91 protein-coding genes, 8 pseudogenes and 1 riboswitch (1 of these 100 running past the window's edge) are annotated in these 101223 nt (G+C 38.8%); of the genes and pseudogenes, 35 read left to right on the top strand and 64 right to left on the bottom strand.

The features are described from left to right. The coding region (locus JCM10596_RS01065; RefSeq protein ID WP_234410365.1) for a hypothetical protein at positions 1 to 402 on the top strand (402 nt) is incomplete at its 5' end. Between the two features lie 86 nt (positions 403 to 488). Further along, positions 489 to 683 carry a DUF378 domain-containing protein gene (locus JCM10596_RS01060; RefSeq protein ID WP_025025551.1) on the top strand — a complete coding sequence of 65 codons (195 nt, stop codon included), beginning with the start codon at positions 489 to 491 and terminating at the stop codon, positions 681 to 683. Between the two features lie 66 nt (positions 684 to 749). Here JCM10596_RS01060 and sda read toward each other — a convergent pair whose 3' ends face one another. Both sda and JCM10596_RS29385 read right to left on the bottom strand, forming a co-directional pair. Continuing rightward, on the bottom strand, positions 750 to 902 hold the full coding sequence (gene sda / locus JCM10596_RS28490) for a sporulation histidine kinase inhibitor Sda (RefSeq protein ID WP_439644794.1): 153 nt from the start codon (positions 900 to 902) through the stop codon (positions 750 to 752). Between the two features lie 253 nt (positions 903 to 1155). Next, on the bottom strand, positions 1156 to 1317 hold the full coding sequence (locus tag JCM10596_RS29385) for a hypothetical protein (RefSeq protein ID WP_159102290.1): 162 nt from the start codon (positions 1315 to 1317) through the stop codon (positions 1156 to 1158). A gap of 156 nt (positions 1318 to 1473) precedes the next feature. Between JCM10596_RS29385 and JCM10596_RS27290 the strand changes: the two genes are divergently transcribed. Next, complete coding sequence (locus tag JCM10596_RS27290) at positions 1474 to 2250, top strand: UDP-N-acetylmuramoyl-tripeptide--D-alanyl-D-alanine ligase (protein ID WP_051541120.1); 777 nt, start codon at positions 1474 to 1476, stop codon at positions 2248 to 2250. Then, positions 2247 to 2837 carry a glutamate ligase domain-containing protein gene (locus JCM10596_RS27285; protein WP_051541119.1) on the top strand — a complete coding sequence of 197 codons (591 nt, stop codon included), beginning with the start codon at positions 2247 to 2249 and terminating at the stop codon, positions 2835 to 2837. The genes JCM10596_RS27290 and JCM10596_RS27285 overlap by 4 nt, the downstream gene beginning before the upstream one ends. Before the next feature lie 105 nt (positions 2838 to 2942). Here JCM10596_RS27285 and JCM10596_RS01040 read toward each other — a convergent pair whose 3' ends face one another. Next, on the bottom strand, positions 2943 to 4013 hold the full coding sequence (locus JCM10596_RS01040; RefSeq protein ID WP_025025550.1) for a D-alanine--D-alanine ligase: 1071 nt from the start codon (positions 4011 to 4013) through the stop codon (positions 2943 to 2945). A 228-nt stretch (positions 4014 to 4241) separates the two neighbouring features. Between JCM10596_RS01040 and JCM10596_RS01035 the strand changes: the two genes are divergently transcribed. Then, positions 4242 to 5717: a methyl-accepting chemotaxis protein gene (locus JCM10596_RS01035; protein ID WP_025025549.1), complete on the top strand. Its 1476-nt coding sequence runs from the start codon at positions 4242 to 4244 to the stop codon at positions 5715 to 5717. A gap of 94 nt (positions 5718 to 5811) precedes the next feature. On the opposite strand, the gene JCM10596_RS01030 is transcribed toward JCM10596_RS01035, so the two are convergent. The 6 genes and pseudogenes from JCM10596_RS01030 to tnpA all read right to left on the bottom strand — a co-directional run bounded on the left by JCM10596_RS01030 (position 5812) and on the right by tnpA (position 12041). Beyond that, positions 5812 to 7368, bottom strand: a complete 1557-nt coding sequence (locus tag JCM10596_RS01030; RefSeq protein WP_025025548.1) for an esterase/lipase family protein — start codon at positions 7366 to 7368, stop codon at positions 5812 to 5814. Positions 7369 to 7568: 200 nt separating this feature from the next. Then, positions 7569 to 8231: a thiaminase II gene (gene tenA, locus JCM10596_RS01025; protein ID WP_025025547.1), complete on the bottom strand. Its 663-nt coding sequence runs from the start codon at positions 8229 to 8231 to the stop codon at positions 7569 to 7571. 36 nt (positions 8232 to 8267) lie between these two features. Next, a pseudogene (locus JCM10596_RS23150) lies at positions 8268 to 9070 on the bottom strand (energy-coupling factor transporter transmembrane component T family protein). Next, positions 9061 to 10604, bottom strand: a pseudogene (locus JCM10596_RS31085) (ABC transporter ATP-binding protein). The pseudogenes JCM10596_RS23150 and JCM10596_RS31085 overlap by 10 nt, the downstream one beginning before the upstream one ends. 54 nt (positions 10605 to 10658) lie before the next feature. Next, positions 10659 to 11239, bottom strand: a pseudogene (locus tag JCM10596_RS23140) (ECF transporter S component). A 158-nt stretch (positions 11240 to 11397) separates the two neighbouring features. Then, positions 11398 to 11500, bottom strand: a riboswitch (TPP riboswitch). 118 nt (positions 11501 to 11618) lie between these two features. Then, a complete protein-coding gene (gene tnpA, locus JCM10596_RS01005) occupies positions 11619 to 12041 on the bottom strand; it encodes an IS200/IS605 family transposase (RefSeq protein WP_025025546.1) in 423 nt (140 codons plus the stop codon). Between the two features lie 89 nt (positions 12042 to 12130). Between tnpA and JCM10596_RS01000 the strand changes: the two genes are divergently transcribed. Then, positions 12131 to 13489, top strand: a complete 1359-nt coding sequence (locus JCM10596_RS01000; protein ID WP_025025545.1) for an IS200/IS605 family element transposase accessory protein TnpB — start codon at positions 12131 to 12133, stop codon at positions 13487 to 13489. Positions 13490 to 13571: 82 nt separating this feature from the next. Here the strand turns inward: JCM10596_RS01000 and JCM10596_RS00995 are convergent, their stop codons facing one another. The 11 genes and pseudogenes from JCM10596_RS00995 to JCM10596_RS00945 form a co-directional block, all read right to left on the bottom strand. Next, entirely contained in the window at positions 13572 to 14735 is a 1164-nt protein-coding gene (locus tag JCM10596_RS00995) for an aminotransferase A (RefSeq protein WP_025025544.1), read from the bottom strand. A gap of 52 nt (positions 14736 to 14787) precedes the next feature. Then, positions 14788 to 15924 (bottom strand): N-acetyldiaminopimelate deacetylase, encoded by a 1137-nt coding sequence (locus JCM10596_RS00990; protein ID WP_025025543.1) that lies wholly within the window; start codon positions 15922 to 15924, stop codon positions 14788 to 14790. A gap of 6 nt (positions 15925 to 15930) precedes the next feature. After that, a complete protein-coding gene (dapD, locus tag JCM10596_RS00985; protein WP_025025542.1) occupies positions 15931 to 16650 on the bottom strand; it encodes a 2,3,4,5-tetrahydropyridine-2,6-dicarboxylate N-acetyltransferase in 720 nt (239 codons plus the stop codon). 113 nt (positions 16651 to 16763) lie between these two features. Continuing rightward, complete coding sequence (locus JCM10596_RS00980) at positions 16764 to 19064, bottom strand: methyl-accepting chemotaxis protein (RefSeq protein ID WP_025025541.1); 2301 nt, start codon at positions 19062 to 19064, stop codon at positions 16764 to 16766. 329 nt (positions 19065 to 19393) lie between these two features. Further along, positions 19394 to 19636 carry a hypothetical protein gene (locus tag JCM10596_RS00975; protein WP_025025540.1) on the bottom strand — a complete coding sequence of 81 codons (243 nt, stop codon included), beginning with the start codon at positions 19634 to 19636 and terminating at the stop codon, positions 19394 to 19396. Between the two features lie 29 nt (positions 19637 to 19665). Beyond that, positions 19666 to 21258 (bottom strand): response regulator transcription factor, encoded by a 1593-nt coding sequence (locus tag JCM10596_RS00970; protein WP_025025539.1) that lies wholly within the window; start codon positions 21256 to 21258, stop codon positions 19666 to 19668. Positions 21259 to 21347: 89 nt separating this feature from the next. Next, the gene (locus JCM10596_RS23135; RefSeq protein WP_051541118.1) at positions 21348 to 23054 is read right to left on the bottom strand and encodes a cache domain-containing sensor histidine kinase; all 1707 of its coding nucleotides are present in this window, start codon (positions 23052 to 23054) and stop codon (positions 21348 to 21350) included. A 147-nt stretch (positions 23055 to 23201) separates the two neighbouring features. Continuing rightward, a pseudogene (locus tag JCM10596_RS23130) lies at positions 23202 to 24499 on the bottom strand (ABC transporter substrate-binding protein). Positions 24500 to 24597: 98 nt separating this feature from the next. Continuing rightward, the gene (locus JCM10596_RS00955) at positions 24598 to 25425 is read right to left on the bottom strand and encodes a carbohydrate ABC transporter permease (protein ID WP_025025538.1); all 828 of its coding nucleotides are present in this window, start codon (positions 25423 to 25425) and stop codon (positions 24598 to 24600) included. Beyond that, complete coding sequence (locus JCM10596_RS00950; protein ID WP_439644796.1) at positions 25425 to 26291, bottom strand: carbohydrate ABC transporter permease; 867 nt, start codon at positions 26289 to 26291, stop codon at positions 25425 to 25427. The genes JCM10596_RS00955 and JCM10596_RS00950 overlap by 1 nt, the downstream gene beginning before the upstream one ends. Before the next feature lie 317 nt (positions 26292 to 26608). Further along, the gene (locus tag JCM10596_RS00945; RefSeq protein WP_025025536.1) at positions 26609 to 26947 is read right to left on the bottom strand and encodes a tudor domain-containing protein; all 339 of its coding nucleotides are present in this window, start codon (positions 26945 to 26947) and stop codon (positions 26609 to 26611) included. A 230-nt stretch (positions 26948 to 27177) separates the two neighbouring features. Here JCM10596_RS00945 and JCM10596_RS00940 point away from each other — a divergent pair, with 230 nt between their 5' ends. Both JCM10596_RS00940 and JCM10596_RS00935 read left to right on the top strand, forming a co-directional pair. Continuing rightward, positions 27178 to 27396 (top strand): spore germination protein, encoded by a 219-nt coding sequence (locus tag JCM10596_RS00940; RefSeq protein ID WP_025025535.1) that lies wholly within the window; start codon positions 27178 to 27180, stop codon positions 27394 to 27396. Between the two features lie 16 nt (positions 27397 to 27412). Then, positions 27413 to 27643 (top strand): hypothetical protein, encoded by a 231-nt coding sequence (locus tag JCM10596_RS00935; RefSeq protein WP_025025534.1) that lies wholly within the window; start codon positions 27413 to 27415, stop codon positions 27641 to 27643. A 68-nt stretch (positions 27644 to 27711) separates the two neighbouring features. Here JCM10596_RS00935 and JCM10596_RS28485 read toward each other — a convergent pair whose 3' ends face one another. Then, the gene (locus JCM10596_RS28485) at positions 27712 to 27870 is read right to left on the bottom strand and encodes a YjcZ family sporulation protein (RefSeq protein ID WP_081791843.1); all 159 of its coding nucleotides are present in this window, start codon (positions 27868 to 27870) and stop codon (positions 27712 to 27714) included. A 209-nt stretch (positions 27871 to 28079) separates the two neighbouring features. On the opposite strand from JCM10596_RS28485, the gene JCM10596_RS00925 reads away from it, so the two are divergent. The 3 genes from JCM10596_RS00925 to JCM10596_RS00915 all read left to right on the top strand — a co-directional run bounded on the left by JCM10596_RS00925 (position 28080) and on the right by JCM10596_RS00915 (position 30939). Then, a complete protein-coding gene (locus JCM10596_RS00925; protein ID WP_025025533.1) occupies positions 28080 to 28304 on the top strand; it encodes a spore germination protein in 225 nt (74 codons plus the stop codon). A 127-nt stretch (positions 28305 to 28431) separates the two neighbouring features. Continuing rightward, positions 28432 to 29526 (top strand): 3-phosphoserine/phosphohydroxythreonine transaminase, encoded by a 1095-nt coding sequence (serC, locus tag JCM10596_RS00920; RefSeq protein ID WP_025025532.1) that lies wholly within the window; start codon positions 28432 to 28434, stop codon positions 29524 to 29526. 213 nt (positions 29527 to 29739) lie between these two features. After that, positions 29740 to 30939 carry an O-antigen ligase family protein gene (locus tag JCM10596_RS00915; protein WP_025025531.1) on the top strand — a complete coding sequence of 400 codons (1200 nt, stop codon included), beginning with the start codon at positions 29740 to 29742 and terminating at the stop codon, positions 30937 to 30939. Positions 30940 to 31008: 69 nt separating this feature from the next. Here JCM10596_RS00915 and JCM10596_RS00910 read toward each other — a convergent pair whose 3' ends face one another. Next, positions 31009 to 31458 carry an Hsp20/alpha crystallin family protein gene (locus JCM10596_RS00910; protein WP_025025530.1) on the bottom strand — a complete coding sequence of 150 codons (450 nt, stop codon included), beginning with the start codon at positions 31456 to 31458 and terminating at the stop codon, positions 31009 to 31011. A gap of 83 nt (positions 31459 to 31541) precedes the next feature. Here JCM10596_RS00910 and gerPC point away from each other — a divergent pair, with 83 nt between their 5' ends. Then, positions 31542 to 31856, top strand: coding sequence for a spore germination protein GerPC (gene gerPC, locus JCM10596_RS00905; protein ID WP_025025529.1), 315 nt, complete (start codon positions 31542 to 31544; stop codon positions 31854 to 31856). 84 nt (positions 31857 to 31940) lie between these two features. Further along, positions 31941 to 33512: a peptide chain release factor 3 gene (locus JCM10596_RS00900; protein WP_025025528.1), complete on the top strand. Its 1572-nt coding sequence runs from the start codon at positions 31941 to 31943 to the stop codon at positions 33510 to 33512. Between the two features lie 162 nt (positions 33513 to 33674). On the opposite strand, the gene JCM10596_RS00895 is transcribed toward JCM10596_RS00900, so the two are convergent. Together JCM10596_RS00895 and purU are read right to left on the bottom strand one after the other, a co-directional pair. Further along, a complete protein-coding gene (locus tag JCM10596_RS00895; protein WP_025025527.1) occupies positions 33675 to 33929 on the bottom strand; it encodes a DUF2164 domain-containing protein in 255 nt (84 codons plus the stop codon). A 43-nt stretch (positions 33930 to 33972) separates the two neighbouring features. Next, complete coding sequence (gene purU, locus JCM10596_RS00890; protein ID WP_025025526.1) at positions 33973 to 34872, bottom strand: formyltetrahydrofolate deformylase; 900 nt, start codon at positions 34870 to 34872, stop codon at positions 33973 to 33975. Positions 34873 to 35022: 150 nt separating this feature from the next. Between purU and bluB the strand changes: the two genes are divergently transcribed. Together bluB and JCM10596_RS00880 are read left to right on the top strand one after the other, a co-directional pair. Beyond that, on the top strand, positions 35023 to 35655 hold the full coding sequence (bluB, locus tag JCM10596_RS23125; RefSeq protein WP_034680177.1) for a 5,6-dimethylbenzimidazole synthase: 633 nt from the start codon (positions 35023 to 35025) through the stop codon (positions 35653 to 35655). Between the two features lie 128 nt (positions 35656 to 35783). Further along, positions 35784 to 35984 carry a cold-shock protein gene (locus tag JCM10596_RS00880; RefSeq protein ID WP_025025525.1) on the top strand — a complete coding sequence of 67 codons (201 nt, stop codon included), beginning with the start codon at positions 35784 to 35786 and terminating at the stop codon, positions 35982 to 35984. A 100-nt stretch (positions 35985 to 36084) separates the two neighbouring features. Here the strand turns inward: JCM10596_RS00880 and JCM10596_RS27280 are convergent, their stop codons facing one another. After that, entirely contained in the window at positions 36085 to 37719 is a 1635-nt protein-coding gene (locus tag JCM10596_RS27280) for a LysM peptidoglycan-binding domain-containing protein (RefSeq protein ID WP_051541117.1), read from the bottom strand. Between the two features lie 151 nt (positions 37720 to 37870). On the opposite strand from JCM10596_RS27280, the gene JCM10596_RS00865 reads away from it, so the two are divergent. Then, the gene (locus tag JCM10596_RS00865; protein WP_025025524.1) at positions 37871 to 38116 is read left to right on the top strand and encodes a hypothetical protein; all 246 of its coding nucleotides are present in this window, start codon (positions 37871 to 37873) and stop codon (positions 38114 to 38116) included. A gap of 100 nt (positions 38117 to 38216) precedes the next feature. Here JCM10596_RS00865 and JCM10596_RS00860 read toward each other — a convergent pair whose 3' ends face one another. From JCM10596_RS00860 to JCM10596_RS00850, 3 genes are all read right to left on the bottom strand, one after another. Next, positions 38217 to 39896, bottom strand: coding sequence for a methyl-accepting chemotaxis protein (locus JCM10596_RS00860; RefSeq protein ID WP_025025523.1), 1680 nt, complete (start codon positions 39894 to 39896; stop codon positions 38217 to 38219). Between the two features lie 119 nt (positions 39897 to 40015). Next, a complete protein-coding gene (locus JCM10596_RS00855; RefSeq protein WP_025025522.1) occupies positions 40016 to 41134 on the bottom strand; it encodes a mandelate racemase/muconate lactonizing enzyme family protein in 1119 nt (372 codons plus the stop codon). A gap of 23 nt (positions 41135 to 41157) precedes the next feature. Then, positions 41158 to 41409, bottom strand: a complete 252-nt coding sequence (locus tag JCM10596_RS00850; RefSeq protein WP_025025521.1) for a hypothetical protein — start codon at positions 41407 to 41409, stop codon at positions 41158 to 41160. 179 nt (positions 41410 to 41588) lie between these two features. Here JCM10596_RS00850 and JCM10596_RS00845 point away from each other — a divergent pair, with 179 nt between their 5' ends. Beyond that, complete coding sequence (locus JCM10596_RS00845; RefSeq protein ID WP_025025520.1) at positions 41589 to 42497, top strand: phosphatase PAP2 family protein; 909 nt, start codon at positions 41589 to 41591, stop codon at positions 42495 to 42497. A 77-nt stretch (positions 42498 to 42574) separates the two neighbouring features. Here the strand turns inward: JCM10596_RS00845 and JCM10596_RS29380 are convergent, their stop codons facing one another. Further along, positions 42575 to 42748 carry a hypothetical protein gene (locus JCM10596_RS29380; protein ID WP_159102289.1) on the bottom strand — a complete coding sequence of 58 codons (174 nt, stop codon included), beginning with the start codon at positions 42746 to 42748 and terminating at the stop codon, positions 42575 to 42577. 234 nt (positions 42749 to 42982) lie between these two features. Between JCM10596_RS29380 and JCM10596_RS29675 the strand changes: the two genes are divergently transcribed. Both JCM10596_RS29675 and JCM10596_RS27275 read left to right on the top strand, forming a co-directional pair. After that, positions 42983 to 43126, top strand: coding sequence for a hypothetical protein (locus JCM10596_RS29675; RefSeq protein WP_199900098.1), 144 nt, complete (start codon positions 42983 to 42985; stop codon positions 43124 to 43126). 140 nt (positions 43127 to 43266) lie between these two features. Continuing rightward, a complete protein-coding gene (locus JCM10596_RS27275) occupies positions 43267 to 45462 on the top strand; it encodes a PAS domain-containing sensor histidine kinase (protein ID WP_025025519.1) in 2196 nt (731 codons plus the stop codon). Between the two features lie 70 nt (positions 45463 to 45532). Here the strand turns inward: JCM10596_RS27275 and JCM10596_RS00825 are convergent, their stop codons facing one another. The 5 genes from JCM10596_RS00825 to JCM10596_RS00805 all read right to left on the bottom strand — a co-directional run bounded on the left by JCM10596_RS00825 (position 45533) and on the right by JCM10596_RS00805 (position 49342). After that, entirely contained in the window at positions 45533 to 46285 is a 753-nt protein-coding gene (locus JCM10596_RS00825) for a TraR/DksA C4-type zinc finger protein (protein ID WP_025025518.1), read from the bottom strand. Positions 46286 to 46589: 304 nt separating this feature from the next. Then, positions 46590 to 47225 (bottom strand): hypothetical protein, encoded by a 636-nt coding sequence (locus JCM10596_RS23110; protein WP_051541115.1) that lies wholly within the window; start codon positions 47223 to 47225, stop codon positions 46590 to 46592. Then, positions 47183 to 47626 (bottom strand): flavodoxin, encoded by a 444-nt coding sequence (locus JCM10596_RS00815; protein WP_034680175.1) that lies wholly within the window; start codon positions 47624 to 47626, stop codon positions 47183 to 47185. The genes JCM10596_RS23110 and JCM10596_RS00815 overlap by 43 nt, the downstream gene beginning before the upstream one ends. 199 nt (positions 47627 to 47825) lie before the next feature. Further along, complete coding sequence (locus tag JCM10596_RS23105) at positions 47826 to 48368, bottom strand: YesL family protein (protein WP_051541114.1); 543 nt, start codon at positions 48366 to 48368, stop codon at positions 47826 to 47828. 119 nt (positions 48369 to 48487) lie between these two features. Then, positions 48488 to 49342 (bottom strand): hypothetical protein, encoded by an 855-nt coding sequence (locus tag JCM10596_RS00805; protein WP_025025516.1) that lies wholly within the window; start codon positions 49340 to 49342, stop codon positions 48488 to 48490. A 230-nt stretch (positions 49343 to 49572) separates the two neighbouring features. Between JCM10596_RS00805 and JCM10596_RS00800 the strand changes: the two genes are divergently transcribed. From JCM10596_RS00800 to JCM10596_RS00790, 3 genes are all read left to right on the top strand, one after another. Further along, positions 49573 to 50208: a TetR/AcrR family transcriptional regulator gene (locus tag JCM10596_RS00800; protein WP_025025515.1), complete on the top strand. Its 636-nt coding sequence runs from the start codon at positions 49573 to 49575 to the stop codon at positions 50206 to 50208. A gap of 141 nt (positions 50209 to 50349) precedes the next feature. Next, positions 50350 to 51321 carry a BMP family lipoprotein gene (locus tag JCM10596_RS00795; RefSeq protein WP_025025514.1) on the top strand — a complete coding sequence of 324 codons (972 nt, stop codon included), beginning with the start codon at positions 50350 to 50352 and terminating at the stop codon, positions 51319 to 51321. Positions 51322 to 51358: 37 nt separating this feature from the next. Beyond that, positions 51359 to 53056: a methyl-accepting chemotaxis protein gene (locus JCM10596_RS00790; RefSeq protein WP_025025513.1), complete on the top strand. Its 1698-nt coding sequence runs from the start codon at positions 51359 to 51361 to the stop codon at positions 53054 to 53056. A gap of 39 nt (positions 53057 to 53095) precedes the next feature. On the opposite strand, the gene JCM10596_RS00785 is transcribed toward JCM10596_RS00790, so the two are convergent. After that, positions 53096 to 53494 (bottom strand): (deoxy)nucleoside triphosphate pyrophosphohydrolase, encoded by a 399-nt coding sequence (locus JCM10596_RS00785; RefSeq protein WP_025025512.1) that lies wholly within the window; start codon positions 53492 to 53494, stop codon positions 53096 to 53098. A gap of 202 nt (positions 53495 to 53696) precedes the next feature. On the opposite strand from JCM10596_RS00785, the gene pruA reads away from it, so the two are divergent. Next, positions 53697 to 55244 carry an L-glutamate gamma-semialdehyde dehydrogenase gene (gene pruA / locus JCM10596_RS00780; RefSeq protein WP_025025511.1) on the top strand — a complete coding sequence of 516 codons (1548 nt, stop codon included), beginning with the start codon at positions 53697 to 53699 and terminating at the stop codon, positions 55242 to 55244. A 137-nt stretch (positions 55245 to 55381) separates the two neighbouring features. Here the strand turns inward: pruA and JCM10596_RS00775 are convergent, their stop codons facing one another. The 7 genes and pseudogenes from JCM10596_RS00775 to JCM10596_RS00740 form a co-directional block, all read right to left on the bottom strand. Continuing rightward, positions 55382 to 56575 (bottom strand): Ger(x)C family spore germination protein, encoded by a 1194-nt coding sequence (locus JCM10596_RS00775; protein ID WP_025025510.1) that lies wholly within the window; start codon positions 56573 to 56575, stop codon positions 55382 to 55384. Continuing rightward, positions 56572 to 57995: pseudogene (locus tag JCM10596_RS31075) on the bottom strand (spore germination protein). Before JCM10596_RS31075 ends, JCM10596_RS00775 begins: the two are co-directional and overlap by 4 nt. A gap of 148 nt (positions 57996 to 58143) precedes the next feature. Then, the gene (locus tag JCM10596_RS00765; RefSeq protein WP_025025509.1) at positions 58144 to 59259 is read right to left on the bottom strand and encodes a GerAB/ArcD/ProY family transporter; all 1116 of its coding nucleotides are present in this window, start codon (positions 59257 to 59259) and stop codon (positions 58144 to 58146) included. Positions 59260 to 59287: 28 nt separating this feature from the next. Continuing rightward, a complete protein-coding gene (locus JCM10596_RS00760; protein WP_025025508.1) occupies positions 59288 to 59506 on the bottom strand; it encodes a hypothetical protein in 219 nt (72 codons plus the stop codon). A gap of 281 nt (positions 59507 to 59787) precedes the next feature. Continuing rightward, on the bottom strand, positions 59788 to 60090 hold the full coding sequence (locus JCM10596_RS27255) for a DUF2339 domain-containing protein (protein ID WP_025025507.1): 303 nt from the start codon (positions 60088 to 60090) through the stop codon (positions 59788 to 59790). Further along, complete coding sequence (locus JCM10596_RS00745) at positions 60084 to 61472, bottom strand: DUF2339 domain-containing protein (RefSeq protein ID WP_025025506.1); 1389 nt, start codon at positions 61470 to 61472, stop codon at positions 60084 to 60086. The genes JCM10596_RS27255 and JCM10596_RS00745 overlap by 7 nt, the downstream gene beginning before the upstream one ends. Positions 61473 to 61783: 311 nt before the next feature. Next, positions 61784 to 61990, bottom strand: coding sequence for a hypothetical protein (locus tag JCM10596_RS00740; protein ID WP_025025505.1), 207 nt, complete (start codon positions 61988 to 61990; stop codon positions 61784 to 61786). 639 nt (positions 61991 to 62629) lie between these two features. Between JCM10596_RS00740 and nirB the strand changes: the two genes are divergently transcribed. Both nirB and nirD read left to right on the top strand, forming a co-directional pair. Next, entirely contained in the window at positions 62630 to 65056 is a 2427-nt protein-coding gene (gene nirB / locus JCM10596_RS00730; RefSeq protein WP_025025504.1) for a nitrite reductase large subunit NirB, read from the top strand. A gap of 1 nt (position 65057) precedes the next feature. Continuing rightward, positions 65058 to 65378, top strand: coding sequence for a nitrite reductase small subunit NirD (gene nirD, locus JCM10596_RS00725; protein ID WP_025025503.1), 321 nt, complete (start codon positions 65058 to 65060; stop codon positions 65376 to 65378). Positions 65379 to 65480: 102 nt separating this feature from the next. On the opposite strand, the gene JCM10596_RS23095 is transcribed toward nirD, so the two are convergent. Continuing rightward, a complete protein-coding gene (locus tag JCM10596_RS23095; RefSeq protein WP_025025502.1) occupies positions 65481 to 65762 on the bottom strand; it encodes a YiaA/YiaB family inner membrane protein in 282 nt (93 codons plus the stop codon). 121 nt (positions 65763 to 65883) lie between these two features. Next, on the bottom strand, positions 65884 to 66504 hold the full coding sequence (gene pcp, locus JCM10596_RS00715; protein WP_025025501.1) for a pyroglutamyl-peptidase I: 621 nt from the start codon (positions 66502 to 66504) through the stop codon (positions 65884 to 65886). Between the two features lie 94 nt (positions 66505 to 66598). Here pcp and JCM10596_RS00710 point away from each other — a divergent pair, with 94 nt between their 5' ends. Further along, entirely contained in the window at positions 66599 to 67090 is a 492-nt protein-coding gene (locus JCM10596_RS00710) for a CBO0543 family protein (RefSeq protein ID WP_025025500.1), read from the top strand. A gap of 38 nt (positions 67091 to 67128) precedes the next feature. On the opposite strand, the gene JCM10596_RS27250 is transcribed toward JCM10596_RS00710, so the two are convergent. The 17 genes and pseudogenes from JCM10596_RS27250 to JCM10596_RS00635 all read right to left on the bottom strand — a co-directional run bounded on the left by JCM10596_RS27250 (position 67129) and on the right by JCM10596_RS00635 (position 90249). Further along, the gene (locus tag JCM10596_RS27250; RefSeq protein WP_025025499.1) at positions 67129 to 68721 is read right to left on the bottom strand and encodes an RCC1 domain-containing protein; all 1593 of its coding nucleotides are present in this window, start codon (positions 68719 to 68721) and stop codon (positions 67129 to 67131) included. A 58-nt stretch (positions 68722 to 68779) separates the two neighbouring features. Beyond that, entirely contained in the window at positions 68780 to 69127 is a 348-nt protein-coding gene (locus JCM10596_RS27245; protein WP_051541109.1) for a hypothetical protein, read from the bottom strand. Positions 69128 to 69138: 11 nt separating this feature from the next. Beyond that, the gene (locus tag JCM10596_RS23085; protein WP_051541107.1) at positions 69139 to 69873 is read right to left on the bottom strand and encodes a tetratricopeptide repeat protein; all 735 of its coding nucleotides are present in this window, start codon (positions 69871 to 69873) and stop codon (positions 69139 to 69141) included. Further along, positions 69873 to 70678, bottom strand: a pseudogene (locus JCM10596_RS23080) (ABC transporter ATP-binding protein). The gene JCM10596_RS23085 and the pseudogene JCM10596_RS23080 overlap by 1 nt, the downstream one beginning before the upstream one ends. An 11-nt stretch (positions 70679 to 70689) precedes the next feature. After that, on the bottom strand, positions 70690 to 71580 hold the full coding sequence (locus JCM10596_RS23075; RefSeq protein WP_369345580.1) for a FecCD family ABC transporter permease: 891 nt from the start codon (positions 71578 to 71580) through the stop codon (positions 70690 to 70692). A 135-nt stretch (positions 71581 to 71715) separates the two neighbouring features. Beyond that, positions 71716 to 72717: a FecCD family ABC transporter permease gene (locus JCM10596_RS00685; RefSeq protein WP_025025498.1), complete on the bottom strand. Its 1002-nt coding sequence runs from the start codon at positions 72715 to 72717 to the stop codon at positions 71716 to 71718. Positions 72718 to 72812: 95 nt separating this feature from the next. Beyond that, positions 72813 to 74601 (bottom strand): annotated as a pseudogene (locus JCM10596_RS23070) (ABC transporter ATP-binding protein). A gap of 62 nt (positions 74602 to 74663) precedes the next feature. Next, positions 74664 to 75914 carry an ABC transporter substrate-binding protein gene (locus JCM10596_RS00675; protein WP_025025497.1) on the bottom strand — a complete coding sequence of 417 codons (1251 nt, stop codon included), beginning with the start codon at positions 75912 to 75914 and terminating at the stop codon, positions 74664 to 74666. Continuing rightward, a complete protein-coding gene (locus JCM10596_RS00670; RefSeq protein WP_025025496.1) occupies positions 75911 to 76792 on the bottom strand; it encodes an ABC transporter substrate-binding protein in 882 nt (293 codons plus the stop codon). Before JCM10596_RS00670 ends, JCM10596_RS00675 begins: the two co-directional genes overlap by 4 nt. Further along, on the bottom strand, positions 76785 to 77651 hold the full coding sequence (locus JCM10596_RS00665; protein ID WP_025025495.1) for a TroA family protein: 867 nt from the start codon (positions 77649 to 77651) through the stop codon (positions 76785 to 76787). Before JCM10596_RS00665 ends, JCM10596_RS00670 begins: the two co-directional genes overlap by 8 nt. A gap of 123 nt (positions 77652 to 77774) precedes the next feature. Then, positions 77775 to 78710: a sensor histidine kinase gene (locus tag JCM10596_RS00660; protein WP_025025494.1), complete on the bottom strand. Its 936-nt coding sequence runs from the start codon at positions 78708 to 78710 to the stop codon at positions 77775 to 77777. Continuing rightward, on the bottom strand, positions 78700 to 79401 hold the full coding sequence (locus JCM10596_RS00655) for a response regulator transcription factor (RefSeq protein WP_025025493.1): 702 nt from the start codon (positions 79399 to 79401) through the stop codon (positions 78700 to 78702). The genes JCM10596_RS00660 and JCM10596_RS00655 overlap by 11 nt, the downstream gene beginning before the upstream one ends. A 176-nt stretch (positions 79402 to 79577) precedes the next feature. Beyond that, a complete protein-coding gene (locus JCM10596_RS31000; protein WP_034680172.1) occupies positions 79578 to 85037 on the bottom strand; it encodes a S8 family serine peptidase in 5460 nt (1819 codons plus the stop codon). A gap of 477 nt (positions 85038 to 85514) precedes the next feature. Beyond that, the gene (locus tag JCM10596_RS00645) at positions 85515 to 86279 is read right to left on the bottom strand and encodes a 4'-phosphopantetheinyl transferase family protein (protein ID WP_025025491.1); all 765 of its coding nucleotides are present in this window, start codon (positions 86277 to 86279) and stop codon (positions 85515 to 85517) included. Positions 86280 to 86373: 94 nt separating this feature from the next. Continuing rightward, a complete protein-coding gene (locus JCM10596_RS31070) occupies positions 86374 to 87738 on the bottom strand; it encodes a DNA ligase-like domain-containing protein (RefSeq protein ID WP_369345577.1) in 1365 nt (454 codons plus the stop codon). Beyond that, positions 87728 to 88975, bottom strand: a complete 1248-nt coding sequence (locus JCM10596_RS31065; RefSeq protein WP_369345576.1) for a metallophosphoesterase — start codon at positions 88973 to 88975, stop codon at positions 87728 to 87730. The genes JCM10596_RS31070 and JCM10596_RS31065 overlap by 11 nt, the downstream gene beginning before the upstream one ends. Beyond that, complete coding sequence (locus JCM10596_RS00635; RefSeq protein ID WP_025025490.1) at positions 88966 to 90249, bottom strand: class I SAM-dependent methyltransferase; 1284 nt, start codon at positions 90247 to 90249, stop codon at positions 88966 to 88968. Before JCM10596_RS00635 ends, JCM10596_RS31065 begins: the two co-directional genes overlap by 10 nt. A gap of 202 nt (positions 90250 to 90451) precedes the next feature. Here JCM10596_RS00635 and JCM10596_RS00630 point away from each other — a divergent pair, with 202 nt between their 5' ends. After that, positions 90452 to 91759 carry a helix-turn-helix transcriptional regulator gene (locus tag JCM10596_RS00630; RefSeq protein ID WP_025025489.1) on the top strand — a complete coding sequence of 436 codons (1308 nt, stop codon included), beginning with the start codon at positions 90452 to 90454 and terminating at the stop codon, positions 91757 to 91759. Next, entirely contained in the window at positions 91746 to 92363 is a 618-nt protein-coding gene (locus tag JCM10596_RS23060; RefSeq protein WP_051541103.1) for a hypothetical protein, read from the top strand. The genes JCM10596_RS00630 and JCM10596_RS23060 overlap by 14 nt, the downstream gene beginning before the upstream one ends. A gap of 185 nt (positions 92364 to 92548) precedes the next feature. Here the strand turns inward: JCM10596_RS23060 and JCM10596_RS00620 are convergent, their stop codons facing one another. After that, positions 92549 to 93106, bottom strand: coding sequence for an MFS transporter (locus JCM10596_RS00620; RefSeq protein WP_034680170.1), 558 nt, complete (start codon positions 93104 to 93106; stop codon positions 92549 to 92551). Then, positions 93096 to 94576: pseudogene (locus JCM10596_RS31600) on the bottom strand (FAD-binding oxidoreductase). The gene JCM10596_RS00620 and the pseudogene JCM10596_RS31600 overlap by 11 nt, the downstream one beginning before the upstream one ends. 152 nt (positions 94577 to 94728) lie before the next feature. Between JCM10596_RS31600 and JCM10596_RS00610 the strand changes: the two are divergent. From JCM10596_RS00610 to JCM10596_RS00580, 7 genes are all read left to right on the top strand, one after another. Continuing rightward, the gene (locus JCM10596_RS00610) at positions 94729 to 95313 is read left to right on the top strand and encodes a copper resistance CopC family protein (protein ID WP_025025487.1); all 585 of its coding nucleotides are present in this window, start codon (positions 94729 to 94731) and stop codon (positions 95311 to 95313) included. Next, entirely contained in the window at positions 95310 to 96404 is a 1095-nt protein-coding gene (locus JCM10596_RS00605) for a CopD family protein (protein ID WP_025025486.1), read from the top strand. The genes JCM10596_RS00610 and JCM10596_RS00605 overlap by 4 nt, the downstream gene beginning before the upstream one ends. A 16-nt stretch (positions 96405 to 96420) precedes the next feature. After that, complete coding sequence (locus JCM10596_RS00600) at positions 96421 to 97248, top strand: alpha/beta hydrolase family protein (protein ID WP_025025485.1); 828 nt, start codon at positions 96421 to 96423, stop codon at positions 97246 to 97248. Positions 97249 to 97388: 140 nt separating this feature from the next. After that, positions 97389 to 97937: a sigma-70 family RNA polymerase sigma factor gene (locus tag JCM10596_RS00595; RefSeq protein WP_025025484.1), complete on the top strand. Its 549-nt coding sequence runs from the start codon at positions 97389 to 97391 to the stop codon at positions 97935 to 97937. A 3-nt stretch (positions 97938 to 97940) separates the two neighbouring features. Continuing rightward, positions 97941 to 98375 (top strand): PadR family transcriptional regulator, encoded by a 435-nt coding sequence (locus JCM10596_RS00590; RefSeq protein ID WP_025025483.1) that lies wholly within the window; start codon positions 97941 to 97943, stop codon positions 98373 to 98375. Next, positions 98372 to 99679, top strand: a complete 1308-nt coding sequence (locus tag JCM10596_RS00585; protein ID WP_025025482.1) for an FtsW/RodA/SpoVE family cell cycle protein — start codon at positions 98372 to 98374, stop codon at positions 99677 to 99679. The genes JCM10596_RS00590 and JCM10596_RS00585 overlap by 4 nt, the downstream gene beginning before the upstream one ends. A gap of 74 nt (positions 99680 to 99753) precedes the next feature. Then, positions 99754 to 100461, top strand: coding sequence for a DNA alkylation repair protein (locus JCM10596_RS00580; RefSeq protein ID WP_025025481.1), 708 nt, complete (start codon positions 99754 to 99756; stop codon positions 100459 to 100461). Between the two features lie 79 nt (positions 100462 to 100540). On the opposite strand, the gene JCM10596_RS27240 is transcribed toward JCM10596_RS00580, so the two are convergent. Next, on the bottom strand, positions 100541 to 101223 hold the end of the coding sequence (locus tag JCM10596_RS27240) for a transglycosylase domain-containing protein (protein WP_051541101.1). 700 nt of this gene lie beyond the right edge of the window; only the last 683 of its 1383 coding nucleotides appear in the window; its start codon lies beyond the right edge, outside the window; its stop codon occupies positions 100541 to 100543.

The following is a 101223-nucleotide window of genomic DNA, read 5'->3' as shown; positions in this document are numbered from 1 at the left end:
AAGGAGTTTTTGGATATGAACCAAGATTTTATTCGTGTGAAACAGCTTTATGGTGAACTGGTTCTATCTCAAAAAAAACACAGTCTAGGAGTTTCAGTGACAACGAAAGAGGTCTATTTTCAAAAGCCTCATCATACCTACCATATTTTGTTTGAGAATATCGTATCCATAATCCCACTTGAGCTTAATAAAACACAAACAACGATTCAAATTGCAGATGAACTGCAAGTTCGTAGTTCTTTTGCTCAGCAACTATATAAAATAGCGACAACGGAAATGTTTGTCTTAAATCGAAATGGTCGTTATTTGCGAACAGAAACAGAAATCATCCTTCCACTTTCTCAAGCTTTTCTAGAAAAAGTGAATGAATATAGTGACTTAACTCTGTTGCCAGCAAATTAATGAATTTCCCTGACTGGAAATGAATGAAATAACCCCTAATCGTTCATATTATGATTGTATCACCTTAGAGAAAGGATGAAACAAATATGGATCGAATAGCACTGCTTCTTGTTATTATCGGTGCCTTAAACTGGGGGTTAATTGGGCTATTTCAATTTGATGTGGTTGCTGCCTTATTTGGAGGGCAAGCTGCTTGGCTTTCTAGAATTGTCTACGCTCTTGTCGGTCTGGCAGGACTCTACGCTATTACTCTTCTGTTTAGGGAGAGAGCCACGACCTAATCATTACCTAAACGTTGTGTGAAACAAAAGAAGCTTCTCCATTTGGAGTAGCTTTTTTATCTTAAGTTACATATTGAACAATATTTCTTTCACTTGAGTTATTTCTATATCACGTTTCTTCATTTCCGTAAGCAATAATAAGATAAAGTCAGGGGAGCATTTCAATTCTTTGGCTTTTTGATACGTTTCAATAAGCTCAAGATCACTTAAACGTTCCATTTCCATCAAACCTCCCAAACTTTTGATGCTACCATATTACCACAGATTACCATTAAGAACAAGCGTTCTAGTTATCCACAAAAACCTGTGGTTAACTTGTGAGTATTTTGTGTATAATTGACATATTTCTATTTATATCAACAAAAAAACTGTGAATATAATTATCCACAGTTTCACTACATGCACCATTCACTCTAAAAAAAATCAAAAAAAATTTTTCGCTTCTCATTATTAATCTTCGTACAGATAGATCCTAATACTCATACATTAAATAAAAGCTAATAAGAATCACCATGACTGTATCATACGCTTCGTCTATAGACATCATCTGATCTTGCTCGTCACTAATCGAAACAGATAGACTATGCTCGATTTTCCCCTCATTCATAAACTCTCTAAAAGAAATGACCTGCACCCCTAACACCTCCATTAGAGTATGTTATTACTACAATATGAGTGCACAGCTTGCTTATATGACTTGTGAACTTCTCTAGAGGCTCGGTATAATACAAATAGCATCTGTCATACAATGTGATAACAGATCGATCCCCAACACTAAAGGAGAGCTACTATGTTGGATTTACAAGAAATTATGAACTGTACCCATGGAACACTCATTCAAGGAGAGTTTGAACAAAGCATTGATTTTGTTCACTTTGATTCAAGAAAAATAGAACCCAATGCCCTCTTTATTGCCCTGCCTGGTAACCAGGTAGATGGTCATCACTTTATCCATGCAGCCAAACAAAATGGAGCCATCTGTGCGCTGATCTCCAGAACCGATTTTTCTTTTGAGGGTTTGGAAGATATTTCTTTGATTCGTGTAGAGAATACTGAGCAAGCTTTACAAAAATTAGCAGCTTATTACCGTCAAAAACTCACTATCCCTATCATCGGAATTACCGGAAGCAATGGAAAAACCACCACTAAGGATATGGTTACTCAGCTGCTTTCTGCAAAATATCAAGTTTATAAGACAGAAGGAAATCTAAATAATCATTTAGGTCTGCCCCTATCCCTCTTACAAATTAAAAAACACCATACAGCAGCGGTTCTAGAAATGGGAATGAGTCAGCTTGGAGAAATTGATTTTTTGGCTAACATCGCCAAACCTTCTATAAGTATTATTACAAATATCGGTGATTCTCATATTGAGTTCCTAGGTTCCAGAGACAACATTGCCAAAGCAAAGGGAGAGATTTTGCCTCATACAGACCCTGAACAATTTATTTTATTAAACAAAGATGATCCTACTCATCCTCTTACTTATCAGGGCTTTATGCAGGAGAAATCTACTATTTTAGCACTCAATCAGCTGCTCATGTCTATGCCTCTGAGATTCAAATGAACGAACAGGGAACCTCTTTCCAGCTACATTTAAACAATCAAGTAATTCAGGCATTTATTCCTATGTATGGACAACATAATGTGGCTAATGTCCTTCCAGGTGCTTATATTGCCTACAAATTAGGGGTTTCTTTAGAGGCTATCGCAGCTTCTCTCTATTCATTACACGTTTCAGATATGAGGTTTCAGCTTGTCGAAGGACCTAACGAGGTGATTCTTATTAATGATGCCTATAATGCCAGTCCATCTTCCATGAAAGCAGCTATTCATACCTTCGAGCAGATTTACCCTACAAGAAAGAAAATAACCGTTCTTGGAGATATTTTTGAACTTGGTGCTGAATCCGAACGACTTCATCGAGAAGTTGGTGAATATCTGCAAGGGAAAGATATGACAGTACTAACAGTCGGTGATCATGCTGCTATCATTGCTGAGCATGCCGGTGGAACACACTACGCTGACAAACACGATGCCATACAAGCGCTACAGCCGTACTTAAATGAGGAATGTGCCATTCTATTTAAAGCTTCACGTGGAATGAAGCTAGAAGAAATGATCCTCTCTATTCGTCAAGAACAAACCAAATAGTTTTCTTAGAGCAAAAGAAAACCTGCCGCTTATCCCCAAGCATACATCAATCACAAGCTAGGGATAAGAGAGCAGGTTTTTCTTCTTATTTTCTTCTTAGAAACTCTATTCTAGGCTTTCTGCCTCAATTTGATTCTGTTTCTTTTCTTCATATCTTTCTTGAGCCAGTTGAATAAGTTCTTCAATTAAGGCAGGATACGAGATTCCCGCTTCCTTGAACATCAGTGGGTACATGCTAAAAGGGGTAAAGCCAGGCATCGTATTTATCTCATTAATATAGACTTGATCTGTCTTTTCATTCCAAAAGAAATCAACTCGAGACAATCCACTGCATTCTAACACTAAAAATGCTTTTTTTGCCATCTCCTCAATTTTAGAAACAACATGCTCAGGAACCTTAGCAGGAATCTCTAATTCTGTTCCGATGTTTTTATACTTTGCAGCATAGTCGTAAAATTCACCAACAGATAGAATTTTACCAACAACAGAAGTTTTTAATTCCTCATTTCCAAGAACGCCAATCTCAAGCTCACTACCCTCAATAAATTGCTCAACAATCACTTTTCGATCAAATTTAGCAGCTAGCTGAAGAGCTTCTTCTAACCCTTCACGATTCTTCGCCTTACTAATTCCTACACTTGATCCTAAGTTAACGGGTTTCACGAAATTTGGATAGCCAATTTCTCCTTCAATTTCTTCTACTATTTTAGCAAGAGAACCCATAATTTGCTTCCTTGTATATGATAAGAATGTACATTGCGGCAAGGCTACACTCTGAAAGATTTTTTTCATCATTACTTTATCCATCCCAAGAGATGAGCCTAATACACCAGAACCAACATAAGGAATATCCAGCATCTCTAATAAACCTTGAAGAGTTCCATCTTCGCCAAAAGGTCCATGAATCACAGGAAAGAAAACATCAACCTCTTTGGTTAGTTGAAATAATGAAACATCTTCCCCCTGGTTTCTTAGTCTCAAGCTTTCTACACTTTCCGGTTGCTTCGTAGTCAACTCTCCTTTCGCCCACTCCCCATTCAATTGAATAAAGAGGGGAAGGATGGTGAATTTATCATAATCAACGGCTCCCATAATGGAATAAGCCGTGCGTAACGATACCTCATGCTCACTTGATTTCCCGCCATAAATAACTCCTAACGTTCTCTTCTTCCTCACGTAGGCTTTCTCTCCTTTTCACATGTTGATTATTTATGTATATGAGTTCGATTATAACACGGGAAGGTGTTAGAGAGAATTTTTTTATACCTCTTTACCAGTTCTGTGAAAGTACCTATTTTAAGCTTGTAATGAAAGAAAAACACTTAAACAAAAATCGAAATATGTCGAAATATAAGAGTGAAGCCTTTTTTAATAATTATGCTATTCAACTAGGGGGAAAACAAAGTGAATGCCGTGGAGAAAATGCAATATGAGGACACATTAAAGAAAAACACACTGATGCTTATTACAATGAACATATCGTTATTAGCTGCTGTGGGGCTATCGATTGCGCAAGGAGAGCTTAATAAGACGGCTGTTTATGCTTCTGAAATTATTATCTTAACTCTTCTCTATTTCCTATTTCAGCAGTGGATTAAGAAACCCTTTCTTTTCCCCTATGCTCATTTAACGGTCGTTTATTCCGCAGGTATATTGGCGATGTTACTTTTTGGAAGCACAATTCAACTATTATTAATCTTTTTTTTCCTTGTTGTTTTAGCAGCTGTTCATCTTAATCGTAACGTATTCCTGTATGGATATATTTATGGTTTGATTGGAATCATATTGAATAATAGCTTTGCCACAACACAGAAAGAAATTCTTAGCAATGTATTGGGTTCTGCCCTTTTAACGTATTTATTAATAGGAATGCTGTTTTTTGTGGTTATTTCTTTAAATCATAAGCAAAATCTTAAACTCCAAGAATATTTAACTCTCTCGGAGGAGGAAGCAAAGCGAAAAGAGATGCAGAAGAAAGAGCTTGAAACGAATGTAGCTGCTATCACTGATAAAATTGTAAGCGTGAATCAACAGTTACAGACGAATTTAAGATCACAAAAAGAAATGGCTAATGCGATTAATGAAATATCGAAAGGAAGTCAATCTCAGGCAGAACAAATTTCTGAGATTACACAAAATTCGATGGGGACTAGAAGTAGTATGGAAGCATTATATCACCAGTCAAGTGAGCTAAAACAAGGCTCAGATCAAGCCATAGAGGCGACTCAAGAAGGACAAGAACAGGTTCAGGAATTAAACGGCGATATTCATGCTTTAGATACTATGATTAACAAATTAAATCAGACGTTTGCTGAGTTATCTCAAAAAATTACCGAAACGAATACATTTGCTGATACGATAAAGGATATTACGGAACAAACCAATCTCTTGGCTTTAAATGCATCGATCGAGGCGGCTAGAGCAGGGGATGCCGGAAAAGGTTTTGCCGTTGTTGCTGAAGAGATTCGCAAATTGGCAGATACAACAGGGCAAACAACCGGAAAAATTACTCAGAACTTGATTGAACTAAATGCAAGCAACAAAGAAGCGGTTGAAATGATGGCTCTTAGTAGTCAAAATATCTCCAAAAGCGTGAATTCATCTGAAAAGGTTAAAAACTATTTTGGTCAGATTTCAACGACCTTGCTTGAGCTAGATGAAAGTTTAAAATCCTTCACAATACTAGCTAATGAAGTGAAGGGCTTAGCTAATGGAGTAGAGTTCTCATCCAGTGAGTTAGCTGCTATTATCGAACAATCAACAGCCAGTCTAGAAGAGATGAGTGCAACAATTGATACTCTGACAAGTGATAATGAACAATTATCCCTTGTGGTGGGAGAGATTACAGATAGAGCGGAAAAGATTAGGCAAACATTCTAAATATCGTGTGAGCTAGAAGTAGCTATTTAGCTCAAACAAATAAAGAGAGCTGGGGTTTTGAGGTGACCCCAGCTCTTTTAAATGATACTCGTTCTTAATACACGTTACCATTCTTATCTACATAAATACTCTTAATGATCGTTCTTTGGAACTCATTCGATGCTTCCTCACTGCTTACATCAATTGTAATATTGTATACGCCTTCCTCTAGCTTTTCAGGTAGCTGGATGGACGTAGATCCCTGTTGCTCTACTGTTTTAATATTCACTTCTTTTTTCTTGCCTGAAACGGATGGATCAGCGATAAAATCAACTGAATAACTCATTTTCATCTTGTTTTTTTGCACACTTGGTTCCTCTAGATCAAGGCTCCAGTGTTGATTCTTTTTGTTTTCTTTTACTTTGATCTTCTTGTTTAATTTAGAATCGAATTGAACAGTAAGAAGATAAGCGTTTTCTTTAGCGGAAGAAGACTTGATGGTCCATTCTCCGTGCTTTGGATTTTTAACAGTCATCACATTATGCCATGCGCCATCAAACATAAAATCATCCTGATAGCTATTTACTTCTACTTTGTGCACCTTATTATTGGGTCCTATTAATTCCAGACTATCAACTGGTGCAGCAGAAATCCAATCGATCATGATGTTGCTTGCTTCCTTCTCTACCATAAAGCTTTCTTTTACCTCTCCGTCAAACAATCCACCTCGAAGTAAAAATTCACCCATGCTATCCTCTACATTCTCTTCTTTCGGTAATGAAATAGAAGCAGATAAATTGAAATCGCTTTCAACAAACTCATTAGTAGAGGAACGATTGATCGTTAAGTACGGTCTAAACCACTGAAAAATATTTCCTGTTTTAATTGTATTATGCGTCCAAGAATCATTGCGGATCGTACGCCCTGTAGGTAATTGGCTACTTGTTAGGGTAACGGCACCATCATTGCTACCAAATTGAGATAGATACAGGTGACCAAAGTATAAACCAGTACCAAAGCTATCTCTTTTGGTTCCACCTAGTGTATAGTAAGTATTTCGATTGATATTGCTATGTCCATCTGTAATGGAACGGAAATGACGCATATAGCTTGTCTGTAAGGAATATGTAGCATCATTTTTTTGACCTAAGATTGAACCAAGCCAGCCAGCCCAACTACTATAGGCAAGATCTGCCAGCTGCGAGCCATGATGAGGGCTGCCAAGTGTAATAACATTGCTTACATATTGGTGTGCATTGTAATGAGTTAGTGCCGCTTGAGAGTCAAGCCCCCCTTTACTATGCGCCACGATTACAATACGCTTTCCAAAATGGTTTGAAATTTCTGGTAGCTTCTGAGCTAATAGATTCCCATTATCCCACATGTTTTTGGTTCCATATAGCTCAATAAAGGCAGTATGATAACCATTATTTAAAGCTGTCTGATACATGTTGTTATTCTCGTACCATGTAGTAGAAGCACCATTTAAGCCATGCACAAACAATAGAACAGGTTTATCTGTAGATCCATTACTTGGTTCATCTCCCGCAAACCATGTTCCAGGAGGAGCTGCCGATTCTCTAGGCTTTAAAGCACCTGCTGAGCTTGGTGTGACAATCACTGTCAAGCTTAACAATAATACAAGCATCATGATTCCAATTCTTTTTAACAAAATACATCACCCTTTCAAAATATTGGTATGATTCTACATTTCTATAATACTCTAAATATTCCTTTTTTTAAATTAATTTTTTGTAAAAAATATTAAAAAAGAGCCAATTTGGTAAATTGACTCTCGCAAACCTCAGTTTAAAAGGACTGCCGAATCCTTTCGACAGTCTGAAAAAAATCATTTTTTTCTATTTAATCAACCTACACAGGCCACATCTCTTTCTTATATGCCATATCCCAAAATAAATACTCATACTGACTACTAATGACAAAATGCTCCTCCATACGTGCCCGATCTGCTTCTGTCACCTGTGAGGCAATCTCATCTAATCGATTGATCTGCTCTTCTACTAGCTCTCTAAACCAATCTCCACCATAGGCGGCGATCCATTCTTGATAAATAGGCTCGTCTGGAGTGGAGCCTTGTAGCCTTTCACCGATCTCATAATACAGCCAATAGCACGGCAACAAGGCGGCAATAATATCTCCTAAATGGCCTGAGTATGCCGCACGATATAAATGTGAAGTATAAGCGTATGCTGTCGGAGCTACCTCAAATTGTTGTTTTTCTTCCTCAGTAATTCCTAAACGATTCGAGAAGTTTTCGTGCAAGCTTAATTCCGCCTCATAGGTTCCCTGTGCATGAGCTGCTAAACGATGAGTTGTATACAGATCTAAGGCTTTTGCTGCACCTAAAGCTTGAATTCTAGCAAATTGTGCTAAGTAATAGGAGTCCTGCATCACATAATATCTAAAACAATCGAGTGGAAGACTTCCATCGGCAATTCCAGTCACGAAAGGATGATCGAAGCTAGCCTGCCATATAGCATCTGCTTTTTTACGAATTTTTTCTGAGAATTTCATCACACAACACCTCTTCTTATTATTTTATATCGCATCTTATCCATAATGTCTGACATCAGGAATATTAAAGTAAGGAAAGTACTGACTACCAATATAAGCCGCAGCAATCATGCTGACTAAATAGAGAATAAACAGCACATCATAACCAGAAAATCCTAGATTGTAATAATAGGTTCTTCCCTTCATTTGTGAAAAACGCTTCGCCTCCATAGCGATGGCAATTCGTTGAGCACGGCGAATACTTTGTGCCAATAAAGGGATAGAAAAAAACTTTATTTTTTCATAGATTCCTTTAATGCCCTTCTTTTCTTGAACTCCCCTTACCTTGAGCGCATGCCGTAATGTCTGAAATTCTTCAAACATGATAGGAAGCAAACGAAAGGCTGCCATAAAGCTGTAGGCATATTTTGCAGGTAGCTTTACCTGTTGCATTAAGGAATAAAACAAATAAACAGGTCGAGTTGTTAAGGCAAAAAGCAAGCCCAGTGCAGCAAAATTAAGGGCTCGAAACCCTAAGTGCAGCCCTCGAAAAAAACTCTCCTCGGTGATATGCAACAAGCCCCACTGTACCCAAGTCGTTTCTCCCTTACCAAAAAAATCATGGAGGTCGAGGTAGAGATAAAGATAATTACAAAGGGAATCGAGAGAAGCAGAACTCTCTGCCACGGATGCCCTGAAAAAAAGACTAAGAGCACCAGCCCAATAAAGGTATAGTTCATCATGAAATCGATACTATGAATCAAGATAATATGAATAAATAACCCCATGAACAAGAGCAATTTTAGGCTTGGATTGACTCGATGGACCCATGTTTCTTGAAAGGAAAAGTTTAATTGCATGCCAAGCCTCCCCTTGCTGCTGCTTTTTCTCGTTCATTCTCTTTCCCTAGCTCATTAAATACCGATTTCGTTCGACTTATATATTCCGTTGAGTCTACATCCGCAGCAAGTTTCCCATCCGCTATTTCCCATACTCTGGTCGAAAAATATCGAATGATCTCCATATCATGAGTCACCATCAGAATAGTCGTTCCCTTTCTTCTCCACTCTTCAATTTTTTCTAGAATGGCAAAAGTATTTTTGGCATCTTGTCCAAAAGTCGGTTCATCCAAGAGCAATATTTCTTGCTCCCTAACTACAGCAGAAGCTACACTTAATCTTCGCTTCTGACCCATTGATAGCTGATAAGGATGCTGTTCTTTTCGAGATGTTAATTCAAAAAAAGTAAGGAGATCTTGCACTTTCTTTTGAATCTCTTCTTCCTCATAGCGATGAACTTTTAAGGTATGGGCTATTTCCTCATATACAGAATGAGTCACAAATTGAAACTCTGGATTCTGAAAAACATAAGCAAGATGCTCTGAAAGATGATCGATCTCCTCAATGGAATTGTTTTTCAAGTGATAGGTCCCTGTCGTTTTTATTAACTGCATCAAAGCGAGAAGAAATGTACTCTTGCCTGCTCCATTTTCTCCGACAATGCCAATCCATTCTCCTGAACCTACCGTCACATTGGGTGTAGAAATCTTTACTTCTTTTCCTCGATACCCCATAAAATCGGACAACTTGATCAGCGGAGTGTTATTAGACTGAGTAAATTGATTTCCTTGGCTCAGGCTCTTTTCTTTTTTCTTCTGCGATTGAGTGATATATTCATCCCAGACTCCCGGATACCAAATTCCATATTCAATTAACTCTTCCTTGTATTGAGAAAAAATCTGTTCTTTATGACCATCGGCTATGATCGCCCCTTGATTATTAAAGAGGACGACTCGATCTACAAAATCGACAATATGGTCAATCTTGTGCTCGACTATGATCACTGTTTTTTCTTTCCCCACATTCTTCAAGGTGTTCCATACTTGCTCTGTTCCTTCTGGATCAAGAAGAGCTGTGGGTTCATCAAGGAATAAAACCTCAGGCTCTAAAGCAAGATGGATGCCAGTGCTAAGCGCTGTTTCATTCCCTGTGATAAGGTTTGAATAGACCTGTGTATCTCTTCAAAATGAAGCCCCACCATATTGAGATAGTGAACGATTTTTTCAGGCATTTGCTCTCGTGGTACTTGTAGATTCTCTAGAACAAAAGCCATCTCTTCATCAACATAAGGCATACAGAACTGAGTATCTGGATCTTGAAAGACAAATCCCCAAGAATCAGGAACCTGAATTTCCTCCGCCTTAATAGGAACTTCTACCGCTTGAGGAATTAATCCAGAAAGCACCTGTAGTAACGTCGATTTGCCACATCCACTTGGACCTAAAAATAGTACTTTTTCTCCCTGATAAAGAGAAAGGGATAAATCCCTAAATAATAAGGACTCTTCCCCAGGAAACTTTAATCGTAAGTTGTTAACAAAGGCTATGCGATTCATCATGTTGCCTCCTTGGAAGGCTATTTTTTATCCCGTTTTAATTATCAATAAGATTTAATCCTCTAACGCTTTGTAGTCATCGGCAGAAGCAGGACGGACTAAATCAGTCACACCTGTTTTCTCTAAGGCTTTGACCAAATAATAAGCAAAAATACCGGCAATCAGGATCGAACCTATTGTTCGTGCTGAAATAAGTAGTGTCAGATTCCATAAGGCTAAATCGGTAATATATCCTTTGTACACATCCATTACCAATGAGGCAGCGCATGAGCCTATTGCTGCTAAGGAAACCACACCTAGTGAAAAGCGCTTGTATAGGAATAGGGCAAAGATAAGCTCAGCTCCTAGCCCCTGAGCCACACCATAAAGCAAAACCTCTAATCCCCACTCTGACCCAGCAATAAACTCTCCTGAGCTGCGGCAATTTCGGCAATCAAAGCAACCCCTGGCTTACGGATGATCAGAAAAGCGACCGTAGCAGCGATAAACCACATTCCATAAATCAGTTGTTCAACCTGAAAGCCAAAAGGTTTCACAGCATAATACAGAGGCCCCCATAGCTTATAGATGATCGCAAATACAATTGAAATAACGACAGTAACCAAAATATCTGTTAATGTTAACCCTTTTTTCATCTTCTCTTCCCCTATCTTGTAAAATGTCTTGTTAAAATGAATAAGCTTCATAAATGACAACAAAAAAATCCACCCCTGAGTGGAGTGGATCTATACATGTTCACAAGACGATACGTTGTCAATATAAGCATAACATGACAACAAAACAGGTCTACACACGATCTTCCAAACCACTTCCCTCCGCTAGCACTACCTAGATCAGGTCAAGGGTTAAGGTTATCAACCTTTCTCAGCTATTCCATAGCACCCCTAGTGGATCGTATTCAATTGATGTTGATAATAGCTCTCATTTCATCTACTAAGATATCATATGTTTATTCTTGTTACAACAAATTTTTGAACAAATGTTAACGCCTAACCCCTTCAAATTGCGTAACAATTAGTGGGGGTTAGGCGTTTTTTCTTGTCCTTGTTCCTCGATATACTTTTTTATTACTTCGAGAGGTGCGCCACCAGTCGTTAAAATCAAATAACTCCTACTCCAAAAGTATGGTTTCCAATAGTAGTTTTTCAGGTGTTCTTCGAACTCTTTACGAATGTATCGAGAAGTCACGGTTTTAAAACTATTGATTGTATTAGCCAGATTTATTTGTGGTGGAGCTTCAAACAAGATGTGAATATGATCCTCTTCACCGTTCATCTCGATGATCTCACAATTCCATTTAGAAAATAGGTTATTAGCTATTTCTTTTAGGCGTTCCATAACATCATCGTTTATGCATTTGTGTCTATATTTCGTAATCACAACTAAATGATAAGTTAACTTGTATGATGCATGTCTATTCCTTTTATAACATGTCATTTTTATCTATAAACCCTTTACAACTAAATTAAAAATCAATATAATAAAAACATACCATATGATTAAAAAAATGGAAAGGGGGGGTAGACATGGACATTTCAAAAACTCTAAAACAAAAGATCACTAATCATTCTCGCATTTTCGATACAACATGCGAAATCTATAATCAAGCATTAGGATTTATCATCGAAGTGATAGATAAAGAATTTGTAGACATAGATGACACTTCTACTAAATCTATGGTTCCTGCTGTTGAGAAGTTGATCCATGTCACGAAATCGAACCCTCAACCAAAGTATAGCGAGTTCAACCAAAAGTTTTACAAGTTGCCTTCGTACTTCCGTAGAAGTGCGATTGCGTGTGCTTTTGGGAAGATAAAAAGCTATCGCTCAAATTATAATAATTGGTTAGAAGAAAAGAAAATCGCCCTTTCCGAAGGAAAGAAATTTACCAAAAAGCCACCTAAACTGCAGTTACAACACAAAGAGTTTCCTGTATTTTATAAAGACAACATGTTTGTCAGAACATCTGAGAATACAGCTGAAATCAAAGTATTCCATAAAAACGATTGGGTATGGGTGGATATCGAGTTCAAAGAACAAGACATTCACAAGCGCAACGTGTGGTCTTGGAAAGAAAAAAACCCAAAGCTTGGTAGAGTAGGCAAAAAGTACTTTCTTCATACCAGTTACAAATCAAAAATTACATTACCTAAAATCAAACTAAACGAACAAAAAATATGTGCAGTAGATCTTGGTATCAACAATTCTGCTGTTTGTTCGGTCATGGATGTTAGTGGCACTGTCTTGGCTCGAAAGTTTATTAATCAGCCAACGGAAAAAGACCAATTATACACGATGACGAACAAACTAAGGAAAGTTCAAGCGATATCAGGTTGGATTGCTGCTCCGAATTTTTGGAGACGGATCAACGGTCTACAAACACATATCGTCAACCATACGTCTCATGGAATCGTAAAGTTTGCCAAAGAACACGATTGTCATACAATCGTTTTTGAGTACCTTGACAAAATGAACGTCCCGAAGGGCTTTTGGGGAGCCAAGAAACTTCGTTTCAAACTCCGTTACTGGCGTAAGAAAGGTATTCAAAACAAAGTCGAAGAAATGGCACATTACATTGGCATGAGAATATCTAGAATTAATGCAAGAAACACAAGTGCCTTAGCCTATGATGGCTCAGGTTTCGTAGAAAGAAATCCTAAAAAAGACCTTGCTGTATTTTCCACAAACAAGGTCTATCATGCAGATTTATCCGCTTCCTACAACATAGGGGCGAGATATTTTATTCGAGGTATCCAAAAATCCATGTCTGAAAAGAGATGGTTGGTGGTTCAGGCAAAAGTTCCTGAGCTTTCAAAACGAACATTTCAAACCTTGTCTTCATTAATTAGCCTTACCAAAGCATTAGAGTTGCCGCTGGCAACTTAAACGCTTAATTTGAGCTGTATTTAAGATAAGGGGAAGCTCCATCAAATTGCGTGAGCAATTAGTTGGAGAGGGTTCACAATACTCACAATGAAGTGATAAATTTCTCTAAACGATTACATCCTTCCTCCAAAACATCCATCGAGTAGGCATAAGAAAGACGAACATATCCCTCCCCATAATGAGAAAAGGCATCTCCAGGTACCACAGCCACTCTTTCCTGCTCAAGCAAACGCTTAGCAAACTCCCAGGAAGATAGTCCATACTTCTGAATTGATGGGAACAAATAAAAGGCACCTTCAGGCTTCACAATATCCATTCCCATTTGTACTAATCGTTCATACACATAATCCCTGCGACTGCGATAGGCATCTCGCATCGGTTCTGCATCTAAAGCTCCATTTTGCAACGCTTCAAGTGACGCGTATTGACTAACCGAGCTAGCGCAGCTGACATTATATTGATGAACCTTAAGCATGTGTTGAGTAAGATATCGAGGGGCGAAGGTGAACCCCACTCGCCACCCTGTCATGGCATGTGACTTAGATAAACCATTGATTACAATCGTTTTCTCTCTCAAATCAGAAAAAGAAGCAATGGATAGGTGCTTCTCTCCACTCTCACCATAAACAAGCTCACTATAAATTTCATCAGATACAATAAAAATCTCTTTTTCTCGGACAAGTTCAGCTATCTCTTCTACGCTCTGACGGTCTAAAATACAACCTGTAGGATTCGATGGATAAGGCAAAATAATACATCTCGTTCGATCTGATATTTTCTCTTTGATTCGATCCGCCCTCATTTTAAACCCAGTATCACGAGTGTCCACGTAAACAGGAACTGCACCACATAGTTTAATGATTGGTTCATAGCCAGGATAGACCGGACCTGGAAGAATCACTTCCGATCCTTCTTCTAAGATCGTACGAAGGGTGATATCAATCGCTTGGCTTGCCCCGACAGTCGTGATGATTTCATGCTCAGGATCATAGCGTAGCCCATACCGTTCTTGCATAAATTGAGCTGCCGCTTCACGTAATGCCAAGATTCCTGCATTAGGTGTATAGATCGTTTTGTTCTCTTCTATCGCTCTTTTCCCAGCTTCTTTAATGTGTTCCGGTGTCATAAAATCGGGCTGTCCGATGGTGAGGGAGATCGCATCAGGGTAATTTGCTACCATCGTAAAAAATTGACGAATACCAGAAATTTGTATCCCCTGGACTCTTGGATTTATCAAGTGCTCCATTGAACTAAGCACATCCCTTCATCTACAATTAACTATAATTGAGGCTGTTGACTTATTTGTCAACAGCCTTCGCTTGATAAGAAAGATATTGTATGAACAACTGAATCGCAACATCAATGGCGTCTTCAGAAGGTTCGAGTTTGGAATGATGTAAGCCATAGGGAGTATCTACCCCCAACCAAAGCATAAAACCTGGGATATCCGCCAGAAAGTATCCGAAGTCCTCTCCTGTCATGGCTTCCGTACATTCAATGAGATTGAGATCCGTTTCGGTCCTCACCCATTGTATAAAGTCGGCTGTGGTCTTCTCATGATTATACACCTGACAATAATTCGCTCCATAATCGATTATCGCTTCACAAGAAAAGCCTGTTTCAATTCCCTTCACCAAGGCTTCAATTCTGTTCTTGATTAAAGACATTGATTCCATCGATAATGTACGGATGGTTCCTTCGACACGCGCTTTCTCAGCAATGATATTTTGCTTCGTTCCCCCATCAATCTTGCCGATTGTAACCACAGCAGAGTCAAGAGGATTGATATTCCTTGAAACAATGCTTTGTAGCTGAGTGACAAAATGACTTGCCGCTACCACCATATCATTCGCCAAATGAGGAAATGCCGCATGTCCTCCTTGACCAACAAAATCAATGAATAGTTCAGACGTATTGGCAAAAAGAATCCCTGGCTTCGTGGCAATCGTCCCTACTGGATATTCAGGAGCGATATGCAGGGCAAAGATGAGATCTGGCTTCCAAGATTGGAATTCTTCACTTTCTAGCATTGGTTCTGCTCCTCCAGGTCCTTCTTCCGCCGGTTGGAAAATAAATAGGAGGTTATCTTCCACCACATGCTCTGCAAAATGAGTTAAAATTCCTAAAGCAATACTCATATGTAGATCATGCCCACACGCGTGCATCATCCCCGGATGAGTGGACTTAAAAGGATAGCTTGTCTGTTCTTCCATCGGTAATCCATCCATATCAGCTCGATAGCCAATTGTTTTAGTAGGATTAGAGCCTTGAATTCGAACAAGCAAGCCTGTTTTCCACTTTTTTATTTCCAAGCGTTCCTGTGCTAAAGAAGAAAGATAACGAAGGAGATACGCTTGTGTCTTTAGCTCCTCAAATCCTTTTTCAGGAATCTGATGCAGTTCTCGTCTGATTTTTATAAAAGGGTTGATACTCATCACACATTACTCAGCATTTAGCTGACGAAGCTCTTGTTTAATTTCCGTTTTAGACTTGGTTTTCTCATCAATTGTTTTAATAATTCGAGCTGGGGTTCCTGCTACAACAACATTTTCAGGAACATCTTCGATTACAATGGCTCCTGCTGCTACAACAGAACCTTTCCCTACTCTTACCCCTTCCAGAATAACGGCGTTAGCCCCTACTACCACATCATCTTCAATAATAACTGGGGTTGCTGAAGGGGGCTCAATGACACCTGCAATAACCGATCCAGCACCGATATGGCAGTTCTTCCCGATCGTTCCTCTTCCTCCAACTACTACGTTCATGTCGATCATGGTTCCTTCACCAATGACAGCTCCAATATTAATGCTTGCACCCATCATAATGACTGCATTGTTACCAATCTCCACTTGATCGCGGATAATGGCTCCCGGTTCAATTCGAGCATGAATATTCTTCATATCTAATAAAGGAATCGCTGAATTGCGACGATCATTCTCTACGACAAAATCTTCAATTTTAGCTTCATTCGCTTGAATAGCAGCTTGAATATCTTTCCATTCACCAAACAGTACTCCTACATTTCCTGTAATGAAGCTTTTTGTATTCGCTCCAAAATCAATACCTTCCAGTTCACCCTTAATATGTACTTGTACAGGGGTTTTTTTCTCACTGTTCTGAATAAATGAGATAATCTCATTTGCATCCATCATTTTCATCTTCCATTCCTCCCAAAAATCAATATCCTTTATTGTATCATACCTCGTCTTTTGTTCTCAATTGAAAGAGCTCTTCCTCCGACGAAGAAGAGCTCTTTGCTTTCATTTTTTCTCTAATTCTGATTTTCCTTTTCAGAACGTACTTTCTCGTGTTCTTGTTCCTCATCTGCCGTCATTTCATCTTCTGCTTGCAGATTCTCTTCTTCTATTTCTTGTGTTTTTTCTATTTCTTCTATTTCTTCTTTATATTCTTCTATTTCTTCATTTTCTTCTGTTTCTTCTATTTTTTCTTTATACTCTGCTATTTCTTCATTTTCCTCTATGGTAGCATACTCTTCTATTTCTTGGTGTTCTAGTACGTCTTTTGCTTGTGAAGCGCTCTCTTTTTCCTCTTCATCGATCTCATGATCCGCTGAGGTATCAGTAGAGGTGGCATCAATCGTAAACTTACTTACCTCATCCATGAGTGATTGTGAAAGCTCCTGCAAATCTAGTGCAGATTTCGTTACCTCTTCGATGGCTGATAATTGATTGTCACTTGAAGCACTCACTTCTTCCGCCGCTGCTGCGGACTCTTCTGCTACTGAACTAATATTCTCCATCGCAAAGTTTAATTGTTCTGAAGAAGCATTAGTACTTTCGATTGCTTCTTGAATATACCCCACAGAATCCTTAATTCGAATAATTTCATTCTTCATCTCTGTAAATGATTCTCGGTTTTGGGAAACAGCTTGTTCCTGAATATCTGTGAAATGTCCTAGCTGAGCAGCTTCTTCTGATAAGTGACCCATCTTCTTATTCATAGATGTAATCACTTGATGAATATTTTGAGCTTCCACCTTCGTTCGTTCCGCTAATTTTCGAACCTCTCCTGCAACAACATTAAACCCTCTGCCGAATTCTCCTGCTCTTGCTGCTTCAATAGAGGCATTAAGAGCCAAAAGATTTGTGCTATCTGAAATCTCACCAATGGTTTCAACAATATCTATGACCTTCTTAGATGTTGTCGTTACATCCTGTATCGTTTCGATCAAGTGATCAGCCACACTGATAAACTCTTTTGACGTTCTCTCTAACTGATCAACAACCAACAAGCCTTGCTGCCCTTTTTCAGTAGATAGATCTGCTTGTTTGGCAATCTGTTGCATCAATTCATTAACCTCATTTAATTGTGCTGACATTTCTTTTAAGAGCTGATTACCTGATTCTAAGTCCTCTACCTGCGATTGTGCTCCTATAGCCATCTGTTCCACTGCTTTATTCACTTCCAGCGTTTGAGCTGTTGTTTCTTCAGAAACGGCTGCCAATGTTTCAGATGAGCCTGCTAATCTCTGAGAGACCTGTAGTACATTTCGAAAAGACGCTTGGATTTTTCCAGCCATTTCATTAAATGTTTGGGCTAACTGTCCCATCTCATCCTTAGATCTAACATCGACTCGATAGGCTAAATTACCAGCTCCAATTATATTTGCCCCTGTTTGTAAGCCCTGTACAGAATTTGTAATCGAACGAATCACAGCAATTCCTATGATCACCATCAGAGCAATGACCAAGCTTGAAACAATAGTAAGAATGGTATTTACCACTCTTTTTGTCGCTGCTTGTTCTGCTTTTATACCATCATAAAGCTGATTTAATTCTGTACTTATCGATACTAGTGGTAGCTGCATACCTGAGTTGATGGCTTCAAATCGACGATCGTTGGCATTAGCATCTGATGTTTTAGCAATAATAGAAAGCACTAATTCACTATATTGCTCCAAAGCTTCGGTGCTTTCTTTTTTCTGTTCAGGTGTCAGGATCGAATTTAATTCTATATATTCTTTTAATGTCGCTGCTTCTCTTTTCAAGCCCATGTTGTCCCCAGCATTTTTGATAATAAAATCTTTTTCAATAAGACGAATAACCTGGAATTGACTCATCGCTTGGGGATCATTTAATGTTTTCAAAACTTTCTCAATATTCATCGCCTTCATCTGCATGTCTCGTGTAATATTCGCGATTTCCTTCAACTGATTGATATAATGATCAAACTGCTCAAGGTATGAAGCCGATACAGATACTAGCTGCTCTCCATTTGTTTTAATCGCCTCTAGATCACTATTATCCACAAGAAGCTGACTATTCTCTTGCAAACGTTGGATTTGCACACGAGAGTTACTAGAATATTGAGTGAGTCTTGTTTCGAAACCAGGATCATTCACTCTAAATAATCGTAATTCCATCTCAGATAATTTGGCTAAAAATAAATTATTACGAATGACATCACTCATTTGTCTCAATTCATTTATTTCTTCGACTTTTTTTTCGGTTTGAGCTAAGTGATAATTCGCTCCAAATACGACAGCAGCTAAAATGACCATTCCAACTACGCCAACAATCATAAGTAGCCATGTCTTTATTTTAATGCTCATTCTCTCCTCCTCCTTCTGTTCTTCTCAATCGACACATTCACGCTGAAAATAATACATAAAAAAAGAAGTATGCCTTTATTTAAATATCGGCATAATTCCTTGCTATTTATAGCTTTTTGAGCTATTTGTGGCATTTCATCAACAAAAAAACCTGTTAACATATTGTTAACAGGTCAGTTAACGAGTTAACTTGCAGGTTAACTCGTTAACTCTCTAATTCATAATTAATGATCTGAGAGAGTTCCTCCATATTTTCTATGTAAATCTTCGCCTCAACCTCTAAGGAGCCAAACTGTATTTCTTTCCAAATGTAGACTTCCTTCGTATGCCTATCGAAAAATAAGGAAAAAAAGGATCATCTTCCCACCAGCTTGTTCAACATACATCAGGATATGGGGATTCTCTTCTTCTCCATCATCAAGGACGGGTTCAAAAGCCAAGCTTTTTGAAAAATCCTGATCTAGTAATTCATCGATCAGTTCATCTAAAAACTCGTCCGTGTCAAACTCCAGCTTTTGAAAAATAGACAGGGCTTCCACCTCACTTCGCCACGAATTGTTCTCTAGTAACAATTCTAACCAATATCCCCCTGTCTATTCCCCTATGCCTTTACTTTACTGCGATACTCATTGGGAGTAAGTCCTTCCACCTTTTTAAAGACCTTGCTAAAATATTTTTCATCCTGATAGCCAATTTGGCTGGCTATATCATAAATTCTCATATGCTCATTCTGGAGTAGCGTTTTTGCCTTTTCCATTCTGATTTTTACTAGATAATCGGAAATATTTTCATTAAATTCTTGTTTGAATTTCCTAGATATATATTCCCTACTCAAGAAAAATCGTTCAGCAATTTCTTGCAGTTTGATTTCTTTCTGATAATTCATTCGGATAAATTTCTCAATCTCATAAATGGTTTTATTTTCTTGCTTCATACTAGCTGATTTAATTAGCTCTGCCAAGGAAAAAAACTCTTTTTGTTTTTCGGACTGAAAAGCGGAAAAAGAAAAATTTCCTTCCCGATCCCAGTAGTCATTTCCACAATAAAGAGAATGTGTTCCTTCAATGTGAAATTCCTTCAACCAGTGTGCTTTCAATAGTTGAAACTCTTGATCCCATAGCTCTAGTTGCTCTAAAGAAACACATTTCTGCTTCTCCATTTTACCGAAAATATTATTTAGAATTAAGACGATCTGCTTATCGCTACCACTTTGTACAGATATCTTAAGTTCATTTGAAAACGTAAATAAATGAACCTGAGTCACTTCGTTTTCAATATCCTTTTGTGTAAATATCCGCTTATTTTTCTGACTCAGCAGGTTTGCTTTCTGAATGATTTGAATAGCTTGTCTATATCCTTTAGATAATTCCATTATGGAGGGACTTACAGGACTTATGGCGATCGTACAGCTCCCTCTTACATAATGTACTATTGCCTCATATATCTCCCCCATGATAAAAGGAGTTGACTGTACATTTTTCCAGCATAGACAAACAATTTCTCCATCCGTACTCAGGTTTCTAAATGCAACCCCTCTTTGCTCTTTTCCTAATATTTCATTACAAATATTTAAAAGGGAGAAGTAACCTAGGTCCTTTTGATCCTTATAATGCTTTTCAATAATCCAATCTATCGAAACCACCGCTACCTGAATCGGATCTGTCTGGACCATCAGATTAAATTCTTCAAAAAGTTTTTTAATCATAGCCCGAGAAATCTGAGTATCCTCTAATAAGCTCGTAAAAGTATGGTCCCAATATAATGGTTTAACCTCGTTCATTTCAATATTCTTATTCAGCGTAAGCTGCCGCTCCGTTTCTTCCTTTCTCCATTCATAAATCGCTTTCTCTAGGGTTTCATTAAGCACATCCGGTTCAATTGGTTTTAAGATATAATCGAAGCTTCCATAATGAATCGCTGTCCTCATAAAGTGATAGTCATCGTAACCACTGATCACGATCGTCTTACACGTTATATTAGACTCTTGAATCCATCGCAGCAGCTCAATCCCATCTTTCTTAGGCATGCGCATATCAGTAAAGATAATCTCTGGACGATGCTCTTCAATTAATTTCATCGCTTCTTCCCCATTTTGGGCTTCAAGGACGGTGTCTATATTAAAACGTTCCCAATCGGCTAAAAGGAGTATGCCTTCTCTCACATGTATTTCATCATCAATTATGATGGCTTTCATCCTTGCCCTCCTCTCCAACAATAGGAAATTGTAATTGGACCATAAATCCGCCTTCCTCTACATTTTCAATGTGAAAGAGGGGATTCCCTTCATAATACAATTGAATTCTTCGATACACTATTTTTTAAGCCTATACTTTCATCCAGTATCTCTTCATCAATTAAATATCTCCTAATCAATTGAAGGCGCTCTTCAGAAACACCTGTCCCATTATCAATCACTCTGATTTCAATGTTTCCTTCTACCTCAGAGCAATGGATTTCCAGTCTTCCAATTCCTTCTCTCACATCAAAGCCATGCTGGAAATAGTTTTCAATCAGCGGCTGCAAGATCATCTTAGGTACTTTAGCAAATTGAATCTTCTCATCCACATGAAACGTATACTCAAACTGATTCTCAAAACGTTGCTTCTGCAACTGAACATACGCCTTGGCATGATTGATCTCTTTGATTAAGGGAACCATCTCTTCTGAGTGATGAATCCCATACCTCATGATCTTAGAAAGTAACGTAATGAGAGAATAAACTTGTGGAACCTTATGTTTTAAGGCTAAAGTCCCGATTGATTGCAAAGTATTATATAGAAAGTGGGGATTGATTTGCGATTGTAGTACTTTTAATTGGTTATTCTTGTTTTCAATATCTAAACGATACTGTTTAATAATTAAGTTATCTATTTTTTCAATCATGCTTTTAAAACGTTTGCCTAAGAGACCAATTTCATCCCTGCCTAAAGAGTCAAAATCAACACCCATCTTCCCTTCTTCAATACGTTGAATATTACGCAGCAAGACACGGATGGGGGAGGTAATCTTGAATGAAACAAATAAGGTAAAAACAACAACCAAAATAAGAATCATGATTCCAATGGAGATATTTATTTTTGTAACTTCTCGTGCCCCTTTATACAAAACCTCATAGGGAATACGCTTGACTAAGATCCAGCCTCCTAGTGATTCCGATACACGGTCATAAATAATGACTCCATTAAATTCATCATTATTTTTTTCTACGTATCCTTTGACCTCGGAGTTATCTAGGATACTTTGGAACCAAGGTTCTTCTAGCCATTGATCGATCGGTACATTCATATTTGAACCATAAATCATTTCTCCCTCAGGGTTAAGCAAATAAAATTCTTCTTGCCCTGAATGATAAATGCGCCTGCTCATCTCGAGAATTCGATTCGGCTTGATATCAATCGAAAAATAACCCAACAAATCATCATTGGGAACATTAATTAAAGCACGATGGACCGAAATGACCGGTTGATTTCCTGAAGGGTGGTTATAGATGCTGCTATAGCGCCTGATACCATGAGTTGGTTCAATATATAACCGATTCGGGCTGTTGAAAGCCTCATCATAATAGCTCCCCTGAATATCTATATTTCTACTGACAATGACGGTCGATGTTTTGGAGGCATGGATCATTTTCCGGTCATTCTGAGAATACAAATAGACCTGTACTATATTTTCATCGGTATATAGTAGGGTAAGTAGCACACTTTTCACAGTACCCATCGCATCATAATCGGTTTCTTTATAATTTGTTCTTAAAAATGTAAAAAAATCAGGATTATTATAAATGTTTTGGGTTAATTTATCTAACTCAGCTATATAAAATTCTAAATTAAGCTTTCCTTGGCTTAGTAAATTCATATTTTCATGGATGGATTGGGTTTTGAGGGTTTCCGTAGTATGATAATAGGTCAAAAAGATGGATGCCCCAAAAGGAATAACCGTAATGAGTAATAGTAATAAAATTAGTTTATTACGAATACTATGCTGAAACATGCTGTTCACCCTCTCTCCTTGTTCTATTATACCACCGCTTCCATCCAAGGATATAGGCTTCGTTCAATAACTTATGTAACCAGATAAGCAACAATAAACAAGGGGTATCCCCTAAGGACACCCCTTGTTTATTAAAAACTCTTCCCTTTACTTCATGTTATCCCAGATTTCTTGGAAGCGCTTAATCATAGCATCATAATCTGTAAGATTACCAGCAGCATAAGATTGAATCAAGGCTGCAAACTCCTTATTCGCTCCATCTGGCCACATAAACCATGTCCAAGGAATCGTTTTATCTTGCTTAGAATACTCTAGAATATCTTGACCAAGTGCTCCTAAACCTGAAGGATCAATGTTATCAAATGCAGGGATAAAAGCAAACTCTTCTGTGATGTATCTCTTACCTGTTTCAGAACTTACCATCCAATTTAAGAATAGTTTAGCTTCTTCTAGGTTAGGAGAATTCTTATTAATTACCCAGTTGTTCGGAACCCCTACAGGCAAACGATCCGCTGCTGCTTCATCATCAGATATAGAAATCGGCAGGAAGCCATATTAATGTCAGGGTTGATTTGGTAAATCATGTTTTCTGTCCAGTTTCCTTGTTGTAACATCGCTGCTTGACCTGAAGCGAATAAAGTTACTTGCGTATTATAGTCTGTTGTTAATGGCGTTCCACTTGCAAAACCAATTTCAGTATCAAGTACTTTCTTGAAATCTTGGAAAGCTTTGTTTCCAACCATTGTTTCAGAACCATCATATAACCCTTGAATAAATGCCTCTGGATCATCTTGTTGAGCAAAAGCAACATTTAGTAAATGTTGTCCAATAACCCACCACTCAGCATAACCAGCAGAGAAAGCATCAATTCCAGCATCTTTTAATTTTTGAGCGGCTGCTTGTAATTCTGAGATTGTTGTTGGTTTCTCAGTGATTCCTGCTTGCTCAAATAAATCTTTGTTATAAATAAAGCCATATCCCTCAAGGTTAACAGGCATTCCGTAAAGAACCCCATCTTCATCTGTCATAGGTCTTTTACCAATTGGTAAAACATGTGCTGCCCATGGCTCGTTAGAAAGATCAGCTAAATGCTCTTTCCATAATTCTAATTCCTTAAATCCACCATTATTAAAGATATCCGGTTTTTCACCCGCTGCAAACTTTGCTTTTAGTGCAGCACCATAGTCAGCTCCTCCACCTACAGTTTCAAGCTTAACTTTGATGTTTGGATGCTCTTGCTCAAATTCATTAATCATATTTTGAAGATCTTCAGCAATTTCAACTTTGAATTGGAACATGTTCAGCGTAACCACATCACCTTTAGGTGCTGGTGCATCTCCTGTACCTGCATCCGTACCAGGTTGAGCATCTTGCTGTGCTCCACAACCGACGAAAATAGCTGCGACAAGCATGAATACTAAACTAAGCATAAATAACTTTTTCATTCTTTGACCTCCCTTAATATCTTTACAATGTATATTTTTTTGTATCTGTCCTAAGACATCCTAGAACAGATACAAACTTATTAACCTTGATATCATCACTACTTGATTGATCCAGCTGTAATACCTTTAATGATATGCTTTTGCAAGAATAAGAAGAAGATAATAATAGGAGTAATCCCGAGTACAAGTGCCGCAAGACCCATATCCCATTGCTTCGTATACTGTGCAAAAAATGAACTAGTCGCTAATGGAATCGTTCGTAAGCCAGGATCTTGTAAGACAAGTAATGGAAGTAAGAAGTCATTCCAAATCCATAATGTATTCAGAATGATTACAGTCACTGTAATGGGTTTTAAAAGCGGAAATACAATTCGCCAAAAAACACCAAATGTACTGCATCCATCTACAATCGCTGATTCTTCAATCTCAATTGGAATCGATTTCACGAAACCGTGATATAAAAAGAGCGATAGAGAAACCCCAAATCCAAAGTACATCATGACTAATCCTGGAATGCTATTCATAATTCCTAACATGCCACCAAGCTTCATCAGCGGAATCATGACAGTTTGGAATGGGATAACCATAGCTGAAACAAAAACGATAAATAAAATCTTACTAAAGTTGCCCGGAGTTCTAACCATTTTCCAAGCAGCCATTGAGCTAATCACTACGAGTCCAATGTTACTCGCTACTGTAATAATCAGTGAATTTTTAAAGACCTTGGGGAAGTTTAAAATCTCCCATACTTTAAGGTAGTTCGTATACATAAATTCTTTCGGCCATGCTGCTGCATCAATAAGAATGTCAGCAAATGTCTTAAATGAATTAACAAAAACAAAGTAGAAAGGAACAAGAAACAGAAGCGCGACTATAATTCCTATAATCTCTAATATGAATGTTTTTCCTGTATATCTCGGATTCATTATGCTTGTACCTCCCTTTTCTTAGTAATCATAACCTGAACGGTTGTAAATACAGCTACAACTAAGAAAAAGATGATTGACTTCGCCGTTCCTAATCCATAACGGTTATTTTGGAACGCTTCTTGATAGATGTTAATCGCTACAGATTGAGTCGAGTTAAATGGACCTCCACCTGTTAAGCTCAAGTTCATATCAAAGATCTTAAACGCCATAGAAATGGTCAAGAAGAAACAGATTGTGAAGGCTGGAAGAATCAAAGGCATGATAATCTTCGTTAACATCGTCCATCCGCCTGCTCCATCAATCTTAGCAGCTTCGAGCACCGAGGAATCGACTCCCTGTAAGGCTGCGATATAAATAATCATCATGTATCCGCTTACTTGCCAAGCGAAAACGATTACAATTCCCCAAAAAGCTGTCGTCGCATCTCCTAACCAAGGTAGCTTAAACAATCCAATATCCGTAAGGTTTCCGACAGAAGAAAATCCTCTGACGAAAATAAATTGCCAAATGAAACCTAGTAATAATCCCCCAATAACATTAGGAATGAAGAATGCTGTTCTTAATAGGTTTCGCGTCTTTAGCATTTGAGTCAATAAAAGAGCTAATGAAAAACCAATCAAGTTACTGATAACAACAGCTACAAACATAAACTTAGTAGTAAACCAAAAAGAATTATAAAAGTTCGTATCCTTCGTTAAAATCGTAACATAGTTACTTAGACCAACCCAATTCACCTGCGAACTTACTCCATTCCACGAAGTAAAGGAATAGTAAACCCCCATGAAAAAAGGAATAATCTGGGACAATAAGAAGAAAGCAATTGCCGGTCCCACGAAGGCAGCGTAAGTCAGAATCTCTTTCATTCTTTTACTGTTTTTAGAATTGTCTTTTTTGATGTGATCGACTCCACTCGTTGTTTGAGCCATAGCTCATTCACCACCTTATTTGGTAACATCTTAGTTATTTACTGATAATTATAAACTTTTACACCCGAATCAATAAGGGAATAAATTGACGTATTGGGTGAAAAATGTTGATCTTATTCTACAAATAATGATCTTATTCTACAAAATAACTTCCCCTAGATTTCATTATTTATTCTCAAAATATGGTACTATCTTTATTTTAGATCAATGCAAAACAAAAAAAACCTACACGTTACGTGTAGGGAAAATCCTTATTACCACCAGAATCCTCCACCATATCCTCCATAGTAGGGTCTAGGGTATAATGACGCGACTCCAATTAATGTAAGACCTGCGATAGCGGCCAAAGGAACAATAAAGGGGGCAAAGAAGAAGATTTCCGATCCTTTTTCCTTTTTCATGCTGTTATCTGCTTGAACAGCCCCTTTTCTATTTAATTTCTCTCCTTCAACCCCTCTTCCTGCTGCCTCTAAATATACATGTTCTTTGGTTACGCGAGATATTGTACCGCGATAAAAGCGCCCATCCATAGTGCGAATAGCCACTTGCTTGCCCACGTGCTGACAGCAAGTCTGATAATATCTGTGTATCATGAACATCCTCCCTTTCACTCTGAGTCACCTCAAAAAAGTTAAAGCATACACTATATCATATGGATGTTGAACCAAAGGGATTGTACACCTGCACAGAACCGTGAGAAATGGTTCCATGACTAGAAACAGCTCACCCTATCTTGATCCTAGGGCAGCGTCCGTTTTTTTAGTCACTCATTTCTCTTCTACTCATACTATAAACTAAACATATTAATAAGGATGGTTCTTCAATGACTATAAATAATATCTTTGGAATAAGAGTGAATAATGTTTCGAGTAATGGCTCTATTAATTTTGGGAATGTTATTCTTAAGGGGAACTCTGCTAATTCTAAGTCAGTTGGAGGTCAAAGTGTCATAGGAGATTCTATTGGTAGTCAAGCAAATAGCTTTGAGAAAAACCTTGTATCTGATCCTGATCTTATTGATCAACCCCAAAACCAGCTCTAGAGAGGGGGGAGGCACTATGCAAATCAAGATTACTCATATTAGGATAGGAGCTATCAGTAATATTGGTTCTTTAAATATTGGCAAGAACATTCTGTGTAATAATCAGGCTAGTATTCAGGAAGTACCAGGTCCTCCAGAAGAAGCCCCAGTAGATCCTTACACGGCTGAAACACCAGCGATTGGACAACTTTCAATACCTCATGAGTTTCAAAGTCCATATCAACCAGGTATTGGTGGACTCCCTTAATTATATGTATTTTCCGGTTAAAAAGGAGCCTTGCAGGTAGCAGGCTCCTTTTCTACTTTCATTCTAAATTAAACAACTGGTCCAGCTGCTGCTCCAAATAGTCCTCCAGCTCCTACAATCACCAATAGGATAAACAATACAACAATTAGAGCGAAGCCTGCTCCCATTCCAACAGGTGCTACTGGTGCTACTGGTGCACCGCATCCTGGTCCATAACCATAACCCATTCTAATTCCTCCTTTTTAGTGTCTAATCAGCTTTCCTTAGACCTTACACTTTTAACATATGTCGGATGTGTCAGTTAGGTAAGGGGAACAAGAGCGGATTTTTTATATACAGGAACGAACATTTTTTCATCCTTAGATGAACATCTCCCCAATAACAAGCATACGATATTCTACATAAAACATGATTATTAGGAAAAGAGGATAAGAAGATGATCCCATTAAAAAATAATATTAATTTTGTGATGGTAAACAATCTTTCGAGTAACGGTTCGCTTAATTTTGGAAATGAAATTCACAAAGGACACTCTGCTAATGCGCAGTCAGTAGGGGGACAGACTTTAATAGGAAATCGAGTAGCCAACATCAACACAGATTTTGAACTAAATATTGTAGCCGACCCCGATGTAGTAGATCAACCTCAGTATCAATTATAGGCTCCCTAGATAAAAAGAGTTTTCGATCATCATTTTTGTCTAAAAATTTTTAAAAATTTTAATAACTTACCGTAGACTAGCCCTGCTCTAATTTGGTAGTATTATCTGAAAAAGGAGTGTGGGAGAAATGAAGAGAGAAAACCATACATATAACTTCAATGCCGGTCCCTCCGCTTTACCATTCGAAGTCTTAGTACAAGCTCAAGAGGAATTCCTTGATTACAAGCAAAGCGGAATGTCTATTATGGAAATGAGCCATCGAGGAGCCATCTATGAAGAGGTTCATAATCAAGCGATTGCTCTGATCAAGGAACTATGGCAAATTCCAGAGGATTATCATATCCTCTTTTTACAAGGTGGAGCCAGCCTGCAATTTAGCATGATCCCAATGAATTTTCTGAAAGCAGGTTCACCAGCAAGCTATGTCTTAACAGGAAGCTGGTCAGAAAAAGCGCTGAAAGAAGCAAAACTATTAGGAGAAACGACAATTGCGGGTTCAACCAAAGAAGAGAAATATCGTCGTATTCCAAGCTTACATGAGTTGTCTATTCCTGAGAATTCCTCCTATCTTCATATCACTTCTAATAACACCATATACGGCACACAATGGATGGCATTTCCGGATACAGGAGATATCCCATTAATCGCCGATATGTCTAGTGATATCCTATGTAAGCCTATAGATGTAAGTAAATTTTCATTGATCTATGCTGGAGCGCAAAAAAACCTTGGACCTTCTGGTGTCACTATGGTCATTATCAAAAAAGAACTATTGGAAAAAGCTACGCCATCCCTTCCAACCATGTTAAGCTATGGAACCTATGCTGAGAATAACTCACTTTACAACACACCTCCTACATTTGGAATCTATATGTTGAAGCTTGTGATGGAATGGGTCAAAAATAAAGGCGGAGTTAGCGCCATTCATCGTCAAAACATAGAAAAGGCCCAGTTGATTTATGAAACGATCGACCAAAGCTATGGTTTCTATCAAGGACATGCTGAGCTAGGAAGCCGTTCCCTTATGAATATTACATTTACGTTGAACACACCTGAATTAGAGAAGAAATTCTTAGATGAAGCCAAAAAAGAGGGATTTGTGGGTTTAAATGGTCACCGTTCAGTCGGAGGCTGTAGAGCTTCAACCTATAATGCCCTTCCTATAGAGAGCTGTCAGGCATTGAAAAGCTTTATGACTCGCTTTCGCGAACAAAACAGCTAGTATATTATGTAAAAAAATAAGCACTTCCTTCTAGGAAAAGAGGACCAATTTATTAAATTGATCCTCTTTTGTCATATTTTCTGACCTTTTTATCTTGAAAATACCCCCTAAATACTTATATACTATTATCTTAAAGATAAATACAATTAGAAAAAAATGTATTTTAAAAAAGAGAAAAGAATTAGAGAAAGAAAATTATTGGGGGAAATTACTGTGTTAGTAGGGTTGTCTTTTATTGTTTATTCACCATACTTAGCCGTGCTAAGCTTGGTACTATTTTTGTATTCTTTTAGAAAAAATGTGAAGGCACTAGAGCTCAAGACTCCTTGGACATTGGGGATCTTTGTTTTATTCTTTTGGGCTCTTATTGTCGGTGTATTAAACCAGAGCCTGCATTCTACCTTGGCTGCTTTTCTTTTATTAGGCTTTGCCTTGCTCAGTCTGTACTTTCAAGAAACCATGAACCAAACGACCAAAATCGAAAATTGGTTTTTACTCTTATTTACCCTTTCTATTGGCTCTGCTCTCATTGGAGTATTAGCGAAGTTCAACATCATTACTTATGATCCTGCATGGTGGAAGTATCTCCTTGGTACTCGTTCTATTGTAGATATTGGAGAGCCTCATCGAATTGCCGGCACATTTAACAATCCAAATATTGCCGGAGCTTACTATGCCATCATGGTTCTTGTAGGAGTCTATTTCTTTAAACGAAGATCCGGAGTGCAAAAAGGATTAATTGGATTGGCTCTTCTTCTGTTTGTTTGCGTATTATTATGGACAGAATCAAGAGGCGCTATGATCGGACTATTTGTAGGGTTTATTTTTTACTTCTATTTCTCAGGTCACAAGAAAAAAATGCTTGGACTTATGTTTACTCTATTAGGATGTATAGCCTTGATGCTGCACCAACCAGATTGGTTTCCACGTGGAGATATTCTTTTCTCTTCGATGCAAGATCGTCAGGCAATCTGGCTCAATTGCTTTAAGTTATTTATGGAGAAACCACATACAGGCTGGGGATTATTTGGAATCTATTATGCGGATACAAGTATTTATAACTACTTGAGAGTTTTTCACGCTCATAATATTCCTCTCTCCATCATGACGATGCTGGGTGTCGGAGGATTAGCGATTTTTAGTTGGATTTTTTGGAATCTCTTTCAGGACATTCGCTATCTCTACCAACAAAATTGCCCTGTAATCCCGCTACTAAGTGGACTTCTAGGGATCATTTTAGGGCAAGGAATTGTGGACTTTATTATCATGAGCCCGCAAATTGGTATTTTGCTAGTCGCTAATTCTGCTTTTATTAGCACACTCGCTTATGCGTATCGTAGCAGTACACTAAAGGAGCAGAAACTTGCACTCTCTCCTAGATATTTAGCTAGTAAACGAACGTCATCACGTTAATTGCAAAGATTCAAAGTGGTGGAACGATAAAGAAGAGCAGATTACATATGGTCTGCTCTTTTTCTTTATCTATTCCACAGAATCCTGAATTTCTACATTATATCCATTCTTTTTAAGTTTGGGGAATAGTTGTACTTGTAAGATACCCCGACGATACTGAGCATTGACCTTCTTAGTATTCACGCTCTCTGGAAGGGGAATACGCTTTTCAAAATCTCCCGCATAAAGCTGGCCATGTACTAAATCCAAATGATCATAATCGAATGAAATATTCCCTTTGACTACCAACTCCTGGTCCTTCACGAAGAGCTTTACAGATTTGATATCACGAATATACGGTAGGTTAATTAAAACAATCAGCTCCGAAGGTCCCCTATATAAATTGTATTTAGGTTCAATGGTAGATTTGTGATCCCCTCCCTGCTCTCCTTGATCCATAAATCCTTGAAAAAAATCTCGTCCTAGTATTTGTTCAGCAAAAGCTTTCCATTGATTAATATCCACCTGATTATCGCGCATGATGAACCTCCATAGCTAAACTTACATACCCTATTTTATGAGCCCAACTCTTTAATGGTGATTATTTAGCGTGAGGTGATAACATGTACTATAACTATGAATTTTTCCAACAACTTGAACAGAGGTTATTCCAGTTAGAACAGAGCAATCAGAAGCTAACCCAGGAAAATGAGAACTTAAAGCAGAAAGTGGATGCCATTAAACCTATTCACATTGAAAACATTAATTATAAAATTCAAGAACTTGTAGTTAGGGAGCTAAAAGGAACATTAAATATCGGCATGAGTGGGATTACAGATCCAAAAGAGCTAAGCAAGTGGATACAAGAGGAAGATCCTCAAGAAGAATATGGAGAAGAAGTACATTTACAGGATATGAGCCACAGCCAGCATGAATAATCGCTCCAAAAATATTTATCTGCTCATCAATTTTATGATACACTAGGGAATAGATTTTATTTGAAATAGAGAGGGTTATGAGAATTGATCAAGTCAGAGGTTCAAAAACGAAAAACATTTGCTATTATATCTCACCCAGACGCAGGTAAAACAACATTGACAGAGAAACTCCTTTTATTTGGTGGAGCGATTCGCGAAGCAGGAATGGTAAAAGGAAAAAAGAATAAAAAATTCGCCACTTCCGACTGGATGGAAATCGAAAAACAACGTGGGATCTCTGTCACATCCAGTGTCATGGAGTTTGAATATGACGGATACCGAATCAATATACTAGATACACCTGGTCACGAAGACTTTAGTGAAGACACCTACCGTACTTTAACAGCTGCCGATAGCGCCGCGATGTTAATTGATGGAGCAAAAGGGGTTGAAGCACAAACCAAAAAACTATTTGAAGTATGTAGTATGCGAGGCATCCCGATCTTCACTTTTATCAATAAAATGGATCGTGAAACAAGAGACCCGTTCGAACTTATGGAGGAGCTTGAAGAAATACTTGGAATGCGTTCGTATCCGATGAATTGGCCTATTGGCTCAGGCATTGACTTCCAAGGGATTTATGACCGAAAGCATCAGCTTGTTGAACTATTTGATGCGAGTAATCCCGTAGAAGTGACAGTCCATAGGGTCCAAGGCATAGAGGATGCCAAACTGACTGAGTTATTAGGAGAAACAGCACATCAAAAGCTAAAGGAAGATATTGAATTATTAGATGTTGCTGGAGATGAGTTCGATGAAGAACGGATCAAGAATGGTGATCTTACCCCTATTTTTTTCGGAAGTGCGATCTCTAATTTTGGTGTTCAAAGCTTCTTAGAGCATTTTCTCACGATGGCTCCTGCTCCCATGGGTAGAAAAAGCAATGAAGGCTACATTGAGCCAACGTCACCTCATTTTTCAGGATATATTTTTAAAATACAAGCGAATATGAATCCTGCTCACCGGGATCGCATTGCCTTCCTACGCATTTGTTCTGGTAAATTTGAACGTGGCATGAGTGTCAAACACCCTCGTTTAGGCAAAAGCATTAAATTATCTCAGCCTCAGCAATTTCTTGCGCAAGAGAGAGCTATGGTGGAAGACGCCTATGCGGGTGATATCATCGGTTTATTTGATCCAGGTCTATTTCAGATTGGAGATACCTTATGTGAGGGCAAAGAAATGGTCTATGATGAAATGCCTCATTTCTCACCTGAGCATTTTGCCAAAGTATCCATCAAAAACGCCCTAAAGAAAAAGCAATTTCTTAAAGGATTGCAGCAACTTACTGAAGAAGGAACGGTTCAGGTATTTGAAACGGTAAATGGATTAGAAGAAATGATTCTTGGTGTAGTTGGAGAGCTGCAATTTGAAGTCTTTGAATATAGAATGCAGCATGAGTACGGAGTCGATATCCTCTTTCAGCGCTTGAGCTACCAATTGGCACGCTGGGTGGAAGGAGAAGAGTATAAGGCTGAGCATTTTAACTTAACGAACTCTAGACCCGTTAAGGATAAATACGATCGCCCTGTTGTCCTATTTGAAAACGAATTTACTCTGCGGTGGGCTGTAGAACGAAATCCAAATTTAACCTTCTTGAGTCACGCAAAAAGATAGTGTCACTCTGAGGGGATAGATTTCAGTCAGAACACACTAAAAGAATATGATACACAGGAAGTATCCCCAAAAAACACAGCAAAAAGACAAACACGTGTAAAGGAGTCTCTTAAACTGTACCCTTTGTGTTTGTCTTTTTTATCTTCTATCTCTGTTGTCTTTCTATCTTCGTCTGTTAAGTATAGGTCTTTCCAGAGAACGCAAATCTTCTTCAATGCCCATCATTTTCTGCTCAACCATCTCTCTAGCATCCTTTACACCTTGATTATAGAAGGAGGGTCCTATTTCCTTCATGACAAAATCAAGAAGGTTTTCTGCGGCTAGATCGCCAATTTCTTCAGAACGTTCGTTATAAAAATATTCCTTTATCTCTTCGATGAGTTGATCTTTATTCTCTTTCGGGATTCTAATGTGCATCAGCTCTCCCCTACCTTTTATAAGGATTCTAGACTATCACCTACTACGTAAACACAACTGTTTTATTATCGTGTACAATCACTCTGTCTTCTAGATGCCATGTAACTGCGCGAGCAAGGACAACCCTTTCAATATATCTCCCCATTCGTTTAAGGTCATTGGCATCATGCTGATGATTCACTCGTTGAATATCTTGTTCAATAATTGGTCCTTCATCTAAATCATTGGTGACGTAATGAGAAGTGGCTCCAATTAACTTCACTCCCCTGTCATAAGCACGCTCATAAGGTCTTGCCCCAATAAAGGCTGGTAGGAAGGAATGATGAATGTTGATGATTCGACTTGGATAATGTTCGACGAAGGAAGGAGATAATATCTGCATATACCTTGCCAGAACAATGAAATCAACTTGATCGCTCATCAAGCGATGTTGCTCCTGTTCTGCCTCCTGTTTCGTATCCTTCGTTACTGGTATGTAATGATAAGGAATGTTAAGGTCTTCTACAGTACTTCTTAAATCCTCATGATTACTGATGACCATAGCAATTTCAGCAGGTAAATCTCCTGCTTGCCACTGCCAGAGAAGTTCCAATAAGCAGTGCTCCTGCTGAGAAACAAAAATAGCCATTCGTTTTAAACGATTTGCTAAGGAGATTCTCCATCTCATATCGAACCGATCCGCAATTCGAGTAAATTCTTCATATAGATTGGTTGCCTGCGCAGAAAGATCTGGCAGATCAAATTCAACTCTCATAAAGAACAGTCCACCCTCTGGATCTGTAGTGTATTGATCCGATTGTACAATATTTGCTCCTTTTAAATGTAGAAAGTTGGATACCGCTGCAACAATCCCTGGTTGGTCAGGGCAGCTGATGAGGAGCCTTCCCCGATTTTTATTTTTTTCTAAAAATGTGTCTAATTTGTTGCTTTTAAAATTCTTCATGGTTACCTCCGAGTACTTTCAGAAATCTTAGAGTATTATATCACATATAAAAACTTATTCAATCTACAACATGCTATAATAAATGAATAAACTAAATATATTTAAGAACAAAATCAAAAACCGCTCACCTAGAAAAAAGGAGGTTCCGGCATGCTAAACAAAGAAGAACGTGAAGGAGTCTACAAAGCCATTAAAGGTCGACGAGACATTCGATCCTTTCTTCCTGATCCGATCTCACCTGAAAAGCTGGAAAATATACTAAAGGCGGCTCACCACGGACCTTCTGTTGGCTATATGCAGCCTTGGGATTTTATTATTATTACATCTGCTGAACAGAAAAAAGCTTTAGCTAAGATTTGTGAAAAAGAAGTAAAAGCCTTAGCTATTCATTATGAAGACGAAAAAAAAACCAAATTCCTTTCGTTGAAGCTGGAAGGTATACAGGAAGCCCCTGTCACCATTTGTATCACTTGTGACCCCACACGAGGAGGAAATCACGTCCTTGGACGAAATTCCATTCCCGAAACAGACATCCTATCCGTTGCCTGTGGGATACAAAATATGTGGCTTAGTGCCTATGCTGAAGGAATTGCCATGGGCTGGGTCAGCTTCTATAAGAAAGCGGATGTACGTGAGCTTCTGAAAATCCCTTATCATATTGATCCTATTGCTTTAGTGTCACTGGGTTACACTGAGCATTATCCTGCAAGACCCATTCTTGAAGAGGAGAAATGGGAGAAAAAACGTCCGTTTGAAGATACTCTCCACTATGGTGAATGGTAAGAGGAAGAGATAGTAGCCATTCCATATTATACAGGTATAGAAATGAGCTAAATTCCACATATTAATGAATGATGGACGTACTAACAGTGAGTTCCATATAATTTAATTTTTTTGGAGGTTTAGTAACTATGCAAACGGGTACAGTTAAATGGTTTAACGCAGACAAAGGATTTGGATTTATTGAAGTGGAAGGCGGAAATGATGTCTTTGTACATTATACAGCGATCGAAGGAGATGGATTTAAGTCATTAGAGGAAGGGCAAAGGGTTCAGTTCGAAGTAACCGAAGGACAACGTGGTCCTCAAGCTGAACGTGTCGTAAAGCTGTAATAAGCCAATTGTCTTGAAAAGAGAAGAGACTGACTACACAGGATTCTTGTATGAAAGATCCTGATGAGTCAGTCTTTTTTATGCCTTCTCCAAGGAATACTTAGCGAGTTCCAGATGAAATTCTGATTTGTCCTTGATGCCCTTGATCGATTTGACCATTCATATGGAGAGTACTATTTAAAAAATGAATACAAAAATGACCATTGTAATTATTATTATGAATGTATTGGACTCCATGTGGCATGGAATGCATTGATGCCGCTAAGCGTCGTCCATCCACTTCTACAATAATAGCTCTAGCCTGCCATGAATAGCTCCCTCCCCATATTTCCCTCATGATCTGAGCATCTTGAGCGGTTAATGGCTCACTATCTGCATGATTGGCTCCTACGGTTCGTTTAACATGAAAGGAGCGTCCCGTGGCAAAGTCAGTGACTCTCGCCGTTTTCCCAATTGTAAAGACGTACTGAGCTTCTGTCCACCAATCTAACAATTCTCCGTGTCGTGCACTGACTACTGGCTTAATGGGAATATGGTAGACAGGAATTCTAAGAGCTTGTCCAATCATGAGAATGGACTGTGTTGTTAGCTGATTTTCTCTTAATAATTCACTCATCGGAATTCCATATCGAACACTTAGATCCCAAGCATTATCCCCCCGTTGAACAACATGAGTTGTATACGTAACTGACCTTTCTCCTGCTTGAGCCGTTTGGGTGAGTGCCTGCACTGGGCTAGGTGGAGGAATGAGTAAAGTTTGTCCGACTAGAATCCTATCTCCTGTTAACGAATTATATTCTTTAAGCTCATCAACACTTGTCTGAAATTGATTAGCTATACTCCATAATGAATCACCCAAAACCACGTGATATTCAATCGGCTGAGGCGTTGTAATTTGAACGGTTCGTGACGAAGCATCCCAGTGAACCTCTAGACCCATAGTTTCGCTTAAAAAGCGAATGGGTACATAAGTGGAACCCTGAATAATTTGTGATGCCGGGATAGCAACCTGCTTTCCATTTACCAGCGCAATGGTCGCTCCAATGGTAAAAACAATGCGCACATCATCCTTTACAATCTCAACACTCCGTTCTCTCCCATTCCAGGCAACAGAAGCACCCAATGCTTCCGAAACCCCTCTTATTGGAATGAAGGTACTTCCATTAATAATTATAGGCTGAGGATGGAATGTTTGTGTTATGCCATCAATGGTGATGGTTATAGCTTGGTTTGTGCTAGCAGATGCCGTTGTGGTTTGAAGGGACACTTTTTGAGGGATTCGTACCACTTGTCCGATTTGCAACGTATCTCCCGAGAGGTTATTTAAGCTTCTTATCTCTTCTATCGACACCTGATACTGTTTTGCTAACAAAAACAACGTATCCCCTGCCACCACGGTATGAGGAATAAAAGCAACTTCATTGGCAGGGATTCGCATTGTATTTGCCATTTGCTCACTTGCTTCCACCGTTTTCTCTTTGCCTGCAAAGGAAATAGTGGATACAAGCATGGTTCCTAACATGATTTTTGCCATCGTAATTCTTGCTCGAGGGAATTTCTCCTCAATAATTTGTACTGCTTCTCTTTCCATTTGTTCCTGTGTACGATCATTAATTTGGGTACTATTTAGACCAAATTCATGAGAAAACTCAACGAATTCTTGTTTAAGATAAAGAATGACAATCTGCTTTCCATTCTCATGGACCAACTGATACTTGTCAAATACGCTGAACATGGTTGACCTCCTAGATGCCCTGATTCTACATTTATGCAGTTTTAGTATACCCATAGAGCGTCAACAACATTTGCATAATATACTTACCATTCGTTCATATTAAGCTTAGATTCATAAAGCAACAAATAAAGAGTAAAAGGAGGGAGCTAGCTTGTTTAAACGATTTACCTTTTGGTTAACCTTGTTGGCAGTCGTCAGTTCTGTAGTCCATTTTTTAGGATTTGACCGCGATCATGTACTCTTTTTAACTGTCAGCGTTCCTGCATGGTTTATTGGTTTGTTTGCTGATCTTCGAGCGCTTAATGTTGGCTTTTTATATGTTATTACCATTTTATTTTGGTTTGTGTTTGGGTATTTATGTGACCGTCTATTACAAAGAAGGGTACGGAATTCCTAATCACTCGATCAGGGATTCATTCCATCACATAGAAAAACCTCAGCTCTCATATCTTAGCTGAGGTTCATTTGGTTCATTACATTGCTACAGAGGAAGAAAATTACACTTTAAATCTCTTAATGGTATCGTGTAATTCCTGCGCCATCGTACATAATACTTCAGCCGATGAAGTTATTTCTTCCATAGATGCCATAGTTTCTTCAGTCGAAGCAGCAACGGTTTCCGAATTCGCTGACGTTTCTTTAGACACTCTTGACGCTTCTTCAATCGTAGAAGCAACCTGTTGGGCTCCAGCAGACATTTGTTGAGCTACTGCTGAGATTTCTTGAATTTGTTCAGTCACACTCTCTACTTCCGTCACGATACTAGAGAAGATTTGCCCCGAATCTTTCACGATATTCGAGCCTCTATGCATCTCTTGAGCCACTCCATTCATCGATTCAACCGCTTTTTGAGTATCTTGTTGAATACCTATGATCAGCTCCGTAATTTGAATCGCAGATTGCTTTGATTGCTCAGCTAATTTCTTTACCTCGTCTGCCACAACAGCAAACCCTCTGCCATGTTCACCTGCTCTTGCTGCTTCAATCGCAGCATTTAAGGCGAGTAGATTCGTTTGTTCTGAAATATCCGTTATGACTTGAACAATTTCACCTATCTCTTGAGAACGCTGACCTAGAAGCTTGATCACTTCTGAGGAATCATTCACTAGCGAATTAATAGAAGTCATCTTATGAACCGCCGTTTGAATCGATTCATTTCCCTTTTTAGCACGATTCGATGTTTCAAGTGAGGTGAAGTGCACTTGACTTGAGTTCTCCGCAATATTTTCAATTCCCAAAGCCATTTCTTCCATCGATTTTGAACTTTCTTGTGTTCCCCTCATAGTCAGCTCCGTACCACTTGAGACTTCCTGAATAGCAATGGCAACTTGCTGTGTAGCTTGACTCGTTTCTTCAGCACTTGCTGATAGTTGATCAGAGGAAGCCGCGACCTGCTCGGAGGTTTCACTTACTTGGTTGATCAACTCTCTTAGATTTGTTGTCATTTGATTAACTGAATCGGTTAACCTACCAATTTCATCCTTAGATTTTGTTCTCATTGCCTCTCCAGATAAATCTCCACTTGCAATCATTTCAACCTTTTTGACTACTCGCAGGATGGGGTCACTTATCATTTTAGCAAGGATAAATGAGATCACGATGCTGATTATAATGGATAGGATAGGGAGAATAATACTCAATATCTTCAGAAGGTCTCCGCTCTTTAACACCATTTGTCCGCTCTCTTGAATTTTCATTTCACTCTCGCTTGCTAATTTATAAAACCCATCCATAATCGCTCTAGAAACAGGGGTAATTTCTTGCTGGAGGGTCAGTAGAGCAAGCTCAGTATTTCCACGGTCGTAGGCTTCAAATACCTTTTTTTCAACCGTTTGCCTCCAATCAATACTTAAATCATTTAAGATCTTAAGTTGTTCAGAATTAGAGGACGACATTAGACGCTCTTGCAGCTCCAGACTTTCCTGGCTGTATTGATCAAACAATGCCCTTTCAACCGGATCACCGTTTAAGACATATCCTCTAGCTGAAGAAACTCGCTGAGACATATTATAGCTCAACTTTTGTTCCATCATTAACAATTCAAGATCACGTTCAATGATTTCTTCCACTTTCGAATGAAAAGAATTCACCATGACAAATAAAGATGCTCCCATGATTAGCATGATCACTAATACAACAGCAAAACCAGAAAGAATTTTTAACCTTAAACTTTTCATGCTGCCTCCACCCTTTGTTTTTATTCGTACGTTTTTCTCTTTATATCGTACAATTATATATCGGTAAAAGCTCCTTACACTTTGACTATAAGGCGGGCACAGCTTTAACGAAAAAACAATTAATGATAGATTTCTCCTTTCCATGAATATTTTTGTAACAGCTCTACATCAATACTAACTCCTATACCTATCCCAGTGGGAACCCGCACTTTTCCTGCTGAAGGTTGGAGAGGGATCAGTCGATTAAAGGGGTTTTCCATTACATCCCATTCGATCGGCTCTATATCCTCTTCGTTCATCTTGCTCCAAGGAACTAAGCATGCTTGCGCAAAAATGGCATAGAGTCTGGATAAGATGCCATCGAAACTATGAGGAGACACTTTGATTCCAAATGTACGCGCTAGCTGTAGTGAGTGTCTATACTCTTCTATTCCCCCTAGGTGCATCGGATCGGGTTGCAGAATGTCGAGGGCTCCTTGCTGTAAGAGAGGTAAGACCTCCTTCACACTTTTCTTATTTTCTCCACCTGCAATAGGAATGGTTGATTTCATTCTTAATAGCTGATAATCATTGATTTGGTTCATGGGCATAGGCTCTTCAAACCAGAGGATTGGATGAGAGGATTCTAGAATTTTTATCCATTGAAAGGTAGTAGAAAGGTCATAGCTTTCATTGCCATCTATCGCCATACCGACAGTATCTTCCGTTACATCAAATAAGGCACGCAGGTGCTGTAGATCCTCTTTTTCTGTCTTCCCCCCTATTTTCACTTTGATTTTGTTATATCCTTCAGCCATAACCTCTTGAACCAGTTGAACCGAGCTCTTGATCCACTCATCACTAGGGGAATAGGATTGGAAGGAGGCATAGATTGGTACGGCATTTCTATAAGAACCTCCCCAGAGATCACAGACTGAAAGCTGTGCTTTTCGAGCAAGGATTTCGGTCAGAGCCATACTGACCCCTGCCGCTATTCTCTGATTCCACTTCTTAATTGTATTCACTAACTTCAGATGATTTGTGGCATCCCTGCCAAGCAAAAAGGGAATGATTCTTTCTCGAAACCCTTTATCTAAGGTGGGAAGCCAATCAACAACCTCCCCCCACCCTTCTAATCCTGATTCTGTTATGATCCGAAACATAAAGGAAGTTCGATAATTTTTATATCCATTTGCATCTCCGTAGGGTTGAGTAAGAGGCGCGTAAAGAGGGTATGTTTCAATTCTTGTGATATTCATCAAATACCTCGTTGCACCTTCGGTTAATACCGATGGAATTCCTCAGGAGTATCATAGTCAAGTTCATTATCCACGTAATAATTCATTTTTCCCTCTAGTGGAAGCCCTTCTGTTAATTGGATAAAGTCATTAATAAATTGGGTGACAGATCCATCTGTTCGTTCTCTTGCCTTTTGCACATAAGGAAGGTTGCGTTCATCCATCATCACCTTCATATCAAAGTGCTTGTTTATGAGCTCTACTAGAGATTCCAGCATATTTTCTTGAGTTTTCATTAAAAACACTCCATTCTTATTTTCTATTCAAAAAAGTAGGAGATACTTGTAATAAAATAACCTAAATCGCTTTATTCTATTACTAAGCTGGTGAATACTTTTGACAAACACACGGTTAGAATGTGATAAATGAATCTTGATAGGTCATACGAAAGAGCCGTATACAAGGAGGAATCTTAATGCTACAAACCGATATCCTTATTTGGATAACTAGCCTGCAAAGCTCATTTTTCGATTCGCTAGCAGGTATCTTAACCTTTATGGGAAATGAAGATTTTTATTTTCTTATTTTGCCTCTTATTTATTGGTGTTTCTCTAAAGAAATTGGATTCAGATTACTCTATGTTTCAGGATTCTCTATGTACATGAACTCCTTGCTGAAAATAAAAGTTGCCGTTTCGCGTCCGGTTGGAGTTGAAGGTGTCCATTCTATTTTTATTGAATCCGCCTCAGTTGGAAGTCATTACCCACATGATTCATTCCCCAGTGGGCATGCACAAGGTTCAACGACACTATGGGGCTACCTTGCATACCGCTTACACCATCCTCTTATGTGGATGATTGCCCTTCTTTTGATTATTAGCATTTCGTTATCTCGAATCTATACTGGGCTGCATTGGCCCACTGATGTACTTGGGGGTATCTTACTGGCGGTTCTGCTATTAGTTATTTCGATTAAAATTGACTGCCTTGTTTCCAAGCAATCTCTTCAAATCAAATGGGTCCTAGCTCTCGTCTTCCCTTTCCTTCTAGCCTTCCTTTTTCCGCATGACGAAGGATTGAAATTCAGCGGCTTTCTATTGGGTGTAGGTATTGCTTATTTATTAGAAGCTAGATATGTTCGATTTGAAACGAGCCCTCAGCTCTGGAAAATGCCCATTATCTACTTCCTCGGACTGGCAGGAATGCTTGCTCTACAATTAGGTCTAAAAATAATCCTTCCAGCTATCCCACTCTCGGATTTCCTCCGGTATGGGGCGATCGGTTTGTGGGGTGTCTTTCTTGCTCCATGGCTTTTCGTGAAATGCAAACTTTTTTCTACTTCCACAATGAAACAAGATCCTACACAACCACCTGTTTCCCTATAAAAAAATATTGACAAAAAACGACACTCTGTCTATAAGTGTGTCGTTTTTTTGCGGTCTAAAAATGTTATTTACCCTCTCTATGTTTTCTCTTTTTTTTCTACTTTCCCTCGTCCATTACACTCCGAACATTTCATAATCACAGCGCCTCCACAAGTAGCACATCCTGGACCAAACAGAAAGTAATAGCTTTCTTCCGTACATTCTGGACAGTCTATGGTTCCTAGCCCTTCACACTTTTTGCATTCCTCCACTTTGTCCTCATCCCCTCTCCTCTGGATGCCCCATAAGTAACCTATGCTTTTAGTGAATAAGATGCTTCTAAGTATAGGAGAATATAAAGTAGACTAACCATCAGATGGAGTTTTTACTCCATCTGATGGTTAGTCGCCCTTAACTGGTTCTTAGCGTCGGTTATCTCCCTCCTATAATGGAGGGAGTCTTACCGACGGTTAGAACGGGATAAAGGAAAAGAAGGAGGTTTTTCTATGAAAAAAGAACGTCAAGATAACATGAAATTAAGCTATGAATCAGATGGAAAAATGGGCAAAAAAACGACTAAAGAACGGGATAATAAGCAACCTGCCAAGAAGGAAGAACCCTTCTTTAATACCACACAAAGCAGTGAATAAAGTAGTTTTTTGACTGCAATTGTCGAAAGGATTTCCTTGGATTTTTAGAGGATTTTTTACACCTGAAAAGAATATGTTGAAGTATAGGATTTTCCTTAGGGTGGTGAATAGTCATTTTGAACAGCCAGGGAATAAAACGAATGGTGATAAATTCAGTGGTTGATTTATGCAAAGAACGGTTTGAACATTCTCGGACGATGAACATTATTGTGGACCATACGGGGAAAATCAGATATATTAATTCGTCTGGAGCTATGAATCTCGGTCTTAATCAAGTCGATCTATTCGGAAGTAGTATCTATTCGATCACACATGAAGAGGACTGCCATAAATTAGAGATCGCCTTACAATCCTTGACTGAACAAACAATCAAGTGCATAGAGTGGAAGGATCGTAAGACTATTGCAAGAAAAGGATTTCGGACTTTCCATAATGAGGCTCAGCAAATCAAAATCCATCATGAAACCTTTTGTCTTATCCGTTCGAGCCTCATCAATGATCACAAACCAATTTATGCTAAAAAAAGAGTAAAACAACGCAGTCAAGATAAGCTGTTAAGTAACTACAAAGCCTTTTTTGACCATTACCCTGATCCAGTTTATTCTCTCGATAGGATTGGTCTTTTTACTTATGTCAATCGTTCTTTTACTGATTATACGGGATATTCGAGTGATGAACTGATTAATCAACATTTCATTAAATTGGTAGAACCTAAATACCTTGAGCTTACCCGGTCCTACTTTGAGCGTGTAAAAAAAGGAGAATCCCTCCAATACAGTATACACGTGAAATTAAAAGAAGGACGTTTAATTGAAGTAGATATTACAAGTGTACCTATTGTCGTTAAGGGGGAAGTTATAGCTATTTACTGTATCGCCAAGGATGTCACGATCATCAATCAAAAAAAGGAACAGTTACGTCAAATAGAAGAACGCTATCAATTAATTGAAAAAAATTCATTTGACATGATTTCAAAAAATACGAAGGATGGAAAATTCACTTATGTTTCCCCAGCATCTTATGACCTTCTCGGTTATAAGCCTTTTGAAATGTACGGAAAAAATGCCTGTGATTATATTCACCCAGAAGATGCCACTTCAATAAGGAAAAAAATTTGTTCCCTGGGAACCGCTCGTGATAAGTATACGTACCGGATTAGGAAAAAGGATGGAACTTATACTTGGTTTGAATCCATGATTACCTTATTACAAACCCCTCCAAATCAGCCAGATGAATACTTGAGTATCTCAAGGGATATTTCAGAACGAAAGAAGTCAGAAGAAATTCTAGAGGAGAGCAACCAGCGTTATCGCAGGTTAATCCACAACTCTCTAGATACGATTGCGATTATTGCGGATCATAAGTTTGTCTTTATTAATGACTCAGGTGTAAAAATGTTTGAAGCAGACAACTATACTGATATTCATGGTAGAAACCTGTATGATTTTCTCTATCCTGAATATCACGAAATCTGTAGACAACGAGTGAAGCATGTCTTAGAGCATCAAGAACCCGTTGACTTAATTGAACAGGAATGGTTCACCTTAAAAGGAAAAACTCTTTACACAGAAGTGATTGGTTTACCTACAGCCTACTTAAACCAACCTGCTGTTCAGATCATTATTCGAGACATTACCGAACGAAAAAAGGCAGAAGAAATCATGCTTCAATCAGAAAAACTCTCCATTGCAGGTCAACTTGCAGCCGGAGTAGCACATGAGATTCGCAATCCGTTAACTTCACTAAAGGGATTTATCCAACTAATGGAATCTGGATCAAACGATAAACAAATTTATTATGATATTATGCGCTCGGAATTAAATCGGATTGAATTAATCCTAAGCGAATTACTCATGCTTTCTAAGCCTCAGGCACATAATTACAGAAGTATGGATATTCGCGGGCTAATTCAACATGTCGTTACCCTCTTAGATACTCAAGCCATTATTAATAATGTGCAAATCATAAGTACCTTCTGTAGTGAGCCTTTGATCATTAATTGTGATGAAAACCAAATCAAACAGGTTTTTATCAACTTTCTAAAAAATTCAATTGAAGCCATGCCCAAAGGGGGAACCGTTTCGATTGACGCAAGACGCGAAGGGGAATACTCGGTTATCCGTCTAACTGATGAAGGATGTGGTATACCTGAAGAGATTATTGATAAAATTGGACAACCCTTCTATACCACCAAAGAAAAGGGAACTGGGCTAGGAATGATGGTAAGCTATAATATCATCGAAAATCATAATGGCAAAATTGATGTACAAAGCGAAGTAAATAAAGGGACAATGTTTACCGTCTATATTCCCATTAGTGACACCCCAGAATCTTAATAAGTATATGTCTAGGATTTAACTAGTACATGTCAACAGCCCTACATAAGTTCTATGTAGGGCTGCCTGACTATTCTTCCTCATCTTCACCAAAATAATCTACTCCAATAATGCCTCGATCTCCAAAAATGGACGTCACATGAGCATCATCCAGAAAAGATTCATAACGGTTATGATCTTCATTCACTCCAATATAGTTTCCTTCTATATCTGTAATGATAAACCCTTCTACTTCCTCCACATATCCCACTGGCTCGTCTGACTCTATAAACATGTCGTTATAACTTAATTTCGCTTGATCTGCAAAATCTGAAGGGGTTTCTGATGTTCCATATCTCGCTACACTCTGCCAACTATCCTCAGCATCAAATAATGTAGCATCTTTTTCATCATATTCAAATTCTCCAAAAGGAGGTCTTAACACATCTTCTTCTACAGGCCTTTTGCGGGAAATACTTTGTTCTTGGGCATGCTCAATGCAGCGTTTAGTCGTTGGTAATGCCTCCAAGCGCTCGAATGGAATCTCTTCATGACAAACCACACAAATTCCATAGGTACCTTCCTCGATTGCTTCCAACGCCTCTGCAACATCCTGCAACTCTTTTTCGGCATGTTCATTAAGAGCAAGATCCTTGCTCCGTTCAAATTCCTCTGTCCCTTGGTCCCCAGGGTGATTATCATAATTAGATAATTCCCCTAGAGAATCTTTTGGAAATTCAACATCCATTCCGAAATGTCTGGTTTCCTCAATTCTGTGAGATAACTCTTCTTGCCAACTTTTGAGGTGATTCTTTAGTTGTTCACGCTGTACCTGAGTTAGCATAGCTTGATGCTCCTCTCTTGGTGAAAATAGAGGTTCATCAGTAGTATGAGCATGATCTCATGGATTGTTCCTATTGTATTTATGGAAAAAGAGCAGATCTTCATTTATTGGAATTCATCCAATCAAGAAAAGAATGGCTGTTGAATAGGGGAAGGTGCCGTTTTTTCCATTTTATCTGTGGAACATTCATCTAAGAAAGGACAGCTTCTGCATGTCCCGTTCGAGTTTGCTTGAAAGTAATTCTTAGGATCTTTTAAGACCTCGATCATAACTCTTAGATAGTCTGTTGACTGCTCTACATCCTTCATTGTAGGAAAACTGTGGATGTTTTCCCGTGAATAAGTGACACAACTTCGATATACTCTGGTAATACCTGAAAAGCTTCATAGCTAAAAACAATCATAAAATGCTTGTATAAATCAATGACACTCTGCTCATCTGTCACTAGATACTTTTTAATGTTATAGGTCTTGTTCGTCCAATGACTGACCTGAATAGAAGTTGAGAGCTGAGTCTGCAACTCCTCAGAATATACATTTATTTTCTCATTTAAAAAGAGCGGGGGGTATAAGCCTTCGGAGCGATGTAAATATTGCATTAGATGGTCTGTTACCTTTGCCAATACCGTATAATACTCTTGTTTTGACCCAAATAGGTCAATGCCTATCCTCCAGTGATTTTCAATGAGATGTAGAATCTGAAAGGCAGAACGCTTCTCTACAGGCGATTGGTAGAAATCTTGAATGACTTGGTTGACAATATATTGAACAACCTCACGCCACTCCGTTTGAGCGCCTCCTTTTTTCCTTAGATTCTTCCAGTAGAAGCGATACGGGCATCTCATAAAATCAGCTAATATACGGTTAGACAAGCTGTTAATCAATATGGGTTCCATACTTATGTTAACAATTGAACGAATTGAAGGGCGAAGCTCTTGCACTGCTCCAGATCTTCTTCACTCTCTGGAGCTAATTCAATCTTTAAGCTCTCTTGCACGACTGTTGCCCCTCGTTCAATCACCTTATTTTGAAAATGATTCACTGCTTCACAGAACAATGGATAGGCATGATCTCCCGAACCAAAGCACCCCACTACTTTTCCGCTTAAATCAATCTCATCCAATTGATCATGAAATTCTTCTGCTTCGTAGGGTAAATCTCCATCGCCCCAAGTATATGTCCCCAATAAGATTCCATCATAATCTACTACAACAGAGGCATCTAAATTCTCCATTTCAAGCATCTCAAATTCAAATGGTTCCAAATGCTTTGAAACCTCAGTTGCAATATCCTCCGTATTTCCAGACATACTCGCATATATGATAGCCACTTTTTTAGACATTTTTCTTCCTCCTAATGATAACTGTTATCAACTACATACTAAGTGATAATGGTTATCATTGTCAATCACTTTTTTACAATCCATTTGGAAATGGCTCGATAGAAAAGAGCAAATGAAAGATAGGCAGCGATGGAACCAGAGAAAAACGGGATTAAAAAGGGGTACATATATAAGCTAACATAGACAATCCCTGTATGAATCAACCTAATGCTAACGTGTTCAGAGGATTTCCTAAAGAAAGCAGCACCGAGTTTTTTATCATTGCCCACATAGAAATCTCCAAATGGACTAGGTTACAAAAGAAATAGAGAGTCAGGATATACAGGAAAATAGAGCCGACAATGAAAAAATAGATAAAGAAAGAAAACATTTGTGAAAAGTAAACATAATCAACAATCCAGACCACCCAAGCAGGGACTAAGATCCAGCCTCCAATGAAGCTTTTCTTATAATTCTCCTTATAATATTTCCAAAAGGATTTCACGAGAGGAATCTCCTCTTCTCCCATGATCCATTTACGAACAACTCCAAACATAGCGGTTGTTGCTGGAAAAAATAAAAATGGAGCAAGTAAGGCGATTGTTAACAGCAGAGTAATAAGCTGAGGAACTGTTTCCGAATACAGAACAGAAATGACTAAATACACAATGGGTAAATTACTAAGAATCCATAAAATATTGATTACCGAAAAACGCATGATCCATTCGGAGATACGATAAAATCCCCCCATAAGACCTGTCATAGGTCTCACCTCCTCCCTAATTATCTAATATTGTATCTTTTCCTAGAGGAAAGGAGCAAATTTTTTCAAATAAAGGGCTGGAGGGGAGACCACAGCAGAGGAGAGCGAAAGAACACAAGTTACGAAGAGAGGGCTTCGGCACCTTTTTCTTTATGAATAGGCGAAGACCTGCGTCGAAAGCTATTTTCAGCTTTTCCAGTGTGAAGCTGCCACATATGCCAGAACACAAATGGAATACATAACAGACCATTCAGCATTCCCCAATAAGCTAAAACCTGTGGATTGTAAAATGCTTGTGAGTTCATGAGAAACGGAAATAATCCCGGAAAAATGGCTCGCAATGCAAGGTGAATGGCTAACGTATACGCACGAGAAATCACATAAAGCTCGGGTCTTCGTTTGATGATGGGATACAATTCTGCTGCAAGCAGAATACACACTGTACTGAAGAAAAATGTGGGGCTTTCAGCATACACGAAGCACATATTCCAGCTCGTATACAGAAAGTTATAGGTGCCAGTAGTATACGCATGTAAATCACCATGCTCCTTTCGTGAAAACTCCCAATACTTGTCCGCAAAAGGAATGGTTACACATAGTAAGAAGCCTGCCAGGGCATTCCAATAGTTCCCTAGAGTAACATCCTTAATTGAGGCTTCAGCAATATTTAAAAACCATACTCCATAAAACGTCCAACGCACCCAAGGTCGTCGGAGAGCCTCCCAGAACCTTCCTGGTCTCTGATCAAGGTAAGCGAATCGTGCTAGTGATAAGAAAACGATCGGAATCATGACACTTAATGTTTTAACCCAGCGAAACCATCCTTCAAGATTCCAGAGTGGAAAGGTAAAGAGCATAATAACCCATAACACTAAAGCAAATTTAGGCTTTTTCCTCATAAAACCAATAGCCAGAATAAGAAATACAATATAGCTTGTCATCGAAATAACATACTGCCAGATAGGAATACTCATTTTTACTACCTCCTTCTTAGATGAATGTAAGGATTGAACGAGATAAAATTTGTGAATTATTTCACATAATAAATTTGAAATATTACAAACGCGCTATAACATACCGAACGTTCGTTATGAAAAGGTTATCATGTTTTTAAATGCTCGTCAATTCATGTTTATTATTTTTATTACTTGTCCAAAAAATGTTATTGTTATAGAAAACGCTGTTATATTTCGGAGGTATGGAAATGGGAAAACTTCCTTCAGAGGATGCCAAATACAGAATTATGAAAGCGGCTGCCTACGTGGTGAGTCAACAAGGAGGGAACAAAGCGACCATTCGTGAAATTGCCAAGGTCGCCGGACTGAGTACGGGAGCCATCTATCACTACTATCAATCTAAAGAAGAAATTCTCTATGAATTATTAGATCAAAGCTTAAATGGGACGATTCAAACCGCAGAAAAAACAAAAGCACAAAACATGACCAAGGAAGAGATGAAATCAACTATTTATGATGCAACTCTGGAACGCTTCACAAAACAAACGGAAAGCAGACTTCAATTTCAATTGATGAATGAAATTATTACTGGTAACGAAGAATTGCAAATAAAATTTAATGAAAAATATCAACAATGGATCACAGCAATCAAAGAGGTCCTTCAGAACACCTATGGTTTAGAAGAGCATCGCTTGAGTCGTCCACTAGCTACGTGGATTATGGCAGGAGTAGATGGAGTCGTTCTACAAACCCTGTTAAAAACGGATACGGATCAGGAAGGGATGTATGAAGTTCTTGATCTCTTAATTCAAGAAGGCTTACCACATTTTATAGGGCTACTTAATCAGCAAGCAAAAAAAGAATCCACCTTCAAATCATCTTAACAAAAAATATAAAGGCTCCTCCTTCTCCTCTCTTCATAAAAGAGTCAAATAATCGTATGAATAGGACTAAATCGGGGACATGACCATTCCGATATAAAACTATGTTCATATCTATTATTTTCAGAGAGGGGCTTTATAAGAATGCAGCACCGATTTCGCCTTTATTTTCTTATTATCGTTTTCATCGTAGCTACGACACTCGGGGGATGTACTTCAGCAGAAAAAAACATATCAACAGAAGACTCATTTACTGTCGGAGTGATGTTATCTGATACTGGACTAGGAGACCAATCCTTTTCTGATCTTGCCTTTAACGGCTTGGAAAGAGCACGTGATGAATTAGGCATCCTGTTTGATTATCGAGAGTTACACGATAGCGAAACCTATGAGCAAGGCTTAAAAGAGCTCGTCCTAGAAGGGCATGATGTCGTTGTAGGATTAGGTTTTATGATTCAAGAGCCTTTAGAAATAGTAGCCAAGGAATTTCCAGAACAGAAGTTCCTATTAATTGATTCCGTATCTGATCTTGATAACATTACCTCAATTACCTTCAAAGAAGATGAGGGAAGTTATTTAGCAGGGGTTGTGGCAGCCTTAACCACTCAAACCAAAACCGTTGGCTTTATTGGAGGAGCAGATGTCCCTGTCATTAACAAATTTGCTACAGGCTTTGTTCAAGGCGTGAAATCCGTTGATCCTGATATCAACATCTATATTGAGTATGCAGGCAGCTTCAGTGATGACCAGCTTGGAGGTAAACTGGCTGATGAAATGATTACAAAACAGGCAGATGTTCTCTACTCAGCAGCAGGATTCACAGGTGTGGGTGTTTTACAAAAAGCAGAACAACGAAATGTATACGCCATTGGAGTCGATAGTGATCAATATTTCTATGCTGAAAAAGCGGTCATTACATCAATGATGAAAAACATTGATGTGTCCATCTACAACCTGATCAAAGAATACCTAGAAACCAAGACCATTCCTTCGGGTCATATCGAGCTAGGCTTAAAGGAAGAGGGCGTTGGCTTAGCTCCTCTCCGATTAATAGACTCTGTGCGTGAGTTAGAACAAAAAATAGAGCAAGCAACCCAACATATTACCAACCGTTAAACCCATACGATTACACGTCAGACGAAGGAGAATCAGCATGACTATTAAACGAAAAATACTGTTAAACACCCTGCTATCCATGGGGCTCATCATTGCCATGATTGCTTTTATCATTGTTCGAATGATATCCATACAAGCATCGAACCAAGATTATGTAAACATCCTTATTGCTGTTCAAGAGTTGGATTTGAATGTTGAGATTACCAGACAAAGCTTGAATAACTATGCCTTTAATCCAACGGAAGGAAATAGAAATAACAGCACCCATGTATTAGAAAAAACCAAGCAATTATTCGAAGAAGCTGGACATTTGCTAGCAGGCAGCCCAGAAAAGCCTCTTCTAGACAAAGCACATGCTAAGTTTAATACTCTCTTTCAAGAAGCTGAAGTTGCCCTACAGAATCAAAGTGCACCAGAGATTCAGAAGCAATCCATCCGTACCAAGGGCATTGCCAATGATCTTTACCTTCTAAAAAAGAATACGTTTGAGTACTATCATTTCCTACAAGAAGATCTAAAATCGAAGATTCAATTTATTATTTATTTCGCGATCTTCGGCAGTATTTTCTTAGTTGTTGTTTCGACAATCGTCATTCTAAGAATGACAAACAGTATCACCAAACCACTAACCAAAATTGCTCAAAATGCAGAAGAAATCGCATCTGGTAATCTCGTCATTGAACATGTTTATTATGCCAAGAACGATGAAATTGGTCTGCTTAATCGTTCCTTTACAAAAATGACGGAACAGGTTACATCCCTACTGCTATCCATTGACCTAACAAGTAAGAATGTAGAACGATTCTCTAAAGAGTTAGAGCAAGAAAACAGAACTTTAACAGAGATCAGTAATCAAATTGCGGTGTCAACAGAAGAATTATCCTCAGGAGCACAAAACATCTCAGCAGATCTACAGGATTCAGTCACACTCCTTGAACAAATGGATCAGGAAGCTTCGAGGAATGTGGAACGTGTTAGTCAATCCGTAGACTATAGCACCAGTGCAAATCAAGCTATTTCTTCTGGAAAAAAAGCAATTGAGAAGCAAAAAGAATTACTACAAGAGAACATTGCAGCGACTAAAGAAATTGAACAATCAACCCTCGCGTTCACAGGATATGCCGCCCAAATTCAAGACATGGCAAACGCAGTGTCCAGTATTGCAGGGCAAACCAATCTATTGGCATTAAATGCAGCGATCGAAGCTGCTAGAGCAGGAGAAGCAGGAAAAGGATTCGCTGTTGTAGCCGATGAAGTTCGTAAGCTCGCAGAAGAATCGGCACAAGCTACGAATCACATCTTTGACATGGTTGCACTCATTAAGGAAGGACTCCACAATATCTCACGTTCTGTTGAGAGCGGTGTTAAGATAAGTGAAGAACAAACACAGAGTATGAATATCACTCTTGAATCCTTTGCTAAGGTTGAAGACAAAGTGAGTGGGATTGCTACGGTCCTAGATGCGTTAGCACAAGATGTGAACGGCTCGAAAGTACGTGGAGAAACCATCCTACAAAACGTAGAAAGTATCAGCGCAGTAGTCGAAGAAACAGCAGCAGGAAGCGAAGAAATCTCCGCCTCAACCAACGAACAGCTTCACCTTTTTGGCGTGATGGTTCAAAAAGTAACTTCCCTACGCGAATTAACTGAGGAACTAAATAAAACAGTATCCACCTTCCGCTTAGAGGCACAGGATGAAGGAAATGAAGCTTCCAAGGCAGAAGAAAAGGAATAAAATAGCAAGATTCTTTGGCGACCATTAGGGTCGCCTTTCTTATCTTGTGAAACTATTTTGAACGATTTCTAAGGTAGGAAGATCTGCCGGAGCCCAGCGAAGAGCAGCTAAACTTTCCTTCGCTACCCAACGAAGCTCTGCATGCTCTCTTGCTTTGGGCTCTCCTCCACTTATGCTTGCCCAATATGTATGTAAATGAACGAGAACCTTTTCATAGACGTGCTCGACATCTATGATCTTCTCTAAAACGTCAATTTCACAGCCTAACTCCTCTCGAATTTCTCTTTTTAAAGCCACTTCATACGATTCCCCCTCCTCTACCTTGCCCCCAGGAAACTCCCAATAATCAGGCATAGACATGTCTGGAGAGCGTAACGCACATAGGATTTCTCCCCTTGGATTTTCTATAACGGCTCCAACGACAATCACCTTTTTCATCTTCTCTTTCTCCCTTCTCTTTTATTTTACATAATTGTATTTTTTGTTTACACTTTTGGGCGTAATGTCAATTTATTTTACACATTAACCTTTTCATTCATCCTTTTATTCCCTCTTCATCGTCATTCTTCTCTTTCAGCAAGCTGGCATGATTATTGCTTAAATGTTAGATAAGCTTATAGAAAAAAGGAGAGTTGAAAAAATGCTTATTGATTATCGTCCAGAACCATTCACAAATTTTAAAGATGAAAAAAATCAACAAGAGTTTCAAAACGCCTTACAATTAGTAGAAAGCCAATTGGGTCAAGACTACCCATTAATTATTAATGGACAACGAATCACCACCGAAGAGAAGATCACCTCTGTCAATCCCTCTAAAAAAGCAGAGGTTGTAGGAAGAGTATCGAAAGCAGATCAAGCTCTTGCTGAACAAGCGATGCAAGCGGCAGCTCAAACCTTTGAGCAGTGGAAAAATGTTCCCGGACCTCAGCGTGCTCGTTACCTCTTTAAAGCAGCAGCTATATTGCGCAGACGTAAGCATGAATTTTCAGCATGGCTCGTACACGAATCAGGAAAGAGCTGGGCAGAAGCAGACGCTGATACAGCAGAAGCAATCGACTTTATGGAGTTTTATGCTAGAGAGATGATCCGCTTATCTGAAGAGCAACCTCTAACTCGTCTTCCGGGAGAAGATAACGAACTCTACTATATCCCCCTTGGTGTTGGAGTTGTGATTCCTCCTTGGAACTTCCCACTGGCGATTATGGTAGGGATGACAACAGCTTCTTTGGTATCGGGAAATACAGTGATCTTAAAACCTGCTAGCACCACACCTATTATCGCTGCCAAGTTTATGGAGATTTTAGAAGATGCAGGTCTTCCCGCTGGAGTCGTTAATTTCTTACCTGGAAGCGGAAAAGAAGTGGGCGATTACCTCGTCGAACACCCTTTAACACGTTACATCAGCTTTACAGGCTCTCGTGATGTAGGATTAAGAATCAATGAACTTGCCGCGAAGAAAGCCCCAGGACAAAAATGGATCAAGCGTGTGATCGCTGAGATGGGAGGAAAAGATACCATTGTGGTGGATCGTGATGCCGATCTAGAGTTAGCCGCAACAAGCATTATGTATTCTGCTTTTGGTTTTTCAGGTCAAAAATGTTCAGCCTGCTCTCGCGCTGTAATTCATCATGAGGTATACGATGAAGTTCTCCAGCTTGTCGTTGAAAAAACAAAGAAGCTGACCTTAGGTGATATTAAGAATCTTGATATCTATATGGGACCCGTGATTGATCAGGCTGCTCAAGACAAAATTCTTGAGTATATTGAAATCGGTAAAACCGAAGGAAGATTGGTTCTCGGTGGTGAAAAAGGCTCAGATGAAGGATATTTTGTCCAACCTACGATTTTTGCTGATGTTGCTCCAGACGCTAGAATTATGCAGGAAGAAATCTTCGGTCCTGTGGTCGCTTTCTGCAAAGCCGAGAGCTTTGACCATGCCCTAGATATTGCCAATAACACTGAATATGGTTTAACAGGGGCAGTCTTCTCACGTAATCGCGCTCATCTAGAACAAGCACGTGAAGAGTTTCATGTAGGGAATCTGTACTTTAACCGTAAGTGTACAGGCGCTATCGTGGGTGTTCATCCATTTGGTGGATTTAACATGTCTGGAACCGATTCTAAAGCAGGGGGCAGAGATTACCTATACCTCTTTACCCAAGCCAAGCTTGTTTCAGAAATTTACTAATCGTATTACTATTATACTATTCTACAGAGATTCAATATCTAGCTATTCTTATTTTTTGATCAATGTAAGAGGGGTGAAATTCCCCTCCACCTTGATCATGTCCTTAGAAATCATGACCTTAGTATAAGAAAACCATTTCACAACTCACCTAAGAAGGATTTTGTTGTTAATCCTGATCGACGTATTCTGGTCATTACCTGCACCTCTACCTCTGCTTTTGCAAATTCCTCATTCCACTGATCCTTCACCTTCTTAAAATTTTGGTAGTCCTGCCTTTCCATATGCTCGCCAAAACCAAAAATATCAACTTTATATTTTTCTTGCACTGTTTGGATCGTTTTCTTCAGTTCTTTTTCAATCGCACGAGAGAAGGCAATATTATACTTATTATATATCTCAGGCTTCGTGTAATCTTCCTTACATTGATACGCTTGCATCTGAGCTTTGTTCTCCACCTTTACTACAAAATGAGGAATCCCCTCTTTGTACTTTGCTTCTACCTTAGTTCTCGTATCAACAATTCGGATTGTAGTGATTTTTTCATTTTCACAAGGAATCGTCAGGGTCGTCTTATCTAGTTGATTATTCAGCCACATATAATTTCTGGCATCATTTAGAGAAAGTCCTCCTAGATAATTAAATTCTTTAAAGATGCTAATTCCATCTAAGACAACAATCGCATCAGGATCAACTTTCCTTATGTTTTGGGCATCATTCCCTTTTTCTGGAGATCCCTTGATTCGAACTGTTGTCATCACAGGCTCCCGTCCAGGAGACGTTAATGCCCGAATCATATCCTTGAGGCGCACATCTGGAATTCCCCCCCACTCTTCATCCATGGTTTGTAGCTGTCTAAAAAGTTTCAAAGTGGAAACCTTCTGAAGATGATAGGTTATTTTTAATACCTCAGAAGCAGGGGACCCTTCTGCCAAAACGATGTTGAAATCATTTCGAATTTCTCGGTTTCGCTCCATAAAATCAAGGAACTCTAGCATCCCCTCTCTTCCAAATTCCTCACTGATCACGACGAGTCGCATATGAGAAAGAAGAGTTCTGCGAGTATATCCCTTATTGATTTTATCATGCAATTCAGCAATGCTATTCCCTTCTATTTCAAAGGTAACGGAAGCTGTGTCATCTCCTCCCCCAATCATCGGATTAAGAGAAACTGGATTGAGTGCCTCCACTGTTAATTTGTATTTATGTGTTTCACCCTTATCTATTGCCATACCAGTAATAATCGAGATTTCGTTTAGCTCATAGCGATCCCAACACCCTGTTGTAAAAAAAAGGGAGAGAAAGATACAGAGAAAGAACCCTATTTTTTTCATCTTCTCCTCCTTCTTCTCGGCGGTGGAGGCTCTGGAGGCTCAGCATGAGGTTGCAAGAAGGGTGCCTCTGTCTTGAGAGAAGGGGCTCTCTTTTTCATTGCCCACATCGGAAACCTGACCCACACATCTTTATGCTCACTTAGAACAAATGGAGCAAAGGGAACCATGTAGGGAATGCCAAAGGAACGTAGACTTGTTAAGTGACCCACTAAGATAATCAAACCAAGCAGAATCCCATATAACCCTAGTGCTCCACCCAAAATGATATAAATAAAACGTAATAAACGAGAGGCGATGGCAAAGGTATGGACAGGAGTAACAAAGCTAGCCATCGCCGTAAGAGCAACCACAATCACCATGAACTGCGAAACAACTCCCGCTTCCACAGCCGCTTGTCCAATGACCAAGCCCCCTACGATCGAAATTGTGCCTCCGACGGCTCTGGGCATTCGAACACCAGCCTCACGCAATATTTCAAACGTAATTTCCATTATTAGAGCTTCAACAACAGCGGGAAATGGGACCGCCTCCCGCTGCGCCATAACACTAATCAGCAGTGTAGTAGGAATCATATCATGATGAAAGGTGATAATCGCGACATAGACAGCTGGAAAGAGCAGAGTGACAAGAAAGGAAAGGTAACGAATCAAGCGGATAAAGCTTCCCATCATAAACGGCTGATAATAATCCTCTGTAGAAGATAGGAACTCAGCAAAAGTACTAGGCATCGTGAGGACAAAAGGAGAACCATCAATAAATATGGCTACCTTCCTTCTATGAGATGGGCGGACACACAATCAGGGCGCTCTGTATTATAAATTAAAGGAAAAGGCGTAAATGTCTTATCGACTATAAATTCCTCGATATTCGAAGATTCAAAGACGGCATGAGTCTTGATTGACATAAGCCTTGAACGTACCTCTTCCACTATTTTTTTATTCGCTACCCCATCCAGATAAGCGATGTGAACATTTGTCGCAGTTTCACTTCCCAACGTATGGGCTTCAAAACAGAGAGAAGAATTCTTAATTCTTCTTCTTATCAAGCTGAGATTGGTATCTAAATTCTCCGTAAAGCCATCCTTAGGTCCTCTGACAACTGTCTGTGTGCTAGGCTCTTCAAGTGAACGATACTCTACATGATGAACACGCAGAGACAGCACTCTTGTCATTCCTTCGAGATACAAGATGGCATAGCCCTGTAGGATGCTTGTCACCACTTCCTTTTCGCACTCTATGAAGGTATGCTGTGTTCCCGAAAAGAGCTCATGACCAATCTCTTCCCAATCCTCTTGAGAGTACACAGTAGCTTGCTTCTCCTCTATGGAGAGTAGGGGGTTCACCACTTTTTCTGTAACCACCACTGAATCCGTCATGGTTGATAAATAGATGAGCAAGCCTCTCTGATCCACCACCTTCATTTCCTCGATAAATAAATCAGCCGAATTGACAAAGGTTTGCTGTATTTTGTCTTTAAAATCTTGAAGATGAAGGTCAATGGGCGTATGCTCAGAATCCCTATTTTTATGGTTTTCTTTGTTCCGACCTTGCCGTTTCTTTCGCCACTTTTTATACACTTCTGCTATACACTCCTTTCTTTTTTTTCATCCAAACTACAAGTCCACCTAATAGGAGAGGAATGACTACCTGGAAAGGGATATGTAAATACATAGGGACAAACTCTAATCCTTCTTCGATATGCTCAGCAAAATCAGAAGAGATCAAGACAGCGAATAAGGCTAAGATAATTCCAATTGGCAGAGAAAAGTAACGAAAGGGAATATGAAAGATATATTCCAGCCCTTTCAATCCTCCAAAAAAGAACACACTCACTTTAACGAAAATTCCTAGCATCATAATGAACACGACGAGAGGATCTAAGCGTTCAATAAAGTTAGCCAAGGATATTTCTCTCGTGGCATTCAAGAGAGGAAAGGTAGCTCTTGAGGACATGTCTTCACCTAATACAGTAAGCTTTAGAAAAGTGAAAAAGGATAGAATCAGTCCTGAGAGAAGAATTGCCCCCATCCCTACTCTCGGTAGGTGCTTTGCATTGGTGACAGAAGACATAAGTAAGGTAAATACAATCGTTTCACCAAAGGGAAAACCAATCAAAGCTGGGAAAATAGCATTAATAATAGGTTTAAAGCCTTCTGCCAAGACAGGTTTTAAATAATCTAGCTGAACCTCTTCCCCGACCATCAGAAAGATTGGAATGACGAATAGTAACAAGAGAATGTAGGGAAAAAATATCTCTGTGGTTCTTGCTAACACTTCTGGTCCTAAATATAAGATATAGATTACAACAAGCATAAAGAGGATGCTCATCACTTCAATAGGCGTGTTGGGGAAAACATCCGTAACTAACAGCTCTAAGAAATCACGAAGCACCCTTGAAGCAATATACAAAAAATAAAGGATATAGGCTCCGGTAATAAATAGAGTGACATACTTTCCCAGAATCAGCTCCATAATCTCAAATAGATTCTTCCCTTTTTTAGCTGAAAGAATATAGATAAACAATCGAATCAGCAGTAAACCAATTCCCGTAGCGAGTAAAATAGCAAGCCACGCATCACGCCCTGCTTCTGTAGCGATTCCCACAACCACTGCTGAACCAATTTCAAAAACAATGATGAGAACAAATAATTGCCACATATTTATTTTTTCTACGAATTCATTCATTCCCAACATTCCCCTTTCTTGTTCAATTTCATGATTGCTTCGATTGACTTCGGCGATAATCAATAAGAATAGCCATAATAAAGATACTGATGAGAGTTCCAAACATGATTCCTTTTCTCATCATGACATTGTTAATATATAGCACCTCTACGGCTTCTATAAAAGGAAGATCAAATAAAAAGGCATCGATTGATATGATTAGTAAGAAAAAAAAGATAAAGGTTAAGGCCGTTCCCAGAGTAACCATCGTACACTCCTTTCTCCATAAAAGACTCCTACCTGTATCCTGCTCATTTTATGGAAATATATGTGCTTGATTCTATGGAGTAAGAAAAGCTTCTACCGAAGCCCTTTCGAAGATGTCGTCTAGTCCTTCTTTAGAGGAAGCTTTTCATGCTGCCAGAAAGTATAAATTTTTGTTAGAGATTATACAAAAATTTATACTTTCCTATTCAGTAAAAAAAGAAGTGCCTCCTTAAATAGAAGAGCACTTCTCAATCGATATATAATGTGTATTTTCTTTAATGTTTACGTGGATTTTTTCGAATAATACATTCTAGACATAAAGATTCCAATTGCTCCTAACCCTATAAATAAAATGGCTCTGATAAAAAGAGGGACATTCGGCAAATCAACAAAAATGATTTTTAGCAGAGTGAAAAAGAGCAAGCCGACTCCAAAAACACGCACGTTCTTTTTGCTTCTCATCACCCCATAGAGAACCCCAGCTATGGCATATAGAGCCCAAGAGAAGGAGATTACTAAATGCTGAATATGCTCTGCCACACCTTCCGTAAAATACATGGCTAACTGCGTAATAAAGATCAGCATGATAAAGCAAGAATCACATAAATAAACGAATTTATCTTATAGCCCTTGGCAGGTTCCTGATCATATTTCGTAAGAATCAGATCAAGCCCTTTAAGAGAAGCTAAGAATACGATCCAAGTCAATGTTTCAACAGAGAGGATAGCAGAAAGTTCTTCAAATATCAAAGGTAAAGCCAAGAATCCACCTAGGAGATAAATCAAGCTCCCCGTCACTTTTTGCAGTCTAGAGTTGACTAAATATCCAATATAGAAGGCAATCACCCCTTCTACTAGAAGCAGGATAACCATCCATTCCAGCTCTATGACCGTAATCAAATAGATCATGAGAGAATAGCTTGCAATGGATAAGGCAATAGGGAGGCGATCTTCCTTCTTCTCTCTTAATACATATCCCACCGCCAAATATAAGAGAAAAGACCCTAGGACCGCCCATTCAAAATAAGGATCTCCAAATCCAACTCTCATCCAAATCGTAGTCAAAACAAAGCTTGAAAATAACACACCCATTTGCTGCCTTAGATTTAGATTTTTTTGCATGAATGCTGCTACTAGCAACAGATGCTGGACAATAGCTCCAAAAGCTAATATTTCATACGAAAAATCGTAAACATGGATACTAAAGATCAGAAAAGCGACATGAAGCAGGATAGCAGAAGTGTAATAAAGCTTGCTATACTGTTGTTTTAAGGCAAAAAAGAGGAACCCGCCATACAAAGCTACTTCATAGGCTGTGAAAATCTCTACACTGGGTTGATCCGATTGAATCAAGAAAGGAACAAGCGTTCCTGCAATGGCTGAAAGGATCGCTAATACTTCCGATTTATGCCTATATGCTGCATACATTCCACCGACTATCCAACCAATATTCAAGATAAACGCAAAAGATGCTCCAATTAGACCATATAAGAGATGTGCTGCGAATGTTGTCAGCATCAATAAACCAATCGCTCCGCCTAATAAGACTTGCCCTAGTGCCTTCCTATTGTTTTTGATTTGTTTCTCACCAAGAACAATCATCGCTCCTGCACCAAGCACTCCCAGTAAAATTCTGACCTGTTCGTTAATAAAGCCACCTTCTACTGCTGCGATAAAACCCCAAATAACCCCTAATAGCAAAACAAAAATAAAGATACGTGGTAGCCATACTCGCCCGATTTGATGCTCCCAATCAATCGGTGGTTGGGTTTCTTTCACCGCTGGCTGGGACAGCTTATTCTCTATTCTTCCCCTATCAGCTGTTTTCACTTGCCTCTCTATGTTTTCCTGACGAAGTGGGGAGAACGTTTGATTTCTCTGAATCTGACCCTGCTTGATCTCTTCCATTTCTTTTTCAAGCTTGGATACTTTTCTTTCTAACTCCTCAATTCTTTTTTCCTGTTCCATATCACACACTCCATTATCTCATGTCTACTGACATCATCATTGTAAAGCTAATTATTCTATTTCCTACTGCCCATTTCCTCATTTTCTTTTCATCTCTAATCATACTTGAAATGATTCTGTTTGAGCAGTACCAACTTATATTAGTACCTGGTCTTACTCCTAGATTACAATTTTAAAGTACAAAGGAAGAGCCCTTATTAGCTCGTTGAATATTCAAGATACTACGGCTAAAAAAGGGCATTATGATCAAACCTATGTATGGATAACTACACCTATGTATACTGGTTTTCTTTCATTAGGATAACAAATGTTTATTTTGCGCCATTAAAGGCTTCCTCTAAAAGAACCTCGATTGCAAAATTCCACTCTTCAACTGTGAACTCGACTCCATATTCTTCTTCTAATATCTTTTTCTGATGAAAAAATACAGCACATTCAGCTTCACTCAAGACCAGCAAGGGATCTATTTTCTTCTCTTGATCAACGATACGCACCTGTACATTTTTTAGCTTTAACATTTGAATCCCTCCCAACTGAAGATACATGCTATTTATGCATTATATCGGCAGAAAATTCTATATATTTAGCCTCAAGAAAAAAAGTGTGGGTTTTTACACTATATTGTCTAGATCTATATTCCCTTTTATTAACAAGAAGAAACATTAATCTGGAAAAAATGTATACTAAGAATTAATATAGAGGCAGGAGCACGATGTTTACTCAGGTACCACCAAGTTGGTTGTGAATAGTAAGGAAAATTGACAATGAGAGGAGTTATTTAGATGGAGGATGTTTCCTTTTTTTCTTTGACTGTGTTTACTTTCTTGATTGTCTATTCTGTTACCATGACCCTCATGTACTATAAAGAAAAAAATAAGAATAAAAATTAAGTGCTTTATAGAGTAAAGTGCTGAAATTTACTTGGCGACCACCTTATGGTCGCCTTTGCTTATTCCAACCATTTCCTTATTCACTTCGAGAGTATTTACGAACCAATAGGAATTTGGAAAAATGGCAGTTTTGTGAAATTCATCACAAACTCCATTTTTTGTGATAAACTTCACAAACAAACGAGAAAATTACATATAATATAAATATATAAACAGATACAGATAAAAAATTAATTCCGGAAAACATCCGTTATTGGAGGGAATACCATGAAACAACTTGTAATGATTGGGAATGGAATGGCTGGAATTCGCGTGATTGAAGAATTGCTACAACAAAATAAAGATATGTACAACATCACCATCTTCGGATCAGAACCTTATCCGAATTATAATCGAATTAAACTGTCTAACGTATTGCAAGGTGACACAACGATCGACGATATTATCATGAATGAGTGGGATTGGTATAAGGAAAACAAGATTAATCTATTTGTAAATGAAGCCATCGTACAGATTGACACCGACCAGAAACACGTAATCTCAGAAAAAGGAACAGTTGTATCCTATGATGAACTCATTATCGCAACAGGCTCCTCCTCCTTTATCTTACCGATACCAGGTGCAGAGAAAGAAGGTGTAACCGGTTTTCGTGATATAAGCGATTGTGAAATGATGATCAATGTAGCGAGCCAATATAAAAAAGCAGTTGTCATTGGTGGCGGACTACTCGGATTGGAAGCAGCAAGAGGGTTATTAAACTTAGGAATGGAAGCAAGTGTTGTACACTTGTCGCCACACTTGATGGAAAGACAGCTAGATGCAACCGCTGGTGCGATGTTGAAAGACGAGTTGGAAGCACAGGGAATGAAGTTTTTTATGGAAAAGCAGACCGCTGAAATCTTGGGTAATGAGCGCGTGACTGGTCTACGCTTCACAGATGGAAGCGAAATCGAGGCGGACCTCGTTGTCATGGCTGTGGGAATAAAACCTAACACAGAGCTTGCACAACAAAGCGGTATTTATGTGAATCGTGGAATTGTTGTCAACGACTTTATGGAAACGAGCGTTCCCCATGTTTCTGCGGTGGGAGAATGTGCGGAGCACCGAGAAGTGACCTACGGATTAGTCGCTCCCCTTTATGAGCAAGCCAAAGTGCTGGCATCCAGACTGACTGATCATGATGTTGCCCGTTACGAAGGATCAATTGTAGGAACACAGTTAAAAGTAGCAGGCGTCGACTTGTTTTCCGCAGGGGAAATAAATGAAGATGCTCGTACGAAGTCGATCGTCATACACAATAGTTTTGACGGCGTATATAAAAAGATTCTGATCCGCGATAACTGCATCGTTGGAATCGTCTTATATGGTGATACATCCGATAGTCAAAAGCTATTCCGGATGCTATTGAAAAAAGAGGACTTAACCGGAATGACAAGTACACAAATACTTCATACCCCTTGTGGTGGAGGCGGTGGCGGCGAGGATATTGCTTCCATGCCTGATGATGAGCTCGTCTGTGGCTGTAATGGTGTGACGAAAAAAACGATCGTGGATGCCATTAATACAAATGGTTTAACTACAGTCGATGAAGTGGGTGGTTGTACGAATGCAGGTCGTTCCTGTGGAAGGTGCAAAGACTTAGTCGGTGAGATTCTTGCTTACACCTTAGGGGATTCCTTCGATAAAAATGCGGCAACGAAGAAAACCCTTTGTGGGTGTACTACCTTAGATCAAGCAGAAGTGGTAGCGGAAATAGAAGAGAAAGGCCTTCATACAACAAAAGAAGTCATGTATGTTCTTGGCTGGAAGAATGAAGAAGGATGCTCCAAATGTCGCCCGGCCCTTAACTATCTACTAGGCATGCTGCACCCTACGGAGTACATCGATGATAGCAACTCCCGCTTAGTAAATGAGAAGATGCACGCGAACATTCAAAAGGATGGTACCTACTCTGTTATCCCAAGGATGTATGGTGGGGTGACGACGGCGGAAGATTTGAAAAAAATTGCTGAGGTCGCTGAAAAATATAATGTTCCACTTGTCAAACTGACAGGAGGACAACGAATCGGATTATTCGGTGTTAAAAAAGATGACTTGCTTCCAATTTGGGAAGAACTCGACATGCCATCTGGATATGCGTATGGAAAAACACTCCGTACCGTTAAAACCTGCGTCGGGAAAACCTTCTGCCGTTACGGTACACAAGATTCCATGGGGCTTGGAATCGAGCTGGAGAAGAAATTTGAACGTTTGGACACACCTCATAAGTTTAAGATGGGTGTCTCCGCTTGCCCCCGTAACTGTGCGGAATCTGGCATTAAAGATATTGGTTTCGTCGGTGTCGATGGCGGGTGGGAAATCTATGTAGCGGGCAACGGTGGTACTGATTTACGTGCTGGAGACCTGTTATGCACGGTAAAAACAAAGGAAGAAGCGCTTGAGGTGACCAGCGTATTCCTGCAATATTATCGGGAAACAGCCAATTACCTTGAACGTACTTCTCATTGGGTAGAACGTTTCGGTCTGGAAAACATTAAAGCAGCCATCGAAGATCCTGAAACAAGAGAGCAATTAATCGAAAGATTAGAAGTGACATTAACCCGTTACAAAGAACCTTGGAAAGAAGCACTTGAGAATGAAGAAATTCAAGAGAAGTATTACAAAAAACGTCAGATTCAGGTAGAGGTGAACTAATATGAACGATTTACTAACCCGTGTAAAAGTCGCAACCTATGATGAATTAGAGCCACAGATTGGGCAACCCGTCCAGATTAATGACCACCGCATCGCTCTTTTTAAAGTGACAAGTGGAGAAATATACGCTGTCGAGGACAAAAGCCCACACCCAAAGGGCGGCGTTCTATCGGAAGGTTTAGTTAGTGGTCACTATGTATTCTGCCCTGTGTACGATTGGAAAATCTCACTGACAGATGGTCTAGTGCAGGCCCCAGATGAGGGAAAGGTACAAACGTATAAAGTAGAAGTGCTTGACGGAGAAGTATATGTGAATCTTTAAAAAATCAGGGGAAAAAGTCCATATGAAAAAAGAGCCATTCTAGGCTCTTTTTCTCGTTCTAACCATCAGATGAGATAAAAACTCACCTTATGGAAGTCTACTTTATGAAATCGTAGCTTTCGCTATTTTGCTTTTATCCTCTTTTTCTTCGATGACAACTCGATCAATCACTTGATCATCATCCTCTTGGTTATCACGAATTGTTTTTTGTAAAACGAAAGAGGACATGACTAGAAATAAAGCAGAAACAGCATAGTACCCTTTCACAGATAACTCTGCTTCTAAGTTATAAATTCCAATGGACATAGCTAGAAATGCTAGAGCAAAACTAGCCCAGCTTAAAAATGTAAAGGCAGGGGTATTTCGACGATGCTTTCTTCTCATTTTTCTCAGCTCCTTTGTATTCTTTGATGAATATGAATGAATGATTTCATGTGTTTACTATAACGCGGCTGAGAAAAATGAACTAGTACCAACTTTGTATAGTACCTGCTCTTAAGAATAGCTATTTATCATTATCCAAGCATGATATGATCAATTGTAGCGCTGAAATAAGCGATTCCATCGACCAGCTAGGATAGCCTTTCCTACTCTGAATGGTCAATTCATGTGAAGCTGGGATATGGATAAATCCAGATCGCACATCCAGTCCCTGCTCATCAATGTAATGGAGCATTTGGTACATAATATTGTTGCATAGATAGGTTCCTGCTGAGTTCGAAATTTCAGCAGGAAATTGATGTTCTTGCAAAGTATCTACAATCTGGCGAAGAGGCAGTGTACTAAAATAAGCGGCAGGTCCATCAGGTTGTATCGCTTGGTCGCAATAACTCATTCCTTCATTGTCTGGTTCACCATCGTTGCAATTGATCGCCACTCGTTCAGGCGTGATACGGTTACGTCCTGCCGCCAAACCTAATGAAATGACGACATCAGGTTGAATTTCTTCAAATACGTCTATTAATTCCTTAGCTGATTCATTAAACCGAACTGGCAATATATGACCGTATACCTGATACTCACCAATATCACGCTTTTCCAACGTTTTGACAATTTGTTCTGTTGGATTTATGGGATGATCAAGAAAAGGTTCAAATCCTGTTAAGAGTAGCTTTTTCTGTCGCATAGAAATCCTCCTAAAATGGTTTTTGGGACAATACCATAATTATATTAAAAAATGGAAATAACTAAAATAAAATAGCTCAAAAGGAGAAGGTTTAATGAGTCAGCTAACTATCTTAAGATTTTTCTTGGTTCTAGGAATTCTCTGTTTACCTACCCTTTTTAGACAGCGACCATATAAATATTGGGTAACAATCCACCTTTTAAGTGCGGTTTCTAATCATTTTATAGATAACTTCCTCATTTCAAAAAAATGTCTGGAATATCCTGTTCGTCTATTTCCTTCAAAAATAAAAAATAGTGGTGTATATGATTATTTGATTTGTCCATTATTCACAGTTTGGTTCTGCCAATCAACCTATCACTCTAACTTACAAGATATACTAAAAGAATCGATTTTGTTTACTATTCCCCAACTTACTATTGAACTTTTAGCTGAAAGCAAAACCAATCTCATTAAGTTTAAAAATGGCTGGACATGGATTCATTCAGCAATCACTGTAATCTGTGCCAAGCTCATTGCTCGTACCTTTATAGAAGTTTGGAAGAAAGCAGATAATAAGGACACTTTTTTTATCATAAAGAAATAAAAAGGATCTGTCATTAATGACAAATCCCCCAGAGTTCCTTATTTTGAAATGGTAATTTTTTTCGTTTGTGACTGATAATCTACGCTTGCTCCAAATACTTCTGAAATAAAACGGATAGGCACAAAAGCGCGACCATTTTTGATCTCTGCTGGTGCATCTAATGCCATTTTCTTTCCGTTAACAATAGCCTGAGACGAGCCAATTGTTAATACAATATGATGAGTACCCTCCGTAATCTTAATTTGTCGTTCTTGAGCTAGCCATTCAACTTTAGCATCCAGAGCCTCACTTACGAAACGAATAGGCACGAATGTTCTAGATGTAGCATGGTCAATATAAGGGGCAACATCTAAACTAAGTTCTTTTTCGCCTACGCTTACTTTAGTTTGTCCAATGGTTAAAACAATGTCCTTCCCTATTAATTTAGGAACCAAGCTTTTGATCGGTGTAAATTCAATATTCCCTGTAAATCCATCGGCTAACTGTCCTTTATTATTATTGCCCCAAGCAAGTACAGTTCCATTTTCATGTAATGCCAATACATGATTATTTCTAGTAGCAAGCTGGATAATCCCTTCTAGAAATTCACCTGAACCTGTTCCTTCCCCCTTTTGTACTTTGACCGGAATAATACTTTCAGATGGAATATGTCTTCCTGCTCCTAGACGTCCATGACCATTATCACCCCAAGTCCAGACATTGCCGTCAGCGGCTATCGCCATAGTAAAATTACCACCAGCTTCTATTGCTTTAGGTTTAAGATCTGTTACCAGTTGGCTAAGAATGGGGGTTAAAGAATCTTCCGTCTTACCGTTTCCAAGCTGTCCTTTATGATTTCTTCCCCAAGCATACACAGCCCCGTCTTCTTGAATCGCAAAGCTATGCTCATTTCCAGCTACGATTGTTTTTATCTTGCTTAATCCTTCTATTTTTACTGGAGAAAATTGATTCTCTTCATTTCCATTTCCTACTCTTCCACTTTTGTTTGCTCCCCAAGCCCATACGGTATCATCTTGCTTTAAAGCAACCACATGCTCATTTCCAACTGCTAGCCATTTTATATGAGTGAATCCTTCTATTTTTTTGGGAGTAAGCTGATCCTGTGAAAGATCCCCTTGTCCTAGCTTCCCATTTGTAAAATCACCGAATGTCCATACAGTGCCATCTTCTTTTAAAATGACAGAGTAATTATTTCCAGCAAATATCCCCTTCACCTGATCAAGACTTTTTATATGAACGGGAGAAAGAATGGGACTTTGTGTGTGATCTAGTCCAAGTTGCCCCTTGTCATTTCTACCCCATCCCCAGACCGTTCCATCATTCTTGAAGGCAAGCACATGGTCGCTGCCCGTTGCTAATGCTTTCACATTATCAAAATTAGGAATAGATACAGCGGTAGTTTGTTCCAAGGACAAATCATCATTCCCAATCCCTAATTTACCAAAGTTATTTTCACCCCACACCCATACTTGCCCTTTAGATAAGGCAAAAGAAACATTATTTCCAGTGTATACAGCCGCCTTATCATCTTTAACGGTATTGGCTAAGATAGAAGAGGGTCCCCCTAAGATAAGTGATAAAATTAAGATTAACTTTACAATAAATATGCTTACTTTTTTCTTTGTGTTCATACGATCATCAACTCCAATGTCATCATTATTTTTTTAGCTAATTGGTACTTTTTCCTTCTCATTGCTCGCTAATCTGCTTCTCCAACGCATTTAATAAAATTAGTGCCTTTTCATTGCTCTTCAAACTAATCAGCTCTGATATGATTTTTCTGATAACGATAGCTCGCTTATAAGACTCTTTGATCTCCAGCGCAATTGCTTCTGATTTTTCTAGCAGTTCAAGTGCTTTATCATGCTGTTTATTTTTTATCAAATTTTTTACTACACGAATATAGCCCTCTACTTGATGAAAAGGATCGAGAATCGTATTCGCTACTTCTATCCCTCTTTCATACTTGAAGCTCTGTCCGAAATTTCTCGCTATCTCGCTAGTAACAGCAAATTTTTCTTCACTTTCTCCTATCAATGCAGCTATTTCTACCGCTTCTTCCAGAATATCCGTTGCCCTTTCTCTCTCCCTTTCTCAGCCAATTCTCCACCTAACATAGCCAACACCTGGGCTTTTTCAACTGTAGAGGAGATAGCAGCTACTAGGGAATGAGCCTGCGAAAATACCTCTAATGCCTTTTCTTTCTCTTTTACATCAATATAATTAGCTCCTATTTCGTTGAAAAGAATCGCTTTATGATAGGGTTCTTCAATTTGAGTCGCAAGTTGATAGGCTTCCTCTACTAAAGCAACACCTCGCGAATAATCTATATGTCTATAACTAGCTCCGCTTCCTGTTAGTAGTTCACTTTTTAAGAGAGGAGTTTCTATTTTTTGAGCTATGTCTATCCCCTGCAATAATAAGTTTTCTGCTAGGGTAGAATTCCCTGCTTTCGCTATTTTGTTGACAAGTTTCCAGATGGTTTTGACGTATACCTCTTGATTGGTTATTCGATCGAGATAGGCTAGTGCTTTGTCAAAATGATTAATGGAAGCAAATTCATTAGCAAGATGTGCAAACATTGCTTCTCGCTCCTTTTGCTCTTCTAATCGATCTGTTTCCTGTACTGCCCTTTGAAATAATTCTTCTGCCTTCTCTGCGTTACCTAGTTTGGCATACTGATTTGCTAGTTCAGCCATTATTTTTACTCGCTGCTTTCCTGTAGTAATCATCATACGAACATCTCCTCTTCTTCTTTTCTTATAGAGTGTTTCTCTTTTCATTAGACAGCTAGTGACTCTTTTGTTTGAACTAAGGAATAGGGAATACATAGTGGCATTTTGTGAATAGGATCTAAAATAATCTCAGCTTCAATCCCAAATACCTTTGAAAGCATCTCTTTTGTAATCACTTCTTGAGGGGAGCCTTCATAAGCTAGCTGTCCTTTTGAAATGGCTACAACATGGTGCGCAAAACGAGAAGCATGATTCAGATCATGCACCACTAAAATAATGGTTTTCTTCTGTTTTTTATTAAGCTCATCTAATAATTGCAATACCTCCATTTGATGAGCTAAATCTAGATATGTTGTCGGTTCGTCAAGCAGCATATAATCCGTTCCTTGGGCTAATGCATGGCAATCCAAGCTCTCTGTCTCTGCCCCCCAGATAGGGAGTGGATCGGTCGTTCGCGAAATTCTTCAAGCTTTGTTACCTCAATTGCCCATCTAATCATTTCAATATCTTCTTTGCTTTGAATCCCAAAGCCTTTTTGATAGGGATAACGACCATATGAAATAAGCTCTTCTACGGATAGACCATCTGGTGCATCTGGACTTTGGGGGAGAAAAGATAGCTTTTGAGCTACTTTTTTGGTAGCCATTTGTTGAATATCCTTCCCATCTAGATAGACACAGCCTTCCGTTGGCTTTAAGACTCTAACCAACGATTTAAGAATGGTCGATTTGCCTGAACCATTTGGTCCTATTAAGGCTGTAATCTTTCCTTCTGGAACACTCAGGTTTAAATTTTCAATAATGGTATCCTCTTGATAACTAAGGCTTAGTGAATGAGTTCTAATTGCTGTCATCATGCTTCTCCTCACTTGGTTTTTATTAGTAGATATAGAAAGTAGGGAGCTCCTATTCCCGCAACCACGATGCCGACAGGAATTTCAGTAGGATGTGCAATCACTCTCCCTATCATATCAGCCATCACAACAAGAATACTCCCAGCTAAGGCTGCTGTAGGAACCATAAATTTATGATTAACACCTACCAATTGTCTAGCCAGATGAGGACCTATTAAGCCAACAAAGCCAATCGAGCCAGCAACAGATACACACGTAGCCGCCAAGGCAACAGCAATGGTGATCAGATATATTCTTTCTCTCATGACGGGAGCTCCGACACCTGTTGCGACTAAATCCCCTAAATTCATGACATTGAGAGTCCTTGCCTTATAAATCGCTAGAGGTAATAGGAATAGCAGCCACAAAAAGCAGATCCAGACATAAGTCCAGTTGGTTCCCCAAATACTTCCTGTAAGCCAAATTTTGACGAACTCATATTGGTAGGAACCCATATAATAAGTAGAAAAGAGCATACAAGCACCTATGCCAGCACCTACTGCTACTCCCATTAATACGAGGCGAATCGGGTCTACTACTCCTTGTTTGATACTTAAAATAAATACGAGAGCCGCTGTCATTCCAGCTCCAATAAAAGCAAACAGAGGGAGGGCATAGGCAGGAGCCATGGTCATTTTTTCATAGAAAAAAGAAATATATAAGACAACGAACAACCCAGCACCTGCATTAATTCCTAAGATACCTGGATCAGCCAACCCATTTTGTGATACTCCTTGCATAATCGCTCCAGATACCGCAAATCCTGCTCCTACTAACACAGCAATCAAGATTCGTGGAAGTCTTATATCTAGTAGAATAAAATGATGTTCAAAGTCACCAAATCCTGCAAATGTTTTATAAATATCTAATAATAGAAATTTTGATGTAGCCCATATTAATACTAATCAATATAGATAAAATTAATAGAATAATTAAAATCATGATCGTCTGTAGGGGATGTAACTTTCGTTTTGTTTTAACCATGCTAAGTCCTTTCATCACAATCCAACTCTCTTATTTCCTCTTGCTAAGTAAATGAAGAAGGGAACCCCAATTAACGCTGTTAGAACTCCAACGGGCGTTTCAAAGGGCGGATTGACCAGTCTTGAAGCCATATCAGCTACGACTAAGAGAAATCCACCTAATAGAGCAGAGCAGGGAATCACCCAGCGATAATCGATCCCTATTAAATACCTTGTGATATGGGGAATCACTAAACCAATAAACCCAATTGGTCCAGCTACAGAAACGGCTGCCCCAACCAAGACAAAAACGGTAAGCGCTGCGATGGCTTTAATCCACTTAATCTTTTGACCGAGTCCTGCTGCTACTTCATCTCCTAGGCTTAGTACAGTGAGTTGTCTTGAGATCATCATGGCTCCCAATAGCCCTGCTACTGACCAAGGTAAAATGGTTTTTACTTCAAACCATTTCACCCCTGCCACTCCCGCCGCGTACCAGTACATGACATTCGTCATGACACCATAATAAATTTCAATTCCTTTAGATAAAGAGCCTAGTAATCCTCCGACTGCTGCACCGGCTAAAGCAAATTTGACATGGGCATACCGACCTCGAGTACGGTAAGAAGCAACTGTTCCTATGCTATACACAATCAATGTTCCCAAGGCAGAACCAAGTAAGGAAACGAGGATAAGCTGGTGATATTTTAATTCAGGAAAAAAAGCAAAGCTAAGTACAATTCCAAAGCTAGCCCCTGCAGAAACTCCCATAAGTCCTGGACTTGCCAATGGATTTCTGGTCACTCCCTGCATAATAGTCCCTGCCACAGCGAAGCATGCTCCAATTAAAAAGGCCATGATCGCTCTAGGTATTCTTATTTCGTACACTGTAAAATGTTTAACATGATTTTCATCATATTGAAAAATGGCTTCAAAAACGGTTTTCACATCAATATCTGCTGCTCCAACCATAATGGAACCTAGCATAGCAAGAAGAATCCCAATACTAGCTATAACTATCAGGATGGAAGCAATCATTGGTTTTGCTTTTACTTGATTCGTTTTTTATAGGAGGCACTTTTTCTCTTTGTTGATATATAGTTTGGTTCTCTGCCATTTGGAATACCTCTCCTCTAACTTACATACTGACTAATCTGGGACTCATCATTAGAGGGCTGATTCTCTAAATGCTGAATATGAAATAATTCATAATAGCTTCCTTGATGGCTCATCAATTCTTCATGCCTTCCCTGCTCTTTAATTTTCCCATGTTCTATCAGTACAATCTTATCTGCATGAGTAATAGTTGCTAAGCGATGCGCCACAATAATGGTGGTACGATTGAACGCTAATTTTTGTAAAGCTTGTTGGACCCATTGCTCTGTTTCTAGATCAAGTGCAGAAGTTGCTTCATCTAATATAATGATCTTGGGATTTTTCAGAAAAAGCCGAGCAATCGCAATTCGTTGCCTTTGACCACCTGAAAGTTTAATTCCTCGTTCACCAATTGAAGTATCGTACTTTTGAGGTAATTTCATAATAAAATCATGAGCAGAAGCTTGTTTCGCTGCTTGAACCATTTCCTCTTCTGAAGCCTTTGGATTGCCCATCATAATATTTTCTCTAATGGATTGGCTAAACAGAACAGGTTCTTGAAGAACCATACCAATCTGACTACGCAAGTCTGTCAAGCTATACTCTCGGACGTCAGTCTCATCAATACAGATACGTCCTTGACTCACATCAAAAAATCTAGGAATCAAGCTAATTAAAGAGGATTTCCCTCCTCCACTCATGCCAACCAAAGCGATAACCTCACCTTTTCTCACTTCCAGATTGATCTCTTTAAGGACGTCTTCATGGTGCTCTTCATACTTGAAGCTCACATTTTCGAATCGAATATTTCCCTCTATCTGAATCATGCTCTTGACGTTATCGTCTTCCCCCAGGTCATAGGGTTCCTTCAATAATTCAACAACTCGATCCATGGAAGCAAGAGATTGCGTTAAATGAGTCGAAGAATTAATTAAGCGTCGCAATGGGTTGTAAATTCGTTCTGCATAAGCATAGAAAGCCAGTAAAGCTCCAATTGTCAGCTCTCCTATAATCACTTGGTAGCCACCAAAAGCAATGATTAAGAGAGGAGCGATGTCGGTTATCGTATTCACTACAGCTTGGGTTTTCGCCTCATAACCAATTACATGTAACGCTTTTTTAAGAAAGTGTTGGTTATTCTGTTCAAACACTTGTTGTTCATGCTTCTCTAAAACAAAACTTTTTATCACACTGATACCTTGAATACGTTCTCCTATATGCGCTTGCACACCAGCTAGTGCCTGTGAACGCTCCTTGCTTAACCTTCTAAATCTGCTAAAAAAATATCTCATCGCTATAGCGTAAATCGGTAGAATGACCAAAGAAACAAATGTAAGTTCAACGTGTAAATAAAGCATAATGGAAATCGCTATAGCGATAGCAACAAGATCTAACCAAATATTAATTAACCCATCGTCACAAAATGTTTTGTTTGCTCGACATCATGTACCACTCTTGACACGATCTCACCTGATCGCTGATTATGATAGAATCGTAGAGACAGCTTCTGTAAATGAACAAATAAACTTTGGCGTAGATCATATAAGATCTTATTTCCAATCCATTGGGTAAGATATGAACTATAGAATTCAATAGGAGCCTTATTATGGTGTAAATAAAGAAGCTAGCCAGCATCATCGTAATCAGAAGAACTGTTTTCTGTTCAATACCATCTTCTGTTGAGCCAATGATGTTATCAACGGTATACATGATCAGGATGGGCAACATCATTGGAATCGCGTTGCGTACGAACCCCAGTATGATCGCTAAGATCACTTTCATTTTGTAGGGACTGACAAACTTAAGAAAATATTTTATGCTGTCCAAAACAGGCTCCTCCATCAAAAGCGATTTAGTTGTTTTCTAGGGGCTGAAAATCAATGCCTTGATTATTTAAGTAATCCGTCTAGAACCCCATCCAATATTAAGTTATAAAGAACAAGTCCTTTGCCTGCTTTACTATCATTTAGGTCTCCTAGCAAATATACATTCCCATTCTGGACTGCTTTAGAGTTTTTCCAAAAAGGATTTTGTTGCATCTCCTTAATCACATCTTGATTTTCTTTTTTGGCTGTATCAAATAAGAAAATATGATCCGCTTCAAATTCTGATATTTTTTCTAACGAAATAGGTAGCTCTACTTCATTCGTTGGAGTAATGGATGGAGCTTTTAAGCCTAAGCCATTATATGCAATCTTACCTACATGACTTTTTGTACCAAATAACCGCGATTCTTTGTGATGAACCCTCATAAATAGGACTGTTTCATTTTTGATTTTTCCTGCTAAAGCTGCTTTAGCCCGATTAACACGTTGATCAAATTCTTTTAGCTTGGCGTTAGCCACGTCTTCTTTACTAACCACATGAGCTACATACTTATAGATTCCTCTCCAATCTGCCTCCATATCTTGAAGCAATACAGTAGGCGCAATTTTACTTAATGCTGCGTATGCCTTAGAATTATGCTTCTCCACACCAAGAATCAAGTCAGGCTTCAAGCTTAGGATCATCTCAATATCAGGAGACTGAAAATGTCCAATATAGGTGGTTCCCGACAGCCTTCTATCTAACCAACCAACTTCTTTTCCAGAGGCTCCATTGATCGTTCCAACTGGAACAATACCTAAAGAGAGTAGATGATCTGTATACTGCGCTGAGAGAGAGATAATCCTAGTAGGATTCGTCGGTACTTCAAGATTTCCCATAGCATGCTTTACTGTTTTTGTAGTTGGTTGATTCGCCGATTTTTCAGGTTGTGGAGTCGTTACATTTTTAGGCTGTGATGAGTTTTTTGTCGTTTTTGTTGAGTTTGTTGAATTTGTTGGTTTTGAAGCATTGCCTTCCTTGGCAGCCTTTTCTTTTGCTTGCACACCTTCTGTTTTATCTCCTGCTTCTGCGTTTGTTTCCTTTTCTTCTTCTTTCGGGTCTATATCCGTTTCAGGGGTTTCTGGTCCTGTTATGACTAATGTTTCTTCCGTTGTAGTATCAAGAGATACCTCCTCTTCTTCAGATGGGGAATTCTCCTCCATTTGAGTTTCTATTTTAGTGCTTTCTTGAAGATCATTTCCTACTGGTCTTTGCCCGCATGCAACAAGTACCATCATTAAGAATATAAAGAGAATCCATACGTTTTTTTTCATGCTTTTGCCTCCATTTGTTTACAAATTTCATTTAAGATACGCGAGTAGTGAGGTACACTTTTGCCCTCATTCCCATCCTTCAGACTCCCCAAATACAAGACCTGTTTCTTTTTCACGCAAGATAAGTCTTGGAACTCTTGCCTTTTTGTCATATCACCTAATATCCTTTGTGCCTTTTCTCCTGTTGTGTTAAAAATCCATAGATAATCTGGATCTAGTTGAGAGAGTTGCTCAAGCCTATGTGGAAACATAAATTTATGACCAAAATATTTGGATTCAATGAACAATTCCTGAGCCTTCTTCATTCCTAAATGTTCATAAATCAGCTTACCTAGGTGACTATCGTAGTGATAAACTTGAAAACCCTCCGTTTTCCAAACATTGACCATTAAGATGGTTTGATTGCCAAAAAACGAAAAATACTTTTCTTTCAATGACGTTAGGTTTTGTTCAAAATCAGCTAACTTTTGTTCAGCCATCTCTCTTTTATCTAAAATATCCGCTAAGAAAAAAAGGATTTTTTTCCAATCGACACTTAAATCCTTCACAATGATAGTTGGAGCGATTCCTTCTAACTCCTTATAAAAAGGCAGATGTTTTTTAGCCTCACCTAGAATTAAATCAGGTTCAAGCTCTCTTATTTTATCTAGTCCAGGTGATTTGCTCTTTCCGACACTTTGTACTACATGCTTGATCGGATCTACGCACGGATCAAACTTGGTACCGAGTTCATCTTCGCTAACAACTCCAACGGGAACCACTTCTAAAGTGAGTAAGTAATCCACGAAATGAGGGGTTAATGCAACAATTCGCCTTGGTCTAGACGAGGTGATTCTATCAAGTTGTTTAGCGATGACTCTAACATTAACTTTAGACAATTCTTTGCACCTCTTTGCTATTTTGTAAAATAGTTTCGATTAACTGAGTAAGAATCAGATTATAAAGGATTAAACCTTTGCCTTCCACTCCGTCTTTTAAGCCTATAAAGGAATGAATACGAGGAGCATAGTCCCCTTTTTCTTCATCTATAAAATCTGTCAAATTGACCCTTTTATCTAGAGTATCTTCAGTTAAGATAAAAAAATCATCTATAGCTGAATGAAGAACCTCATTGATTCCCATTGTAATTAAAGGCTTGTTGGTTCCTTTAAATATACTAATACCTTCTACAGGCAATCCGAGATCTTTATAGAGTAGCTTGCCGAGATGACTATGTGGTGTATAAATTCGATAAATATTATTTTTCCACATATTAGATAGTACAATGTTTTTTCCAGGAAGATTCTTCAATTGATTCCTATACCCTTCTATCTTCAAATAGAATTCTTTCAACTGACTATTAGCTAGTAGTTGACGGTCAAATAGAGAAGCAAGGAACATCAGAACAGACTTCCAATCAACGGTTAGATCCTTAAAGAGAATAGTTGGAGCAATAGCAGAAAGTGAATCTATAAAACACAAGTGCTTCTTTGCCTCACCTATAATAATGTCTGGCTGTAAATCATTGATTTTTCCTATGTTGGGATGTCTAGCTCTTCCCAGTCCTATACTTTGTGGCAAATAGGGGCGTAGATATTTTTGAAATTCAACCTCATTATCATCAACTGTAACCGTTCCAACAGGTTGTATATTGAGTGAGATTAAATGATCCGTGATATGTGGCATTAGGCTTATTATTCTAGACTTTCCGGTAAATGAGCCAAGGTTAGCATGAAGTGAATAGTATTCTATTTGCATGTAGCCCCCCTACATATTAATAATAATCATTCTCATTCACTTATCATAATGGGTAACTATTTGAAAAGTGTGAGCAATTTGTTAGGAAAATGTGAGATTTTCAAAAAAAAAAAGAAAACCTCACTACGTGAAGTTTTTAGACACCCAAAGCTTTGGCTTAGGTAACTTTATTAACAAAGTACAACCTGATCCACAGATGGATGGATGAGAAATCATAATTTGACCCCCATGATATTGGACAATTTCTTTTGTAATAAAAAGACCCAAGCCTGAGCTTGAATCCTTCTCTCTCTTTCTGCTGAAGTCGCCCTTGTATAATCTTTCGAATACATAAGGTTCATCTTCCTCGGAAATTCCCACTCCATTATCAGCTAAAAAAAAGTGAATATGATGTTCAGACTCTTCAACAATGAGCTTAAAAGTAGGGTTCTTAGCTCGAATAAATTTGATAGAATTGCTAAGAATGTTAAAAAAAGCTTGATACATACGATTTACATCTAACAATAACTCATAGTCGTACTTTAGGTGGTTAATCATTTCATAACTCGCTCCCTTAGACTGACATATGAGTTCAAAGTTAGAGGAAATTTGTTTCAAAAAATCAGATAAACTTACTGCTTTTAATTTACCCGTTAAATGCAAAGCATCTAAAGAAACATCTAATTCATCTACTAGGTCTGTTATTCTATCAATCTGTTTAATAGATAGCTGCAATGTCTTTTCGTCAGCTTCTAACAAACCATCCATCATCGCCTCCATTTGCCCTCTAAGTGTACTTAAGGGAGTTTTTATTTCATGGCTTAGATCTTCAACCATTTGCTGTTTAATCTTCTTTTCATACAGCAATTCTTGTTCAACCCTTTGCATGTTATGGTCAAAGAACTGTTGTATATGTATCACTAGATAAACCGAAAAAGCTAAAAATAAAATGCCCCCTATAAGATACGTATAAACATGAGGATAGAAATAACAACTTAATAGGAGGACAACTAAGGAAAGAAATTGAAATATGAAAATGAAGTAAAGTTTTTCAACCTCATTATGTCTATTATTTTTCACAATTCTGTTCCTCCCCTCCTTGAAATTGATAGCCCATTCCCCATAATGTCTTAATATATTTCGGTTTTTTAGGATCCTTTTCTATTTTTTTACGTAAGTTTGTAATATGAAAATCAATCGCCCTCTCTGTCAGATGCAAGTGATCGATCCCCCTTAGCCTTAACATCAATTCTTCTCGACTAAATACCTTCCCTTGTTGTTTCAAGAATGTATCCATTATAGTGTACTCAGTACTCGTTAATTCTACTTCATTTCCTAAGTGATATAATTTTTTCTTATCAGAATCTATCCATAACGCTGGTTTAGGAGAGAACGATTCATCATAGTTTCCCCATCTCCTAAGCAATGTTTTAACTCTCACTACTAATTCATTCATACTAAATGGTTTACATAAATAATCATCTGCTCCGATTTCTAGCCCGCTAATCCGATCATTCACATTATTTTTAGCTGAAACCATTAAGATAGGAATAAAGCATTGATTATAACGCAAATGCTTACATAATCCTAAACCATCTATTCCTGGCAGCATCACGTCCATAATAATCAGGCTGGGAGTCAATTGTTCACAAAACTTCTGTCCGGTAATTCCGTCTTCAGCCCAAAATACTTTGTATCCATCCTTCTCTAAATACATGGTCATAATCTGTGTTAATTGTTCATCATCATCAATAATTAATATGCTTTCCACCAGATCACTCCCTAGTAAATTAGATCTCAATTGAAAATGATTATCAATTACTATTATATTCTCTCCTTTCTTTATGTCAAATAATATTTTTTTCGTTCTATATAAAAAACTCCTAGTAAGATGTAGACTCAAATAGAATCTACCTTCCTCACTAGGAGTTATTTCATTAAACCTTCTTATCTAATCTCAATCGTATGCGTCGTCGTAGCCGTTTCTCCAGCTCTATTGGTTACTGTGAGAGTAACGGTATACGTTCCCGCTTGCTTATACTTGTGTTTAACCTTCGCTTTCGACGCTGTTGTTCCATCGCCGAAATCCCATTCATATGAACGAATCTTTCCGTTGTTATCACTTGAACGAGAAGCATCAAAGGAAATGTTTTTATTCTTATTTCCTGAGTCAGGAGCGACGATCACAGCCGTCGGTCCTTCTTCAATTGGATCTGGATCTGGATTACTTGATCCCCCAGTTGAAATATACAATTTACCAGCGGCTAATGCCTCTGCTCCATTTCCAGCTTCATCCCAAGCACGTACGACAACAATGGCTCCAGATACGTTGAGGTTTGCAGGAGTCGTCCAGCTTCCTTCATAGAATCCAGGAGCGGTTTCAGTCATGACGATTTCATTCGCTCTACCTCCACTCATCATAAGTGGTACTTCTACTCTAAATGCTGCTCCTAATCCTTCTGCTGCTTCGAAGGAAACATGAACTGTTTCTCCTGACGTAATATGCACATCCTCAGCAGGCGTTACATTGCTAATCACAAGCTCTCCTAGAACAACTTCGATTGTTCTTGTTACTGTCGTTTCGTTACCTGCCAAGTCAGTAGCTACTACTGTAATGACATTCTCACCAGCATTGACAAGCATGCGATAGCTAAATGAGCCATCTTCATTCACTTGCACATCGTTTCCATTCACCGTTAAAGCATCGAAATGAGCATCTGAAACGGAACCATTTACATGTAATACTTCTTGGTTCTGCTTCTGTCCATCCACTGGTGAAGTAACCTCTAAATCTGGAGCTGCCTGATCTAGCGTCACACGAATTGGCTCTGAGCGATCGGTAAGCTTACCATCTACAACTGCCTCTGTAGATAATAAATTTTCACCATCGTGTAGAGTCGTTTCAATAGAGAATTGACCTTCTTCTACAATTCCAGATCCAACTTCTTCATCTCCATTGTATAGTTTGACAGTAGCTCCATTTGCACTAGAGATTCCTGTTACAGTAATTGCTTCACTATTTGTAAAGGAATCGTTTGAAGGTGAGGTAATTGCTGGAGCTCCTACCGGATATTGAACAAGGGCACGAATCATATAGTTTCCTTGCTCCTCTGGAGTTGGATTCCAAGCTCCTCCAACTAGCTGCCATCCACGCATTGCATTTGGACTGCTTTCGTCTGTTGCTAAACCAGGTGCATTTGGATTTGGTGATGCTTGAATATAGACAATGTAGAAGTCTCCCTCTACCATAACACTCTCAGGGAAGCTTACTTCCGTCCATTGACCGTCACGTAGAGCCGTTCCATCAAATGGTCCTGCAAGAACGCGACCTGGTGCACCATTTGGTCCACTTGCATCATATACAGCATATTTGAAAGCAGTTCCTCCAGGGGTTGGCCATGAAGTGTCCCAGAAACGGAATTTCGCTCCAATGACTTGAGCGGCTCCATTTTCTGGAGTCATTCTGACAGCCCAACCATTGCCAGCATCGTAGAATGCTCTTGCGTTTTCAGGCTCTCCATCATCATAGGCAATCTCTCCTGCATAACCTATAAATGGTTTTAACCCAACATTCGCCGTCACTGTTTGGTTTCCTGGAACTTCCACAGTTACTTCGTTATTATAGTAATCAGCTGCTGTCACCACGAGTGTATAAGTTCCTTCTAATACATCAAGTGTAAAGGAACCATTTTCATCCGTAACTACAGGACTAATGCGAGAATCTTCTCTCACTAGAATTGTTGCATTAGCAATAGGCTCTCCTGATCTCTCATCAGAAATGATACCCGTTACAGTACCAAATGGAATAGCTTGTAAAGCAAAGTTGACAACCGCATTCTCCCCATCCGAGATGGATACAGATTTCTCACTTGGATAATATCCATAGGCTTCTGCACGAAGAGTGAAGTCTCCAGCTGCATGCACCAAATGGTATCTTCCGTTGCTTGCATCTGTTTTGGTTGAGCGTCCTGTTTCAAGAACTGTTACCGTAGCATGTGCTGGTAAAGCTTGAGGTGTCGCTCCTTCTACTTTTGCCTCTACTGCTTTTACAATCGTTTCTACCTTTTCAGCTTTTTCCTTTTTGCTGAAATCATATTGAGGCTCATCATACACAGGTTTCTTTTTCACTGCAAAATCTGGTGTAAGATAAGGGAATAATGGTTTTGCTTTCTGATCCTTTTCTTTTTCTTTATCTTTTGAATCGATTGCTTTTAGGAATTCATCTGCATTCTTCTTATCGGTTCCTGCATCGCCTTGAATAGAAAGAATTCTAAAGTTATCAATATACCAACCTTTTTTAACAACTGAATTATCAGAAGTTAAACGGTAGCGTACTTGAACGGTTTCTCCTACATATTCATTGAGATTAATAGACACTTCTGCCCACTCTCTACCCTCAGTAGAATGATTGTAGTCAGCAAGCTGGATCCAATTCTGACCATTATCTGTACTTACTTCAACATAACCATGATCCCATCTTGTTTCAATCTCATACCAATGATAGAAGCTTAGAATCGCGTTATCTACAGACGTTAAGTCAATTGCAGGAGATACTAGACTAGCATTCGTATTGTTTTGATAGTCTCCACTTAAATTCGTAGCCCAGACTTTTTCACCAGAAACAGCATTTGCTGGTCCTGCTGTTGGAACACCTCTTTGCCACGGATCATTGGCACCGCTATGAGTCCATCCGTTATCATCTTCTCCTTCGAAATCATCGCTAAAGATCACAACTGGAGGAGTAATCGTTACAGATGCTTCATTGGAAGGAGCACTTTCATTACCACTGTAATCTACTGCTTTAACAACATAGTAGAATGTGGAAGCAAAAGGCGTATCTCCATCTGTGTAGGATGGTGTAGTAGATGTACCAACTTTTTCATAGTTTACACCTGATTCAGTAGAACGATAGACATAGTATTTAGCAAGATCTTCATCCGCTACAGGCTCCCAAGATAGATTCACATTCCCGATTGAATCAGCCTCAGCCTGTAAGTTTGCTGGTGCTGCTGGAGGAACATTATCAATTTCTTGCAGCTGAATATCATCTAAGTACCAGCCTGCTCTATTTACACTTCCATCAGAGTACATATTAAATAGAAGATGGACTTGCTCTCCGGCAAATTCTCTTAAATCAATAAAGGTTGTTTGCCATCCATCACTAGTGCCAGTAAAACGTGTAACCTCTCTTAATTGAAAATCAGTAGATTCTGCTGCCACAAAAACAGCACCATAATCATAGTTGTTCTCAAAATCATACCAATGCTTGAAGCTTAGTAATGCACCATCCTCCTCAGCTTTTAAATCCAAAGGTGGTAGCTTCATATAAGCATTCGAGCCATTAGGATACAGCCCGCTTAAATTCGTAGCCATGACTTTCTCACCGGAATAAGCCCCGTTAGGTCCGCTAGTTGGTACTCCCCACTCCCACGAATTGTTTTGTCCGCCTGTTTCAATACCCATGATATTCGTTTCGAAATCTTGGAAGTATCCAGGTGTAATTCCATCAGAAACATCAATTCTATAGGTATTTGTTTTAAACCCATTATTGCCGTAATCATTGACACGTAGATAGTACTCTACTCCACTGGAGCTAACTAAGAATCTCGGAATATCTCCTTGGTAGGTACCTGCTTTGTAGTCCCCTGCTGTGCGATCCATTGGGATAAATGTCCAATGAGCAGATCCTACTGTACGAGCAAATGCTTCCACAGTAACAACACCTACATTATCAGATACTTGTGCTGTTAGTGGAATATCGCTTCCTGAAAAAGCATTCGTTACAGGAGTGTGATCCAATACTGGTGGATCAAAATCATCTCCTTCTGTTGTTACTCGACCAGACACACTTCCTAAACCACTTAGGATTGACATCACGGCATCATAGCAGTTGATGAGACCATGACCAAAGCCATTGTTAGGTACTTCTGGGTATTCACTATTTGTCAAAGGAATCGCTGTGGATTCAATAATTTCTTCTAATTGATCAACCGTTAACGAAGAGTTAACCTGTAACAATAAAGCAACTAAACCAGATACGTGTGGTCCAGACATGGAGGTACCATTCCAACCACCTTCATAGCCACCGCCCGGAACAGAAGAACGAATATTGACTCCAGGAGCAGATACTTGAGGCTTGATTTCTCCATAAGGGGAAGGACCTCTAAGAGAAAATCCAGCTAGATTATTATTGATATCTGTTGCCCCTACAGCAAAAGATTCTGGATAGTTCGCAGGAGTTGCTACAGAACCAGGTCCTCCTGGATTGGTTGCTCTTGTGTTACCTGCCGAGAACTCAGGGAAGATTTCCGCTGCTCTCCAAGCTTGAACAATAGGACGGAACCATTCATTAATTCCAGGACCGCCACCCCAAGAGTTGGTCACCACATCGGGTGCTAATTCAGGGTGAAGATTTCCTTCACTGTCTACTGGTGCAAGAATCCACTGACCACCTCGTAAAATAATTTGGTCTGTGGTAGACGGGTTAAAGATACGTACCGCGATCCATTGTGCACCTGGTGCGACACCAACCACATTGGTTCCATTTTCTTCAGATCCAACAGATGTACCCATAACATGCGTTCCATGTCCATCTGTGTCTGTAGGAAGTGAAGCACCGCTATGAGCATCATACCAGTGAAGCTCAGGGTTTGCGATGTTTCCATTGGCATCGTATCCGCGCCATTTACGCTGTAGAGCTGGATGTGTTAGCTCTACACCACTATCCAAATTAGCAATGACAATCCCAGATCCATCAATGCCCATTTCCCATACTTGTGGAGCATTTACTTGTTCAATGTTCCACTCAATATTAGAAGGAGCATTTTCTTTTCCTGCTTGAAGCGAGATCTGCTCTGGAGAGCGCTCTACTTTATCTAAGAAATGCTCTTTATTTGGTAGAATCTTTTCTACTTCATAATGATAGGCTAGCTTCTCCATTACTTCTTGTGTACTTGTAATGGCTAATGCATTGACAATAAAGAAGCTTTCGTACTCTTTTACTTCCCCTTTTTCTTTCATTTCGTCAAGATATTGAATAATGCTAGCTTGAGAAATACTAGACGTTTCTCGAAGGGAGCTTACAACTGTATTTCGTACAGACATTTTTGATACAGCTGGTGTTTCATTTCTAGCAACAGAAACCTTCATTGCTTGTGCAGACACTTGCTCAACATCCACTTGCTCTTTCATCCGAATAAGATACGTGACATACTCTTCTTTATCAAATTCCTTGGATAATTGTGGACTAATTTTCGCCGTAGCTACTTGTGGAGATACGCTGTTCATATCAACACTTGCAGATTTTCTTTCTGCTGCAAACCCCAGCCCCGTTGAAAACATGGATAGGATTAAAAGAATGACTAGATTGATAGCAAACAATCTCCTACTTTTTTTACTATAATTCACTACACAACCGCTCCTTTTTAGGTAGATTTAGTAAAAAAACTAAAAAAGCCTATACCCTCCCTCCTTTTGTTAGACTTATGTAATATTAGGAAAGCTAACATTATTTTACTCTAAATATCATCAAAAGTATGTAATATCTTAGCAAATAATTTTGTAATATTTTTCAACTATTCTACATATTCTATCAAATTTAAGTTAGAACTTTATTCCTAAGAACACATCTTCAGAACTATCAAAATAGAAAATAATGAAAAATAAATCTAAATTTTTTAGATTATTATAACGAAATATGTCAAAATGTTTTTCGTTTTTCCTGCCCTATTCGACAGTATTCTCCCCCGTTTTTTAGGTGTATTTCGACATTTGATTCTTTTTACCTACTACTTTACTTTTATTAAATATTCCATTTTAGTTAAATTAGACTAAAAAAAGGAACATACCCCCTACTTTATAGGAGATATGTTCCTCTTTCTCTATTCAAATGATTGATTTCGTTCCTCTTTCTAGCCAATCATCTATTTGTGTAGCTGTAAAATCGATCTCTGTATTTTTTGGATAGGCAAGAGTGTAGGCAAATCCATGCAGCACATAGGAAACAGCCTTGTATTGACCAAAATTGGTATAGAAGCTCTTATAGGTATGGGCACCCTCTTTTTCTATCTTAGATAGTTCATAGACTGCTAAGGGCGTCATAAGCCCTGTTTTTAAGATTTTTGAAATGGCTTCTTTTACTGTCCATAGGACCGTCATTTTTTCTATATCCGTTCCATCTGTAACCTTGATCATTTGTTTTTCTGATTCTGTCAGCTGCTCTGCTAAAACGTCTTTTTTCTCCTCATCAACCTCTTCGATATCAATCCCCATTGGATGTTCCTCAGGAAAAGCAATGGCTACACCATAATCTTCAGAATGAGCAATACTCACTTGTACATTTTGAAGCACAGGACTGGTGATAATCGGTTGTGTAAAAATTCCTGATTGAATGTGAATACTCGAAAGGTCTTTTCTTTCAGCGAGTTCCCCAATCGCTTTCTTCGCTGCTAATCGCCCCAGAAGATAGCTTTTCTTTCTTCTTTCATGCTTTAAGGTTTGGAAATACTCCAATTCTGTGGGATGTAAAAAGAGCTCGGGCAGGAGAGCTCCTGAATGATTTGGACAATGGATGAAGCATAGAATCGCCTTCCTTAGACGATCAGCTCGATGTAGGATAATGGGTTTCAACAAATAATGGTATTCTTTCATTGGACTCTATTCCTCTATCTCTCATTTTTTACTATAGTTAGCTGTAGTATATCTTATTTTGGAGGTAAATCATAGAGTCCTAGTAGAGAGCCTATTATAGTCTTGGATCAATCCCTTTTTCTTTTCCAACTTCAAATAACATATTGGCAACAACCTGCTTATACGCTCTATTCTCTGGGCTGATCTCCTCTAATTTATGAGAAAGCATGCTCTTTCCAAGCTGATATTCCTTGATCGATGTTCTTAGCTTCTGCTTCGTATTTTTCTGCTTAACAAGCTTCGCATACTTATGCGGAAAACGATAATCATAGCCATAAACAATGGTTAAATATTCAGGATTTCGCACTTTGAGATAAGGTGCCACATCCTCGGTGATGATCTCTGGCTTAATCACCACTCCCTCCATTTTTTTCAGCGTAGTTAATGTATGGAAGAACTCATAAGCTTGCTCCAGATCCTCCTCTGCATATAAGTTAATTTTTCTGTATTCGTCATCTGAGATCATCTGGAATATTTCAGAGGTTGGTTGATTCGGAATTTCTTCAGAACCATCTATTTTTATTATTTTTAGAATCGAGAAAGGCTTAAATTGCAACGAATCCTCAGCACCATAAAGCTCAATTTGTTCTTTGTAGCTCTGGTACGCTTGCAGATGCTTCTCTAAGGGGACTAATCTGTTTTTGATCGTTGAAAGAGCTTTATAGGATTGATAAGTCGCATCTCCATACTGTTTACTCAGCTCTTTTTTGGAAATCTTGCTTTGATCCTGCTCAAATCCACTTTCTTTATAGGTTTGCTGCATGCGAGCGAGATGCTCATCGAATTTATGCTGCTGTAAAAAAGCCAGCTCTCTTTCCAGAGCCTGATCAATGATTCCAAATTGCCTATCGATTAACCCCTCGCCTAGAGCTCTCCAGGGTAAAAGCTCTCCGTCTAATACTAAGGTCTTAATCCCTTCCGCTTCCATATACTCCTTATGCTTTTGCCACTCTTGTTCATAGATTTCTGTTAAATCAAGCTGTTTAATTTTATAACCGTTTCGACTCACTGCATAACAATTCTCGATTTCACGATCAAGATAGAGATTACATCTAGACCCCATATACTTGGGCTGCAAGACAACTTCCTTGACCCCATGATTTTTATAGTATAAAAGACCTTGCTTCAAGGATTCTAGCTCATGACTTTCTACATCTTTGTCTGCGGGAGCCATCGTTCCAGAAATAAAATTAATTTTGTTTTTCAAAACATAGTTCAATCTTTTTTTATCGCTTTCCTCTAGATCAGCAATAGATACTGAAGAATCCACTCTCTTGAAAAGAACAGGCAATTCTTCTAGCACAAGTGCTCCTTTTCGGGCTTTCTGCTGTTTAAAATAAGGCTTCCAAGAATCTAGTGCCACAGAAGTAAAAACATTTCCATGAACACAGCCTGTATCTAGATTGATTTTATTTTTCAAACGTCATTTTTTCTTTCACGGCAACATGCCCAAATAGATGAAAGGGGTGATTTCCAACCGCCTCTTTTTCCAAAAAGGCAAGCTGTTCCTCAAAGGACTTGGTGCGATCTAAGGAAAATCTTCTTTGTTTCTTCAATGAATTTCTATCTATTTTCCCTACATATTTATTTTTACAAGGCGCATGAGTCACATAAAAGGAGGTAGAGTGCAGCCCCACAAATCGGTAAAAGTCTTTAGTTAACCCAACGAGTTCTAAAAAGGTCTGGCGAAGCTCCTCGTCCTTTTCTAGTAATGGAATGGAATCAAAATAATTCTTTACAAGCTCCTGATCCATGCTTTTCACATCGATTTGACCTGTTACATACTTTTGCACAAAGTTTTCATGATTTCCTTTTACGAGATAAAACCAAGCCTTATTCCTATGAAGAAATTGAATGATTTCTCTTGTTCCTTTTCCTTTATCAATCCAATCTCCAACTAAAACAATTCGATAGTCCTGCATCTCTTCCGGTGCAGAGATGATTTGGTTCTCAATCGTGAAACCATACGCTCGAAGAAGGTATTGCAGTTCTTCTACTTGCTCGTGAACATCTCCGACAACAATATATTTGTATCCTTGCGGCAATAAATGTGCAAGATACTCTTCCATGTTTTCAATGACCACTTCATATTCAGGATTCGGCTGGTGTGTCATCGGATCCATAAAATTTTTCTCTCGGATTTTATGAATATTGGCTAGATTTAGTGCAGAGAGCTGTTTTAATACCTCTCTCTTTAATCTTGTAATATGCTGAGTAATAAGACGCTTGGAGCTTCCGACAGAGTAGAAATCCTCTCTGTTTTTATAATCAAACACAATGGCTTCCAAGTGATAATTGTTCTGCTTGGCTATGCTTGCTACTTGATTACGAAATTCCTCAGATAAGCCTGTTGTATCGATAATGACAAATTCCGCATTGATCGGGAAAGAAGTGACTGCTTTTAATTTTTCAAAGAGCAAGTGAAAAGCTTGCTCACTGCTTTCTAGCATGATTTTTCCATGCTTATGATACTCAAATCCTAAAATATCTTGCCTAATCTCATCTGAAGAAATATATTGTACATTCGTTCTAAATCCTTTTTCTTGATCCTCCTTGATCAGTTGAGGGATTAATACTTTATTGGCAAACGTAGATTTCCCGCACTCTGTTGGACCGATCAACATTATAATCGTATGCATTTTTGTTTTTATTTGCATGTTGCATCCCCTTCCCTTGATCTAATAACGACTCCTTGGGTTGTCGAAATCCCATTGACACAATCTCCTATTCCAACAAACTCTAAGTCTACTTCATCATCACAAAACATTCCCTCTATCCACGTTCTAAATTCCTTCTCCCCCATTTCCCATTTGTGATCCTCATGTCTAAATTCTTCTAAGGCATAGAAGGGATTAAAATCTCGGTTAGGTGTCGTGATGACAAAGGTATGAAAAGAAATGTGCTCACAAATCGTTCGGATGAATTGCTCTGCTTCCGTCAGACTCATATGTTCAATAACTTCTGTTAAGAGAACATCAACTAGGTCTTTGTTATACTCCTCTAAAAAGCTTTCTAGTGATAGAAACGTATAGACATGATCGAGCTCGTTCTTTTCTAATTTCCAATGCAGTTTTTCTATCTTTTCTTCATCAATATCAATGGCATAATAATCCTTGTTCTCTACTTTTTTGGCTAATGGAAGAGCATAAAACCCTTCTCCGCATCCAATATCAACAATGGATTTATTTAAAGGAAGCCAGCCCATAATGGCTGCTCTTCTCTGTTGACTTGTATTGCCATAAGCAAATTGAATGGTATAGCGGTCTGTTTTTTCTATTTCGTCTTTGAAGGTATAGAAAAGATGTTTACTCGTCAGCACATTTCTTGTAAACAAATAACGAATATAGAACGGGGCATCGACGACATTGATATTTTGGATATATTTAGCGACTAAGCTCTCAGTTACATCAACATACTCCTTGCCTATAATCGAAAGGAATAAACTGATTAGATTCGCCATGTTTAGCAGATCATGCAGTGACTTTTGAGTCTTTATTTTTAAAGAATAGCTTTTGTAGGCGATTGATTCTAATTCAAATTCATAGTCCTGAACGTGCTGGATAAAGAAATCCACATATCTTGGGTATTCAATATGAACCAGATGAATCACAAATTGGTGCTGGTAGCCTGCAATATCTTTTTCATGCTGTAGCTTTAATGGAGAAATAAAAAACTCCGAGATGGCATTTAAGGCAAAGAGCGGTGTATTGTATCTCGACACATTTAAGTATTCAAAATTCTCTTCCTTATTCTGCTTATATGAAATTTCATTATCTGCATCTTTAAAATACACATTGTAGATCTGTTCTTCTGAATACCATCCAAACGCTGTTCCCTGTCTGATTGTTCTCAACATCATCCCAGTGGCAGGATTCTTACGAATGATATAGGAAAACTCAGGGTTGGTGGAGGTTAATTGTACGATAGCCATAAGTTTCACTCCTTCTTTTGCTTCCTCTATTTTTCACTATTTTTCCTTCTACGAACATGGTGAAAGTATTACAATTTCTAAAAATGACTAACATCAGACATTTCTTCATGCACTTCATAGGGTGAAATTTTTTCAGAGTCTTACCGAGGGGTAGAACGTGCTAAAATAGAGAGAAAACAAATAATGATGGAGATGGCTAAAGATGGCTAGAGAGAGCTTTGATAAAGAGTTGCAATTCTTACGCATGATGCTCTTAACAACAGGAGCTTATAATCGAACGCAATTTGCAGAACGATTGGGAATGTCCGTTCATACATTTGATAAAACACTAAAGAAAATGAAAGATCTGCTTTTTTCCCTTACAGAAGAGCTCCAAGAGGACAAACGCGATATCTATCGTCCCTTTCGTTATCATGATTTGGATCATTCTGATCACCTCTTTACCTTTCTTTTTCGGGCAAAGTCACTGAAGGAAACTGAGGTGACCAGACTTAGCAGTATCTTACACTTTCTTGCGGAAAAAGAATGTTCCCTTAAAGAGCTACAGGACTGCTTACAGGAGCATGAAGAGAATCTCAATCAGCCCGATGAAAAAACCCTTCGTCAGGACCTCAAATATCTGGAAGAGCTCACTGTGATCAAGCGTACCAATCATAGTCGTCCTTATATGTATCGCTTAGATTTAGATCTGCTTCATTCCCTGAACAATGATGAGATCAGACAGCTCTATGACTTTGTCGATATCATGGCACATACACGTATCCCCTCTGTTCAGGGCTATATGCTGCGCGATACGTTAAAGAGAATCCTAAGGAAATCATGGAACGAAGAACAGCTGCAAGCTTTTTCTTATAAGTACCATTACGTGTCGAGGATTTTAGATGAGTATCACTTATATGCGATTTGCGAAGCCTATCAAAAAAGAAAGAGTCTTACTTTTATCTATTACTCTCCGAAAAGAAAAATAGTGTTTTCGGCGAAAAATACAAACCCTCTCTATGAAAAAGAGTTTTCGGGATCAAAACAACATGTTCTCCCTTTAAAAGTCATCTATGATCATCAATATGGACGCTGGTATCTTGTTGCTCAGGACATGAATAACCTCAAATTGGTCAAATACAGAATGGAAGGGATCACTGAATTAGAAGAAAATGTTTCTGTGGAAGAGTCCACCCTGTGCACCGCTCAAGAACAGGCTGAAAAATGGCTAGAGAGAAGTTGGGTCATCGATACAGGAAGAGGAGTTCTGGTGAGATTGAAGTTTTTTGATCCTGTTGATACCACCAATCCATTCATTCGCCAACGAGTTGAACTGCAAGGGCAATGGGGAATGATCGTTGAAGAGCAGGAAGACGGGTTTATTTTTGAAATCATGGTCAATTCAACAATAGAAATAAAACCTTGGGTCCGAAGCTTTGGCTCAAGCTGTGAGGTCTTAGAACCTCGTTATTTTAGAGAGGAATGTAAAAAAGAATGGGAGGTGATTCGAAGCTACTATGAATCTATTTGAAAAAATCCATAACTATCAGATTTTATCTAGGCTTGAAAAATCTAATACCTATCTTTTGACTTCCTTAGAAAAATCTTGGCTAAAAACAATGCTCAACCATCCTGATGCACCTTATTTTTTTAGTCAGGACACCCTAGAGAAACTGAGGGTGTATCTCGATCCCTACGAAAAGCTTCCTCTGGATGAATTGTTTCTCGAAAAAGCAAAAAGCAAGGAAGAGAACCGACATCATCCTTTCCTTTCTCCATTACGAGAAATCATTCTGAAGAAAAACTTCGTACGTCTTACTACTAGGACAAGAACGGATCGGATCTTTAGGGAACAAATAGGTGCTCCATACAAATTAGAGTATTCCCTAACCAAGAAGCAATGGTATTTACTATGGTTACACCCAAAAAGAAAATCTGTCATCTCGACTCCTTTACGACTCATCCAGCTAGCAGAAGAAGTAGAATCGTCTGATGAGGAATACGATCTTATGATCCAGCTTTGCTACACAGAGTGGAATCGAGAAAACAAACAGCAAACATTCTCATTCCTCCAGAATATAATCAAGAGCTCTCACGCATTCTCTACGCTTTCTCTTGCTTTGAGAGAGATCTGACATACAGGGAGGAAACGGGTACCTATCTCCTCACATTAACCTATCTCGTGGATGAAAGTGAGTATGTCCTTTCTAAAATTCGCTTTCTAGGACAACGAGTCAGGGTTATCGAGAATGAATATCTCATCGGGCGCATGAGAGAATCGAGTCAGAAAGCATTAGAGCGTTATCAATAGGAGCCTGCCCTATAGTGGCTCCTTTTTGTGCTCCTTGATTTTTAAAATTAGAAACCCACTACCAAATAAAATCATGGACCCGATATAAAAGATATACTCGATTGTCAGAAAATCAATAAGATAGCCTCCCCCCATAATCGCTATCCCTGAAAAGAGGGCTGTCCAAAAATGATATACTCCGATTTGCTTCCCTCGCGTTTCTCCATTCGTTAAATCAGCAATCAATGCTTTTTCACTTGTTTTCTGCATAGCACCTAGGAATCCTAAAAAGATTTGCAGAACATAGACCTGCCAAATACTTGTAACGATCGGAAAGAGGAGAAATATACTACCCGTCCCCCACGCATAAAGGACTAAATACAGCTTTCTTCCAACTCGATCAGAATGACTCCCGATCCATTGATGAACAAGAGCAGAGCTTATCGTAAATAAACCATAAGAAATCCCAAATTGAGAAAAGGTAGAACCTACTTCCTTAATAAAAAGGATATAAAAAGGAAAGACAAGACCCGCTCCTAATATAGCCACGCTTTGAGAGATAATCACCCACTTCAACCTATTCTCCATACTTCCCGTACCGTTCGTAAAACTTATTCATAAAGCGTTCATCTGGATCATATTCTCGTTTCTTTTCAAAAAAAGTTTCATGCTGCGGATAAACCCTGCTTAGCTGTTCAAGACTTGGGTACAATTGATAGGCTAGATAGTAGGTTCCATCATATTCAATAGCCAGCTCTACCATTCGCTGCGTGGCTTGCTCCGTCTGAGCTATGCTTTGCTCAGACAACCCCTGATTGATCAAGAGAACAATGGCAAGACTCTCTTTTTGGGCATAGGATAACATAGCTTCCTCATTTTTGGGGACATAGCGGACTGTAATATTAAATACATTCAGCTCTTCTTCTTCTACAATGCCCCTTAATCCATCTATGAAGCTAGCAAATTTCTCCACAGGAATAAAGTATTCTTGAAGAATATCTGTATCATGATCAGAAACATAGTCTAAGAATCTAACTTCAGGTCTCATCGCATTGTTGCGCGAAAGAATCTCTTTTTTGTCAGGGGAATATAACACCTTTTGCAGATCCCACAAACGATTTTTACCCCAGTCATACTTTCTTGCCAAGCCAAAAACAAACTTATTTCTTTCTATGTTTTCTTCCTGTTTTAGATCTGAAACTCCCTCCTGAGAGAAGGTTTCACTCTCTTCCTTCTCTTCTATCCTGACATAATTCGAGGCATACATTTCCGTTAATAAAGAGCTGGGAGCAGTTGAAAGTCTAGCAATATGTAGCTCTACAGCCGTGTTTCCTAGAACCTGCTCTTGAAAAAATGCTGGATAATCCGTGTACAGCATATGCTCATGCTGCACTTCATAGATTGCTTGATCCGTTAGCTGTAATTCTACATCCAAGATAACTCCAAATAACCCATATCCACCAATCACAAGGGAGAATAATTCTTCATTCTCATGACGGCTCACATTGAGGATTGTCCCATCAGCAAGAAGGAGGCGAAAGGAGTTCACTGTCTCAATAATGGTCCATAGCGCACATCTCTGCCATGAGCATTCGCACTTAATGAACCACCCACGGTAAAAATATTGGAGGATTGCATCACCTTTATAGATAAGCCATATGGGTTAATATAATCCTGAATCTGTTCCCAGGTTGCCCCACTTTGTACTCGAATCCTTTTATTTTCTACATCAAGTGAAAGGATCTGATTAAAGGAAGTCATATCTAGTAACAAGGCATCTTCATAGAAGATATGCCCTCCCTGAGAATGTCTTGCTCCCGCAATAGATATCTTCAAATTCTCTTTCTTTGCTTTCATAATGGCATCAACAAGTCCTTGTTCTTGTTCACTCTGGACAATCTCTTGGACATGCACTGGCATGATTCGGCTCACATCATGGATGAGCAGCTCATTTTCTGCTTCTCGATTCACCTGCAATGAATAGAGAAAAAGGGAAGTATATCCTATGATGAAGGAGGAAATTCCTGCAATGATGATCTTTTTTCTAAACTTTTTCATTGAAACCACTGACCCTTTCCTATTTCTTCACTCTTTTGTCACTCTTCCAAATCGCTTCCACACTCAAAATAAGTTAAAATAAAGGCTGTGATTTGTTTCACTTCCTTCTTTTTTTCACCACACTACCTAATATCAAAGGAGATGTCTACACAATGATGCAAAGAATAGCTTGCGTTTGTTTTTTATTAGTCGCCTTACTATTGCCTGTTGAAGTACTGGCACATTCATATCCTACAGTATCTAGTCCCTCAAGTGAAGAAATAATAACCACAGAGATGAAAAGCATTCAGATTCAATTTAACACGAAAATAGAGCCAATTAGCACAATTGAAGTACATAATGAAGCTGGTGATTCCTTTCCAGTGGAGCAGATCAAAGTGGATCACGATACCTTAACTGCCACACTTCAAGAACCTCTCTATACCGATCATTATACCATCACATGGAAAATTGTTGGTTTAGATGGACACCTTGTTGAAGGCGAGATTCCATTTGAAGTGCAGTATGATCCTCCTGCTCCAATCATTGAACCAGAAGAAGAGACTTCACCTGAAACAGATGGTAGCACCGAAGAAGAGCATGAATTGACAAACACTGCTGAAGAGAATAAAGAGATTGAAGCGGAAACAATAGCTGCTTCAGAAGGGAGCCTATTTTCTTACCTCCTGTATGGTCTGTTTGGAATTCTTGGACTTGCCATTCTTTATACCCTGTGGAAAAAAAGGAGTTCTCTATGATCGTTTCAACCACTCAAGCACTACTCTATCTTAGTTTTTCGATTCTTGTAGGGAATGCCATAATGTCTCTCATTCCCACATCACATCGACCAGAAATGGGGGTTCCGAGAAGTCTAATCCTTGTTAGCGTTCTCTCCATCCCCCTCCTTTCCTTCTTTCCTGTTTTTGCTCTAGCACAGGAAATGGCCGTTACATTTGATATGGAAACATGGAGTATGTTTTATGAGATCCTTTTCCTATTTAATATCGGGAAAGCTTGGCTATGGACCATAGCCCTATCCATCGTGCTATTTTTCTTATTTTTAAATCCCTTTCTGGCAAAACATAAAATTTTACAGTATTTCTCTTTCTTTTTCTTGCTCGCTCTTATCTTTGTTCAAGGCTGGGCAAGTCACTCAGGCTCACTAAATCCGCTTAAGGGAACCCTTCTGCACTCTCTGCATTTTATGGCAGTCACACTGTGGACAGGAATCTTATTCTGTGTAGCTTGGTTTTCAAGAAACACGATCAACTGGTCGATCTTTTTACGCTGGTTTACTCCGCTGGCTATCATTTGTATCCTCGTTCTTATTGGAACTGGGCTGGGCATGACTAATGAAATTGCACCGGAATACTTAAACTCTTGGATGCTGGATTATGGACAAGCCTTGCTCTTGAAACACCTGCTCTTTTTTGCCGTGATTGCCTATGCTATTATCAATGGAATCCTGATCAGAAAAAACTTGGCAAAAGATCCATCTATTCAGCCCCTCAAGTGGGTTCGACTTGAGAGCGTCATTCTCTTCCTTATCTTTTTCGCTACAGCGGTGATGACAGAGCAGACTCCACCTCATGAGGTAGCTCAGGTTCTAAAATATGAAGATCCTTCCTGGTTATTTCAATGGTTCGTACAGGAAACCATTGAGCCTACTATGACAGTAACCTTGCAGTTTACCATGCTGAGTATGCTACTTGCTCTAGGTTCCTTCGCTGCTCTGTCACTGGTTCTTCTAGCCTATATCAAAAAATGGTCTATCTGGAACAGCTTCGTATATAGTATATTGTTTGTAGTATTAGGCTATCTAGCGCTGATGACAGCCGTTCATGTATAAAGGAGGAGATTTCAAGATGAGTATTCCGTTTCAAATAGCTGTAGACGAAGAACGAATCCTACGTGCGGATTTTTTCCCATGCCAGGAGAAATCAAGAGGTCTGTTGATCATTTGTCATGGCTTTAAAGGCTTTAAAGACTGGGGCTTCTTCCCGCAAGTCGCTCAAGAATTATCCACTCTTGTTGATGTCATCACCTTTAACTTTACAAATAATGGAGTGGGGGAGGAACTGACTACCTTTTCAGAGCTTGATCGCTTTGCGCAGAATACCTATTCAAGCGAATTGGAGGATCTACATCTTCTTATCCAGAGAGTCAAAGAGCAGAAAATAAAAGCACTTCCTCACCACTTGAGTACGGCTCCACTTTTTCTTCTGGGACATAGCCGTGGGGGAGGAGTCAGCCTTATTTATGCTCTCGACCACTCGACAGAAATTAAAGCCGTTATAAGCTGGAATGGGATTACCAATGTGGATTTATTCTCGACAGAAGTGAAGGAAGAAATGCGCTTAAAAGGAAGAGCTTATATCCCCAATGCCAGAACAAAGCAGCAAATGCCATTAGATAAAATCATACTCGATGATATGGAACAACATCATGAGCGATTTAATATCATTGAGCGAATCTCAGAAGCCCCCTTCCCGATCATTCTGATTCAAGGCACTAATGATTCTCCACACTTAAGAGATGGCTCTTCCAAGATCGTAGAGAAGAATCCTGCGATTAAATGGGTTCAAATTCCTGATGGAAACCATACCTTCGGAGCTGTACATCCTTATCAGGGAATAACAAAGCCACTACAGGAAGCAATTGCTCAAACCAAAGAATTTCTTTCTCGTTTCTGATCTCTATTTATAGAAGGTTATTGAGCTATCGATCGATCAAGCCTGTATCGTTGATTTTCAAAAAATCAATGATATAGGCTTTTTTTTCAAACCGAAAGGGAGCTTATTTCGTCTAATATATAGAAAGAGGTGATACCTAAATGAACGAACTAGAGCAATTATCGCTAACTGATCAACTGCTCTCTGATAGAGAACAGGTCATAGATGAATTAATGCATGAATATAGCGATGCAATCCTTCATCTCGTATATACATATGTGAAAAATCGAACCACAGCTGAGGATTTAACACAAGAGATATTTATAAAGTGTTATGAAAAGTTAGGTCAGTTTAATCAACGCTCATCAATAAAAACATGGATATACAGAATCGCTAGCAATTATTGTAAGGATTATTTAAGAAGCTGGCATTATCGTAAAATAACCCTTAACGAGAAAATATTAGACTACATACCTTCCAAATCTAAACACGTTGAAGAGGAGATTATTTCGAAAAATGAAGAAAACAGTTTAACAAATGCCGTCATAAATTTACCTATAAAATATAGAGAAGTAGTTTATCTCCACTACTATGAGGAGCTGTCCTTATCAGAAATCAGTAAGGTTACTAGCGTAAATATAAATACATTAAAAACGAGATTAAAACGTGCAAAAGAATTATTAAAGGAAAAAATGATAGAGGAGGTTTGAACAATGAAAGATCCATTCATTAACCTGAAGAGTTCTATGAAAAAAACTATTTTTAAAGATTTTTCCTTTTCCAATGAGCGGAAAAATGCAGTCAAAGAAAACATACGAATGAAACATTTTCAATCTAGGTTTCATTCTTGGGAGGAGAAAACTCTCTTAGCTGTATTAGAATCCCTTCAACATGGAGAAAAGCACGGCTACGACATCTCTACCCATCTTTTTCAAAAAAATGAACTTCGTTTTCAAAACAATGAAGGACAGCTTTATACACTATTGCATCTACTTGAAAACAAAGGAATTCTAACTTCCACATGGATCAAAGAAAAGAAATATTATTCCTTAACTAAAAACGGAAAAAAATACTTAGCTACCTACAATCAAAAAAGTGCTAAACAACGCATATCCCTCAAACACTTAATAGAGGAGGCATCATTATGAGTTCATCCAAATTTGAAGAATTTTTAAATAAAGTAACCTCTAAAGTAAAATCTAAAGAAGCTCACGGTATGATAAAAAAAGAACTGACCCATCACCTACAAGAGCTGAGCCACTCCTTCCAAAAGAGAAACTCTTCCCAAGAAGAGGCTGATGCAAAGGCAATAAATGAAATGGGAAATCCGTTTACCATCGGAGAGAGTTTAAATCGTATTCATAAACCAAAAATCGACTGGGTTCTTATTTTCTTATTTGTCATGATGATAAGTATTAGCTTTCTTCCACTAAGAGGTGGACCTTCTGAATTGTCCTCTTATTTTATAGGACGGCAAACAATCTGGCTTACCCTTTCCGTACTTGTAATTGTCGGTGTCCTTTTCTTTGATTATAGAAAATTAAAAAACTGGTGGATTTTCTTTTATGGGAGTGGCTTAATTCTGCATTTATATATTCATTTATTCGGTTATATGACGAACGGAGTGAAAAAATGGATGTCAATTGGGGGAGTTACCATTGATGTAACAGCCATAACCTTACTTTTGTTTTTCTTAGCATGGGCTGGTATCTTTAGTAAAATCAATGAATTTCACAGTTGGATAAAACAAGTCTTATTATTTTTCTTATTTTGGACACCAATCCTTCTCTACATTTTAGTTCCACAAGTAATGTTAAGTATCATGTATATTTTCTTTATGATTGCCATGTTTGCCTTTTCTCATATCCATAAAAAATTAGCTTTAAAGTTAGCTGCCACTAATGTGGTAGCCGGTATCATTTTTATGGCTACTATGCTTATTACATCTCATGGGGGGTATTACTATAATAGATTGTTTGCTTTTATAAATCCAGAAGCTGATCCAAATGGAGCGGGATATATGTATATTGTGGTTAGGGATGCGCTCTTACAAGCTGGATGGTTAGGAAACGGACTTTACAATTTGCATTCGATTCCAGAACCACATACAGATTTTGTTTTCCCTTATCTCGTTTATTCTCTTGGCTGGGCATTCGGCATACTCCTTTGTACAATGCTTTTGATATTTATTTTGCGAATCTCGAAAAATGCTTTTAAAACAAAGGATCTATATGGAAGATTGTTAGTGATAGGTGGTGCTACATTATTTACCGTTCCTGCTTTCTGGAACATTCTCATGGGATTTGAACTAGTACCTATAATGGCGGTCCCCCTACCCTTTATTAGTTATGGAGGAAGCATGTTGTTATTTAACTCTGTTATTTTAGGACTTATTCTAAACGTCTATCGAAGAAAGGATATAACTGAGCCTACAATAGTAAAGCAGCTATGATTTGTTTCTGTCAACTAAACAGTGAAAATCATTACCTCATCTTATGGTTGTATTAAGAAAGGACGGGCAGAACAATGGATTTCAAAACAGTTATGCAGGAGCTTGAAGAGCTCGGTAAGGAACGAACGAAAAAAGTATACATATCCAATGGTGCGCACGAGCCGCTTTTTGGAGTGGCTACGGGTGCCATGAAGCCAATGGCAAAGAAAATAAAAATAAATCAACCATTAGCTGAAGAGCTTTATGCCACAGGCAACTACGATGCCATGTATTTTGCAGGCATTATTGCAGACCCACATGCAATGACTGAGTCCGATTTTGACCGTTGGATGGATGGAGCCTATTTTTATATGCTGTCTGATTATGTTGTGGCAGTCACTTTAGCAGAGTCAGCCATTGCACAGGAAGTTGCTGATAAATGGATTGCAACTGATGACGAGCTAAGAATGTCAGGGGGCTGGAGTTGCTATTGCTGGCTTTTAGGGAATCGCCTAGACCATGAATTTTCTGAAAGCAAGATTTCAACTATGCTTGATCTTGTGAAAAATACGATTCATGAATCGCCAGAACGAACGAAATCCTCTATGAATAATTTTCTCTTCACCGTAGGACTTTCCTATTTACCGCTGCATGAAAAGGCAGTCGAGACCGCAAAGGAAGTAGGTACGGTAGAAATTAAAAAAGACAAGAAAAAAAGCAGTCTTCTAAACGCTGCCGAAAGTATTCAAAAAGAAATGGATCGAGGAAGGGTTGGTTTCAAACGAAAATATGTAAGATGTTAAGTACGTTTGTTAAAGAACAAAGGACATAACATAGTAGTCATAGCTACTATGTTATGTCCTTTCATTTATAGTTCTTTTTTTAAGGATTATCCTCTTCATTCGAACCTGAGGTTTCCTCGGCTGGTGGACTTTCTTCACCCGTCTGCGATCCATTTGGTTCTGTAGATTCTTCTTCAGAACCCTGTTCTTCTTCCTCTGGAACCTCTTCCTGATCCAATTCTCTGTTAAATTGGTCAATAAGATCATTTAACCAATCATTATATTCTTCGTTATCCACCTGATCTTCTCTTCTGAAGTGTGGAGAGTCTGGACTAACAAGCACTGTCACACTATTAGATGAAGAGCCAACCTGACCTGTTTGTAGATTCACTACAGTAACCTGATACTGATATTGACCCATAAGCTGGACATCTTTATCTACCCAACCTCTTCCGTTCACTAACTGATCTCTAGTCACTTTATCAGCTAAGACCTTTTGCTCACCTGAAACAAGATCGGTTCGACTGATCGTATAGCCTACTCGCTCATCTGAACTTGGGGTAAACTCTAAATCAACAGATACACTTAAATCACGATATAAAGTAACAAATGCACTAAGATCTTGAATGGAATCTAGTTTCGCTGGTGGCTGTAACTCTTCTACCCCACTTGGCTTCTCGAAGGAGAGCACAGGTTTATCCTCATGCGCTTTTTCCATTACATACTTAAACACTTTTGCTGGATGATTCCCACCAGAGGTATCCATTACATGCCCTTCTTTTA

The organism is Caldalkalibacillus mannanilyticus JCM 10596 (assembly GCF_000615945.1).
Taxonomy (GTDB): Bacteria; Bacillota; Bacilli; order Caldalkalibacillales; family JCM-10596; genus Bacillus_AT; species Bacillus_AT mannanilyticus.
Note: the sequence above shows the minus strand (reverse complement) of the source record. Positions and strands in the feature narration are given on the sequence as shown.

Bases quoted from the DNA above. Each gene is read 5' to 3' on its own strand.
- JCM10596_RS27250 (WP_025025499.1), bottom strand. From the start codon at position 68,721: ATGAACACAAAGAAAAAAGTAAGCATATTTATTGTAAAGTTAATCTTA.
- JCM10596_RS00860 (WP_025025523.1), bottom strand. From the start codon at position 39,896: ATGAAAAGTTTAAGGTTAAAAATTCTTTCTGGTTTTGCTGTTGTATTA.
- JCM10596_RS27290 (WP_051541120.1), top strand. From the start codon at position 1,474: ATGTTGGATTTACAAGAAATTATGAACTGTACCCATGGAACACTCATT.
- JCM10596_RS00775 (WP_025025510.1), bottom strand. From the start codon at position 56,575: ATGAAAAAAATAGGGTTCTTTCTCTGTATCTTTCTCTCCCTTTTTTTT.
- JCM10596_RS00980 (WP_025025541.1), bottom strand. From the start codon at position 19,064: ATGAGCATTAAAATAAAGACATGGCTACTTATGATTGTTGGCGTAGTT.
- tnpA (WP_025025546.1), bottom strand. From the start codon at position 12,041: ATGACATGTTATAAAAGGAATAGACATGCATCATACAAGTTAACTTAT.
- JCM10596_RS00745 (WP_025025506.1), bottom strand. From the start codon at position 61,472: ATGGAACAGGAAAAAAGAATTGAGGAGTTAGAAAGAAAAGTATCCAAG.
- JCM10596_RS00585 (WP_025025482.1), top strand. From the start codon at position 98,372: ATGAGTTCATCCAAATTTGAAGAATTTTTAAATAAAGTAACCTCTAAA.
- JCM10596_RS00635 (WP_025025490.1), bottom strand. From the start codon at position 90,249: ATGGCTATCGTACAATTAACCTCCACCAACCCTGAGTTTTCCTATATC.
- JCM10596_RS23060 (WP_051541103.1), top strand. From the start codon at position 91,746: ATGAATCTATTTGAAAAAATCCATAACTATCAGATTTTATCTAGGCTT.
- JCM10596_RS00675 (WP_025025497.1), bottom strand. From the start codon at position 75,914: ATGAAAAAAAACGTATGGATTCTCTTTATATTCTTAATGATGGTACTT.
- sda (WP_439644794.1), bottom strand. From the start codon at position 902: ATGGAACGTTTAAGTGATCTTGAGCTTATTGAAACGTATCAAAAAGCC.
- JCM10596_RS00595 (WP_025025484.1), top strand. From the start codon at position 97,389: ATGAACGAACTAGAGCAATTATCGCTAACTGATCAACTGCTCTCTGAT.
- JCM10596_RS27285 (WP_051541119.1), top strand. From the start codon at position 2,247: ATGAACGAACAGGGAACCTCTTTCCAGCTACATTTAAACAATCAAGTA.
- JCM10596_RS00970 (WP_025025539.1), bottom strand. From the start codon at position 21,258: ATGAAAGCCATCATAATTGATGATGAAATACATGTGAGAGAAGGCATA.
- serC (WP_025025532.1), top strand. From the start codon at position 28,432: ATGAAGAGAGAAAACCATACATATAACTTCAATGCCGGTCCCTCCGCT.
- JCM10596_RS00880 (WP_025025525.1), top strand. From the start codon at position 35,784: ATGCAAACGGGTACAGTTAAATGGTTTAACGCAGACAAAGGATTTGGA.
- JCM10596_RS00620 (WP_034680170.1), bottom strand. From the start codon at position 93,106: ATGGAGAATAGGTTGAAGTGGGTGATTATCTCTCAAAGCGTGGCTATA.
- JCM10596_RS23085 (WP_051541107.1), bottom strand. From the start codon at position 69,873: ATGAAAAGAGAAACACTCTATAAGAAAAGAAGAAGAGGAGATGTTCGT.
- JCM10596_RS23135 (WP_051541118.1), bottom strand. From the start codon at position 23,054: ATGTTTCAGCATAGTATTCGTAATAAACTAATTTTATTACTATTACTC.
- JCM10596_RS01000 (WP_025025545.1), top strand. From the start codon at position 12,131: ATGGACATTTCAAAAACTCTAAAACAAAAGATCACTAATCATTCTCGC.
- nirB (WP_025025504.1), top strand. From the start codon at position 62,630: ATGAAACAACTTGTAATGATTGGGAATGGAATGGCTGGAATTCGCGTG.
- JCM10596_RS00895 (WP_025025527.1), bottom strand. From the start codon at position 33,929: ATGCACATTAGAATCCCGAAAGAGAATAAAGATCAACTCATCGAAGAG.
- JCM10596_RS00855 (WP_025025522.1), bottom strand. From the start codon at position 41,134: ATGAATATCACAAGAATTGAAACATACCCTCTTTACGCGCCTCTTACT.
- JCM10596_RS28485 (WP_081791843.1), bottom strand. From the start codon at position 27,870: ATGGGTTATGGTTATGGACCAGGATGCGGTGCACCAGTAGCACCAGTA.
- JCM10596_RS00765 (WP_025025509.1), bottom strand. From the start codon at position 59,259: ATGAATGAATTCGTAGAAAAAATAAATATGTGGCAATTATTTGTTCTC.
- JCM10596_RS00795 (WP_025025514.1), top strand. From the start codon at position 50,350: ATGCAGCACCGATTTCGCCTTTATTTTCTTATTATCGTTTTCATCGTA.
- JCM10596_RS00710 (WP_025025500.1), top strand. From the start codon at position 66,599: ATGAGTCAGCTAACTATCTTAAGATTTTTCTTGGTTCTAGGAATTCTC.
- gerPC (WP_025025529.1), top strand. From the start codon at position 31,542: ATGTACTATAACTATGAATTTTTCCAACAACTTGAACAGAGGTTATTC.
- JCM10596_RS00990 (WP_025025543.1), bottom strand. From the start codon at position 15,924: ATGAGTATCAACCCTTTTATAAAAATCAGACGAGAACTGCATCAGATT.
- JCM10596_RS23105 (WP_051541114.1), bottom strand. From the start codon at position 48,368: ATGACAGGTCTTATGGGGGGATTTTATCGTATCTCCGAATGGATCATG.
- JCM10596_RS27255 (WP_025025507.1), bottom strand. From the start codon at position 60,090: ATGCTGATCTTTATTACGCAGTTAGCCATGTATTTTACGGAAGGTGTG.
- JCM10596_RS31065 (WP_369345576.1), bottom strand. From the start codon at position 88,975: ATGCAAATAAAAACAAAAATGCATACGATTATAATGTTGATCGGTCCA.
- JCM10596_RS00850 (WP_025025521.1), bottom strand. From the start codon at position 41,409: ATGAAAACTCAAGAAAATATGCTGGAATCTCTAGTAGAGCTCATAAAC.
- JCM10596_RS00950 (WP_439644796.1), bottom strand. From the start codon at position 26,291: ATGAAAGAGATTCTGACTTACGCTGCCTTCGTGGGACCGGCAATTGCT.
- JCM10596_RS00760 (WP_025025508.1), bottom strand. From the start codon at position 59,506: ATGGTTACTCTGGGAACGGCCTTAACCTTTATCTTTTTTTTCTTACTA.
- JCM10596_RS27275 (WP_025025519.1), top strand. From the start codon at position 43,267: ATGGTGATAAATTCAGTGGTTGATTTATGCAAAGAACGGTTTGAACAT.
- JCM10596_RS00940 (WP_025025535.1), top strand. From the start codon at position 27,178: ATGACTATAAATAATATCTTTGGAATAAGAGTGAATAATGTTTCGAGT.
- JCM10596_RS00805 (WP_025025516.1), bottom strand. From the start codon at position 49,342: ATGAGTATTCCTATCTGGCAGTATGTTATTTCGATGACAAGCTATATT.
- JCM10596_RS00645 (WP_025025491.1), bottom strand. From the start codon at position 86,279: ATGAAAGAATACCATTATTTGTTGAAACCCATTATCCTACATCGAGCT.
- pruA (WP_025025511.1), top strand. From the start codon at position 53,697: ATGCTTATTGATTATCGTCCAGAACCATTCACAAATTTTAAAGATGAA.
- JCM10596_RS00800 (WP_025025515.1), top strand. From the start codon at position 49,573: ATGGGAAAACTTCCTTCAGAGGATGCCAAATACAGAATTATGAAAGCG.
- JCM10596_RS00630 (WP_025025489.1), top strand. From the start codon at position 90,452: ATGGCTAGAGAGAGCTTTGATAAAGAGTTGCAATTCTTACGCATGATG.
- purU (WP_025025526.1), bottom strand. From the start codon at position 34,872: ATGAAGAATTTTAAAAGCAACAAATTAGACACATTTTTAGAAAAAAAT.
- bluB (WP_034680177.1), top strand. From the start codon at position 35,023: ATGCTAAACAAAGAAGAACGTGAAGGAGTCTACAAAGCCATTAAAGGT.
- tenA (WP_025025547.1), bottom strand. From the start codon at position 8,231: ATGAAATTCTCAGAAAAAATTCGTAAAAAAGCAGATGCTATATGGCAG.
- nirD (WP_025025503.1), top strand. From the start codon at position 65,058: ATGAACGATTTACTAACCCGTGTAAAAGTCGCAACCTATGATGAATTA.
- JCM10596_RS29675 (WP_199900098.1), top strand. From the start codon at position 42,983: ATGAAAAAAGAACGTCAAGATAACATGAAATTAAGCTATGAATCAGAT.
- JCM10596_RS00945 (WP_025025536.1), bottom strand. From the start codon at position 26,947: ATGATACACAGATATTATCAGACTTGCTGTCAGCACGTGGGCAAGCAA.
- JCM10596_RS00815 (WP_034680175.1), bottom strand. From the start codon at position 47,626: ATGTCTAAAAAAGTGGCTATCATATATGCGAGTATGTCTGGAAATACG.
- JCM10596_RS23095 (WP_025025502.1), bottom strand. From the start codon at position 65,762: ATGAGAAGAAAGCATCGTCGAAATACCCCTGCCTTTACATTTTTAAGC.
- JCM10596_RS27280 (WP_051541117.1), bottom strand. From the start codon at position 37,719: ATGTTCAGCGTATTTGACAAGTATCAGTTGGTCCATGAGAATGGAAAG.
- JCM10596_RS01060 (WP_025025551.1), top strand. From the start codon at position 489: ATGGATCGAATAGCACTGCTTCTTGTTATTATCGGTGCCTTAAACTGG.
- pcp (WP_025025501.1), bottom strand. From the start codon at position 66,504: ATGCGACAGAAAAAGCTACTCTTAACAGGATTTGAACCTTTTCTTGAT.
- JCM10596_RS00610 (WP_025025487.1), top strand. From the start codon at position 94,729: ATGATGCAAAGAATAGCTTGCGTTTGTTTTTTATTAGTCGCCTTACTA.
- JCM10596_RS00910 (WP_025025530.1), bottom strand. From the start codon at position 31,458: ATGCGCGATAATCAGGTGGATATTAATCAATGGAAAGCTTTTGCTGAA.
- JCM10596_RS00935 (WP_025025534.1), top strand. From the start codon at position 27,413: ATGCAAATCAAGATTACTCATATTAGGATAGGAGCTATCAGTAATATT.
- dapD (WP_025025542.1), bottom strand. From the start codon at position 16,650: ATGAAAATGATGGATGCAAATGAGATTATCTCATTTATTCAGAACAGT.
- JCM10596_RS00665 (WP_025025495.1), bottom strand. From the start codon at position 77,651: ATGCAAATAGAATACTATTCACTTCATGCTAACCTTGGCTCATTTACC.
- JCM10596_RS00790 (WP_025025513.1), top strand. From the start codon at position 51,359: ATGACTATTAAACGAAAAATACTGTTAAACACCCTGCTATCCATGGGG.
- JCM10596_RS00845 (WP_025025520.1), top strand. From the start codon at position 41,589: ATGCTACAAACCGATATCCTTATTTGGATAACTAGCCTGCAAAGCTCA.
- JCM10596_RS00995 (WP_025025544.1), bottom strand. From the start codon at position 14,735: ATGGAGCACTTGATAAATCCAAGAGTCCAGGGGATACAAATTTCTGGT.
- JCM10596_RS00825 (WP_025025518.1), bottom strand. From the start codon at position 46,285: ATGCTAACTCAGGTACAGCGTGAACAACTAAAGAATCACCTCAAAAGT.
- JCM10596_RS00580 (WP_025025481.1), top strand. From the start codon at position 99,754: ATGGATTTCAAAACAGTTATGCAGGAGCTTGAAGAGCTCGGTAAGGAA.
- JCM10596_RS00740 (WP_025025505.1), bottom strand. From the start codon at position 61,990: ATGTTAAAGCTAAAAAATGTACAGGTGCGTATCGTTGATCAAGAGAAG.
- JCM10596_RS00925 (WP_025025533.1), top strand. From the start codon at position 28,080: ATGATCCCATTAAAAAATAATATTAATTTTGTGATGGTAAACAATCTT.
- JCM10596_RS00590 (WP_025025483.1), top strand. From the start codon at position 97,941: ATGAAAGATCCATTCATTAACCTGAAGAGTTCTATGAAAAAAACTATT.
- JCM10596_RS00600 (WP_025025485.1), top strand. From the start codon at position 96,421: ATGAGTATTCCGTTTCAAATAGCTGTAGACGAAGAACGAATCCTACGT.
- JCM10596_RS00785 (WP_025025512.1), bottom strand. From the start codon at position 53,494: ATGAAAAAGGTGATTGTCGTTGGAGCCGTTATAGAAAATCCAAGGGGA.
- JCM10596_RS00685 (WP_025025498.1), bottom strand. From the start codon at position 72,717: ATGATTGCTTCCATCCTGATAGTTATAGCTAGTATTGGGATTCTTCTT.
- JCM10596_RS00605 (WP_025025486.1), top strand. From the start codon at position 95,310: ATGATCGTTTCAACCACTCAAGCACTACTCTATCTTAGTTTTTCGATT.
- JCM10596_RS00955 (WP_025025538.1), bottom strand. From the start codon at position 25,425: ATGAATCCGAGATATACAGGAAAAACATTCATATTAGAGATTATAGGA.